General features: G+C 64.1%; 94 protein-coding genes (2 of these 94 cut by a window edge). 46 read left to right on the plus strand and 48 right to left on the minus strand.

The genetic code is table 11. The features are described 5' to 3' along the window. Positions 1-13,198 carry the 3' portion of an Ig-like domain-containing protein gene (locus JFU57_RS20355; protein WP_201130578.1) on the plus strand. It extends 6,035 nt beyond the left edge of the window, so only the last 13,198 of its 19,233 coding nucleotides appear in the window; its start codon lies off the left edge, out of view; its stop codon occupies positions 13,196-13,198. Between the two features lie 96 nt (positions 13,199-13,294). Here JFU57_RS20355 and JFU57_RS20360 read toward each other — a convergent pair whose 3' ends face one another. The 8 genes from JFU57_RS20360 to JFU57_RS20395 form a co-directional block, all read right to left on the minus strand. Then, a complete protein-coding gene (locus JFU57_RS20360) occupies positions 13,295-15,727 on the minus strand; it encodes a TonB-dependent siderophore receptor (RefSeq protein WP_201130579.1) in 2,433 nt (810 codons plus the stop codon). Between the two features lie 83 nt (positions 15,728-15,810). Continuing rightward, the gene (locus JFU57_RS20365; RefSeq protein WP_201130580.1) at positions 15,811-16,824 is read right to left on the minus strand and encodes a FecR domain-containing protein; all 1,014 of its coding nucleotides are present in this window, start codon (positions 16,822-16,824) and stop codon (positions 15,811-15,813) included. Beyond that, the gene (locus JFU57_RS20370; RefSeq protein WP_078471528.1) at positions 16,821-17,342 is read right to left on the minus strand and encodes a sigma-70 family RNA polymerase sigma factor; all 522 of its coding nucleotides are present in this window, start codon (positions 17,340-17,342) and stop codon (positions 16,821-16,823) included. Before JFU57_RS20370 ends, JFU57_RS20365 begins: the two co-directional genes overlap by 4 nt. A gap of 137 nt (positions 17,343-17,479) precedes the next feature. Continuing rightward, the gene (locus JFU57_RS20375; RefSeq protein ID WP_020298764.1) at positions 17,480-18,499 is read right to left on the minus strand and encodes a branched-chain amino acid aminotransferase; all 1,020 of its coding nucleotides are present in this window, start codon (positions 18,497-18,499) and stop codon (positions 17,480-17,482) included. 291 nt (positions 18,500-18,790) lie between these two features. Then, positions 18,791-20,182, minus strand: a complete 1,392-nt coding sequence (lpdA, locus tag JFU57_RS20380) for a dihydrolipoyl dehydrogenase (protein WP_078471527.1) — start codon at positions 20,180-20,182, stop codon at positions 18,791-18,793. Between the two features lie 3 nt (positions 20,183-20,185). Next, positions 20,186-21,469 (minus strand): dihydrolipoamide acetyltransferase family protein, encoded by a 1,284-nt coding sequence (locus JFU57_RS20385; RefSeq protein WP_201130581.1) that lies wholly within the window; start codon positions 21,467-21,469, stop codon positions 20,186-20,188. Next, complete coding sequence (locus JFU57_RS20390) at positions 21,470-22,528, minus strand: alpha-ketoacid dehydrogenase subunit beta (RefSeq protein WP_078471525.1); 1,059 nt, start codon at positions 22,526-22,528, stop codon at positions 21,470-21,472. Position 22,529: 1 nt separating this feature from the next. Then, positions 22,530-23,765, minus strand: coding sequence for a 3-methyl-2-oxobutanoate dehydrogenase (2-methylpropanoyl-transferring) subunit alpha (locus JFU57_RS20395; protein WP_201130582.1), 1,236 nt, complete (start codon positions 23,763-23,765; stop codon positions 22,530-22,532). A 195-nt stretch (positions 23,766-23,960) separates the two neighbouring features. On the opposite strand from JFU57_RS20395, the gene bkdR reads away from it, so the two are divergent. Continuing rightward, positions 23,961-24,446: a Bkd operon transcriptional regulator BkdR gene (gene bkdR, locus JFU57_RS20400; protein WP_078471523.1), complete on the plus strand. Its 486-nt coding sequence runs from the start codon at positions 23,961-23,963 to the stop codon at positions 24,444-24,446. Positions 24,447-24,452: 6 nt separating this feature from the next. Here the strand turns inward: bkdR and JFU57_RS20405 are convergent, their stop codons facing one another. Next, positions 24,453-25,661, minus strand: coding sequence for an HD-GYP domain-containing protein (locus JFU57_RS20405; RefSeq protein ID WP_201130583.1), 1,209 nt, complete (start codon positions 25,659-25,661; stop codon positions 24,453-24,455). Between the two features lie 129 nt (positions 25,662-25,790). Then, positions 25,791-27,413, minus strand: coding sequence for a methyl-accepting chemotaxis protein (locus JFU57_RS20410; protein WP_078471521.1), 1,623 nt, complete (start codon positions 27,411-27,413; stop codon positions 25,791-25,793). 260 nt (positions 27,414-27,673) lie between these two features. Here JFU57_RS20410 and JFU57_RS20415 point away from each other — a divergent pair, with 260 nt between their 5' ends. Further along, positions 27,674-29,158 carry a DASS family sodium-coupled anion symporter gene (locus tag JFU57_RS20415; RefSeq protein ID WP_078471520.1) on the plus strand — a complete coding sequence of 495 codons (1,485 nt, stop codon included), beginning with the start codon at positions 27,674-27,676 and terminating at the stop codon, positions 29,156-29,158. Positions 29,159-29,204: 46 nt separating this feature from the next. Here the strand turns inward: JFU57_RS20415 and dapF are convergent, their stop codons facing one another. The 8 genes from dapF to JFU57_RS20455 all read right to left on the minus strand — a co-directional run bounded on the left by dapF (position 29,205) and on the right by JFU57_RS20455 (position 37,298). Continuing rightward, the gene (dapF, locus tag JFU57_RS20420) at positions 29,205-30,026 is read right to left on the minus strand and encodes a diaminopimelate epimerase (RefSeq protein WP_201130584.1); all 822 of its coding nucleotides are present in this window, start codon (positions 30,024-30,026) and stop codon (positions 29,205-29,207) included. Positions 30,027-30,120: 94 nt separating this feature from the next. Then, on the minus strand, positions 30,121-30,960 hold the full coding sequence (locus JFU57_RS20425) for an aldose 1-epimerase (protein ID WP_201132159.1): 840 nt from the start codon (positions 30,958-30,960) through the stop codon (positions 30,121-30,123). A gap of 67 nt (positions 30,961-31,027) precedes the next feature. Next, the gene (locus JFU57_RS20430) at positions 31,028-32,308 is read right to left on the minus strand and encodes a TRAP transporter large permease (protein WP_078471518.1); all 1,281 of its coding nucleotides are present in this window, start codon (positions 32,306-32,308) and stop codon (positions 31,028-31,030) included. Continuing rightward, positions 32,309-32,836: a TRAP transporter small permease gene (locus JFU57_RS20435; protein WP_201130585.1), complete on the minus strand. Its 528-nt coding sequence runs from the start codon at positions 32,834-32,836 to the stop codon at positions 32,309-32,311. It lies immediately after the preceding gene. 78 nt (positions 32,837-32,914) lie between these two features. Then, positions 32,915-33,886, minus strand: coding sequence for a TRAP transporter substrate-binding protein (locus JFU57_RS20440; RefSeq protein ID WP_201130586.1), 972 nt, complete (start codon positions 33,884-33,886; stop codon positions 32,915-32,917). A gap of 74 nt (positions 33,887-33,960) precedes the next feature. After that, complete coding sequence (locus JFU57_RS20445; RefSeq protein WP_201130587.1) at positions 33,961-34,857, minus strand: SMP-30/gluconolactonase/LRE family protein; 897 nt, start codon at positions 34,855-34,857, stop codon at positions 33,961-33,963. Between the two features lie 50 nt (positions 34,858-34,907). Continuing rightward, complete coding sequence (locus JFU57_RS20450) at positions 34,908-35,732, minus strand: NAD-dependent epimerase/dehydratase family protein (protein ID WP_078471514.1); 825 nt, start codon at positions 35,730-35,732, stop codon at positions 34,908-34,910. Between the two features lie 288 nt (positions 35,733-36,020). Beyond that, the gene (locus JFU57_RS20455; RefSeq protein WP_201130588.1) at positions 36,021-37,298 is read right to left on the minus strand and encodes an OprD family porin; all 1,278 of its coding nucleotides are present in this window, start codon (positions 37,296-37,298) and stop codon (positions 36,021-36,023) included. Between the two features lie 303 nt (positions 37,299-37,601). Between JFU57_RS20455 and JFU57_RS20460 the strand changes: the two genes are divergently transcribed. Then, entirely contained in the window at positions 37,602-39,263 is a 1,662-nt protein-coding gene (locus tag JFU57_RS20460) for an MFS transporter (RefSeq protein ID WP_201130589.1), read from the plus strand. Further along, on the plus strand, positions 39,260-40,396 hold the full coding sequence (locus JFU57_RS20465; RefSeq protein ID WP_201130590.1) for an HlyD family secretion protein: 1,137 nt from the start codon (positions 39,260-39,262) through the stop codon (positions 40,394-40,396). Before JFU57_RS20460 ends, JFU57_RS20465 begins: the two co-directional genes overlap by 4 nt. A 66-nt stretch (positions 40,397-40,462) precedes the next feature. Here the strand turns inward: JFU57_RS20465 and copD are convergent, their stop codons facing one another. The 3 genes from copD to JFU57_RS20480 form a co-directional block, all read right to left on the minus strand. After that, on the minus strand, positions 40,463-41,329 hold the full coding sequence (copD, locus tag JFU57_RS20470) for a copper homeostasis membrane protein CopD (protein ID WP_078471511.1): 867 nt from the start codon (positions 41,327-41,329) through the stop codon (positions 40,463-40,465). A 3-nt stretch (positions 41,330-41,332) separates the two neighbouring features. Beyond that, the gene (copC, locus tag JFU57_RS20475; protein WP_201130591.1) at positions 41,333-41,698 is read right to left on the minus strand and encodes a copper homeostasis periplasmic binding protein CopC; all 366 of its coding nucleotides are present in this window, start codon (positions 41,696-41,698) and stop codon (positions 41,333-41,335) included. 81 nt (positions 41,699-41,779) lie between these two features. Further along, complete coding sequence (locus tag JFU57_RS20480) at positions 41,780-42,220, minus strand: GNAT family N-acetyltransferase (RefSeq protein WP_201130592.1); 441 nt, start codon at positions 42,218-42,220, stop codon at positions 41,780-41,782. Between the two features lie 252 nt (positions 42,221-42,472). On the opposite strand from JFU57_RS20480, the gene JFU57_RS20485 reads away from it, so the two are divergent. After that, on the plus strand, positions 42,473-43,093 hold the full coding sequence (locus JFU57_RS20485) for a TetR/AcrR family transcriptional regulator (RefSeq protein WP_020300563.1): 621 nt from the start codon (positions 42,473-42,475) through the stop codon (positions 43,091-43,093). A gap of 213 nt (positions 43,094-43,306) precedes the next feature. Here JFU57_RS20485 and preA read toward each other — a convergent pair whose 3' ends face one another. From preA to hydA, 3 genes are all read right to left on the minus strand, one after another. Then, positions 43,307-44,581, minus strand: a complete 1,275-nt coding sequence (gene preA, locus JFU57_RS20490; protein ID WP_078471508.1) for an NAD-dependent dihydropyrimidine dehydrogenase subunit PreA — start codon at positions 44,579-44,581, stop codon at positions 43,307-43,309. After that, entirely contained in the window at positions 44,582-45,949 is a 1,368-nt protein-coding gene (locus JFU57_RS20495) for an FAD-dependent oxidoreductase (RefSeq protein WP_201130593.1), read from the minus strand. A gap of 205 nt (positions 45,950-46,154) precedes the next feature. After that, positions 46,155-47,594: a dihydropyrimidinase gene (gene hydA / locus JFU57_RS20500; protein ID WP_201130594.1), complete on the minus strand. Its 1,440-nt coding sequence runs from the start codon at positions 47,592-47,594 to the stop codon at positions 46,155-46,157. A 622-nt stretch (positions 47,595-48,216) separates the two neighbouring features. Here hydA and JFU57_RS20505 point away from each other — a divergent pair. The 4 genes from JFU57_RS20505 to JFU57_RS20520 all read left to right on the plus strand — a co-directional run bounded on the left by JFU57_RS20505 (position 48,217) and on the right by JFU57_RS20520 (position 52,965). Next, positions 48,217-49,704 (plus strand): NCS1 family nucleobase:cation symporter-1, encoded by a 1,488-nt coding sequence (locus JFU57_RS20505; RefSeq protein WP_201130595.1) that lies wholly within the window; start codon positions 48,217-48,219, stop codon positions 49,702-49,704. A 94-nt stretch (positions 49,705-49,798) separates the two neighbouring features. Next, the gene (locus JFU57_RS20510; protein ID WP_201130596.1) at positions 49,799-51,076 is read left to right on the plus strand and encodes a Zn-dependent hydrolase; all 1,278 of its coding nucleotides are present in this window, start codon (positions 49,799-49,801) and stop codon (positions 51,074-51,076) included. Between the two features lie 259 nt (positions 51,077-51,335). After that, positions 51,336-51,887 carry a hypothetical protein gene (locus tag JFU57_RS20515; protein WP_242487464.1) on the plus strand — a complete coding sequence of 184 codons (552 nt, stop codon included), beginning with the start codon at positions 51,336-51,338 and terminating at the stop codon, positions 51,885-51,887. Between the two features lie 109 nt (positions 51,888-51,996). Next, positions 51,997-52,965 (plus strand): aliphatic sulfonate ABC transporter substrate-binding protein, encoded by a 969-nt coding sequence (locus JFU57_RS20520; RefSeq protein WP_201130597.1) that lies wholly within the window; start codon positions 51,997-51,999, stop codon positions 52,963-52,965. A gap of 794 nt (positions 52,966-53,759) precedes the next feature. Here the strand turns inward: JFU57_RS20520 and JFU57_RS20525 are convergent. The 3 genes from JFU57_RS20525 to JFU57_RS20535 are packed head-to-tail and all read right to left on the minus strand — an operon-like array spanning position 53,760 to position 59,539. Continuing rightward, positions 53,760-55,178, minus strand: coding sequence for an efflux transporter outer membrane subunit (locus tag JFU57_RS20525; RefSeq protein ID WP_201130598.1), 1,419 nt, complete (start codon positions 55,176-55,178; stop codon positions 53,760-53,762). Next, positions 55,162-56,328, minus strand: coding sequence for an efflux RND transporter periplasmic adaptor subunit (locus JFU57_RS20530; RefSeq protein WP_201130599.1), 1,167 nt, complete (start codon positions 56,326-56,328; stop codon positions 55,162-55,164). Before JFU57_RS20530 ends, JFU57_RS20525 begins: the two co-directional genes overlap by 17 nt. Beyond that, positions 56,318-59,539: an efflux RND transporter permease subunit gene (locus JFU57_RS20535; RefSeq protein WP_201130600.1), complete on the minus strand. Its 3,222-nt coding sequence runs from the start codon at positions 59,537-59,539 to the stop codon at positions 56,318-56,320. Before JFU57_RS20535 ends, JFU57_RS20530 begins: the two co-directional genes overlap by 11 nt. Positions 59,540-59,768: 229 nt before the next feature. Between JFU57_RS20535 and JFU57_RS20540 the strand changes: the two genes are divergently transcribed. From JFU57_RS20540 to JFU57_RS20550, 3 genes are all read left to right on the plus strand, one after another. After that, positions 59,769-60,173: a PA0061/PA0062 family lipoprotein gene (locus JFU57_RS20540; protein ID WP_201130601.1), complete on the plus strand. Its 405-nt coding sequence runs from the start codon at positions 59,769-59,771 to the stop codon at positions 60,171-60,173. 60 nt (positions 60,174-60,233) lie between these two features. Beyond that, positions 60,234-60,644 (plus strand): PA0061/PA0062 family lipoprotein, encoded by a 411-nt coding sequence (locus tag JFU57_RS20545; protein WP_078471495.1) that lies wholly within the window; start codon positions 60,234-60,236, stop codon positions 60,642-60,644. Positions 60,645-60,766: 122 nt separating this feature from the next. Further along, positions 60,767-61,783 carry a PDDEXK nuclease domain-containing protein gene (locus JFU57_RS20550; RefSeq protein WP_201130602.1) on the plus strand — a complete coding sequence of 339 codons (1,017 nt, stop codon included), beginning with the start codon at positions 60,767-60,769 and terminating at the stop codon, positions 61,781-61,783. 223 nt (positions 61,784-62,006) lie between these two features. Here the strand turns inward: JFU57_RS20550 and JFU57_RS20555 are convergent, their stop codons facing one another. From JFU57_RS20555 to JFU57_RS20565, 3 genes are read right to left on the minus strand one after another with little or no spacing between them, the layout of a single operon-like run. Further along, positions 62,007-62,834, minus strand: a complete 828-nt coding sequence (locus tag JFU57_RS20555) for a sulfite exporter TauE/SafE family protein (RefSeq protein WP_078471493.1) — start codon at positions 62,832-62,834, stop codon at positions 62,007-62,009. Continuing rightward, positions 62,831-64,108, minus strand: coding sequence for an NAD(P)/FAD-dependent oxidoreductase (locus tag JFU57_RS20560; RefSeq protein WP_201130603.1), 1,278 nt, complete (start codon positions 64,106-64,108; stop codon positions 62,831-62,833). Before JFU57_RS20560 ends, JFU57_RS20555 begins: the two co-directional genes overlap by 4 nt. Positions 64,109-64,136: 28 nt before the next feature. Then, a complete protein-coding gene (locus JFU57_RS20565) occupies positions 64,137-65,021 on the minus strand; it encodes an MBL fold metallo-hydrolase (RefSeq protein ID WP_078471491.1) in 885 nt (294 codons plus the stop codon). 248 nt (positions 65,022-65,269) lie between these two features. Here JFU57_RS20565 and JFU57_RS20570 point away from each other — a divergent pair, with 248 nt between their 5' ends. From JFU57_RS20570 to JFU57_RS20585, 4 genes are all read left to right on the plus strand, one after another. Continuing rightward, positions 65,270-66,610, plus strand: a complete 1,341-nt coding sequence (locus JFU57_RS20570) for a sigma-54 interaction domain-containing protein (protein WP_201130604.1) — start codon at positions 65,270-65,272, stop codon at positions 66,608-66,610. 175 nt (positions 66,611-66,785) lie between these two features. After that, on the plus strand, positions 66,786-68,279 hold the full coding sequence (locus tag JFU57_RS20575; protein ID WP_201130605.1) for a helix-turn-helix transcriptional regulator: 1,494 nt from the start codon (positions 66,786-66,788) through the stop codon (positions 68,277-68,279). Between the two features lie 126 nt (positions 68,280-68,405). Next, positions 68,406-68,657, plus strand: coding sequence for a CsbD family protein (locus JFU57_RS20580; RefSeq protein WP_201130606.1), 252 nt, complete (start codon positions 68,406-68,408; stop codon positions 68,655-68,657). A gap of 11 nt (positions 68,658-68,668) precedes the next feature. Continuing rightward, positions 68,669-68,944 carry a DUF1652 domain-containing protein gene (locus JFU57_RS20585; protein WP_201130607.1) on the plus strand — a complete coding sequence of 92 codons (276 nt, stop codon included), beginning with the start codon at positions 68,669-68,671 and terminating at the stop codon, positions 68,942-68,944. Positions 68,945-69,013: 69 nt separating this feature from the next. Here JFU57_RS20585 and JFU57_RS20590 read toward each other — a convergent pair whose 3' ends face one another. Both JFU57_RS20590 and JFU57_RS20595 read right to left on the minus strand, forming a co-directional pair. Further along, positions 69,014-70,408, minus strand: coding sequence for a sensor histidine kinase (locus JFU57_RS20590; protein WP_078471486.1), 1,395 nt, complete (start codon positions 70,406-70,408; stop codon positions 69,014-69,016). Beyond that, a complete protein-coding gene (locus JFU57_RS20595) occupies positions 70,386-71,069 on the minus strand; it encodes a response regulator transcription factor (protein WP_020300587.1) in 684 nt (227 codons plus the stop codon). Before JFU57_RS20595 ends, JFU57_RS20590 begins: the two co-directional genes overlap by 23 nt. 367 nt (positions 71,070-71,436) lie before the next feature. On the opposite strand from JFU57_RS20595, the gene JFU57_RS20600 reads away from it, so the two are divergent. From JFU57_RS20600 to hcnC, 5 genes are all read left to right on the plus strand, one after another. After that, the gene (locus JFU57_RS20600) at positions 71,437-71,826 is read left to right on the plus strand and encodes a hypothetical protein (protein WP_201130608.1); all 390 of its coding nucleotides are present in this window, start codon (positions 71,437-71,439) and stop codon (positions 71,824-71,826) included. A gap of 188 nt (positions 71,827-72,014) precedes the next feature. Continuing rightward, positions 72,015-72,944 carry a hypothetical protein gene (locus tag JFU57_RS20605; RefSeq protein WP_201130609.1) on the plus strand — a complete coding sequence of 310 codons (930 nt, stop codon included), beginning with the start codon at positions 72,015-72,017 and terminating at the stop codon, positions 72,942-72,944. A 470-nt stretch (positions 72,945-73,414) separates the two neighbouring features. Next, positions 73,415-73,732, plus strand: coding sequence for a cyanide-forming glycine dehydrogenase subunit HcnA (gene hcnA, locus JFU57_RS20610; RefSeq protein WP_078471483.1), 318 nt, complete (start codon positions 73,415-73,417; stop codon positions 73,730-73,732). Further along, a complete protein-coding gene (gene hcnB, locus JFU57_RS20615) occupies positions 73,729-75,138 on the plus strand; it encodes a cyanide-forming glycine dehydrogenase subunit HcnB (RefSeq protein ID WP_201130610.1) in 1,410 nt (469 codons plus the stop codon). Before hcnA ends, hcnB begins: the two co-directional genes overlap by 4 nt. Then, positions 75,131-76,399, plus strand: a complete 1,269-nt coding sequence (gene hcnC, locus JFU57_RS20620) for a cyanide-forming glycine dehydrogenase subunit HcnC (RefSeq protein ID WP_201130611.1) — start codon at positions 75,131-75,133, stop codon at positions 76,397-76,399. Before hcnB ends, hcnC begins: the two co-directional genes overlap by 8 nt. Before the next feature lie 59 nt (positions 76,400-76,458). On the opposite strand, the gene JFU57_RS20625 is transcribed toward hcnC, so the two are convergent. Beyond that, positions 76,459-77,070 carry a glutathione S-transferase gene (locus JFU57_RS20625; protein ID WP_078471480.1) on the minus strand — a complete coding sequence of 204 codons (612 nt, stop codon included), beginning with the start codon at positions 77,068-77,070 and terminating at the stop codon, positions 76,459-76,461. 256 nt (positions 77,071-77,326) lie between these two features. Here JFU57_RS20625 and JFU57_RS20630 point away from each other — a divergent pair, with 256 nt between their 5' ends. From JFU57_RS20630 to JFU57_RS20640, 3 genes are all read left to right on the plus strand, one after another. Continuing rightward, positions 77,327-78,244: a DHH family phosphoesterase gene (locus tag JFU57_RS20630; protein ID WP_201130612.1), complete on the plus strand. Its 918-nt coding sequence runs from the start codon at positions 77,327-77,329 to the stop codon at positions 78,242-78,244. Between the two features lie 14 nt (positions 78,245-78,258). After that, a complete protein-coding gene (locus JFU57_RS20635; RefSeq protein WP_201130613.1) occupies positions 78,259-78,528 on the plus strand; it encodes a DUF7660 family protein in 270 nt (89 codons plus the stop codon). Positions 78,529-78,615: 87 nt separating this feature from the next. Beyond that, positions 78,616-78,957 (plus strand): DUF2388 domain-containing protein, encoded by a 342-nt coding sequence (locus JFU57_RS20640; protein ID WP_201130614.1) that lies wholly within the window; start codon positions 78,616-78,618, stop codon positions 78,955-78,957. Between the two features lie 13 nt (positions 78,958-78,970). Here JFU57_RS20640 and JFU57_RS20645 read toward each other — a convergent pair whose 3' ends face one another. Continuing rightward, positions 78,971-79,408, minus strand: a complete 438-nt coding sequence (locus tag JFU57_RS20645; RefSeq protein ID WP_201130615.1) for an SMI1/KNR4 family protein — start codon at positions 79,406-79,408, stop codon at positions 78,971-78,973. A 21-nt stretch (positions 79,409-79,429) separates the two neighbouring features. Beyond that, positions 79,430-80,350, minus strand: a complete 921-nt coding sequence (locus JFU57_RS20650) for a MurR/RpiR family transcriptional regulator (RefSeq protein ID WP_078471475.1) — start codon at positions 80,348-80,350, stop codon at positions 79,430-79,432. Positions 80,351-80,660: 310 nt separating this feature from the next. Here JFU57_RS20650 and JFU57_RS20655 point away from each other — a divergent pair, with 310 nt between their 5' ends. Further along, positions 80,661-82,598, plus strand: coding sequence for a bifunctional 5-dehydro-2-deoxygluconokinase/5-dehydro-2-deoxyphosphogluconate aldolase (locus tag JFU57_RS20655; protein WP_201130616.1), 1,938 nt, complete (start codon positions 80,661-80,663; stop codon positions 82,596-82,598). 90 nt (positions 82,599-82,688) lie between these two features. On the opposite strand, the gene JFU57_RS20660 is transcribed toward JFU57_RS20655, so the two are convergent. Continuing rightward, on the minus strand, positions 82,689-82,844 hold the full coding sequence (locus JFU57_RS20660) for a hypothetical protein (RefSeq protein WP_161955750.1): 156 nt from the start codon (positions 82,842-82,844) through the stop codon (positions 82,689-82,691). Between JFU57_RS20660 and iolE the strand changes: the two genes are divergently transcribed. The 16 genes from iolE (at position 82,822) to JFU57_RS20740 (ending at position 100,895) form a co-directional block, all read left to right on the plus strand. Then, entirely contained in the window at positions 82,822-83,730 is a 909-nt protein-coding gene (gene iolE, locus JFU57_RS20665) for a myo-inosose-2 dehydratase (protein WP_078471473.1), read from the plus strand. The two genes, JFU57_RS20660 and iolE, sit on opposite strands and share 23 nt — an antisense overlap. Continuing rightward, on the plus strand, positions 83,727-84,536 hold the full coding sequence (gene iolB / locus JFU57_RS20670; RefSeq protein ID WP_201130617.1) for a 5-deoxy-glucuronate isomerase: 810 nt from the start codon (positions 83,727-83,729) through the stop codon (positions 84,534-84,536). The genes iolE and iolB overlap by 4 nt, the downstream gene beginning before the upstream one ends. 36 nt (positions 84,537-84,572) lie before the next feature. Then, a complete protein-coding gene (locus JFU57_RS20675) occupies positions 84,573-86,072 on the plus strand; it encodes a CoA-acylating methylmalonate-semialdehyde dehydrogenase (protein WP_201130618.1) in 1,500 nt (499 codons plus the stop codon). Between the two features lie 34 nt (positions 86,073-86,106). Continuing rightward, positions 86,107-86,928, plus strand: a complete 822-nt coding sequence (locus JFU57_RS20680; RefSeq protein WP_201130619.1) for a TIM barrel protein — start codon at positions 86,107-86,109, stop codon at positions 86,926-86,928. Positions 86,929-86,982: 54 nt separating this feature from the next. Then, positions 86,983-88,920: a 3D-(3,5/4)-trihydroxycyclohexane-1,2-dione acylhydrolase (decyclizing) gene (gene iolD / locus JFU57_RS20685; RefSeq protein WP_201130620.1), complete on the plus strand. Its 1,938-nt coding sequence runs from the start codon at positions 86,983-86,985 to the stop codon at positions 88,918-88,920. Between the two features lie 34 nt (positions 88,921-88,954). After that, on the plus strand, positions 88,955-89,980 hold the full coding sequence (locus tag JFU57_RS20690; RefSeq protein ID WP_201130621.1) for a Gfo/Idh/MocA family protein: 1,026 nt from the start codon (positions 88,955-88,957) through the stop codon (positions 89,978-89,980). A gap of 186 nt (positions 89,981-90,166) precedes the next feature. Continuing rightward, positions 90,167-91,027, plus strand: coding sequence for a sugar phosphate isomerase/epimerase family protein (locus JFU57_RS20695; RefSeq protein ID WP_078471467.1), 861 nt, complete (start codon positions 90,167-90,169; stop codon positions 91,025-91,027). 83 nt (positions 91,028-91,110) lie between these two features. Continuing rightward, positions 91,111-92,157 carry a Gfo/Idh/MocA family protein gene (locus tag JFU57_RS20700; RefSeq protein ID WP_201130622.1) on the plus strand — a complete coding sequence of 349 codons (1,047 nt, stop codon included), beginning with the start codon at positions 91,111-91,113 and terminating at the stop codon, positions 92,155-92,157. Positions 92,158-92,302: 145 nt separating this feature from the next. Continuing rightward, complete coding sequence (locus JFU57_RS20705) at positions 92,303-92,503, plus strand: hypothetical protein (protein ID WP_078471465.1); 201 nt, start codon at positions 92,303-92,305, stop codon at positions 92,501-92,503. Positions 92,504-92,557: 54 nt separating this feature from the next. Then, positions 92,558-93,484: a sugar ABC transporter substrate-binding protein gene (locus tag JFU57_RS20710; RefSeq protein ID WP_078471464.1), complete on the plus strand. Its 927-nt coding sequence runs from the start codon at positions 92,558-92,560 to the stop codon at positions 93,482-93,484. A 119-nt stretch (positions 93,485-93,603) separates the two neighbouring features. Further along, entirely contained in the window at positions 93,604-95,169 is a 1,566-nt protein-coding gene (locus tag JFU57_RS20715) for a sugar ABC transporter ATP-binding protein (protein ID WP_201130623.1), read from the plus strand. 69 nt (positions 95,170-95,238) lie between these two features. Then, on the plus strand, positions 95,239-96,261 hold the full coding sequence (locus JFU57_RS20720) for an ABC transporter permease (RefSeq protein WP_020300609.1): 1,023 nt from the start codon (positions 95,239-95,241) through the stop codon (positions 96,259-96,261). A gap of 216 nt (positions 96,262-96,477) precedes the next feature. Beyond that, positions 96,478-97,827 (plus strand): carbohydrate porin, encoded by a 1,350-nt coding sequence (locus JFU57_RS20725; RefSeq protein ID WP_201130624.1) that lies wholly within the window; start codon positions 96,478-96,480, stop codon positions 97,825-97,827. Positions 97,828-98,157: 330 nt separating this feature from the next. Next, positions 98,158-98,562, plus strand: coding sequence for a TraR/DksA family transcriptional regulator (locus tag JFU57_RS20730; RefSeq protein ID WP_020300610.1), 405 nt, complete (start codon positions 98,158-98,160; stop codon positions 98,560-98,562). A gap of 785 nt (positions 98,563-99,347) precedes the next feature. Next, entirely contained in the window at positions 99,348-100,580 is a 1,233-nt protein-coding gene (locus JFU57_RS20735; protein ID WP_446739676.1) for a methyl-accepting chemotaxis protein, read from the plus strand. Positions 100,581-100,691: 111 nt separating this feature from the next. Then, positions 100,692-100,895, plus strand: a complete 204-nt coding sequence (locus JFU57_RS20740; protein WP_078471461.1) for a hypothetical protein — start codon at positions 100,692-100,694, stop codon at positions 100,893-100,895. Positions 100,896-100,923: 28 nt separating this feature from the next. Here JFU57_RS20740 and JFU57_RS20745 read toward each other — a convergent pair whose 3' ends face one another. The 8 genes from JFU57_RS20745 to JFU57_RS20780 all read right to left on the minus strand — a co-directional run bounded on the left by JFU57_RS20745 (position 100,924) and on the right by JFU57_RS20780 (position 111,143). After that, positions 100,924-103,143 (minus strand): TOMM precursor leader peptide-binding protein, encoded by a 2,220-nt coding sequence (locus JFU57_RS20745; RefSeq protein WP_201130626.1) that lies wholly within the window; start codon positions 103,141-103,143, stop codon positions 100,924-100,926. Between the two features lie 12 nt (positions 103,144-103,155). Then, complete coding sequence (locus JFU57_RS20750) at positions 103,156-103,512, minus strand: BMA_0021/BMA_0022 family TOMM bacteriocin (RefSeq protein ID WP_201130627.1); 357 nt, start codon at positions 103,510-103,512, stop codon at positions 103,156-103,158. Between the two features lie 12 nt (positions 103,513-103,524). Next, the gene (locus JFU57_RS20755; protein WP_201130628.1) at positions 103,525-103,878 is read right to left on the minus strand and encodes a BMA_0021/BMA_0022 family TOMM bacteriocin; all 354 of its coding nucleotides are present in this window, start codon (positions 103,876-103,878) and stop codon (positions 103,525-103,527) included. 24 nt (positions 103,879-103,902) lie between these two features. Beyond that, positions 103,903-107,781 carry a TOMM system kinase/cyclase fusion protein gene (locus tag JFU57_RS20760; RefSeq protein ID WP_201130629.1) on the minus strand — a complete coding sequence of 1,293 codons (3,879 nt, stop codon included), beginning with the start codon at positions 107,779-107,781 and terminating at the stop codon, positions 103,903-103,905. Further along, positions 107,756-108,763, minus strand: a complete 1,008-nt coding sequence (locus tag JFU57_RS20765) for an FHA domain-containing protein (protein WP_201130630.1) — start codon at positions 108,761-108,763, stop codon at positions 107,756-107,758. Before JFU57_RS20765 ends, JFU57_RS20760 begins: the two co-directional genes overlap by 26 nt. 123 nt (positions 108,764-108,886) lie before the next feature. Further along, entirely contained in the window at positions 108,887-109,594 is a 708-nt protein-coding gene (locus JFU57_RS20770) for a hypothetical protein (RefSeq protein ID WP_201130631.1), read from the minus strand. Positions 109,595-109,735: 141 nt separating this feature from the next. Then, complete coding sequence (locus tag JFU57_RS20775; protein ID WP_201130632.1) at positions 109,736-110,413, minus strand: hypothetical protein; 678 nt, start codon at positions 110,411-110,413, stop codon at positions 109,736-109,738. 193 nt (positions 110,414-110,606) lie between these two features. Beyond that, entirely contained in the window at positions 110,607-111,143 is a 537-nt protein-coding gene (locus JFU57_RS20780; RefSeq protein ID WP_201130633.1) for a hypothetical protein, read from the minus strand. A gap of 56 nt (positions 111,144-111,199) precedes the next feature. On the opposite strand from JFU57_RS20780, the gene JFU57_RS20785 reads away from it, so the two are divergent. Continuing rightward, complete coding sequence (locus JFU57_RS20785; protein WP_078471452.1) at positions 111,200-111,463, plus strand: hypothetical protein; 264 nt, start codon at positions 111,200-111,202, stop codon at positions 111,461-111,463. A 54-nt stretch (positions 111,464-111,517) separates the two neighbouring features. On the opposite strand, the gene JFU57_RS20790 is transcribed toward JFU57_RS20785, so the two are convergent. From JFU57_RS20790 to JFU57_RS20800, 3 genes are all read right to left on the minus strand, one after another. Further along, positions 111,518-111,757 carry a DUF2789 domain-containing protein gene (locus JFU57_RS20790; RefSeq protein WP_078471451.1) on the minus strand — a complete coding sequence of 80 codons (240 nt, stop codon included), beginning with the start codon at positions 111,755-111,757 and terminating at the stop codon, positions 111,518-111,520. A gap of 116 nt (positions 111,758-111,873) precedes the next feature. After that, positions 111,874-112,272 carry a hypothetical protein gene (locus JFU57_RS20795; RefSeq protein WP_201130634.1) on the minus strand — a complete coding sequence of 133 codons (399 nt, stop codon included), beginning with the start codon at positions 112,270-112,272 and terminating at the stop codon, positions 111,874-111,876. 73 nt (positions 112,273-112,345) lie between these two features. Next, positions 112,346-112,576, minus strand: coding sequence for a hypothetical protein (locus JFU57_RS20800; protein ID WP_201130635.1), 231 nt, complete (start codon positions 112,574-112,576; stop codon positions 112,346-112,348). 629 nt (positions 112,577-113,205) lie between these two features. Between JFU57_RS20800 and JFU57_RS20805 the strand changes: the two genes are divergently transcribed. The 3 genes from JFU57_RS20805 to JFU57_RS20815 all read left to right on the plus strand — a co-directional run bounded on the left by JFU57_RS20805 (position 113,206) and on the right by JFU57_RS20815 (position 115,009). Continuing rightward, a complete protein-coding gene (locus tag JFU57_RS20805) occupies positions 113,206-113,676 on the plus strand; it encodes a hypothetical protein (RefSeq protein WP_371106562.1) in 471 nt (156 codons plus the stop codon). Continuing rightward, positions 113,673-113,879, plus strand: a complete 207-nt coding sequence (locus tag JFU57_RS20810) for a hypothetical protein (protein WP_078471448.1) — start codon at positions 113,673-113,675, stop codon at positions 113,877-113,879. Before JFU57_RS20805 ends, JFU57_RS20810 begins: the two co-directional genes overlap by 4 nt. Positions 113,880-113,998: 119 nt before the next feature. Beyond that, positions 113,999-115,009 (plus strand): ABC transporter substrate-binding protein, encoded by a 1,011-nt coding sequence (locus tag JFU57_RS20815; protein ID WP_201130636.1) that lies wholly within the window; start codon positions 113,999-114,001, stop codon positions 115,007-115,009. Between the two features lie 34 nt (positions 115,010-115,043). Here JFU57_RS20815 and JFU57_RS20820 read toward each other — a convergent pair whose 3' ends face one another. Next, positions 115,044-115,343, minus strand: partial view of a TonB-dependent receptor gene (locus tag JFU57_RS20820; RefSeq protein ID WP_201130637.1) — the 3' end only. Its footprint extends 1,833 nt past the window's final position; only the last 300 of its 2,133 coding nucleotides appear in the window; the start codon falls outside the window, past its right edge — the gene reads right to left on this strand; its stop codon occupies positions 115,044-115,046.

Genomic DNA, 115,343 nt, shown 5'->3' on the forward strand with positions numbered 1-115,343 from the left:
CAGCACCCTGTTGTTCAACGGCAACCTCGGCAGCAGCCTGGCGGCGGGCGAGGGCGTGCGCCTGAGCCTGGACGGCGGCAGCACCTGGCATGACGCAACGGTCAGCGGCAACTCCTGGAGCTACGACAATACGGCGAACAACCTGGCCGATGGCACGTACAGCGTGCAGGTCCAAGTGATCGATACCGCCGGCAATATCGGCCAGACCGCCAGCCAGAGCCTGGTGGTCGATACCCGCGCGCCGCTGGCCAGTGAAACCATCACCCTGGCCTCGATCACCACCGACAGCGGCATCAGCAATAGCGACTTCATCACCAGCGACAATAGCCTGGTGTTCAACGGCAACCTGGGCACGGCGCTGGCGGTGGGCGAGGGCGTGCGCATCAGCCTGGACGGTGGCGCCACGTGGCAGAGCGCCAGTGTCAGCGGCACCCAGTGGAGTTTTGACAACAGTGCCAATGCCCTGGCCGATGGCACCTACAGTGTGCAGGTGCAGGTGATCGACAGCGCCGGCAACCTCGGGCAGAGCGCCAGCCAGAGCGTGGTCATCGACAGCACCGCGCCGCTGGCGGGAGAGACCCTGAGCATCGATTCGATCGCGCGCGATACCGGCGCCAGCGCCAGCGACTTCATCACCAGCGATCACACCCTGCTGTATCGCGGCAGCCTGGGCCTGACACTGCCCAACGGCGAGGGCGTGCAACTGAGTACCGATGGCGGCGCCACCTGGCATGACGCCCAGGTCTCCGGCACCAGCTGGAGTTACGACGGCACCGGGCAATCGTTGCCCGATGGCAATTACACGGTGCAGGTACGGGTGATCGACCTGGCGGGCAATATCGGTCAGAGCGCCAGCCAGGCCCTGGTGATCGACAGCAGCGCGCCCAGCGCCAGCGAAACCGTGCTCATCACCGCGATCAACAGCGACACCGGCGCCAGTGCCACAGACTTCAATACCAGTGATCCAACCCTGGTGTTCAACGGCAGCCTCGGCGCGCCGCTGGCCAGCAACGAATCGGTGCAGATCAGCCTCGATAACGGCGTGACCTGGGTCACCGCCAACACCAGCGGCAGCACCTGGAGTTATGACAACAGCGCCAACACCCTGGCCGATGGCACTTACGCAGTGCAGGTTCAGGTGATCGACACGGCCGGCAATATCGGCCAAATCACCAGCCAGACCCTGGTGGTCGACACCACGCCGCCAGCGGCCAGTGAAAGCATTTCGATCCTGGCGATTACTCGCGACAGCGGCGACAACGGCAATGACTTCATCACCAATGACCACCTGCTGCTGTTCAACGGCAGCCTGGGGGCGCCACTGACGGCGGGAGAGGGGGTACGGATCAGCCTGGACGGTGGCGTCAGTTGGAGCAGCGCCACCGTCAGTGGCACCAACTGGAGCTATGACAACACCGCGCAGAACCTGGCCGATGGCAGCTACAGCATTCAGGTGCAGGTGATCGACAGCGCCGGCAATATCGGCCAGAGCGCCAGCCAGTTGGTGCAGATCGACAGCCTGGCGCCGACCGCCACGGCCAGCATCACGGCCATCAGCGGCGACACCGGGAGCAGTGCCAGCGATTTCATCACCGCCGACAACACCCTGGTGATCAACGCCCACCTCAACGGTACCCTGGCCAGCAACGAACAGGTGCAGATCAGCCTGGACGGCGGCAGCACCTGGCAGACGGCGAGCCTGGTGAGCGGCAGCACTTATGCCCTGGACAACAGCAGCCAGGTCCTGTCTGACGGTACCTATCAGTTTGCCGCACGGGTCACCGACCTCGCCGGCAACACCAGCCCGCTGGCCAGCCAGACCGTGGTGATCGACACGGGCGCGCCATTGACTGGCAACAGCGTCAGCATCAGCAGTTACACCGACGACGTAGCGCCCCAGGTCGGCAACTTCGGCGATGGCAGCAGCACCAACGACACCACGCCGCTGCTCAACGGCACGGTCAGCGGACTGAACAGCGGCGACAGCGTGCAGATCTATCAAGGCGCCACGCTGCTGGGCAATGCCACGGTCACCGGTGGCGTCTGGACCTATGGCCTGCCGACCCTGGCCCAGGGCAGCTACAGCTTGCACGCGGCCATCAGCGATGCGGCGGGCAACCTCGGCACCCAATCGTCGAGCTTCAGCCTGACGGTGGACACCAGCGCGCCGACCCAGGGGCTGGTGATCGGCAGCATCAGCAGCGACACCGGGGCCAGTGCCAGCGACTTCATCACCGACGACAACACGCTGCTGATCAGCGGCACCCTGAGTGCCCCGCTGGGCGTTGGCGAGACCGTGCAACTGGCGCTCAATGGCGGGCTCAACCCGGCCACCGCCACTGTGGTCGGCACCACCTGGAGCCTGGACCTGACCGGCACGGCCCTGGCCGACGGCACCTACCATGCCCAGGCCTGGGTCCTGGATGCCGCCGGCAACAAAGGCCCGGTCAGCAGCCAGGATGTGCTGATCGACACCAGCGTGCCGACGGCCAGTATCAGCATCGACACCGTCAGTCAGGACACGGGCCTCAGCGCCAGTGACTTCATCACCAATGACCCGACCCTGGTGCTCGGCGGCACTCTGGGCTCGGCGCTGGGCAGCGGCGAGTCGGTACAGATCAGCCTCGACGGCGGCAGCACCTGGCTGGCGGCCAGCAGCAGCGGCACCCAGTGGAGCTACGACAACACCGGCAATGTCCTGGCCGATGGCAACCACGCCTTGCAGGCGCGGGTGATAGACCTGGCCGGCAATGTCGGCAGCCTGGCCAGCCAGACCCTGGTGGTCGATACCACGCCGCCCACCAGCGGCAACAGCCTGGCCATTGTCAGTTACACCGACAATGTTGCGCCCCAGGTCGGCAGCTTCGGCGACGGCACCTTTACCAACGACAGCACGCCGTTGCTCAACGGTACGGTCAGCGGCTTGAACAGCGGCGACAGCGTGCAGGTCTACCAAGGCAGCACCCTGCTCGGCACCGCCAGCATCAGCGCTGGCACCTGGACCTACCAACTGAGCGGCCTGACCGAAGGCAGCACGACCTATCACGCGGTGATCGTCGACAGCGCCGGCAACCTCGGTACGGCTTCTGGCAACTTCAGTCTGACCCTGGACACCACGGCGCCAAGCGCCAGTGAAACCCTGGCAATTACCGCCATCAGCGGCGACACCGGCAGCAGTGGCAGCGACTTTGTCACCAGCGACAACACCTTGCTGATCAGCGGCAGCCTGGGCACCCCCCTGGCCAGCGGCGAGGGCGTGCAACTGAGCCTGGATGGCGGCAGCACCTGGTTCAACGCCAGCGTCAGCGGCAGCAGCTGGAGCTACGACAACAGTGCCAGCACCCTGGCCGATGGCAGCTACACCCTGCAGGCCCGGGTGGTGGATGCCGCCGGAAACGTCGGCCAGGTTGCCAACCACAACCTGGTGGTCGACACCACCGCGCCGACCGCGCTGGTCAGTATCGATTCGATCTCCCAGGACAGCGGGATCAGCGGCAACGACTTCCAGACCAACGACAGCACGCTGATGTTCTTCGGCACCCTCAGCACCAACCTGCCCACCGGTGAGAGCGTGCAGATCAGCCTCGACGGCGGCAGCACCTGGCACGCTACCGAGGTCAATGGCGCGGGCTGGACCTACGACAACACCGCCAATGTGTTGCCTGACGACACCTACACCGTATTTGTCCGGGTCATCGACGCCGCCGGCAACGTCGGCAGCCTGGCGGCCCAGACCGTGGTCATCGACAGCAGCGCGGCCAGCGGCAACCTGATCGAAATCCTTACCATCAGCAATGACAGTGGCTTGAGCAATCAGGACTTCGTGACCAACGACCCGACGCTGATCATTTCCGGCGACCTGGGTTCGCCCCTGGCGGCCAACCAGCATGTAGAGGTCAGCCTGGACGGCGGAACCAGTTGGCACACCGGCACCAGCCTCGGCACCAGTTGGAGCTACGACAACACGGCCCAGACCCTGGCCGATGGCAGCTATGCCATGCAAGCCCGGATCATCGACGATTTTGGCAACGTCGAGCAGACCACCAGCGACACCCTGCGTATCGACACCACGGCCCCGGCGGCCAGCGAAACCCTCGCCATCACCTCCGTCAGCAGCGACACCGGCAGCAGCGCCAGCGACTTCATTACCAGCGATCACACCCTGGTCTTCAGTGGCACCCTGGGCACGGCATTGGCTGCGGGCGAGGGCGTGCAATTGAGCCTCGACGGCGGGGGGACCTGGGTCAGTACCAGTGTCAGCGGCACAGGCTGGAGTTATGACAACAGCGGCAATGCCATGGCCGATGGCAGCTACACCTTGCTCGCCCGGGTGGTGGACACCGCCGGCAATATCGGCCAGGAGGCCAGTCAGAACCTGCTGATCGACAGCAGCGCGCCCAGCGCCACCAGCAGCATCAGTGCCATCAGCCACGACAGCGGCAGCAGCGCCACGGACTTCATCACCAACGACAGCACCCTGCTAGTCGATGCCACATTGAGCGGCACCCTGGGGGTTGGAGAATCGCTGCAGATTTCCATCGATGGCGGCGCGACCTGGCACAACAGTGGCCTGCTCAGCGGCAGTACCTATGAGTACGATGCCACGGGCACCAGCCTGACGGATGGCAGCTACAGCTTCCAGACCCGCGTCGTCGACGCGGCTGGCAACATCGGTGCGATCAGCAGCCAGAATGTAGTGATCGACACCACGGCCCCCAGCGCCACCGCCAGCATCAGTGCAATCACCAGCGACACGGGCTCCAGCTCCAGCGACTACCTCACCAGCGACCACACGTTGCTGATCAACGCCAACCTCTCCGGGACCCTGGGCAGCGGCGATCAGTTGCAGATCTCCACCGACAACGGCAGCACCTGGCACACCGCGAGCCTGCTCAGCGGCAACACCTATCGCTACGACAACAGCGGCGTCAGCCTGGCCGATGGCAGCTACAGCTTCCAGGCGCGGGTGGTGGACGCTGCCGGTAATCCCGGAACCTCCAGCAGCCAGGCGGTGGTTATCGACAGCACGGCCCCGGTCGAGAGCATCACCCTGAATAGCCTCAGCCCTGATACCGGCGTCAGCGGCAGCGACTTCATTACCTCGGCCAACCGCCTGAACTTTGGCGGCACCCTGGGCAGTGCCCTGGCCAGCGGCGAGGGCGTGCAACTGAGCCTGGATGGCGGCAGCACCTGGGTCGGCGCCACGGTCAGCGGCAGCACCTGGAGTTACGACAACAGCGCCAGCGTCCTGGCCGACGGCAGCTACACGGTGCAGGCGCGCATCATCGACAGCGCCGGCAATAGCAGCGTGCCGGTCAGCCACGGGCTGCAAATCGACACCAGTGCGCCCAGTGCCACGGCCACGGTGACCGCGATCAGCAACGACAGCGGCTCCAGCGCCAGCGACTTCATCACCAACGACAATACCCTGCTGGTCAACGCCACCCTCAATGGCAGCCTGGGCAGTGGCGAGTCGCTGCAGATCTCTCTGGACAACGGCAGCACCTGGCACACCGCGAGCCTGGTCAGTGGCAGCACCTACCAGTACGACAACAGCGCCAGTGTCCTGGTCGATGGCAGCTACAGCTTCCAGGCCCGAGTGCTGGACACGGCGGGTAATCCCGGCCTGAGCAACGCCCAGGTGGTGGTGATCGACACCAGCGCGCCCACCAGCGGCAACAGTGTTGCCATCAGCAATTACACCGATAACGTGCTGCAACAAATCGGCAACTTCGGCAGCGGCAGCAGCACCAACGACACCACGCCGCAGCTCAACGGTGTGGTCAGCGGGCTGCAGGCCGGCGACCTGGTGCAGATCTACCAGGGCGCCACCTTGCTCGGCAACGCCAGCGTCAGCGGCAGCACCTGGTCCTATCAGCTCGGCACCCTGGCCGAAGGCGCCTACAGCTACACCGCCGCGATTACCGACAGCGCCGGCAACAAGGGCACCACCTCGGGCAGCTTCGCCCTGGTGGTGGACACCACTGCGCCGACGGCCAGTGAAACCATCAGCATCGTCGCAGTCAGCAGCGACACCGGCACCAGCGGCGACTTCATTACCAGCGACAACACCCTGGTGCTCAGCGGCACCCTGGGCAGCACCCTGGCCAGCGGCGATATTGCCCAGGTCAGCCTGGACGGCGGCAGCACCTGGCTCAACACCACGGTCAGCGGCAGCACCTGGAGTTACGACAACAGCGCCAGCGTGCTGGCCGATGGGGTCTACAACCTCAAGGCACGGGTGGTGGACGGCGCCGGCAACCAGGGCGCCACTGCCAATCAGGTGCTGGTGGTGGACACCACTGCGCCAACCGAAACCATCGCCATCGTCAGCATCAACCAGGACACCGGCACCAGCAGCAGCGACTTCAACACCAGCGACACCACCCTGGTGTTCAGCGGTACCCTGGGCGCGGCCCTGGGCAGTGGCGAAAGCGTGCGCATCAGCCTGGATGGCGGCAGCACCTGGCGCACTGCACTGGTCAGCGGCAACACCTGGAGTTACGACAACAGCGCCAGCAGCCTGGCCAGCGGCAGCTACAGCGTGATTGCCCAGGTCATAGACAGCGCCGGCAACCTGGGCAACAGCGCCAGCCAGACGATCATCGTCGACACGGTGGCGCCCACTGCCAGCACCAGCATCGTGTCGATCACCAACGACACCGGCGCCAGTGCCAGCGACTTCATCACCCGCGACAACACCCTGGTGTTCCAGGGCACCCTCAGCGCGCCCCTGGCGGCGGGCGAGGGCGTGCAGTTCAGTATCGATGGCGGCAGCACCTACCTGGTGGCCAGTGTTTCCGGCATCACCTGGAGCTACGACTACACCGGCAGCGCGTTGCCCGATGGCAACTACAACATCAAGGTGCGGGTGTTCGATACCGCCGGCAACATTGGCCTGACCGCCAACCAGACCCTGGTCATCGACACCAGCGCGCCGGCCCAGAGCATTCTCATTACCTCGGTCAGCCCGGACAGCGGCACCAGCAGCAGCGACTTTGTCACCGCCAGCCACAGCCTGGTGTTCAGCGGCAGCCTGGGCGCGGTCCTGGGGGCCAATGAAAGCGTGCAGATCAGCCTCGACGGCGGCAGCACCTGGCAGGCCGCCAGTACCACTGGCACCAACTGGACCTTCAACAACAGTGCCAACAGCATGGCCGACGGCACTTACAGCGTGCAGGCTCGGGTGATCGACGCTGCGGGCAATATCGGCAACCTGGCGACCCAAAGCCTGGTGATCGACAGTGTCGCGCCAACCGCCACCGCGACCATCAGCGCCATCAGCCAGGATGCCGGCACCAGTGCCAGCGACTTCATCACCAATGACCAGACCTTGCTGGTCAACGCCACGCTCAGCGGCACCCTGGGCAGTGGCGAGGCGCTGCAGATCTCGCTCAACGGCGGCAGCACCTGGCAGAACGCAACCCTGGTCAGCGGCACGACCTACCAGTTGGACAACACCGGCAATACCCTGGCGGCCGGCAGCTACACCTTTGAGGCGCGGGTGGTCGACAGCGCGGGCAACGCCAGCAGCGCCGGAACCCAGGCGGTGCTGATTTCCACCACCGGCCCGGCCGTCACCGCCCTGGCCGTGTCCAGTGTCAGTACTGACACCAACTCGGCGCTGGCCGCAGGCACCGCCAGCACCACCAACAGCGGCACCAACAGTGACCTGGTGACCCGCGACACCTCGCTTACCGTATCCGGTACCTACAGCGGCACGCTGCTGGCCAGCGACGTGTTGCAGATCAGCAGCGACGGCGGCAGCACCTGGAACAGCACCACGGTCAACACCGGCACCCATACCTGGAGCTACCTCGACCCCATCAGCCACGCCAGTTCCGTCACCTATCAACTGCGCAGTTTCAACCTGGCCGGCAACATCGGCAGCGTCACCGCCTCGCAACTGGTCACGGTGGATACCGTCGCGCCGGTGCAGAGCCTGCTGGCACCCGCATTGGGCAGTGCCTATGACAGCGGGGTGCCGGGTGACCATGTGACCACCAACACATCCATGACCTTTACCAGCGCGCAAAGCCACACCGGCAGTGCGGGCGACACGGTGCTGCTGGTCAACGACGTGAACAACGACGGGGTCTACTCCGAAGGCATCGACAGCCTGATCGGCAGCGCCACGGTGGCCGCCGATGGCAGCTGGAGCCTGAGTGCCAGCGGCCTGGCGACCGGCTCTTATCACCTGGCCCTGATGCAGGTGGACGCGGCCGGCAACCGTTCGCGCTTGAGCGCCACTACCGAGGTCGATGTGGTCAGCGCCAATGATCATGCGCCCCTGGCCAACACCGGTTGGGGCGGTGCTAATACCGCGGGTGACACTGAAAATAAGGGCACCGCCTATACCCTGGGTACCAATGGCCTGTGGGAGTTCTACAGCAACCTGTCGGTGTACAACTCCACGGGGCTGACCAGCTACAGCGCCACCTCCCTGGCCAGCGGTACCACCGCCACCTCGGTCAACAACGTGACCTTTGTTGACTACAACCGCGACGGCTTCATGGATGTGCTGGGCGTCGACTTCAATTACACCGACGGTCAGCAGTCCTGGACCTACAACGGCAGCAGCTACACCGCGTTCCAGATCAGTGGCGCCAGCGGCGGCGTCTATGACGGGCACGGTACGGTGGTGGCCTATGACAAGACCGGCGACGGGTACATCGACCTGGCCTATGGCGATTCCTCCCTTCCGGGGGATGCCAATGCGTCCGGCGGCATCGACTCGCAACTGCTGGTCAACAACGCCGGGGTGCTGATCAAGGACAGCAACTTTGTGCAGACCCCAGCCACTGGCGGCGCCTCTTCGACTACCGGCCAGCCGTATTCGCAACTGTCGGGGGTCGATATCAACAACAACGGCACGGTCGACCTGGTGTTCCACCAGAACAACCCGGCCTACGCCAGCAACAACACCCTGGTGGTGCTGAGCAACAGCGGCACCGGCAGCCTCAGCGTCACTGCGACCCTGGCCGGTGTGTTTGCCAGCCCGGTGGAGAACTCCCAGACCATTTCCATGACCTGGGCCGACTTCAATGGCGACGGCTACATGGACCTGTACCTCAACTCCGGCCTGATCGGCTCGGACGGCACCACGGCCACCGCCAACGAAAGCCGCCTGTACTTCAACAACCAGGCCGGCAGCCTGAGCGCCAGCCCCCTGGGCTTTGGCGACAACCTCAACGGTGGCGCCTCGCTGGCGGTGGACTGGAACCACGACGGCGCCATGGACGTGATCGAGTTGCCGAACATCGGTGCAGCCTCGTCGTCGATCAACCTCTACACCAACAACGGCAGCGGTACCGCCTTTGCCACCAGCATCCTGGCCACCGCCATTAGCAACGTCAGCGGTGCGGTCGCCGCCGACTACAACTGGGATGGCGCGGTGGACCTGCTCTACTTCAGCACCGGCAACACCAGCGCCCGCTGGATTCAGAACACCAACGTGGTGCAGTACGGCACCAGCCTGCATCTACGCCTCCTCGATGCCAACGGCCTGACCGCCTACTACGGCAACACCGTGCAGTTGTACGACTCCAGCGGCAAGCTGGTGGGTACGCAAATGATCAACCCGCAGTCGGGCAGCAACACCAATGACAGCTCGTCGATCGTCAACTTCTATGGCCTGAGCGCCAGCCAGACCTACACACTGGTACTGCTGCGCAACCTGGGCGGCGTATCGGCCGATGTCGGCGGGCTGGCAAGCGAAGGAGGGAACAGCATCGAGAGCGTCAACGCCAGCTGGACCGGGCTGGTCGCGGGCGCGGCCACCAGCGCCTATGTGCTGTCGGCCGAGACCGGCAGCAACAACGCCAACGGCAACTTCGTCGGCACCGGCTACAACGACACCTTTTTCGCCACCGCCGGCACCGATAGCTACAACGGTTCCGGCGGCTGGAGCAATGGGCGCTTTGGCACGCCGGTATGGAGCGCCACCGGTGGCGAGGACGTGGTCGACTTCATGCTGGCCGGCAGTACCGCAATCAACGTCAACCTCAATACCCTGACTGCCCAGGGCACCGGCTTCAACACCGCAACCTTCACCAGCATCGAGGGCCTTCGCGGCGGCTCAGGTAACGACACCTTCACCGCCAGCACCACGGCCCTGGTCAATAACCTGTTCGAGGGCCGTGGCGGCAACGACAGCTTCGTCCTCGGCAGCACCGGCGGCCATGCCACCCTGGTCTACAACCTGCTCAACAGCGGCAATGCCACCGGCGGCAATGGCAGCGACCTGGCCAGCGGTTTTGTGGTCGGCAATCTGGTCAGTAGCGCCACCGCCGATGTGATCGACCTCAGTGGCCTGCTGTCCGGCTACACCGGCACCGCCTATGTCTACAAGGACGCCATCAGCGGCAAGTTCGTGCTCGATGCGGCCTCCCAGGCACTGAACAATTACCTGAGCGTCAGCAATGATGGGAGCAACAGTTATGTGTCGGTCGACCTGACCGGCAGCGGCACCTTCGGCGCCTCCAATATCCTGCTGACCCTCAGCGGCGTGGTCACCGACCTTGCTACCTTGCTGGGCAACGACCAGTTGCTCCTGGCGTCCTCGAGTGCCGGTGCCTCGGTGGGGGTCAACACCCAGAGCATCCTCGACAGCACGCCGATCATCAGCGGCACCATCCCCTATGCGCTCGCCAGCGGCATGCACCTGGAGGTGATGCTCAACGGCGTCACCTACAGCTCGGCCACGGGGGCGGTGGTGGTCGACCCAACCAACAACACCTGGTACGTCCAGGTGCCCAACGCCAATGCCCTGACCAGCGGCACCTATGAGGTGGTCGCGGCGATATTCAACAGTGACGGCTCGGTGGCGGTCCAGGACCACAGCACCAATGAACTGACGGTATTGTCGCCGCCCACCGGCACCACCACGGTCACCGGCGAAACCTCGAACATCAGTGCCATGGGCATGGCCGTGGGCGACGTCAATAACGACGGCCTGTTCGACTACTTCAATGCCACCAGCATCTACACCCAGCTCGCTAGCAATGGCAGCAACATCAATAATTTCAGGGGCACCCTGCTGTACACCGAAGGTTCGGGCACCGGGCAACTGGGCAAGGTCAGCAGCGTGCAACTGCTGGATATCAACCGCAGCGGCAACCTGTCGGTGATGACCGAGCAAGCCAATACCTCCCAGGGCAACAACGACTTCATCAACAACGGCAACGGCGCCAGCTACACACTGCTCAACTACAGCTATGGCACCTTGATCTCTTGGGGCGGGCAGGTCGGTATCGATTTGAACAACGACGGCTACATCGACCTCGTCAGCGGCGACAAGTACACCGACAACTCCGGGGTCTACGAGCTCAACAACAAGAACGGCACCTTCACCAGCTATGACCTGGGGAGTACCAGCGACCCGCTGAGCGGGAGCACCAGCAACGGCAACATCAACGAGGACATAGGGGCGTTCGACCTTAACGGCGACGGCCGGGTCGATCTGCTGGGGCAATTCTGGGGCGGCTTCGGCGGTGCGGTGACCAACCTCACGGTGTTGCTGACCAGCAGCAATGGCCTGGTTTCGGCATTGGCCGCGAGCACGGCGGCGGGCACTCTGAAAACCATCACCAACGTGCTCTACCACGTGAACGCATCGGCCGGTAACACCTCCAGTTACCCGCCCGGCACCCAGAGCATGGACGTCGCCGATTTCAACGGTGACGGCAAACTCGACCTGTTCCTGGGGCAGACCAGTACCGCCGGTACCGCCAGCAGCGTGTACACCAGCGACGGCGCGGGCAACTTCACCTTGGCCACTACCTTGTCCAGCAGCACCCTGGCCGGCGGTGTCACCCTCAATACCGACTGGAATGGCGACGGCAAGCTCGATGTGTTCGAGTTCCAGGACAACCTGACCGACAGTACGACTCTGAAACTGCAGACCAGCTACGAGTACTGGCAGAACACCACGGCCAGCATTGGCGCCGCGCCGACCTTCAGCCGCACCCTGCTGAGCGTGAGCAGCGTGGCCACGGCGACCTCGATCACCGGTGCGGTGGCCGCGGATTTCAACTACGACGGCTCCCAGGACCTGCTGATCAACGCCAATGGCCAGGACGTACTGGTAGTCAACCCCAACGTGATCGCCGCCGGCACCAGCCTGCACCTGAAGATCGAAGACCCGGCGGGGCACAACACCTACGTCTCGCAGACCGTCAACCTCTACGACAGCAGCGGCACCCTGGTGGAGACGCGGATCCTCAATGGCCAGTACGGCTACGGCACCACCGATGACCGCGGCATCGTCGACTTCTATGGCCTGAACCCGGCCATGACCTACACCGCAGTACTGGTCAAGGCGGCGATTGTCGGCATCGACGGCGGCGAGGGCAGCGTCACCGGGGTCGCCGGGCTGGGTGGGGGTACAACGGTCAACAGTACCTGGACCGGCCTGACCCCTGGCGCGGCGACCCACGCCTATGTATTGACCGCCGACGCCAGCACCGACAGCACCACCGGCACCTTTGTCGGCAGCGGCTATGACGACACGTTCTTTGCCGGGCCCGGCACCAACACCTACAGCGGCTCGGGCGGTTGGGAAACCATCGCCGGCACCCCGGTCTGGAACAGTACGCTGGGCACCGACATCGTCGACTACAAGCTGGCCGGCAGCACTGCGCTGACCATCGACCTGAGCAACGCGGCCGCGCAGAACACCGGCTTCAACACCGCCACCTTCAAGAACATCGAAGGCCTGGCCGGGGGCTCGGGCAACGACACCTTCACCGACAGCGGCAGCGACAACACCTTCGAGGGCCGAGGTGGCAACGACACCTTCAACCTGACCCACGGCGGCCACGACACCCTGCTGTACAACGTGCTGGCCGGGGCTTCGGCGAACAACACCGGGGGCAATGGCAGCGATATCGTCAATGGCTTCAAGGTCGGCACCTGGGAGGGCACCGCCGGCACCCAACGCCTGGACGTGCATGCCTTACTGGTGGGCTACAGCGGCGATGGCAGCGCCAGCTACCAGGGCGGCGTCGCCACCCTGGGCGCCGGTGCCGGCAATATCGGCAACTACCTGCAAGTGACCCAGAGCGGGGCCAATACCGTGATCAGCATCGACCGCGATGGCAGCGCCAGCACCTACAGCAGCGCCACCCTGGCCACCTTGCAGAACGTGCACACGGACCTGGCCACCTTGCTCGCCAACCATCAACTGACCGTGGTCTGAGACCACGCCGGCATAAAAAACCCGCCGATCGCAGCTGCGAAAGGCGGGTTTTTTAATGACCGGTGGTGCGCTGGGCGCGCTGCCGATCGCTGCGGGTCAGAAGTTGTACTTGAAGCTGGTCATCAGGTTGCGCGGCGCGCCGTAGTTACCGTAGGAACCGGCGTTGCTGTAGTAGGTGCGGTCGAACAGGTTGTTGACGTTAAGGGAGGCACTGAGGTTGCGGCTGATGTCGTAGCGCGCCATCAGGTTGGTCACCGCGTAGCTGCCCTGGGTGAAGGTGTGCAGGTCGCCGCCGACCTTGCTCTGCCAGTTGACCCCGCCGCCCACGGTCAGCTTGTCCAGCGGGCCTTGCAGGCGATAGCTGGTGAAGGTCTTGAAGCTGTTGCGCGGCAGGCCGGTGACGATCCGCTGGTCGTCGGCGTCGGTGGTGACCGAGTAGGTGTAGCCGGCGGAGGCCTGCCAGCCTTCGGCCAGTTCGCCGTTGAACTCCAGTTCCACGCCCCTGGAGGTGGTGTCCTGCTCGGAACTGTAGACATTGTCGTGCTGCCAGATCGCCAGGTTGTCCTGCTGCAGTTTGTACAGCGCCAGGCTGGAGTTCAGGCGGCCGTCGAAGTGGCTGCCCTTGACGCCGATCTCATACCCCTTGCCCTGCATCGGCTCCAGTGGCTTGTTGTCCTCGCTGCGCACCCAGGACGCCTGGGGGTTGAAGATGCTGGTGTAGCTGGCGTACACCGACCAGGTGTCATCGAGGTCGTAGACCACCCCGGCGTAAGGGATGAACACGCCGTTTTCTTCGCGCTTGACCTTGGTTTCGTCGCCGCCGTATGGACGGTCGGAGGTGTCGCTGCTCCAATTGATCACCCGGCTGCCGAGGATCAGGCTCAGGTCATCGGTCAGGCGCAGGCGCGAGGTCAGGTAGGCGGCGTACTGGTTTTCATCGATCGACGACTTGCCGCTCACGCTCTGGCTGGGCTTGGGCGAATGGCCGTCCCAGTCGAACAGATTGTCGATGGGGCCGGCCGGTGAGCCGGCGTAGTCATAGCGCCAGCCGCCCCAGCTCGGGGTGCTTTCCTTGTACTGGGACAAGGTCACGCCGCCGATCAACTCGTGCTCGCGGCCGAACAGGCTGAAGGGGCCGGTGAGGTACAGGTCGAGGTTGTCCTGGCGCGGGGTGCCGGAGAAACGCACCGGCAGTTGGGTCAGGCCGCTGCCGTCCTTGTTGACCGAACCCATGGCGAAGTTGAACAGCTCGTCGAACTGGTTCTCGGCGTGGGTGAACTCCACCTTGCCGCTCCAGCCGTTGCCCAGTTGCTGTTCGATGGAGGCGAAGTAGCTGGTCTGCTGGTGGTCGTTGTAGGACCAGGTCGGCGAGGTGTTGGTCGAGCGACTGAAGTCGGTGCGTTCGCCACTGCTGAAGCGCGTCGGCAGGCCGGTGCGCAACGGCGAGTCGACATCGGTGCGCTGGTAGCTGAAGCCCAGGGTCAGCAGGGTGTCTTCGCTGAGGTCGAACTCGCTGATGCCGTACATCAGTTGTGTCTGCTGCTTGAAGCGGTCGACCCAGGCGCTTTCGGTCTTGTAGTCGGCCACCAGGCGCCCGCGCACATTGCCGCTGTCGGTCAGCGGACCGGAGACGTCGAGGCCGCCGCCGTAGCGATCCCAGGTCCCGGCCTGGCCACTGATGCTGGCCTGGGCCTCGCGGGTCGGGCGCTTGCGGATCAGGTTGATGGTCGCCGACGGGTTGCCCATGCCGCTGATCAGGCCGGTGGCGCCACGCACCACTTCGACCCGGTCGTACATGGCCATGCTCTGGGAGTAGTTGTCGAGGCGGGTGTTGGTCGGCACGCCGTCGATCTCGTAGTTCTGGATGGCGAAGCCGCGGGACCAGTAGCTGTCGGTTTCCGCCCCCAGGCCGTCGCGGGTGACGATGATCCCGGGGGTGGCTTCCAGGGTGTCGGTCAGGGTGCTGAGGTTCTGGTCGTCAAGGCGCTGGCGGGTCATGACCGTGATCGATTGCGGGGTTTCCCGGGGTGTCAGGTTCAGGCGCGTGGAGCTACTGGAAGAATAGGTGGTGTACTCGCCGGTGCCTTCGGTGGTCGACCCCGGCGCCTTGCCGGAAATCGATACCGCGCCCAGTTCCAGGCTGCTGTCGCCGGCTTTGCGCGCCTGCAACGAGTAGTTGCCCGTGGCGTCGCGAGTCGCTTGCAGGCCGGTGCCGGCGAGCAGCAGTGCCAGCCCCGAGTCGATGTCAAAACGCCCTTTGAGTCCGGCGCTCTGCTGGCCGTCGGTCAGGGTCGTCGGGTACGACAGCAGAATATGGGCGGTCTGGCCAAAGCGGGTCAGGGCACTCGCCAGGCTGCCGGCGGGAATGTCGAAATCCTGTTGCGCCTGTTCAGCGGCCTGGACCCAGGTCGGTGCCAGCAGCACCACGCTGGCGGTGGTCATGCAGGCCAGGCCCTGGGCGACCGCGCCCGCCAGGTTTTGCTTGAGTGAAACGTGCCAGCCCCGGCCCTTGCGTACGACGAGTTGCATGTGTGGATCCCCATGAATGTCAGTGTTCTGGGGGTTAAGTCTCGCGAGCGAGCAAATCGGACCACCCTTGAGCAAAATAAATGTCAGCCGGCCAGGGTGCGGGGCTTGAGGGTCACCCAATAGCGGGTGAAGGGGCGGACTTCCAGGTGCAGGGTCTCGGCCACCGCATTCAGGACACGGTCGGTATCGGCCAGGGGAAAGGTGCCCGAGACCGGTAGGTCGGCCAGACTCGAATCGCACCCCAGGTGGCCGGGGCGATAGCGCCCCAGTTCTTCGAGAAAGTCCGCCAGGCGTTGGCCCTGGGCCGCCAGCATGCCCTGGCTCCAGGCCGGCTGCGACGCGCCCTGGGGTTGCCGCGAGAGCAGGCCCTGGCGATCGAAGCGCAGCTGCTCGCCCGCGTTCAGGGTCAGGGCCGGCTGCCCCGGGTTGCGCGGTTGCACCTGCACGCTGCCCTCATAGACCCCGAGCAGGGTGACGCCGGCGGCCTGGCGCACATTGAAGCGAGCCGCCACGGTTTCGATGCGGCCCTCGGCGGTGTCCACGCTGAGGGGCGGCAGGCCGGACTGGCGGTCGAGGGTCACCAGTATTTCCCCACGCAGCAGACTGATGCGGCGCAGGTCCTGGTCGAAGCGCAGCTTGATGGCGCTGTCGGTGTTGAGCTGGACCCGGGTCTGGTCGACCAGGGTCAGGCGGCGTTGCTGGCCGACGCGGGTGCTGTAGTCGGCGCTCCAGTCCTGCACCAGCGCCAGGTCCCGGGCATTCCAGGCCCCGGCCCCGACGGCCAGCAGCACCCCCAATTGCTTGAGCGCAGTGCGGCGGCTGAGGGCGGGGCGCAGGTTCGGGCCCAGGGTGGCGCTGGCCAGGGCGCTGTGGCCTTGCTGGCGCACCTGGTCCATGCGCTGGGCAAAGGCTTCGGCCCGCAGCCAGGCTTTTTCGTGCAGCGGATGGGCCTGGCGCCAGTTGCGCCAGGCGGTCAGGGTGGCCTCGCTGATGGGCGGCTGCTGCAGGTCGAGCTGCCATTGCATCGCCTGTTCCGCGATGGTCGCGGTAATCGGCTGGGCCTCGGCGCCGGCGCGGGTGGGCAGCGGCGGGCTCAAACCAGGTCCAGGCTGTCGTCGAGCATGATGCACAGGGCTCCCGCCTTGACGATGTAGCGCTTCACCGTCGTCACGGAAACCTCCAGGCGCTCGGCAATTTCCCCAAGGCTCAGGCCATCGAGCTGGCACCAGAGGAACGCCTTGCGCACCGGCAGCTCCAGGCGTTCGAGCACGGCGTCCAGTTCTAACAGGGTTTCGAGGAGGATGGCCTGGGTTTCCAGGTCGGGGACCAACTGTTCCGGGACCGCCTGCAAGGCTTGCAGATAGGCACGTTCCAGTTTCTGCCGCCGGTAGTGATTGCTCAGCACGCTTTTCGCGACCTTGGTCAGAAAGCTGCGCGGGGCCTGGATCTCCACCGGCTCAGGCTTGTTCAACAAGCGCAGGAAGGTGTCCTGGGCCAGGTCCGCCGCGCTGTGGGAGCAGTTCAACCGCAGGCGTAGCCAGTTTTTCAACCATTGGTGCTGTTGCCGATACAGCTCGGTCACATCGCAGGCACTGACTTGGGCGCTTGAAGGCATGGCGGGGAGATACCGGGGCAGGGGAGGTCATGAATGATAATGCTTATCATATAGATCGTTGCCATTGCCCCGCAACAAAAACCAAAAAGGCCCGCCGTTCAGTGATGAAGGGCGGGCCTGTTGGGTGCAGCGTCAGATCAGACCTTGACGATCCAGCCTTCTGGCGCTTCAACGTCGCCGGTCTGCACGCCGGTCAGCTCTTTGTAGAGCTTCTGGGTCACAGGGCCGACTTCGCTTTCGCTGTAGAACACGTGCAGCTGGTCTTTGTATTCGATGCCTCCGATCGGCGTGATCACCGCGGCGGTACCGCAGGCACCGGCTTCCTTGAAGTCAGCCAGTTTGTCGATCAGCACATCGCCCTCGACCACTTCCAGGCCCAGACGGCTCTTGGCCAGTTCGATCAGCGACAGGCGGGTGATGCCTGGCAGCACCGAAGGCGACTTCGGCGTGACGAACTTGTTGTCGTGGGTGATCCCGAAGAAGTTGGCCGAGCCGACTTCTTCGATCTTGGAGTGGGTCATCGGGTCCAGGTAGATGCAGTCGGCGAAGCTTTTCTTCTTGGCTTCCGAACCTGGCATCAGGCTGGCGGCGTAGTTGCCACCGACCTTGGCCGCGCCAGTGCCTTGAGGCGCCGCACGGTCGAAGCTGGAGATCAGGAAGTTGTGCGGGGTCAGGCCGCCCTTGAAGTAGGCGCCGACCGGAATGGCGAAGATCGAGAAGATGAACTCGGGTGCAGTGCGCACGCCGATGTTGTCACCCACGCCGATCACGAACGGGCGCAGGTACAGCGCGCCGCCGGTGCCGTAAGGCGGAATGAAACGCTCGTTGGCCTTGACCACGGCCTTGCAGGCTTCGACGAACTGTTCGGTGGAAACATGCGGCATCAGCAGACGGGCGCAGCTGCGCTGCATGCGCAGGGCGTTCTGGTCGGGACGGAACAGGTTGATCGAGCCGTCCTTGCAGCGGTAGGCCTTCAGGCCTTCGAAGCATTGCTGGCCATAGTGAAGGGCCGTGGAGCCTTCGCTGATGTGCAGCACGTTATCTTCGGTCAGGGTGCCTGCGTCCCACTCGCCATTGCGCCAGTGCGACAGATAGCGCTTGTCTGTCTTGATGTAGTCAAAACCCAGCTTGTCCCAATTGATGCTTTCGTTACCCATGACACCCTCTATCACTTGACGACCGTCGGAACGGCTCAAGGTTTCTGACGTTTTTTGGATGGGCACAACAATACTGCATTCCGGGGGTGTACCGCATCCCGGACGATGGGAGGGGAGCAAAAAAACGTAGCTTGCTCATGAATCGTTTCGCCATTGTCCGGAATACGGGAGCAAATTCCCGCCCTGAGCCATCCCGACCCCTAGCCGCTGCCGTCAGGCTGCGCTGGCCAGGATAGGCGCCACAGGAATGTCAGCGTGCTGTGCGGTGTTCAATCGGCGCAGCGCTGCCCCTTACATATGCAGCGCATGTCCCAAAGCCCGCAGCGCCGCTTCCTGCACCGCCTCGCCCAGGGTCGGGTGGGCGTGGATGGTGCCGGCGATGTCTTCCAGGCGCGCGCCCATTTCCAGGGACTGGCCGAAGGCCGTGGACAGCTCGGACACGCCGACGCCCACCGCTTGCCAGCCGAGAATCAGGTGATTGTCGCGCCGCGCTACCACCCGCACGAAGCCGCTTTTCGATTCCAGGGTCATGGCCCGACCGTTGGCCGCGAACGGGAAGCTCGAGACGATGCAATCCAGGCCAGCGGCCTTGGCTTCGTCCGGGGTCTTGCCGACCACCACCAGTTCCGGATCGGTGAAGCACACCGCCGGGATCGCGGCCGGGTTGAATTCCCGGTGTTCACCGGCAATCAGCTCGGCAACCATTTCGCCCTGGGCCATGGCGCGGTGGGCCAGCATCGGCTCGCCGCTGAGGTCGCCGATGGCCCAGACGTTGCGCATGCTGGTCTGGCAGCGGTTGTCGATCTTGACCGCCGAGCCGTTCATCTCCAGGTTCAGCGCCTCCAGGTTCCAGCCTTGGGTGTTGGGTTTGCGGCCGACCGCCACCAGCACCTGGTCGGTGTCCAGGTGCAGGGTTTCGCCATTCGGGTCGCGCACTTGCAGGGTGTTTTTCGCGGCGTCGAAGCCTTCGACGCTGTGCTTGAGGTACAGCTTGAGCCCCAGCTTTTTCAGGGATTCGGCCACCGGCTGGGTCAGTTCCGTGTCATAGGCCGGCAGGATCCGATCCTGGGCTTCGACCACGCTGACCTCGGCGCCCAGCTTGCGGTAGGCGATCCCCAGTTCGAGGCCGATGTAGCCGCCGCCGACCACGATCAGGTGTTTGGGCAGCGCCTTGGGCGCCAGGGCTTCGGTGGAGGAAATGATCGGCCCGCCGATCGGCAGCATCGGCAGATTGACGCTTTTCGAGCCGGTGGCCAGCAGCAGGTGCTCGCACTGGATACGGGTATTGGCGCCTTCGATCTCCACGGTCTTGCCGTCGATCACCTTGGCCCAGCCCTGGATCACCTGCACCTTGTGCTTTTTCAGCAGGGCCGCGACGCCGGTGGTCAGGCGATCGACAATGCCGTCTTTCCATTCCACGCTCTGGCCGATGTCCAGGGTCGGCGTCGCGACCTTGATCCCCAGGGCCGAGCCCTGGCTGTGGTGCAGGGTCTGGTGGAACTGTTCGGCGACATGAATCAGCGCCTTGGACGGGATGCAACCGATGTTCAGGCAGGTGCCGCCAAGCGCCTGGCCTTCGACCAGGATGGTCGAGATGCCCAGCTGCCCGGCACGAATCGCCGCCACATAACCGCCAGGGCCGCCGCCGATAATCAGCAGCCGGGTGTTTAGAGTCTGTTGCATTGCTTACTCCACAAACAGGGTGGCGGGTTGTTCGAGCAGGCCGCGAATGGCCTGGATGAATTGCGCCGCGTCCATGCCATCGACCACCCGGTGATCGAACGAGCTGGAGAGGTTCATCATCTTGCGAATCACCACCTGGCCCTTGATGACCATGGGCCGTTCAACGATTTTGTTGACCCCGACAATCGCCACTTCCGGCAGGTTCAGCACCGGTGTGCTGACAATTCCGCCCAACGCGCCGAGGCTGGTCAGGGTAATGGTCGAACCGGACAACTCATCGCGGGCGGCCTTGCCGGTGCGCGCGGCGTTGGCCAGGCGCGCGATTTCCGCGGCGCTGTCCCACAGGCTGCGAGCCTCGGCATGCTTGACCACCGGCACCATCAAGCCGATGTCGCTCTGGGTGGCGACGCCGACATGCACCGCGCCGAGGCGGGTGATGACCTGGGCTTCGTCGTCGTAGCGCGCATTGATCTGCGGGAAGTCACGCAGGGCCACGACCATGGCTCGCACCAGGAACGGCAGCAAGGTCAGCTTGCCGCGGCTGGCGCCGTGTTTTTCATTGAGGTGGGCGCGCAGCTCTTCCACGGCGGTGACGTCGATTTCCTCGACATAACTGAAGTGGGCGGCACGCTGAGTGGCGTCCTGCATGCGCTGGGCGATCTTGCGGCGCATGCCGATCACCGGGATCTGCTCTTCATCGTGGCGCTGGGCATACGCCGCCGGCGTCGAGGCCGCACGGGAACCCTGGGCCAGATAGGCGTCCAGGTCTTCATGCAGGATGCGCCCGGCAGGGCCGCTGCCTTGGACCAGGCGCAGCTGGATCCCGGCATCGAGCGCGTGTTTGCGCACTGCCGGCGAAGCCAGCGGACGTTCGTCGGCATCCCGGGCCACTGGTGCCGGGGCGGCGGAACGGCTGACGGCAGCACTGGCGGGCGCTGGTGCTGGCTTGGCCTGCACCTGGGGGGCCGCCTGGGGCGCCGGTTGTTCAGCCGCTGGCGCCTTGGCAGGCACCGCGGGTTGGCTGGACTCCTTGAAGTTGCCCGCGCCCTCGACTTCGATGCTGATCAGGATACTGCCGACCGCCATCACTTCGCCGGGCACACCGCCCAGGGAAATCACCTTGCCGTGGACCGGGGAGGGGATGTCGACCATCGCCTTGTCGGTCATGACATCGGCCAGGACCTGGTCTTCGACCACCAGGTCGCCCACCTTCACGTGCCAGACCGAGAGTTCAACTTCTGCGATGCCTTCGCCAATGTCCGGCATCTTGATAACGTGCGTGCCCATTCAGACCTCCATGACCCGATGCAAAGCCGCGCCCACTCGGGACGGGCCAGGGAAATACGCCCACTCTTGCGCGTGCGGGTAGGGGGTGTCCCAACCGGTGACGCGTTCGATCGGCGCTTCCAGGTAGTGGAAGCAGTGTTCCTGCACCAGGGCCACCAGCTCGGCACCAAAACCGCAGGTGCGGGTGGCTTCGTGGACGATCACGCAGCGGCGGGTTTTCTTCACCGAGTTGACGATGGTTTCCAGGTCCAGCGGCCACAGGCTGCGCAGGTCGATGACTTCAGCGTCGACCCCGCTTTCCTCGGCCGCCACTTGCGACACATAGACCGTGGTGCCGTAGGTGAGGATGGTCACATCCTTGCCTGGGCGGGTGATGGCGGCGACGTCCAGCGGCACCGTGTAGTAGCCGTCCGGGACTTGCGCGGCCGGGTGTTTCGACCAGGGGGTTACCGGGCGGTCGTGGTGGCCGTCGAACGGACCGTTGTACAGGCGCTTGGGCTCGAGGAATATCACCGGGTCATCGTTTTCGATCGAGGCGATCAACAGGCCCTTGGCGTCGTACGGGTTGGACGGCATCACGGTGCGCAGACCGCAGACCTGGGTGAACACCGCCTCGATACTCTGGCTGTGGGTCTGGCCGCCGTAGATGCCGCCGCCGCAAGGCATGCGCAGGGTCAGGGGCGCGGTGAACTCACCGGCCGAGCGATAACGCAGGCGCGCCGCTTCGGAGATGATCTGGTCCGAGGCCGGGTACACATAGTCGGCAAACTGGATTTCCGCCACCGGACGCAGGCCGTAGGCACCCATGCCCACCGCCACGCCGACAATCCCGCTTTCGGAGATCGGGGCGTCGAACACCCGCGAGGTGCCGTATTTGTTCTGCAGGCCTTCGGTGCAACGGAACACGCCACCGAAGTAGCCCACGTCCTGGCCGAACACCACGACGTTGTCGTCACGCTCAAGCATCACATCCATGGCCGAGCGCAGGGCCTGGATCATGGTCATGGTGGTCGTGGTCATGGCGGTTTCCAACTGGATAGAGGTGTTGTGATCGTTCATGTCAGATCCCCAGTTGCTGGCGTTGGCGCTTGAGGTGCTCGGGCATGTCCTTGTAGACATCCTCGAACATGGTCGCGGCGCTGGGCGTCTGCCCGCCGGCGAGGGTGCCGTACTGCTCGGCTTCTTTCTGCGCGGCGATCACCTGGGCTTCCAGTTCGGCGCTGACGGCGCTGTGTTCTTCTTCCGACCACTGGCCGATGCGGATCAGGTGCTGCTTGAGGCGCACGATCGGGTCGCCCAGGGGGAAGTGGCTCCAGTCATCGGCCGGCCGATACTTGGACGGATCATCGGAAGTGGAGTGCGGGCCGGCACGGTAGGTGACCCACTCGATCAAGGTCGGGCCGAGGTTGCGCCGGGCGCGCTCGGCAGCCCAGGCGGAGGCGGCGTAGACCGCGATGAAATCGTTGCCGTCGACCCGCAGGGAGGCGATGCCGCAACCCACGCCGCGTCCGGCAAAGGTGGTCGCTTCGCCACCGGCAATGGCCTGGAAGGTCGAGATTGCCCACTGGTTGTTGACCACGTTGAGGATCACCGGCGCGCGGTACACGTGGGCGAAGGTCAAGGCGGTGTGGAAGTCGGATTCAGCGGTGGCGCCGTCGCCGATCCAGGCCGAGGCGATTTTGGTGTCGCCCTTGATCGCCGAGGCCATGCCCCAGCCCACGCCCTGAACGAACTGGGTGGCCAGGTTGCCGGAAATGGTGAAGAAACCGTGGTCGCGTACCGAGTACATGATTGGCAACTGGCGGCCCTTGAGCGGGTCGCGCTCGTTGGACAGCAGCTGGCAGATCAGGTCCACCAGAGGTACTTCGCGGGCCATCAGGATGCTTTGCTGGCGATAGGTGGGGAAGCACATGTCGTCGATGTTCAGGGCCAGGGCCTGGGCGCTGCCGATGGCTTCCTCGCCAAGGCTCTGCATGTAGAACGACATTTTTTTCTGGCGCTGGGCAACCACCATGCGGTTATCGAAGATCCGCGTCATGAGCATGGCACGCATGCCCTTGCGCAGGATCTCCACGGGTACGTTCTGGGCCCATTCGCCCAGGGCGTTGCCCTGATCGTCGAGCACACGAATCAGGCCACGGGCCAGGTCCGCGGTTTCGGCAGGTTCTACGTCGATGGGGGGTTTGCGCAACAGGCCTGCGTCGTTCAGGCGCAGGTAGGTGAAGTCGGTCTTGCAGCCGGGACGGCCTGAGGGTTCAGGAACGTGCAGGCGTAGCGGTTCATACGCTTGGGTCATGGCTTTCTACGCTCGATCTTGTGGATTTCTTGTATTGGGCGCGCTAGCTGACGGTCATTCCCCGGGTAGGGGAAATCTTGTCCTACAAACATCATAGGCCGGGACAAAGAGAATATTTATCTGTGTTTCATTGCGCTTTAGGTTATTTGCAGATAAAAAATCTGCATAACCACAAAAAACAGGTTGTTTTGTCTCATGCGCAAACTGGATCGTACCGATATCGGCATTCTCAACAGCCTTCAGGAGAATGCCCGCATCACCAACGCCGACCTCGCCCGTTCGGTCAACCTGTCGCCGACGCCCTGCTTCAACCGGGTCAAGGCCATGGAAGAGCTGGGGCTGATCCGCGAGCAAGTGACCCTGCTCGATGCCGACCTGCTGGGACTGCACGTTAATGTGTTTATCCACGTCAGCCTGGAGAAGCAGGTGGAGGAGGCGCTGCAGCAGTTCGAGGAGGCGATCTCCGACCGCCCCGAGGTGATGGAGTGCTACTTGATGGCCGGCGACCCGGACTACCTGATCCGGGTGCTGGTCCCGACCATCCAGGCCCTGGAGCGCTTCATGATGGACTTCCTGACCAAAGTCCCTGGCGTGGCCAATATCCGCTCCAGCTTTGCCCTCAAGCAGGTGCGCTACAAAACTGCGCTGCCGCTGCCGGCCAACGGCCTGACCCTGGCCTGAGCCGCGTCAGGCGCTGACCCCGGTCCAGAGTTGGTCGATGTCCTTGAAGTCCCAGTCCTCGGGGGCTTCGCGGCCGATGATGCGTTCCTGGCCCTGGGCCCTGGCCAGGTCGACGATGGTCTGGGGAATCGGCAGGTTCGAGCGGGTGGAGAAGAACACCTTGATCTTCGGCGTCAGCAGCGCGCTCGGATGCTGCTCCATGACAATCCCCAGCCTCCCGCTTTGCAGGCGCACCAGGGAACCCACCGGGTAGATACCGACACTTTTGACAAAAGCCTGGAACACCCGCTGGTCGAAATGCCCGGTCCAGCCCGACATCCGGTGGATTGCCTCGGCCGGGTTCCAGCCCCGGTTGTAGGGGCGGTTCGAGGTCACCGCGTCATACACGTCGCACACCGCGCCCATCTGGGCGAACAGGCTGATCTGGTCGCCCGCCAGGCGGTGCGGATACCCGCTGCCGTCGATCTTTTCGTGGTGGTGCAGGCACACGTCGAGCACCAGGGCATCGACGCTGTTGCACTGACGCAGGATCAGGCCCCCGGCTTCAGGGTGATTCTTGACCCGGTCGAATTCGCTGTCCGAGAGCTTGGCCGGCTTGTTGAGGATGCTGTCGGGGATGGTCAGCTTGCCGACATCGTGCAGCAGGCCGGCGATACCGGCCTGGCGAATCTGTTCCGCAGGCAGTTGCAGTTGGCGCGAGACGGCAATCATCAGCGCGCACACCGCTACCGAATGCATGTAGGTGTAATCATCGGCGCTTTTCAGGCGCGCCAGGCTGATCAGGGCATTGGGGTGGCGCAGCAGGGAGTCGGAGATGCTGTTCACCAGCGCCTCGGCCTGCTGCATTTCAATGGCATTGCCCAGGCGCACTTCCTGGAACATCGCCATCACCGCTTTTTTCGAATGGGCGCAGAGCTTGAGGGCGCGCTGGATTTCCTCGCCCATGGCCACCCGGGTCGTGGCTGGCGCGGAGTCCGGCCCTGTGCCGGGGGGCAGGCTGTCCGGGCTCGTCTGGGGAGGCTGCTCCAGCAGGTCGCGGCCCTTGGCCGAGTCGATCCACAGGCGCGTCAGGTTCGAGTGTTGCAGGCGTTGGTAATCCTGGGGGCTGTCGAGTACGAAACCGGCCTTCCAGAACGAGTGGTCGAGCCATGAGCCGCAGAACTGATGGATGTACATGCCCATCTGCAACTGCGAGATCGATATGAGTTTGAGCATGGTGCGTCCCCCACCTTCATCCAGCGTCAGGCGCCGGGTATAGGGCCGGCACCTGATCACTGACTGCTAAAGCTGCAGGTCGTTCTTGTCCCTGGAAAATTTACTGCGCGGCGACTCCTTCGCGGCGGATTACAGGGAAAACCGTGTCACCAGTTTGTTCAGCCCAACCGCCAGGCCGGACAGTTCGCTGCTGGCGATCGAGGTCTGGCTGGCGGCCGACGAACTCTGCATCGAGAGGTCGCGGATGCTCATCAGGTTCTGGTCCACCGAGCGTGCCACCTGTGCCTGTTCCTCCGAGGCGGTGGCGATCATCAGGTTGCGTTCGTTGATCTCGCTGATGGCATGGGCGATATGGGTGATCGCCGTGCCGGCCTCGTGAGCAATGGTCAGGGTCTCGCTGGCGTCCTGGCTGCTTTGCTGCATCGACAGCATGGCTTTGCTCGACCCGGCCTGGATGCCCTGGATCATTTGCTCGATTTCCTGGGTCGAGAGCTGGGTGCGATGGGCCAGGGCCCGCACTTCATCCGCCACCACGGCGAAGCCGCGGCCCTGTTCGCCGGCCCGTGCGGCTTCGATCGCAGCGTTGAGGGCCAGGAGGTTGGTCTGTTCGGCAATGGCGCGAATCACGTCCAGCACCTTGGTGATGTCCTGGGCCTGCTGCGCCAGGCCGGCCATCTCGACCCGGGTGCCTTCGACGGTAACCGTGAGTTTTTCGATCGAGCGGATGGTCTGGTCGACCCGTTCCTTGCCCAGGCCTGCCGAGCGTTCCGAGTCCTGGGTCGAGCGTGAGGCGGAGACCGCGTTGCGGGCGACTTCCTCGACCGCGGCGGTCATCTCGTTGACCGCGGTGGCGGCCTGTTCGGTCTCCATGCTCTGTTGCTGGATACCGGCGTTCGATTCGCGGGTGATGGCGCTCATTTCCTCGGCTGCGGAGGCCAGTTGGGTCGAAGAGTCGGCGATATGGCGGATGGTCGATTTCAGGCTGTCGAGCATGGCCTGGGTCGAGTTCTGCAAATCGGTGAGTTCATCCTGGCCGCTGACCTCGACCTGGGCACGCAGGTCGCCTTCGGCGATTTTCTGGGTGGTCGCCAGCAACAGGCGCACCGGGTGGGTGATGCTTTTGGTGAACAGGGTGGCAATCAGGATGGTCATCAGGATCGCGACGATGATGATCGCTGCCGTCAGGGTGATGCCGGTGTTGAACTGATCGCCGGCCAGGGTTGCCGAGAGGTCGGCCCCACGTTCGTTGACCTGAATCAGTTCATCGACCGCGGTTTGCAGGGCGAGCGCCAGCGGCACCGTGACCTGGTTGACATAGGCGGTGGCCTGTTCGGCGCTGTTGAGGGTGCCGGAATCAATCAATATCGAGAGTTTGTCGAGGTAGCCCTGGGCCCCTTGCTTGACGCGTTCGTAGCTGGCTTTTTCTTCGGGGCTGGAGACCAGTGGCTCGTAGTCCCGGATGGCCTGGGTCAGGGTTGATTTGAGGCTGTCGAGCTTGTCGCGCGAGGCGCTTTTCTGGTCCGGATTTTCAGTGATGTAGTGCAGGGCTTCCAGGCGCACGCGCAGGGTGGCCGATTCGATTTTCGTGGCCTGCCTGACGCTGGGCAGCCAGTTGGATTGCAAGTCGACCGCTGCGTCGTGTATCTGCCCCATCTTCCACAGTGCAATTGCCCCCATACCGATCAACAACATACAGATGGCGCCAAAGCTCAGCAGCGCCCTAGAAGTCAGCCTAATATTTCTTGTCACCATAAAAGCACCTGCTGGTTGGAGTGATACCGCCGCTTTCGACTCCTTGTCGTGCTGATGTCACTGTGATCTCAAATAAGTGAAAAATCTGTAGATATGTAAAAAAATATTTCTCCGTTTGCGTCCGTTCAACGAAGCGACAGTCAAGGGCGCTTTATTCGATCCTAACGCCCGATCATTTCCTTGCGCTTGACCTTTATCAAAGCCCTGCGCCGACGGCTCAGGCATGCTGTAAAGCTGTCAATTTCGAAAAGGACCCGCCCATGAATGCGCCTGTTGCCCAAGCCCCCGAGACCCCGGTGCGCTTGCCGGTTGGGCTGTTGATCGCGCTGGTGGCGATGGTCACGGTGTTGCTGCTGCCCCTGCCGGCCGACCTGCCGGTGGCGGGGCAGCGGATGCTGGCGATCCTCGCCTTCGCGGTGGTGGTGTGGATCAGCGAAGCGGTGTCGTACGAAGCCAGCGCAATCATGATCACTTCGCTGATGGCGTTCCTGATCGGCACCGCGCCGACCCTGCAGGACCCGACGCAGATCTATGGCAGTTCGGCGGCCATCAGCCTGGCGCTGACCGGGTTTTCCAACTCGGCACTGGCGCTGGTCACCGGCGCACTGTTCATTGCCGCCGCCATGACCCACACCGGCCTCGACCGGCGTATCGCCCTGATCACTCTGACCCGGGTCGGCACCAGCACCCGGCTGATCCTGGTGGGCGCGGTCGCCGTGACCATCCTCCTCAGCCTGCTGGTGCCCAGCGCCACGGCGCGCAGTGCCTGCGTGGTGCCGATCATGATGGGGGTGATTGCCGCGTTCGGCGTCGACAAGCGCTCCAATATCGCCGCCGGCCTGATGATCGTGGTGGCCCAGGGCACCAGTATCTGGAACGTCGGGATCCAGACCGCCGCCGCACAGAACCTGCTGACCGTGGGCTTTATGGACAAGATGCTCGGCGAGCGGGTGAGCTGGCTCGACTGGCTGATCGCCGGGGCGCCCTGGGCGCTGATCATGTCCGTGGTGCTGGTGTGGGTGGTGCTCAAGCTGCTGCCGCCGGAAACCGACAGCATCCCCGGTGGCAAGGAAGCGGTGGCCCAGTCCCTGGTAGACATCGGCCCCATGACCGGCCCACAGAAACGCCTGCTGAGCGTGTCGCTGCTGTTGCTGCTGGCCTGGGCCACCGAGGGCAAGCTGCACAGTTTCGACACCACCTCCACCACCTATGCCGGGCTGGTGATCCTGCTGCTGCCACGGATCGGCATCATGACCTGGAAGGACGTGCAGTCGCGGATTCCCTGGGGCACGGTGATTGTGTTCGGGGTCGGCATCAGCCTGGGTTCGGCGCTGCTCACCACCCACGCCGGGCAATGGCTGGGCGGGCAGGTGGTGACCCATACCGGGCTCGATCAGGTGGGCGCGCTGGCGGTGTTCGCGATTCTTGCCGCGTTCCTGATCCTGATTCACCTGGGCTTTGCCAGTGCCACGGCCCTGACCTCGGCGCTGCTGCCGATCCTGATCGCGGTGTTGCAGACCCTGCCCGGCGAGTTCAACCGTCTGGGCATGACCATGCTCCTGGGCTTTGTGGTCAGCTACGGGTTTATCCTGCCGATCAACGCCCCGCAGAACATGGTGTGCCTGGGCACCGAGACCTTCAACGCGCGCCAGTTCGCCAAGGTCGGCTTGATCGTGACCCTGGTCGGCTACCTGCTGATGCTGGTGTTTGCCGCCACCTGGTGGAAGTGGCTCGGCTGGATGTAGGCCGCTCGGGCGGGCGGCAGGTCAAGGCCTGCCGCCTTCAACGGGATTACGCCGGCTCCCGGGCATTCAGCAGCAGGGTGCCGAAAAACACGCTCTCCACCGCCCCCGCCAGTTGCACCTTGCCCTGGCCATCCCAGGTCACGCTCACCGGCCCGCCATCGCACAGCACCTTGACCGGGCTGTCGAGCAAGCCGCGGCGGATGCCGTTGACCGCCGCCGCGCAGGAACACGAGCCCGAGCCCAATGGAATCGCGCCGTTGCGCTCCCAGATGCGCAGGCGGATGGTCTGGCGGTCGATGACCTGCACCAGGTGCACATTGGTCTTCTGCGGGAACAGCGGATGCCGCTCCATGGGCGGGCCGAAGCGGGCCAGGTCGATCTGCTCGACCTCGTTCACAAAAAAGCTGCAATGGGGGTTGCCCATGCTGCACGCCGCTGGCGCGCCTTCGATGGGCAGCGCCAGGGTGTCGTGCTCGGCCGCCAGGGGCACGTCCTGCCAGTCGAACAGGGGCACGCCCATCTCCACCGACACCGAATAATCGGCCAGGCGCTCACAATGCTGGAGGCCGCGCTCGGTTTGCAGCTCGATGGAGGTGGCGCCGGTTTCCCGCATCAACAGGTCCGCCGCGCCGCGGGTGGCACTGCCGCAGGTGCTGAGGGGGGTGCCGTCGGCATTCCAGAAGGTCAGTCGGGCGTCGGCCTCAACGCTGTCGCTGAGCACCGCCAATTGGTTGAAGCCGATGCCACGGTGGCGATCGCCGAGCTGGCGGGCGACCTCGGCGCTGATCGGCTGGTGGCGTCCGCGAAGGTCGAGGAGCACGAAGTCATCGCCGTTGGCATGCATTTTTCGAAAGCTCAAAGGCTTCATGGCGCGGGGTTCCTCAAGGTGCACGGGTTGCGCCGGTTTGCGGCCAGAGCGCTATTTGCCGTGCATGAGGCGATGGCGTCAAGGCATCGATGGTTTACAGCGGTTGATACTGCAGGCTGAACCCCAGTTCGATGGATTGCCCCTGCTCCAGCAGGCGCAGCCCCGGGTGGCTGACCGGTTCGAAGCAGAAAAAATCTTTGCCGGGCGGGCAGTACAGCAGGAAGTAATCACAGCCGCTGGCCCGGCAGTGCAGCTGATAACCGGCCTCTGGTTCGATGATCAGGCATTCGCCGTCCCAGCCGCTGAACCCGTTGTCCACCAGTGACCCGGGCAGGCCCTGGGGCTGCCGAAAATCCCAGGGTGCGGGCAAATCGGCCAATTGCGTGGGCAGGCGCGATTCATCGCAATGCCACACCTGCCGCGCCCGGGCCTGCAGGCGGCTATGGGCGCTGCGGGGGAAATAGGGGTGCAGGCCCAGCCCATGCCAGGCGGGCTGTGGAGCCAGGTGGGTGACCTGCAGCTCGATGCTCAGGCGCCCCTGGTCGAGACGGATCCGCTGCCGGGCGCGGTAGGCGAAGGGGGTGCCGCTGTCCAGTTGCAGCAGCACGTGGTCGGGCCGCTGTTCCAGCACCTGCCAGGGCTGCTGCCAGGCGCTGCCGTGAATCGGCCGCGGGTCGGTCAGGGTGTTGGCCTCCAGGGCCAGCCAGCCGTCGGGGCATTGGAAGCCGCCCTCGGCAATGCGGTTCGACCAGGGCGCCAGGGCGTAGCCACCGAGCTTGCCCGGCAGGCCACTGGCCAGTGCCGCTTCATCGCTGTGGCGCAGCAGGGCCTGGCCGCTGGCAGACACGCTCCAGTTGACCAGGCTGGCGCCGATGTCCGGAGCCAGGGTCAGGCGGGTGATTCCATCGTCAAGGGTGAGCAGGGTGGGGAGCATCAGCGGCACCAGGGCAAAGGGTTTGAGGGTCAAATGCCGCCCGTCCTCGACGGGCGGCGACCGTGGTTTACAGCACCAGGCTTGGCAGCCACAGCGACAGCGCAGGGATGTAGGTCACGGCCATCAGCACCAGAAACAGCATGCCGTAGAACGGTAGCAGCGCCTTGACCGTGCTTTCGATACTGACCTTGCCCACCGCCGAGCCGACGAACAGCACCGAGCCCACCGGCGGCGTGATCAGGCCGATGCCCAGGTTGACCAGCATGATCATGCCGAACTGCACCGGGTCGACGCCGATACCGACAATCACCGGCAGCAAAATCGGGGTGAGGATCAGGATCAGCGGCGCCATGTCCATCACCGTGCCGATCAGCAGCAACATCACGTTGATGCACATCAGGATCACGTAGCGGTTGTCCGACAGGGTCAGGAACGCAGTGGTGATCTTCGCCGGGATCTGCATCAGGGTCATGATGTAGCCGAAGCTCGCGGCGAAGGCGATCAGGATCATCACGATGGAAATGGTGCGCACCGTGCGGTGCATCAGCTTGGGCAGGTCGCGCCATTTGTAGTCGCGGTAGATGAACATGGTGACGAAAAACGCCCACAGCACAGCGATCGCCGCCGATTCGGTGGCGGTGAAGATCCCGGACAGAATCCCGCCGAGGATGATCACCATCGCCATCATGCCCCACAGGGCTTCACCGCAGATTTTCAGCGCCTGCCTGAGGGGGATCACCTGGCCCTTGGGGTAGTTGCGCTTCTTGGCGAAGATCAGGCACAGCACCATCAGGCTCGCGCTCATCAGCAGCCCCGGCACGATACCGGCCATGAACAGCGACGCAATCGACACCGTGCCGCCGGCCGCCAGGGAGTAGAGCACCGAGTTATGGCTGGGCGGGGTCAGCAGGGCCTGCACCGAACCGCTGACCGTGACGGCGGTGGAGAAGTCCCGGGGGTAGCCCTGGCGCTCCATTTCCGGAATCAGCACCGAGCCCACCGACGCGGTGTCGGCCACCGAAGAGCCGGAGATCGCGCCGAAAAAGGTCGAGGCCATGATGTTGACCAGCGACAGCCCGCCACGCACGAACCCCACCAGCACCCCGGCGAACGCCACCAGCCGCCGCGACATACCGCCCTCGGCCATGATCGCGCCGGCCAGGACGAAGAATGGAATGGCCAGCAGCGAGAATTTGTTGACGCCCCCGGCCACCTGGATCATCAGGGCCTGGAACGGAATATCGATCCACCAGGCGCCGATCAGCGCCGACAGCCCCAACGCATAGGCGACCGGCATGCCGATCAGGATCAAGCCGATAAAACTGCCCAACAGGATCAGAGCGTCCATTTATGCAGCCCCTTCGTTTTCTTCGACCAGGTCGAAACGCACCACGCGGCGCTGGCTCTGGTCACCCAACAGGAGTTTTTCCAGGACAAAGATCAGGGTCAGGAACCCGCCCACCGGGATCGGCATATAGGTAATACCCACCCGCAGGGTCGGCAGGGCGCTCATGAACTGGTTCCAGGTCGACAGGCACAGCTTGGTGCCCCAGATGGCCATGAACAGGCACATGGTGGCCATCAACAGTTGCGCGACGATCGAGGCCGCGGACTTGACCGCGGTCGGCAGGCGGTCGGTGAGCATCGCCACCGCCATATGGGCGCCGGCGCGATAACTGGCAGCGGCACCGATAAAAGTGAACACCATCATCAGCAGGATGGCGGTGGGTTCCGGCCAGCTGGCGCCCGTGCCGAGGATGTAACGGGCGAACACGCCCCAGGGGATGATCAGGGAGATCGCCAGGATCGACATCCCGGCGACCCAGATGCAGGCCATATAGAGCTTGTCATTGAGGCGCAGCAACAGATTCTTCATCGGGTTTCACCGTAACCGGGCCGGCCCGGGGCGCTGGGCCACGGGCAGACAGGGCCTTCTATGAGAGGAGACGCAGGGTTATTCGACGGCTTCGATGCGGGTCATCAGCTCGGCGTAAGGCGCGCCGTACTTCTGGCGAATGTCGGCGGTGGCGTCATAGAAGGGCTTTTTGTCGACCACGATAAATTCCACCCCGGCGGCCTTGAGCTTGGCTTCGCTGCTGGCGGACTTGGCATCCCACAGTTGGCGCTCTTCAAACTGCGCGGCCTTGGCGGCCTTGGTCACCAGGGTCTGCTGCTCGGGGGAGAGCTTGTTCCAGGTGGTCTTGGACATCACCAGGGGTTCCGGGAGGATCAGGTGCCCGGTCAGGCTGTAGAACTTGGCATTCTGATAGTGGTTGTGTTCCAGCATGGTGGGCGGGTTGTTTTCTGCGCCGTCGATGACCCCGGTCTGCAGGGCGCTGAAGATCTCGCCGGTGTCCATGGCAATGCCGTTGCCGCCCATGGCATTGATGGTTTCGATGAACATCGGGTTGCCCTGCACGCGGATCTTCATGCCCTTGAGGTCGGCCAGGCTGCGCACCGGCTTCTTGGTGTAGAGGTTGCGCGTGCCGCCGTCCATCCAGGCCAGGGCCACCAGGTTGAATTCGGACTGGGTGATCTTGTCGAGGATTTCCTGGCCGATCTCGCCGTCGATGATCTTGCGCATATGGGCCTGGTCGCGGAACACGAACGGCATGTTGAACACATTCACGTCCGGCACCACCGGGCCGACGATGCCGAGGCTGACCCGGGCCATCTGGATCGCCCCGACCTGGGCCTGTTCGATCACTTCCTTCTCGGAACCGAGCACGCCGCCGGCGAACATCTTGAAAGTCAGCTGGCCATTGCTCTCCTTGACCAGGGTCTTGCCCATGTTTTCTTCAGCGACCACGGTCGGGTAGCCGGCGGGGTGGATATCGGCGAACTTGATTTCCAGGGCCTGGGCCAGGGTCGAGACGCTGAAGGCCAGGGGGAGGGCGACGACGAGCAAGGTGCGTTTGAAATTCATGGTGGATCTCCGTTTTGTTGTTTTTATTCAAAGAGCAGCGATGCGGTAAACAGGGTGCGGTGCCTGGCCCGGGTTCAGCCGGCCAGGCCCTTGAACAGCGGCTCGGCCAGGCCCGTGACACCCGGGTTCAAGGCAAACACGCCTCCGGCCAGGGACTGTGGGTCCGGCTCGTTGCCGGGGCGGATCGAGGTCACGAACAGGGTGTCCAGGCGGCTGCCACCAAAGGCGCACATGCTGGGTTTCTTCACCGGTACGGTAAGGGAGCGATCCAGGCGGCCGTCGGGGGTAAAGCGGTGAATCAGCCCGGCGTCGTTGGCGCAGATCCAGTAACAGCCTTCGGCGTCCACCGCCGCGCCATCCGGGCGCCCGAGAAAGCGCTGCATGTCGACGAACAACCGGCGATTGGAGGGAGTGCCACTGTCGGTGTCGTAATCGAAGGCCCAGATCTTCTGCACTAAAGGATGGGAATCGGAGAGGTACATGGTCTGCCCGTCGGGGCTGAAAGCCAGGCCGTTGGGCACGATAAAGCCTTGCAGTTGCGCTGCCAGCGGGCCTGCCTGACCGGCCTGGTAGCGATACAGCGCGCCATCGGCGGCATTGGCGCCCATGTCCAGGACCATGCTCCCGGCCCAGAAGCGACCCTGGCGATCACAGCGCCCATCGTTCAGGCGCATGTCCGGGCGAGCGTGGGCCACGCTCGGCAAGGGCTCGCTGTCGAGACTGCCGTCTTTGTGGGGGTGCAGGTGAAAGAACCCGCTCTGCATCCCCGCCACCCAGCCGCCGTCGCTGTGGCGGGCGATGCAGGCGAGCATTTGCGGGGCGGTCCAGGTATCGATATGGCCGCTGTGGGCGCTCCAACGTTGCAGGCCGCCGGCGGCAATATCCACCCAGTACAGCGCCTGTTCCTCGGCGACCCAGACCGGGCTTTCACCCACGGCATTGCGTGCATCGACAATCAACTCTGCTTGCATGACGGCTCAGTTCCCTTGATGACGTTATGGGCAATGCGTGGCGCTGTGGATCAGTCGTCGAACGGGCCGGACGCGACAAATGCGCCACCTTGGTAGATCCGCGCCGGGTCGTCGGCCGCCGGCAGCGGCAGGGCCTCGACTTTGGCCCGGAACACTTCGGAGCTGTCGCGGGGGGCGTACCCCAGGGCGCTGGCCAGGTGGTTGTCCCACCAGACGTTGTGGTTGTCGGACACGCCATAGACCACGGTGTGGCCGACATTCGGCGTGTACAGCGCGCATTCGAGGAGTTGGGTGAGGTCGCCGAAGCTGAGCCAGGTGCTCATCATCCGGCGGTTCTGCGGTTCGGCGAACGAGGAGCCGATGCGGATGCTTACGGTCTCGATGCCGTAGCGGTCGAAGTAGAAACTCGCCATGTCTTCGCCATAGGACTTGGACAGGCCGTAGTAGCTGTCCGGGCGGCGCGGGGAGTGGGCGTCGATCTTCTGGTCCTGCTGGTAGAAACCGATCACGTGGTTGGAACTGGCGAAGATCACGCGCTTTACCCCATGGCGGCGCGCCGCTTCATAGATGTGAAAGACCCCGCAGATGTTGGCCCCGAGAATCTCCTCGAACGGCCGCTCCACCGAGACCCCGCCAAAGTGCAGGATCGCGTCGACGCCTTCGACCAACTGATGCACGGCCTGCTTGTCTGCCAGGTCGCAGTGCACCACTTCTTCCTGGGGGCCGGCGGCCGGGGCCATTTCGCCGATGTCCGACAGCCGCAGGACTTCAGCGTAAGGCCGCAGGCTTTCGCGCAGGACCTTGCCCAGGCCGCCGGCGGCGCCGGTGAGCAGCAGGCGATTGAAGGGTTTGCGCGGGGAGGGGGTGCTGTTCATGGAAAACCCTGATCAATGATCGTTACTTGAAATTGTTGTAGGTTGTCGTATGACTTTTTTCGGAGTTTCGTTATCTGAAGGGGCCTTTGTCAACGCCTGATCGAGAAAAAGCTGTGGCCTTTTGTTACCGGTCGCCGCTGTAGCCGCTGCCACAGGCTCGGGCTGCGTTCGGACGCTGGCCTTCGAAATCGCCGCATTTCTTCCGGATGTAAGACGGCGTACTCAAGGGCCAGTGCAGCCTCGTTCCTCGGCAGCGGCTACAGCTGTTCTTCTCGACCTTTCCGCGCTTTAGAGCAGGGAGAGCGGATAACTGATGAATATCCGATTCTCGTCGAACTCGTTGGTGCTGTAGTCGCGGCGGATGCTTGCGTTGCGCCATTTCAGGTTGAGGTTCTTCAAGACACCGCTCTGCACGGTGTAGGCCAGTTCCGACTCGCGGCCCCATTCCTTGCCGTCGGTGATGGCCCCGGTGTGCACGTTGTCGCCGCTGATGTAGCGGTTCATCAGGGTCAGGCCGGGCACGCCGAGGGCGGCGAAGTTGTAGTCGTGGCGCAGTTGCCAGGATTTCTCCCGGGCGTTGTCGTAACTGGCGTTGTAACTGTCGTTGGCCAGGGAGCCGCCGCTGGTGCCGTTGACCCGCATCCAGGCGCTGTCGCCGGTGAGCTTTTGCAGGCCGACATACAAGGTGCTGCCGCCGTATTTGGCCGAGAGCAGGGCGAACGCGGTCTTGTTGTCGAGGTCGCCGGCCAGGGCACTGCCGTCTTCCTTGCCGATGAAGTAACCGAGGTTGGCACCCAGGGTCCAGTCGCCCAGGGGCTGGGTGTGGGTCAGATTGAGGTACTGCTGCTGATAGATATCAGTCAGCTCGGCATACCACAGGCCGACCTGGGTGCGCTTGTCGTTGAAGGTGTATTCGCCGCCGCCGAAGTTGAAGCGGTCCGAGGTGAAAGCGGTTTTACCCTGCATGAACATGTCTTCCATGCTCGAGTCGTTGCGCGGGCTGTTGCCGCGGAACTGGCCGCCGTAGAGCGTCAGGCCGTCGATTTCCCTGGAGGTGACCTGGCCGCCGCGGAAGGTCTGCGGCAGTGAGCGACCATCGTCGGAGCGCAGGATCGGCAACACCGGCATCCATTCCCCGACCTTCAATTCGGTTTGCGACAGCTTGGCCTTGAGCGCCACGCCCAGGCGGCCGAAGTTGTCGGCCGGACGCCCGTCACGGTCCAGGGGCAGCAACTGGGTGCCGCCGGTGCCTTTGCCGCCGTCGAGCTTGACCGAGTACATCCCCAGTACGTCCAGGCCGAAGCCGACGGTGCCCTGGGTAAACCCGGACTTGGCGTCGAGGATGAAGCTCTGGGTCCATTCCTCGGCCTTGCCCTGGGGGTACGCGGGGTTGGTGAAGTTGCGATTGAAGTAGGCGTTGCGCAGGTTCAGCGTGGCCTTGGTGTCATCGAGAAAACCTTCAGCCTGGCTGCACAGGGGCATGGCCAGGGTCAGGGCGGCGCAGCTGTACAGGGCGAGGGTCTGGGGCGTGGGCGAACGGGCAAACAGACGGGCGAGTGTCGTCACAGGTGAGGCTCCGTTTTATTGTTATTGTTGGCATTGTCATACGTTGTCGTACGACATGGGCGGATTATTTACGGCGCTGTGGCGGCTTGTCAACGGCCAATCCGAGTTTCGCAGGGGTGCCTGAAGGAGTGCCGCTACCCATGGCCAGCGCAGCCTCGTGCCTTGGCAGCGGCTACGCGCCGATCTGTAGCGCTCCCCACAAAAAAACGCCGAGGTACTTGCCAGCCCGCGGTGCTTTTGCGGCACACTGCCTGGCAGTTTCCGGCTTGATCGAGTCACCGTACGCCCGCACAAGGTCATTGAATGGATCACTACGTCCCGCGCAACTGGCAGCCCCACGAAAAGCCCAGCTTGCCCGGCTCGCCCTCGACACCGCTGCACTCCAACCGCAAGCGCCTGGCGTATGCCCTGGTCGGCTTGCTGGTGGCGCTGACCGGTGGCCTGGGCAACTCCCTGGTGATCGCCAACCTGCCGTACCTGCAAGGCGCCCTCGGGGCGACCACCGCTGAAATGGCCTGGCTGCCCGCGGCCTACGTCATGACCAACGTCTCGATGAACCTGCTGCTGGTGAAGTTTCGCCAGCAATTCGGTCTGCGGGCCTTTACCGAGGTGTTCCTGGTGCTCTACGCCCTGGTGACCTTCGGCCATCTGTTCGTCAACGACCTGAACTCGGCCATCGCCGTGCGCGCGGCCCACGGCATGGTCGGCGCGGCCCTGAGTTCCCTGGGCCTGTACTACATGATCCAGGCCTTCCCCGCGAAGTGGCGCCTCAAAGCCCTGGTCCTGGGCCTGGGCACTTCGCAATTGGCCTTGCCCCTGGCCCGGCTGTTTTCCGAAGACTTGCTGCAAATCGCCGAATGGCGCGGGTTGTACCTGTTCGAACTGGGCCTGGCCCTGACGTCGCTGGGCTGTGTGCTGCTGCTCAAACTGCCGCCGGGCGACCGCTTCAAGACCTTTGAAAAACTCGACTTCCTGACCTTTGCCCTGCTGGCCAGTGGTGTGGCGCTGCTGTGTGCGGTGCTGTCCCTGGGGCGCATTGACTGGTGGCTGGAAGCGCCGTGGATCGGCGTCGCCTCGGCCGGTTCCATCGTGCTGATCATGGCCGGCCTGTGCATCGAACATAACCGCAGCAACCCGATGCTGATGACCCGCTGGTTGGGCAGCGGGGCGATTATCCGCCTGGCCTTGGCGGTGATACTGATCCGCATGGTGCTGTCGGAGCAGTCCACCGGTGCCGTGGGCTTTCTGCAGGCGCTGAACATGAGCAGCCAGCAGATGCGCATGCTCTACGGCGTGATGCTGCTGGGCAGCATCGCCGGGTTGGCCACCAGCGCCCTGACTATCAACCCGGCGCATCTGCTGATGCCGCTGATCATTTCCCTGGCGCTGATGGCCACGGGCTCGGTGATGGACAGCTTCTCCAACAACCTGACGCGCCCGGCCAACATGTACTTCAGCCAGTTCCTGCTGGCCTTCGGCGGCACGTTTTTCCTCGGTCCGACCATGGTCCTGGGCACCCGCAACGTGCTGACCAACCCGCGCAACCTGGTGAGTTTCTCGGTGCTGTTCGGCATCTGCCAGAACCTCGGCGGGCTGATTGGCGCCGCCTTGCTCGGCACCTTCCAGATCGTGCGCGAGAAGTTCCACTCCAGCCATATCGTCGAACACCTGACCCTGCTCGACCCCCGGGTCCTGGCGCGGGTGCAAAGCGGCGGCTCGGCGGTCGGCGGGGTGATCGCCGATCCCGACCAGCGCACCCTGCAGGGCATTCGCAGCCTGGCCACCGCCGCCACCCGCGAAGCCAATGTGCTGGCCTATAACGATGTGTTCATGCTGATCGCGGTGATTGCCGTGCTGACCATGATCTGGATCTTCATTCGCAGCCTGTGGCTGATGAGCACCACCAAAGCCGCCGCGCCTGCCGGCCCGGCTCCCGTTCAACCCAACGGTGCCCCTTCTTCATGAGCGAACCGACCACCACGACCACCAATGCCATCGCCTCGACCCCGGAAGGCACGGCGCCGCCGTCGACCCCGACCCCGGTGACCGAGCCGCGCTCGTTGTGGGTGCGGATCATCTCGTCCCTGGGCTTTGCCGCCATCGCCATTGTCGGCGTGGCGATCGTGCTCTATGCCTGGCAGTTGCCACCGTTCGGCAGCGCCGTGGAAACCACCGAGAACGCCCTGGTGCGTGGCCAGGTGACCATCATCGGCCCGCAGTTGAGCGGCTATGTGTTCGAAGTGCCGGTGCAGGACTTCCAGTTCGTCAAGGCTGGCGACCTGCTGGTGCGCCTGGATGACCGCATCTACCAGCAGCGCCTGGATCAGTCTCTGGCCCAGCTGGCGGTGCAGAAAGCCGCCCTGGCCAATGTGGTGCAGCAGCGCAACAGCGCCGAGGCCACCATCAAGCTGCGCCAGGCGGCCCTGGCCGACAGCCAGGCCCAGGCGCAAAAAAGCGCGGCCGACCTGCGGCGCAACCAGGCGTTGGTCAGCGACGGCTCAGTGTCCCAGCGCGAGCTGGACGTGACCCGCGCCGCCAACGCCCAGACCATCGCCGCCGTGGCCCAGGCCCAGGCATCCCTGGAAATCGCGCGCCAGGACCTGCAGACGGTGATCGTCAACCGTGGCTCGCTGGAGGCGGCGGTCGCCAGCGCCGAAGCGGCGGTGCAACTGGCGCGGATCGACTTGTCCAACACCCGGATCCTCGCGCCGCGCGACGGCCAGTTGGGCCAGATCGGCGTGCGCCTGGGGGCCTACGTCAATTCCGGCGCGCAGTTGATGGCGCTGGTGCCGAACCAGCTGTGGATCATCGCCAACATGAAAGAGACCCAGATGGACAGCGTGCGCATCGGTCAGCCGGCGAGTTTCACCGTGGACGCCTTGAACCACCGCAAATTCACCGGCCGGGTGCAGCGGATTTCCCCGGCCACCGGCTCGGAGTTCAGCCTGCTGCAAGCCGATAACGCCACCGGCAACTTCGTCAAGATCGCCCAGCGGGTACCGGTGCGCATCACCGTCGACCCGGACCAGGCCGAAAGCCAGCGCCTGCGCCCGGGGATGTCGGTGGTGGTGAGTATCGATACCTCGGTCACGCCCTGAGAACCTGTTTGCGCGTGGCCCATGGGGTGTTAAAAGCTCCCCGGCAGCGTGAACAGGTTGTGCGGCCTACACCGCCTGCATCGGCGGCAGGGTGCCCAACAGGGAAACGGCGGCCACGGCCGCCACCCCCAGCAGCCACTCCAGCAGCACGCTATTGCGCAACGCCCCCAGGCGCTGGTCGCAGCCAGGCAGGCGCAGGCGGTGCAGCAGCGCCAGGCCCAGCATGGCCGACACCAGCAGTGCCTTGATCAGCAGAATCAGGGCGAAGCCGCTGAACAGCGGCGTCGGCCACCAGTGCCCGGTCAACACCCGGACATTGATCAGGCCACTGAGCAGCAAGCCCGCCACCAGGGCGTAACCCACGCCGCTGAAGCGCCTTAGAACCCCTTCCATCGCGGTGGGGTTCGGCTGCAGCAACAGTAACGACAACAGCATCAGCCCGCCGAGCCAGACCCCGACGCAACTCAAATGCACGATCTGATTGAGGATCAGCAACTGGCCCGCCAGCCCATCGAGCATGGCGCCGTGGCCCACCGGGGCCAGGGTTGCCAACAGCAGCGCGGCGAGGCTCAGCTTGAGCGGCAGACGAGTGCGCAGGGGGCTTAGCAGCACCCCCAGTAGCAGGGCATTGAACAGCAGGTGCCAGGACCAGACCTGGCCAAAGAAGGTCTTGCCCAGCACCAATTGCACGGTTGCCGGGTCCAGCGCCGCCGACCAGGAATCGGCCATGCTGGCGGTGATCAGCAGCAGCCAGCAGACCCCGCTGAGCAGCGCCAGGGTCGCCAGCCCGGTGCTGATGCGAGCGAGGCGCCGATGCAGCACCGGGTGGCTATCACCACGGCCCAGCAGCAGGGGGCCAAAGACCCAGGCCCCGAACAGCATCAACACCATCGTGAAGTGCACAAACCGGCACAGCACCAGCAGGCTCGACATGAATTACTGACCGACCTTGAAGCTGTAGCTGCCGGCGCTTTTATGGGTGTCGACCGACACTGCGTGCCAGTCGACCTTGTAGGTGCCTGCCGCCAGCGGGGCGGCCGGGGTCACCACCAGGGTCTTCTTGTCCGCGCCTTCGGTGGCCAGGCCATTGAGCGCCACCGGCGCGCCGTCCCGGCTCAGGCTGACCTGGGTGAAGCTGGCCTCGACGCCTTCGGAGAACACCAGGCGCAAGGCCTGCGGTGACGTCACCACACTATCAGCGGCCGGGGTGCTGGCTTGTAGATGGGCGTGGGCGAACACCGAGGAAGCGGCCAACAGGGAAGCCAGCAGGGCGCTGGTGGTGAGGAGTTTTTTCAGGAGCATCGTGGGATACCTTCGAGGAAGACGACGGGTGCTCAATAGAGCACGAAGCGGCCGGCGAATGAAACGCCGGCCAGTGGATTTTCAACGCTGCGCCAGGCGCATATGGATGATCGGAAAGGGCCGGCCCTCGCCATCGGTCGGCGAGCAGCCGATGTCTTCGAAACCGTAGTGCCGATAAAAGCCGTGGGCCTGGGGGTTCTGCTGGTTGACGTCGACACTGAGGCTCGGGTGCCGGGCGCGCACGTAATCCAGCAACTGGCGGCCGATGCCCTGGCCGCGTTGTGCCGGTTCGATAAACAGCATCTCCACCTTGTCGCCCGCGGTGGCGATAAAACCACCCGGGCTGCCATCGGGGTGTTGCCAGAGCCAGGTCTTGAGGGCCGGTAGGTAGGCGTCGCGCACCAGGGGGTAGAGCAACTGGATATCGTCTTCGCTGAGGAAGTCGTGGGTGGCGCGTACCGAACGCTGCCACAGGTCGGCAAGCGGCTGGTCGTCGGCAGCGTTGCGTGGGCGGATAGTCATGAGTGTTCCATCGGTAACAGGACAGATGGCCGGCGACAGGGCAGGGCCGGCATTCGTGCAGAGGGAGCGGGTGCCCGGGTCGCGAATCAACGTCTGGACGGGGCGCTGCGGCAGCGTCTGCCAATGAATGGGAGGGCGATCCTACCCAATCTCGCCTGTTGTGGCGAGAGGGGCGGCTGCGTGGCCGAGCAGACCTCGCCCCGCTCTGGAGCGGATGCTAGTCTTGAGCCACGTTGTCTTCAGGGAGCCCTCATGGGCAATCACAAGATCGAAATCCGCCGCAGTAACGTTGAAAAAATCCTCCTCGCCGCCGAGAAAGTCTTCGCTGAAAAGGGCTATGGCGGCACGGCCATGGCCGACATCGCCGAAGAGGTGCAACTGCCGCGCTCCAACCTGCATTACTACTTCAGCACCAAGAGCGAGCTGTACAGCGCAGTGCTGTTTGACCTGCTGGAGGTGTGGAAACAGGATGCCCTGTGCTTCGAGATGTTCGATGACCCGCGGGTGGTCCTCAGCAGCTACATCCGCGCCAAGATGAACCACTCCCGCAGCCGGCCCTACGGATCGAAAGTCTGGGCCAACGAAATCATCCACGGCGCACCGACCCTCGGCGAAGCGCTGGATGCCAGCCTGTATGACTGGGCAAAAATGAAAGAAGCGAAAATCCGCCAGTGGGTCGAAGACAAACGCATCCTGCCGGTGGAGCCTTCAAGCCTGCTGTACATGATCTGGGCCTCGACCCAGCACTACGCCGACTTCGACCACCAGGTGATGATCCTCAACGATCACCAGCCACTCTCCGACATGCAATTCGAACGCGCCCTGCAAACCGTCACCAGCGTCATCCTGCGCGGCATCGGCCTGGAACCCTGAAGCCTCCGTAGCCGCTGCCGAGCCCGCGAGGTTGCGCTGGCCGGTGTGAGCGCCGTGGAGTATCAGGTGGATGTCGGACGGTTTTGACGCCCAGCGTCCGAACGCGGCCCGAGCCTCCGGCAGCGGCTACAGTTGTAGCCGCTGCCGAGCTTGCGAGGTTGCACTGGCCGGCGTGGGCGCCGTGGAGGGTCAGGTGGATTCAGGCTGGCATACTCACACCGCTTCGCAATACGGGTTGCGCGGGTCATGCAGCCAGTCGAGGAAGGGTTTGCCGGTTTCCTGGGGGGCCATTTCGATGCAGTCCTGCACCGGGCAGGTGATCTGGCACAGGTTGCAGCCTACGCATTCGTCGTCGATCACTTCATATTTATGGGTGCCGTCCGCCTGCCGGATGCTGGCGATGGCCTGGTGCGAGGTGTCTTCGCAGGCGATGTGGCAGCGCCCGCAACCGATGCACGCCGCCTGGTCGATCTTGGCGATCACCTGGTAGTTGATATCCAGGTACTTCCAGTCAGTGGTGTTGCCCACGGCCTTGCCCGAGAACTCCTGCAGGCTGCTGTAGCCCTGGCTGTCCATCCACCGCGACAGGCCGTCCTTCATCTCCTCGACAATCCGAAACCCATGCAGCATCGCCGCGGTGCACACCTGCACCGCCCCGCAGCCCAGGGCCACGAATTCCGCCGCATCGCGCCAGTTGCCAATGCCGCCAATGCCGCAGATCGGCAGCCCCCGGGTCTGCGGGTCACGGGCGATTTCCGCGACCATGTTCAGCGCAATCGGCTTGACCGCCGAACCGCAATAGCCGCCGTGGGTGCTCTGGCTGCCGACCATGGGGTGGGCCACCATGCGTTCCAGGTCGACGCTGGTGATGGAGTTGATGGTGTTGATCAACGACACCGCATCCGCTCCTCCACGGTGGGCCGCCCGCGCCGCGAGTCGGATGTCAGTGATGTTCGGCGTGAGCTTGACGATCACCGGCAGCGAGCAATAGGTCTTGCACCAGCGGGTCACCTGCTCGACGTATTCCGGCACCTGGCCCACGGCCGCGCCCATGCCCCGTTCCGGCATGCCGTGGGGGCAGCCGAAATTCAGCTCTATGCCATCGGCGCCGGTAGCCTCCACCAGGGGCAGAATGTGTTTCCACGACTCTTCAACGCAGGGCACCATCAGCGACACAATCAGCGCCCGGTCCGGCCAGTCCTTTTTCACCTGGGTAATTTCCCGCAGGTTGATTTCCAGGGAACGGTCAGTGATCAGCTCGATATTGTTGATGCCCATCACCTCGCGGTTGGGCCCGAAATGCGCCGAGTAGCGCGACGAGACGTTGACCGCTGCCGGGTCCTCGCCCAGGGTTTTCCAGACCACGCCACCCCAGCCGGCTTCGAACGCGCGCACCACGTTATAGGCCTTGTCGGTGGGGGGCGCCGAGGCCAGCCAGAATGGGTTGGGGGCTTTGATGCCGGCGAAGACAATCGAGAGATCGGCCATTTACGCAGCCTCCACATTGAGCATGAGTTGGGCATGCATGGCTTCTGCGGCCAGCTTGCCGTGTTGCACCGCCTGCACGGTGAGGTCCTGGCCGAGGCTGACGCAGTCGCCGCCGGCATAGACCCCGGGGATGCTGGTGCGCAGTTGGGCGTCGACCTCGATGCGCTCGCCCGCGCGCTTCAGTTCCCGGGCCAGCGGGTCGCTCAGGGCTGCGCCGTCGAAGGCCTGGCCGATGGCCTTGAATATCCCGTCGGCGGTCAGTTCAAAGGTCTCGCCGGTGGTCTGCAACCGGCCCTCCACCAGTCGGGTACGGGCGAAGCGCATGCCGCGTACTTGCCCCTGTTCATCCAGCAGCACCTCCTGCGGCGCGGCCCAGGTCAGCAGACGCACCTGATTGGCCTTGGCGATGTCCTGCTCGTGTTCGGTGGCGCCCATTTCCTCGAGGCCACGGCGATACACCAGGTTCACATCCCGCGCGCCGAGGCGCGCCATCTGCACCGCCATATCGATGGCGGTGTTGCCGGCACCAAGTACGATGCAGCGGTCAGCCACCGGCAATTGGCCGAGGTCATCGGCCTGGCGCAATTCGCGGATGTAGTCGGTGGCGGCGAGCATGCCCGGCGCGTCTTCGTGGGCCAGCCCCAGCTGTTTGCTGGCGGCCAGGCCCAGGCCGAGAAACACCGAGTCGAACTGCTGGTGCAGCTCGGTCAGGCTCAGGTTGTCACCGAGCGTGTGCCCATGGCGGATTTCGATGCCGCCGATGCCCAGCAAAAATTCCAGCTCCTGCTGGGCAAAGTCATCCACCAGCTTGTATTTGGCGATTCCGTATTCGTTGAGGCCGCCGGCTTTTTCCCGGGCCTCGAAAATCACCACCTCGTGCCCATGCAGGGCGCTGCGGTGGGCGCAGGCCAGACCCGCCGGGCCGGCGCCGACCACGGCAATGCGCTTGCCGGTAGACGCGGCGCGCTGGAACGGGTGCTGGCTGAAGTGCGCGTTGTCCACGGCATAGCGTTGCAGCAGGCCGATCAGCACCGGCGCGCACTCCTGGGCGTTGTTGCGCACGCAGGCCTGCTGGCAGAGGATTTCCGTCGGGCAGACCCGGGCGCAGCTGCCGCCGAGGATATTGGCCGAGAGGATTTTCTGCGCCGCACCCTGGACGTTATCGGTGTGGATATTGCGGATGAACGACGGGATATCGATCTCGCTGGGGCACGCATTGACGCACGGGGCGTCGTAGCAATACAGGCAGCGCGACGCCTCCAGATGGGCCTGGCGCGCGTTCAGCGGCGGCGCCAGGTCGGTGAAATGACTGGCCAGGGTGGCGTTGTCTGCGATGGGGTGGGGCAAGTGGTTCAAGGTCTTGATCACGGTTAAGGCCTCACGGGTTTTTCTCGATTGCCTCTGACGGGCATTGTTTTTTCACAGTGCTGTGGCAAAGACGCTTTCAGTGGCTGGCGAACGCACTGTAGTCAGCGCGTTCACCGTGGCGAGGGCGCTGCTGTGGCGAGGGAGCTTGCTCCCGCTCGGTGGCGCAGCAACCGCAATAGCAACGGCCCCCCACCACCGCGCGACCTCAGCGCTCTACGGCCGTCGCCTTGCTGGCTTCGGCGCGCTTGCTCAACAGGTCGAACACCGCCGGGTAGGGTGGGCGTTCCACGTAGCGCCCGGCGCCGCGTTCGGCCCGCAGATCGCCGTCGACCCACAGCAACTTGCCCTGGCTGATGGTGTGGCTCGGCACGCCGCGCACGGTCTTGCCTTCGAAGATGTTGAAGTCGACCTGCTGGTGGTGGGTCTTGGCGGAAATGGTGCGGGTGCCTTGCGGGTCCCAGAGCACCAGGTCGGCATCGGCACCGACACGGATCGCGCCCTTGCGTGGGTAGAGGTTGAAGATTTTCGCGGTGTTGGTGGAGGTCAGGGCCACAAAGTCCTGCATCGACAGGCGGCCGGTATTGACCCCTTCGTCCCAGAGCACGGCCATGCGGTCTTCGATACCGGCGGTGCCGTTGGGGATCTTGCTGAAGTCGTCGCGCCCGGCGGCCTTTTGTTCGGCGCAGAAGCAGCAGTGGTCGGTGGCGGTGGTATGCAGGTTGCCCGATTGCAGCCCATGCCACAGCGCCTCCTGGTGGCCGCGAGGGCGGAAGGGCGGGCTCATCACGTAGCCGGCAGCGGTCTGCCAGTCCGGGTGCCGGTACACGCTGTCGTCGAGCAACAGGTGCCCGGCCAGCACTTCACCGTAGACCGGCTGGCCTTTGCTGCGGGCATAGGTGATCTCGTCAAGGGCTTCCTTGGTCGAAACGTGCACCAGGTACAGCGGCGTGCCCAGGGTTTCGGCGATGCGAATGGCGCGGCTGGCGGCTTCGCCTTCGACCTGCGAGGGCCGCGACAGCGGGTGCGCTTCCGGGCCGGTAATGCCCTGGGCCATCAGCTTGCGTTGCAGGTGATACACCAGCTCGCCGTTCTCGGCATGCACGGTGGGTACCGCACCCAGTTCCAGGCAGCGTTCGAAGCTCGCCACCAGGGTGTCGTCGGCAGCCATGATCGCGTTCTTGTAAGCCATGAAATGCTTGAAGCTGTTGACCCCGTGCCGGCTCACCAACTCAGCCATTTCTTCGCGCACCTGTTCGCTCCACCAGGTAATGGCCACGTGAAACCCGTAGTCGGATGCCGACTTCTCGGCCCAGCCACGCCACTGATGGAACGCTTCGAGCAACGACTGCTGGGGGTTGGGAATCACGAAGTCGATGATCGAAGTGGTACCCCCCGCCAGACCCGCCGCCGTGCCGCTGAAAAAGTCTTCGCTGGCCACGGTGCCCATAAAGGGCAATTGCATGTGGGTGTGGGGGTCGATGCCGCCGGGCATCAAGTATTGGCCGCTGCCGTCGAGCACGTCGACGCCGGCGGGAATATCCAGGTTATTACCGATGGCCTTGATCACGCCGTCGGCGCACAAGACATCGGCTTTATAACTTTCATCATGGGTAATAACGGTGGCGCCACGGATCAACAGAGACATTCCGAGTTCCTCGCAGGCATGACCGACTTATGTCGGTTCTAAGTGTTTTATATCGACCGTGCTGCGCAAGTTTATTCCTGTCAGCGGTGTCAGGAATAGAAATTAGCTGGTGTTCCTGGAATGAGCAAGATTATTTTTTATAAGCTTATATCACTATTAAGTTATTGAATTTAAACGAATAAATTCAAATAACTGCAAAATGGTGCAGCCCCTCACCATTTTGACGCACTTGACAGGATCGAAATATGGTCAAGATTTCCTATGTGAAATCAGCTGCTTGAAGGGGGCTTATGGCCTGAACAAAAGTGTGCAATAAGTTTCAGTGCACCAGTTTGAGTCCTGACGCTGCGGTCAACTTGCCGAACAGTTAGCCTGAGTGAACAGGCAAGTACCCGGGACGTGATAGTTAATAAGAATAAAACTGATGAACATCAGTTGTTTACATGGATTTTAACGATCGCCAAACACCGTCAATGGACAATCCGGCACGCTTATTGAGTGCCGCCGCTGACAGGTTGGCCGGTCGCTAAAAGTCGTAAGTTCTCCGGCCATCGTCCGGCTAGCGGTCCCGTCCGCCAGCTGCCTGATGAGCAAAAATAATCAAAAGAACAGTGGAGCGGCCATGCAACAGAACAGATCCCAAGTGACCGAGCGCGCAGGCTTGTATGAGCTGGACGCCGGCAGCGACGTACTCGACAGCCCCCGTTATAACCACGACATCGCCCCGACCAAGGTCCATGAACGCACCTGGAACAAGTGGCACATCACCGCGCTGTGGATCGGCATGTCGATCTGCGTGCCGACCTACACCCTGGGCGGGGTACTGACCGCCTATTTCGGCCTCAGCGTCGGCGAGGCACTGCTGGCGATCTTGCTGGCCAACATCATCGTGCTGATCCCCCTGACCCTCAACGCCTTCGCCGGCACCAAGTACGGCATTCCGTTCCCGGTGTTGCTGCGCTCGTCGTTCGGCATCATCGGCTCCAACGTGCCATGCCTGATCCGGGCCCTGGTGGCCTGCGGCTGGTTCGGCATCCAGACCATGTTCGGCGGGCTGGCGATCCACCTGTTCCTGGGGTCGATCTTCGAAGGCTGGAAGGCCCTGGGCGGCACCGGCGAGGTGATCGGCTTCATGATCTTCTGGACCCTCAACCTGTGGGTGGTGCTGCGCGGGGCCGAGTCGATCAAGTGGCTGGAAACCCTGTCCGCGCCACTGCTGGTGGCGGTGGGCATCGGCCTGCTGGTGTGGGCCCTGCCCAATGTGTCGTTGAGCGAATTGCTGGCGATCCCGCCCAAGCGTCCCGAAGGCGCCAGCGTCACCAGTTACTTCATGGCCGGGCTCACGGCGATGGTCGGGTTCTGGGCCACGCTGTCGCTGAACATTCCCGACTTCAGCCGCTACGCCAAAAGCCAGAAAGACCAGATCCTCGGGCAGATTTTCGGCCTGCCGCTGACCATGTTCCTGTTCGCCGCCCTGGGCGTGGTGATGACCGCCGCCTCGGTGAAACTGGTGGGCGTGACCGTGTCCGATCCGGTGAGCCTGATCGGCCATATCCAGAGCCCCGGCTGGGTGGCCCTGGCCATGGCGCTGATCATCATCGCCACCTTGTCCACCAACACCGCGGCCAACATCGTCTCGCCGACCAATGACTTCCAGAACCTGGCGCCGAAGCTGATCGGGCGCACCAAGGCGGTGCTGCTCACCGGCCTGGTGGGCCTGGCCCTGATGGCCCACGAACTGCTGAAAAAGCTGGGCCTGCTGATCTCCGATGTCAGCCTGGAAACCGTGTACTCCAATTGGCTGCTGGGCTATTCCAGCCTGCTGGGGCCGATTGCCGGGATCATGGTGGTGGACTATTTCATCATCAAGAAACAACGCCTGGACCTGGCCGGCCTGTACCGCGATGACGTGTACCCGGCCTGGAACTGGAACGGGTTTATCGCCTTTGCCGTGCCGGTGGTGCTGACCCTGCTGTCCCTGGGCAGCGACGCATTCAGCTGGTTCTACAGCTACGGCTGGTTCACCGGTTCGGCCCTGGGCGGCATCCTCTACTACGGCCTGTGCAGCCTGCGCAATGCCCAGGCGGTGGCCGCCAAGACCCCGGTTTGAGCCTGCACCTGTTGGCTCGCGGTGATGCATGAAGTCCAGGCGGCCCGGGTTCGGGTCGCCCCACACAATCAGAAAAAAGCCTGAGGAGATCACCATGAACGCTGCCGTCGACGTTCTGCAATCCAGCCATCAGCACATCAACCGCGACCGCCTGTGGCAGTCGCTCATGGAACTGGCCAGGCTCGGGGCCACGGTCAAGGGCGGGGTCTGTCGCCTGGCCCTGACCGACCTCGATCGCCAGGCCCGGGACCTGTTCGTGAAATGGTGCGAGGAGGCCGGTTGCACGGTCACGGTGGACGGCATCGGCAACATCTTCGCCCGCCGCCCCGGGCGTAACCCGGGGCTGCCACCGGTGATGACCGGCAGCCATATCGACACCCAGCCCACTGGCGGCAAGTTCGACGGCTGCTTCGGTGTGCTGGCCGGGGTGGAAGTGCTGCGCACCCTCAACGACCTCAAGCTGGAAACCGAGGCACCGCTGGAAGTGGTGGTGTGGACCAACGAAGAAGGCTCGCGCTTCCCGCCGTGCATGATGGGGTCCGGGGTGTTCGCCGAGAAATTCACCCTGGAGGACACCCTGGCCAAGACCGACGTCGACGGGGTCAGCGTCGGCGAGGCCCTGAACGCCATCGGCTACGCCGGCCAGCGCAAGGTCAGCGGGCACCCGGTGGGTGCCTATTTCGAGGCCCATATCGAGCAGGGGCCGATCCTCGAGGACGAGCGCAAGACCATCGGCGTGGTCATGGGCGCCCTCGGCCAGAAGTGGTTCGACCTCAAGCTGCGCGGGGTGGAAGCCCACGCCGGACCGACCCCGATGCACCTGCGCAAGGACGCCCTGGTCGGCGCGGCGGCGGTGGTTGCGGCCGTCAACCGCGCAGCCCTGGGGCACCAACCTCATGCCTGCGGTACCGTCGGTTGCCTGCAAGCCTATCCCGGCTCGCGCAACGTGATCCCGGGTGAGGTGCGCATGACCCTGGATTTCCGCCACCTGGAACCGGCGCGCCTGGACTCGATGATCGACCAGGTGCGGCAAGTGATCGACAGCACCTGCGAGGAGCATGGCCTGAGCTTTGAACTGACGCCCACCGCCGACTTCCCGCCGCTGTACTTCAACCCGGACTGCATCGAAGCGGTACGCGGCGCGGCCCAGGGCTTGGGCCTGTCCCATATGGACATCGTCAGCGGTGCCGGGCACGACGCGATCTTCGTCGCCGAACTGGGCCCGGCGGGGATGATCTTCGTGCCCTGCGAAGGCGGCATCAGCCACAACGAAATCGAAAACGCTGCCCCTGATGACCTTGCGGCCGGCTGCGCCGTGCTGCTGCGCGCGATGCTGGCGGCCTCCGCCACCATCGCCGGCACCCGCGGCTAGCGCCATGCAACCACTCAACGGCGTCCGACTCACCACGGCGCCGCCAATGGCCAGCGCAGGCTTCGGCAGCGGCTACAGCACTCACCTGTAGCCGCTGCCGAGCGCGCAAGGCTGCGCTGAACCTCAACAACTCGATGACACCCGACACCCCAGCGCATCGCTGTTAACCAGCCTCCGAACGCGCTCGGTGGCCATCGACAGCGACGACATATTTCAGGTTGCCGTACACTGGCAAAATTTCCCGCACTGGATGCCGACTATGCACAGGATGGCGCTTTGTCTGACCCTGGCCCTGAGCCTGGGGGGTTGTATCGATTACAAATGGGGCCACGACTGGAAGGCCGACAGCCTCGGCGGTTGGCAGGACGCGAGCACTGGCAAGTACAACGAGGGCACCTCGTTCAAGCTGGCCTGCGGGCCCGAGCCGCTCTATGTGAAGGTGACGTCCGCGCCGTCCCACCATCTGATGTCGCTGCTGTTCATTCCCCTGGTCCCTGCGGCCACCGGCGATGACAACCATCTGCGCATCAAGGCCAGTTACCCCAGCATCACCGCGTGTTCGGCGGCGCAGAACCCCTTGGTGATCAAGTTGGACAACCGGGTGATCAACACCATCGGCTACTTGGGCGGCGACCAGGCCGGCAGCTGCGAGCTCCGGCTGGACGCGCACGAGCTGCAGGGCGAACGCGTGTCGATCGAGGTCAATCAGGCGGTGCTGCCCTGTGCCGTGGCTCCGCTGACCCTGAAGAAAAATGGCTATTTCTGCCTGCGGCAAACTCAGTACGGTGGTTCGGCGCCCTGTGATCGCTAGGTCCCGTCAGCCACACGAACCTAAGCTAATTCTTAAAAAGTATTTATTTTCCGTTTGTTAGATCGATTAGCTTTTAGTGACTTTCCTGTCCTCCAGAAGGTCCGCCCCCATGCGTCTGCCCTTTGCTTTGCGTCGTAGTTTGTCGATCACCGCTCTGGCCGGCCTGGCGCTGGGCATGGCTCTCAATGCTCAGGCCGATAGCGACCTGCGCATCGGTTACCAGAAATCCTCGACCTTGTTGGCGGTGCTCAAGGCCCAGGGCACCCTGGAAAAACAACTGGCGGCTCAGGGCGTCAATGTCACCTGGCATGAGTTCACCAGCGGCTTGCCCCTGGCGGAATCGCTGAACGTGGGCAACGTCGACATCTCCGCCGACGTCGCCGACACGGTGCCGGTATTCGCCCAGGCGGCGGGGGCCAACCTGACGTATTTCGCCAGCGAAACCCCATCGCCGGCCGCGCAGTCGATCGTGGTGCCCAAGGACTCGACCCTCAAGACACTGGCCGAACTCAAGGGCAAGCGCATTGCGGTGACCAAGGCTGCGGGCAGCCATTACCTGCTGATCGCGGCGCTGCGCAGCGTTGGCCTGACATTCGCCGATATTCAACCGGTGTACCTGACTCCGGCCGATGGCCGCGCGGCCCTGGAGACCCACAAGGTCGACGCCTGGGTCACCTGGGAGCCCTTCGTCGCCAGCGCCGAACGCCAGCAGGGCGCGCGGGTGCTGCACGATGGCCAGGGCCTGGCCAGTTATCGCCGCTATTACCTGGCTTCCAATGATTACGCCAAGGCCCATCCCGAGGTGCTGAACCAGGTGTTTGCCGAGTTGCAGAAGACCGGCACTTGGGTCAAGGCGCACCCGGCGGACGCGGCGAAATTGCTGGGGCCGCTGTGGGGCAACCTTGATGCGCCGACTGTGGAGTTGGCCAACAGTCGGCGCACTTACAAGGTGGAAGTGGTGAAGCCTGATGCTTTGGGTGAGCAGCAGAAAATTGCTGATGCTTTCTATCAGGAAAAACTTTTGCCCAAGCCTGTGGATGCGCGGGCGGTGCAACTCTGGAGTCCTAAAGCGCTTTGATATGTGCTGTAGCTGCTGGCGAGGTACGAGGCTGCGCTGGCCGGTGTGGGTGTCGGAGATCTTTCTGGTGAATGGAGTGTTGGGGGCTTATCCGTTGCTGCGGTAATGGCGGCTTAGGGTTTCGCCCTTACGGCGAGGTACTTTTGGCAAACGCCCCAAAAGTACCCAAAAGGTCTCGCCCCGAGCGTACGGCCACTCGCTGCGCTCGGGTTCCCTCGTTCCGGCGTCCCTCAGGGGGCATCGCTTCCAGCGACGTCTTCGACTGCGTCGAAGGGCGCTGCGCGCCAATCCCCTGATGAACACCTCCACTCGGCCTGCCGAAGGGGCGGGTGGATCAAGATCAAAAGCAGATCAACAGCCAAAGCCAAAGCCAAAGCAAAAGTAAGGCACGCAAGTCCTGTAGCCGCTGCCGAGGTACGAGGCTGTGCTGGCTGGGATGGGCGCCGTGTTTTTATCCGGATTTATTGGGTGCCTGTGAGGGCCAGCGTAGCCTTCGGCAGCGGCTACAGATGGCCGGGGGGACAGGACGCGCAGGTGTCGACCCAGGCCGGCCGGAGTGAGGGCATGCCGAGCCGAAGCGAGGCACCGAGTGGTGGGGCAAGAGCGTTTTGCTTACTTTTGACTGGGCCGGCATTCCGGCTGTTCAAAAGTGAGCCGCTGTAAGAGCGGAACCTATAGCAGCCGCAACAGCAGCAATGGATATGTACACCCATAAACCCGAGGCGCAGGTTTTAGGGCCGCTGCGCGGCCCAGCGGGAGCAAGCTCCCTCGCCACAAGGGTTTTGCCTCAAGTTTCAAGTCCCACTTTTCCACCCTCCACCCAACGCCACCACCAATCCAACGCTAGCCTGCAACTCTCGCGTTTGCACTGCTTGCAAACTGCGTTGCGCCTGCAAGGCTGCGGTCTGCGCTGTCACTACATCCAGGTAGCTGACGGCCCCCGCTTGATAGCTGTTCATGGCCAGTAACTGCGTGTGCTGGGCCGCATTGACCGCCGCCTGCTGATCCAGCGCCTCCTGGCGCAAATCGCGCAATTGTCCCAGGTTGTCCTCCACCTCGCGCACCGCCCCGAGCACTCGGCTCCGGTAATGAGCCGCTGCTTCTTCAAACTCGGCATGGGCCAATCGCTCATTGGCGCTGAGCCGCCCGCCATCGAAGATCGGCAGGTTGATCAACGGCCCCAACGCCCAGTAACGATTGCCCGCCGCCAGCAGATTCCCCACGCCCTGGGTCTGGCCACCGAGCAGCCCGGTCAGGCTGAAGTCCGGGTACCACGCCGCGCGCGCTACGCCGATACCGGCATTGGCCGCATACACCCGACGTTCTGCCGCCGCGATGTCCGGTCGCCGTTGCAGCAAGGTACTGGGCAGTTGCGCGGGAATGGCCGGCAGGCTCAGCCATTGTGACGAGGGGGCGAGGCTGAAGGTGCTGGCCGGTTCGCCCACCAGCTCACCGATGGCGTGTTCGGTGAGGTTGCGTTGCGCCCGCACTTCGTCCCGTTCGGCCTCGGCGCTGGCCAGTTGGCTCTGGGCCCGGGTCAGGTCCAGTTCCGAGGCGATCTGCCCCTGGTAGCGATCGCGGGTCAGTTGCAGGGCCTGGGCGTAATCTTCGAGGGAGCTGCTCAAGATCCGGCTCTGGGCATCCAGGCCGTCGAGCTGCACATAGAGGTTCGCCAACTGTTGTTGCAGGCTCAGGCGCGCGGCCGCCAGGTCATCGCCGGAGGCCTGGGCCTGGGCATCGCCGGCCGCGGCCTGATTGCGAATCCGTCCCCACAGGTCGAGGTCGAAGTTCAGGGAAAACCCCGCTGTGTTGCTGTTGTAGATCGACGGCTGGGTGCTGCCCCGCAGCGGTCGGCTGTCGGACTGACGCTGGCGCAAGGGTTGGGCACTGGCGCTGATCTGCGGGAACAATCCGGCATGCAGTTGGCTGGCATAGGCCTGGGCGCCGTCGTAGTGGGCGAGGGCGGCGGCGAGGTCCGGGTTGGCCTTGAGCAGGCGCTGCTGCAGGTTGTCCAGGCGTGGGTCCTGGTACAGCCGCCACCAGGGTTCGGCCAGCGCCTGGGGCGCATGGGCCGGGTGCCAGGGCCCGTCCGCGGTCTGTTCGCGAAATTGCGCCGGCAGGTCGACGGTGGGCGTCTGGTAGTGGGGCGCCAGCGAGCAGCCGTGCAACCCCAGCAACAGCAGCACAGCCAGGGGCTTAAGCCTTGGGCGCATGGGTACCTCCGGCGTCCGCCAGTTGCACCAGATCGCCTTCACGCAGGGCGTCCGGCGGGTTGTCGATGACCTGGTCGACGGGCGTCAGGCCCTGGTCGATCACCAGGCGCTCCCCAAGGTCGAGGCCGATATGGATGCTGCGCAGATGCACGTGCTGGGCGCTGTCGATCAGCGCCACCTGGGTGCCCGCGGCGCGGAAGATCAGGGCGCTGGCCGGGATGCTGACGCCATGGGTGTCGGCCGGGATCGCCAGGGTCGCCTCGGCATAGTCGCCGGGCATCAGGGCGCCTTCAGGGTTGGCAGCGACAAACTGCGCCAGCAGGGTGCCCGAGCGCGGATCGATGGCGGTGGAGTCGCCCACCAGTTGTGCGCTGAAGTGCTGGCCCGGGTGCTCGGGCACGGTCAGTTGGGCCACCAGCCCGGGGTGAATCACGCTGGCGTAGTTCTGCGGGATCGGCACATACAGCCGCAGCTTGTGGGTGTCGGCCAGGTCGAACAGCTCCGGGTCGCTGTCGTTGTCGGCCTTGATCAACTGGCCAATGTCGGTGTGGCGCGCGGTGATGGTGCCGGCGAACGGTGCGCGGATGGTCTTGTAGTCCTCCAGTGCCGAAAGCCGTGCATAGTCGGCGCCGGCCGCCTCGGCATTGGCCTTGGCGGCTGCGGCGTTGGAGCGCTTTTCATCGGCCTCCTGGCGCGACACCGAGTGGCTGGCCAAGAGGTTCTGCCAGCGCTCGGCGGTGGTCTGGGCCAGGCGCGCATTGGCCTGTTCCTGGATCATCTGCGCCCGGGTCTGGGCCACTTGCTGGTCCAGGTCGGGGCTGTCGATATGGGCCAGCACCTGGCCGGCGGTGACCTTGGCCCCGATGTCCTGGGTCCAGTCTTTCAGGTAGCCGCTGACCCGGGCGTGGATCGGCGCCTTGCTCCAGGCTTCCAGGTGCGCCGGCAAGCGCAGGGTGTCGCCGAGCACATTCTGCTGCGGCTGCAATACCAGCACCTGCGGCACAGCCGCGGTTTCGGTCCAGGCGGTCACGGCCTGCTCGTGCCGGGTACGCGCGGCCAGACCGTTGGCCACCAGCAGGGCGGCCAGGGTCAGGCCGCCGATGCCCAGCAGCATCAGGCGTTTGCGCGAAGGGGTGTGCTCAGGCGACATGGGTGTTTTCTCCAGCAACAGCGGGATGGGAGAGACGTCCGTGGACCAGGCTGAAGACCACGGGGACAAAGATCAGGGTGGCGACGGTGGCGAGGATCAGCCCGCCGATCACCGCGCGGCCCAGGGGCGCGTTCTGTTCCTCGGAAAGGGCCAGGGGCAGCATGCCGATAATCATCGCCAGGGCAGTCATGCACACCGGGCGAAACCGCGTGTAGCCGGCTTCCAGGGCGGCCTTGAGGGCATCGCCGTGCTCCGCCAGGCGCTCGCGGCAGAAGCTCACCACCAGGATCGAGTTGGCGGTGGCCACCCCCATGCACAGGATGGCGCCGGTCAGGGCTGGCACTGACAATGAGGTGCCGCTGAGAAATAGCATCCACACGATCCCGGCCAGGGCCGCCGGCAGCGCGGTGATGATCACGAACGGATCGACCCAGGACTGGAAGTTGACCACGATCAGCAGGTAGATCAGTACCACCGCCCCCAGCAGGCCCAGGCTCAGGCCGCTGAAGGCTTCGTGCAGGGCGTCGATCTGCCCGTGCAGGCTGACGGTGGCACCTTTGGGCCGCAGGCTGGCGGCGGCGTCCAGAACCTTTTGCATGTCATGGGCCACGGCGCCGAGGTCACGGCCCTGGACATTCGCATACAGATCCAGGGTCGGCTGGATGTTGTAGTGGCTGACCACTGCCGGGCTCTCGCCCCGGGAGATATCCGCCAGGCCGCCGAGGATCTGCGACTGCCCATTGCTGCCGGTGACCGGCAGCGCCTCCAGGGCCGGCAGGCTGTCCAGGCGGTACTGCGGGGTGGCGGCGACGATGGAGTAGGACACGCCATTTTTCGGGTTGAGCCAGAAAGTCGGCGCCACCTGGGAACTGCCGGCCAAGGAGGCCACCATGCTGTTGGTCACGTCCCGTTCGGTGATCCCCAGGCCATTGGCCCGCAGGCGGTCAACCTTGACTTGCAGTGACGGGTAGCCGGTGGACTGCTGGATCCGCAGGTCGGCAATGCCCGGCACATGCTGCAGGCGCCGCTCCAGTTCCACGGCGAAGGCACGGTTGGCCGCGTTGTCGGGCCCGGAGACTTTCACGTCCAGCGGTGCCGGGGCGCCGAAGTTGAGGATCTGGCTGCTGATGTCCGCCGGCAAAAAGGCGAAGTGGCTGCCGGGAAAGCTTTCCGGCAGGGCTTCGCGCAGCTGTTTGACGTAGTCGGCGGTGGGGCCGTGGCCGGGCTTGAGGGTGACCTGGATATCGCCGTCCTGGGGCCCGATGGTGCCGCTGTTGCTGTAGGCCATGTCGATGCCGCTCAGGGGGATGCCGATGTTGTCGATGATGCTGTCCAGTTGCTCGGCCGGGATCACCTCGCGGATCCGCGCTTCGATGCGGTCGAAGGCCGCCGCGCTTTCCTCGATCCGCGTGCCCAGGGGCAGTCGCACATGCACCGCCAGGGCGCCGGCGTCGGTGGCCGGAAAGAAGTCCTGGCCCAGACTCGGCAACAGGGCGAACGAGGCCAGCACACAGGCGAGGAAGCCGAGGATGAAGGTCTTGCGCCGGCCCAGGGCCAGGTGCAGCAGGCCGTGGTAGGTGTCGCGCACGTTGGAGAAGCGCCGCTCGAAACCCTGCTGGAAAGCCAGCAAGGCACGCACCAGGGCGTTGCGCGGCTTGGCGTGCTGCTCGCCTTCGTGATGGTTGATGAAAGCATCTTCCGGGTGATGCCCGGGACCTGCTTCCGGCGTGTGTGGCTTGAGCAGGTACATGGCCAGGGTCGGCACCAGGGTCCGCGAGAGGATGAACGAGCTGGCCATGGCGAAAATCACCGCCAGGGCCATGGGCCGGAACAGGTAGCCGGCAATGCCTTGCAGCAGGAACATCGGTACGAAAACGATGCAGATGCACAGCAGCGAGACGAAGGCCGGGCCGACGATCTGCTTGGCGCCGTCGAGGATCGCCACCTTGACCGCCTTGCCCTGTTCCAGGTGCCAGTTAATGTTTTCGATGGTCACCGTGGCATCGTCCACCAGGATCCCCACCGCCAGGGCCAGGCCGCCCAGGGTCATCACATTCAGGGTCTGGCCGCTGAGGGCCAGCAGGGCAATGGCCGCCAGCACCGCCAGGGGAATCGAGGCGGCGATGATCAGGGTCGAGCGCCAGCTGCCGAGAAACAGCAGGATCATCGCGCTGGTCAGCAGGGCGGCAATGATGCCTTCCTGGGCCACGCTGCCCACCGACTGTTTGACGAACACCGAGGCGTCCCCCAGCAGCGAAGTCTTGAGCGAGGGCGGCAGGGTTTCATTGATGCGCGGCAGCATCCCGCGAATGCCGTCGACAATCGACAGGGTGGAGATATTGCCATTCTTCAGGGCCGGCATCAGCACGGCGCGCCGGCCATCCACGCGCACGATATTGGTCTGCGGCGGCGAGCCGTCGCGCACGTGGGCCACCTGGCCGATGGTGATCAGGGCGCCGTCCACGGTCTTGATCGGCAGGTCGTTGAGTTCCTCGATGGCTTGCGGGCTGTTATTGAGCAGCACCGTGTATTCATCGCTCCCCAGTTTGGCGGTGCCCACCGGGATGATCTGGTTCTGCGCCGCCAGGGCGTTGCCCACGTCCTGCGCCGACAGGCCTCTGGCCGCCAGGGCTTGCGGGTCCAGGTCGAGGGTGATCTGGCGCTGCTTGCCGCCCATGGGCGTGGGCATGGCCAGGCCGGGCAGGGAGCTGAGGGGCAGGCGGATATTGTTCTGCACCAGGTCGCGGATCTTTGCCTCGGACAGGGTCGGGCTGGAAAACGCCATTTGCAGGATCGGCACCGTCGAGGCGCTGTAATTGAGGATCAGCGGCGGGGTGATGCCCGGCGGCATCTGCTTGAGCACGGTTTGTGACACCGCCGTCACCTGGGCGTTGGCGGTACGGATGTCCACCCCGGGCTGGAAGAAGATCTTGACGATGCCCATGCCCGGCAGGGACTGGGATTCGATGTGCTCGATGTCGTTGACCGTGGTGCTCAGGGAGCGCTCGTAGGTGTAGATCACGCGCCCGGCCATGGCCTCGGGCGACAGGCCGTTGTACTGCCAGACCACCGCCACTACCGGGATGCCGATATCGGGGAAGACATCGGTGGGCGTACGCAGGGCCGCCATGGGCCCGATGATGCAGATGAAAATTGCCAGCACGATAAACGTGTAGGGCTTGAGCAGTGCGGTCTTGACCAGCCCGAGCATGCCGAAAACCTCCGAGGGAGTGGGATTGCAAACCTCGGCAGACTGCGGCGACCCACCTAACACGCGGCTTTCGTGAAGATGAAGGAAGATTTAAGCGCGGCCTGAAAATCCTTTCATGTGGATTCATTTGTTCAGGGCAGGGCACGCCCACAAGCTGGATAGGCATCCGGCGAGGCGTGTTATCCGGCTCGTCCCGGGCACTGTTTTTTCACTTGCGAGGTGTTGCGCCATGTCATTCAAACCGCTGTTGCTGCTGCCGGGGCTGGGCCTGGTGGGCCTGCTTTCGGCCTGCGCCGGGCCGCTGCCCAAGGCCGATCCGAGCCAGGCCTGGATCGGGCTGGCCCAGGAGTCGCCGAACGATCTGCTGGCCGACAGTGTCGACGGCAAACGCCTGGAGGATGGGCGTTACTTTCAGGTGAGTCCGGGCGCGCACCGCCTGCAAATGGCGCTGTTGCAAGGCGCCAACGGCAACTCGGCGCAGCCGGAATGCGAGGGGCGCCTGGACTACTCGGGCTTCAAGGCTGGCGAGCATTACCAGTTGCTGGAGTCGAGCCAGGGCCAGGAAGTCAGCGCCGTATTGATGGATGCCCAGGGCCGGCCCCTGGCCCATAGCGCGGACTTCAACTGCCTGTAGCCGTGCCGCAGAAGCCGACGCAACTTGCGCCGGCGCCCATGATTGATGAGGTGTTTAGTGATGTCCCGTAGACCGTTGTTGCTGATCCCGATGTTGAGCCTGGTGGCGTTGTTGGCGGCGTGTGCCGGGCCCATGCCCCAGCCCGACCCCAGCGAGGCCTGGATCGGCCTGCAAGAAGAGGCGCCCAATGACCTGCTGGCCGAGCGCGTGGATGGGCAGAAGATCGACGATGGGCGTTATTTCCAGGTCAAGCCCGGCGCCCACCGCCTGGACGTGACCCTGTTTGAAGAGAACGTCGGTGATTCCAACCAGCAAGACTGCGACGGCCATATCAGCTACAGCGGCTTCAAGGCCGGCGAGCATTACAAGCTGGTGGAATCGTCCCTGGGGAGCGAGGTGTCGGCGCGCTTGTATGACGCCATGGGCAAGCAGGTGGCCAGTACCCATGACTTCGCGTGCATGCCGGGCTGACAGGTCTGATTGCGTCGCCGAAATCAGGACATTTCGCTCAGTGAAAATAGATAAGGCTGACTACAAGTTCATGGCGGTCCACTGGATGATAGGGGCCTGTGTCCTGAAACCGGGCGTGCGTTATGAATCAAGAGACTGAAGCGGCAATGACCTCCACCGATGTTGCATTTGGTGAAGTGGCGCAGATGATCGCCGCCGCGCGGCAGCGGGCGGTGCGAGCGGTGAACACTGAACTGGTGGAACTGTATTGGCAGGTCGGGGCCTATATCAGCCGCAAGATCGAGGCGGCGGAGTGGGGGGATGGCGTCGTCCAGCACTTGGCGGATTACCTGGCGCGGCAACAGCCGGGCCTGCGGGGTTTTACCCGGCGCAACCTGTTCCGCATGCGTCAGTTCTATGAGGTCTATCGAGGGGAGGAGAAAGTGTCAGCAGTGCTGACACAATTACCCTGGACCCAGAACCTGATCATTCTTGCCCAAGGCAAATGTGCGCAAGAGCGCGAGTTTTATCTGCGTATGGCACTTCAGGAGCAGTGGTCGACCCGAGAGTTGGAACGGCAGATCAAATCGGCCCTGTTCGAACGCGCGCTGACCCGCCCGGCAAGCGTCTCGGCCGCGTTGAGAGACACTCATCCCGAGGCCCTGAAAGTGTTCAAGGATGCCTACATGGTGGAGTTTCTCGATCTGGCCCAGGGGCATGGCGAAGCCGATCTGCATCAGGGGCTGGTGCGCCAGCTCAAGGATTTTCTGATCGAGATGGGGCGGGACTTCTGCTTTGTCGCGTCAGGCTATCCATTACAGGTTGGCGGGCGGGATTTCGCCCTGGATCTGTTGCTGTTCCATCGTGGGTTGAATTGCCTGGTGGCCGTTGAACTCAAGGTCGGGCGCTTCGAGCCGGAGTATCTGGGCAAGCTGGATTTCTACCTGGAGGCCCTGGATCGCCAAGTGCGCAAACCTCACGAAAACCCGGCCCTGGCAGTGTTGCTCTGTGCCAGCAAGGACGACGAGGTGGTGGAATATGCCCTCAACCGTTCGCTTTCGCCGGCGTTGATTGCCGAGTATCGGACCCAACTGCCGGACAAGAAACTGCTGCAGGCCAAGCTGCAGGAGTTTTATGCGCTGGATACGCAAGCGCGGTGAAGCTGGCGGCGAGCTGTGCGGGCTGTTCCGTGTGCTGGTGAGGCGAGTGAGCAGCAAGGCCGCAGCCTGGCCGCGGCGCGTGCCCCTTGTTCAGTTCTGCTCGCTGCCGAACCAGTCCGCCAGCCGCCCGGCAGCCAGGTTCAGGACGTGGTCGTCGGCTGTGTGCCCGAGCGGCAGAGGTCAATATTTCCCTTGTAGGCGCCGGCTTGCCGGCGAAATAGGCTCAACGGGGCAACAGCCCCAGGGCTCCGAAGGCCAGCAGCAGCGCCGCCAGCATGCCGGTAATGGCGAACAGTTGTTGCAGGCGCGGGCCGGCCAGATGGCTGGCCATTTGTCGGCCCATGACCAGTCCCACTACCGCGCCCAAGGCAAAGGGCGCGCCCACGGCCCAGTGCATGACCCCGCTGACGCTGGCGGTCACCACGCTGCCCAGCGACACCAGGGCGATCACCGCCAGCGAGGTGGCGACGATGCTTTTGCTGTCCAGGTTGGTGTAGCGGCCCAGGGCCGGGACGATCACAAATCCGCCGCCCACCCCGAGCAAACCGGAGAGCAGGCCCGACAGCATCCCGGTCAGCGTCAGGGCGCGGGCACAGGGCAGGGTCCAGCGCAGGCGACCTTGCTGCGGGTTGAGCACGCAGGGCAAAAAGGCCGGGCGCGGTGCGGCCTGGCCGTGTTTCAGTTCACGGCTGGCCTTGAGCAACATCCGCCCGCAGGCGTACAGCAGCACCAGGCTAAACAGCAGCGCCAGGGGGGCGTTCGGCAGGCGATGGGCCAGCCACAGCCCCAGGGGGGTCAGCAGGATGCCGATGCCGGCGACAAACCCCGCCGCGCGATAACGCACGATGCCTTGGCGCAGGCCGAGCAGGGCGCCGACGCTGGCCGCCAGGCCTACCGCCAGCAGGCCGACCGGCGCCGCCTCGACCATGCTCAGGCCCAGGCCGAACACCAGCAACGGCACCGCAAGAATCCCGCCACCAGCCCCGGTCAAGGCCAGGATCGCGCCAATCACCAGCCCCAGGCCGGCGCCGATCAAGGTCACTTCATTCATGCCGGCGGGGTGTCCGTGTTCAGGGTCGGACGGGCCAGCCATTCATGGCCCTTGAGCATGCCGCGCCAATACAGCGGCGGCAGGATCCGCTCTTTCAACCACCAGGCGCGGCGCGTGGCTTTGCGCCCATCCAGCAACCAGGGGGCGAAGCTCGGTGCGAGCTTGCCGCCGTAGGTGAATTCGGCGAGGACGATCTTGCCCCGTTCCACCGTCAGCGGGCAGGAACCATAGCCGTCGTATTGCGCCAGTCGCTGCAGGCGCTTGAGGGCCACCAGCACGTTGTTGGCCACCACCGGCGCCTGCTTGCGCGCGGCGGCCGCGGTTTTGGCGTTGCTGGTGTTGGTGGCGTCGCCCAGGCCGTGGATATTGGCAAAACGCGTGTGGCGCAGGCTGTAGGGGTCGACATCGACCCAGCCCGCGGCATCGGCCAGGGGGCTGCTGCGGATAAAGTCCGGGGCGGTCTGCGGCGGCACCACATGCAACAGGTCAAAGCGGCGCTCCAGGTGTTCCTGGCGCCCATCGGCCAGGGTTCGGACAAAGGTCGCGCGCTTGGCGGGGCCGTCCACCGCCACCAGGTTATGCCCGAAATCCAGGTCGATCGCGTACTTGTGCACGTACTCCATCAGGGCCGGCACGTAGTCCGGCACCCCGAACAGCACCGCGCCGGCGTTCATGAAGCGGGTGTTGATCCGTGGCAGATGGCCGTTGCGCAACCAGTGGTCGCACGACAGGTACATGGCTTTTTGCGGCGCGCCGGCGCACTTGATCGGCATCGGCGGCTGGGTGAACAGGGCCTGGCCCTGCTTGAGTTGTTGCACCAGCCGCCAAGTGTAGGGCGCCAGGTCGTAGCGATAGTTGGAGGTCACGCCGTTGCTGCCCAGGGTGGCGCTCAGACCGTCGATGGCGTCCCAGTCGAGCTTCAGGCCGGGGCACACGATCAACTGGTCGTAAGCCAGGGCCTGGCCGTTGTCCAGCACCAGGGCATTGGCCTCGGGCTCGAAGGTGCTGACCGCGGCCTGGATCCACTTGACCCCCTTGGGGATGAGCGAGGCCATGCTGCGCACCGTGGACCGGGCGCTGAACACCCCGGCGCCGACCAGGGTCCAGCCGGGCTGGTAATAGTGCTGCGGGGCGGGGTCGATGATCGCCACATCAAGCTGTGCGTCGCGCGCCATCAGGCTCGATGCGGCGGCGATGCCCGCTGCACCGCCGCCGACGATCAGCACCTGGTGGCTGCCGTCGACGGCCCGCTGCAGGGTGGAAATAGGGCGCATGGCAAGGTCTCCGTGGGGAGTGGAATAGTTATAGGGAATTGAGCGGGATCTTCAGGTAGCGCACACCGTTGTCCTCGGGCTCCGGCAGTTGGCCGCTGCGCATGTTGACCTGCACCGAGGGCAGGATCAGCACCGGCATGTCGAGGGTGGCGTCGCGGGCCTCGCGCATCCTGACAAAGGACTCTTCATCGATGCCCTGGTGGATATGAATGTTGTGCGCGCGCTGCTCGGCCACGGTGGTCATGTACTGCAACTCGCGGCCGTTGGGCAGGTAGTCGTGGCACATGAACAGGCGGGTCTGCGGCGGGAGGGCGAGGATCTTGCCGATGGAGCGGTACAGGGTCCGCGCATCGGCCCCGGGGAAGTCGCAGCGCGCGGTGCCGTAGTCGGGCATGAACAGGGTGTCGCCAACGAAGGCCACGGTCTCGTCGCCGACCTGCACCAGGTAGGTCATGCACGCCGGGGTATGCCCCGGGGTGTGCAGGGCGCGGGCGCTGAGGCCGCCGATGGCGAACTCGGCGCCGTCGGCCAGCAGCACGTCGAACTGGCTGCCATCGCGGGCGAACGCCGGGCCCTCGTTGAACAGGCTGGCGAACACCTTCTGCACCTGGGTGATGTGCTGGCCGATGGCGACCTTGGCCCCCAGGCGCTGCTTGAGGTAGGCCGCGGCAGAGAGGTGGTCGGCGTGGACGTGGGTTTCCAGGATCCACTCGACCTCGGCGTCCAGTTCGCGGACCCGCTCGATCAGGCGGTCGGCGGATTCGGTGCGAGTGCGCCCGGACTTGGGGTCGTAGTCGAGCACGCTGTCGATCAAGGCGCAGCGCCGGGTCGTCTGGTCCATCACCAGGTAGCTGATGGTCCAGGTGTCGCGGTCGAAAAAGGCTTCTACACGCAAGGTGGTGCCGATGATCATGCTGCTCTCCAGACGATGAAGTGACGCCGGCCGGAACGGGCAGTCGTCCCTTGGGGTGTCAATAAACGTGCCAACGTCCAGGGCCGAATGGGCACGCCGTTTCATTCAATTCAATGGCTTGCAGCATAGACGGGGGGCGTTTCAAGCTGTCACTGCCAGTTATTTTGGCAGTTGGGTGGCAGTCGATGGCAGTGAGTGGCAGAAACCGCTCCGGTGTTTTAAGCTGCCGCACCCCCGCAGGAGTTGCCATGTCCACCTCGCCCCGCGACCTCGCCAGCAGCCGGATGTCGGCCCTGGTGTCTTACCTGGAGCACGATCCGCAGCCGACCATCGTGCTCGATACCCAGTACAACATCATTGCCGCCAATACCGCCTACCAGCGCCAGTTCGGCGTGGAGGGCCGTCCCCATGTCGGCGCCAAGTGCTACCGGGTGTCCCATCAATTTGCCGTGCCCTGCGATCAGGCCGGCGAACATTGCCCGATGCGCAAGGCCCACGACAGCCGGGTGCCGGAGCGCATGCTGCACGTGCACCACACGCCACGGGGGCCGGAGCACGTGGAGGTGGAGTTGCGGCCGATCATTGGTGAGAGCGGGGCGGTGGTGGCCTATGTCGAGCGCCTCAATTCGTTGGCCGTGGCTTCGGTGCAACCTCAGCGCAAGGGGCTGGTGGGGCGTTCGCCGGCCTTCAACGAGGCCTTGAGCGCGTTGCTGCGGGCGGCGCCGGCGCCGATACCGGTGTTGCTGCAGGGCGAGTCGGGCACCGGCAAAGAGCTGTTCGCCCGTGCCCTGCATGACGGCAGCCCGCGCGCCAGCGGGCCGCTGGTGGTGGTCGATTGCACCGGACTCACCGAATCGTTGCTGGAGAGCGAGCTGTTCGGCTACGAGAAGGGCGCGTTCACCGGGGCCTTGCAGCGCAAGATCGGCCTGGCCGAAGCGGCCCATGGCGGGACTTTGTTCCTCGATGAAATCGGCGAGGTGCCGCTGGCGATGCAGGTCAAGTTGCTGCGGCTGATCGAGTCCGGCAGCTTCCGTCCGGTGGGCAGTTTGCGCACCGTGCATTCGGATTTTCGCCTGGTGGCGGCGACCCACAAGCCGCTCAAGGACATGGTGGCCGCCGGGACCTTTCGCCAGGATCTGTATTACCGCATCAGCGCCTTTCCGATTCGTCTGCCGGCCCTGCGCGAGCGTCGGGATGACCTGCCGCTGCTGATCGACAGCCTGCTGCAACGCCTGGCCCCGGGCGCGGTGCCACGGGTCGACGCCCAGGCCATGGAGCGCCTGCGGGTGTATGCCTACCCGGGCAATATCCGCGAGCTGCGCAATATCCTGGAGCGCGCGAGCCTGTTCAGCGATGACGGGGTGATCCGCGTCCAGGACCTGCCCGGCGAACTGCGCACCGACACGCTTGCGCCGCCCCAGGCTCCCGCCGAAGCCATCAGCCGCCGACGCCGCAGCAAGGACCTGGAACGCCTGGCCCACGCCCTGGAAGTCTTCGACGGCCCGCGCAGCGAACTGGCCCAGAGCCTGGGCCTGAGCGAACGCACCCTCTACCGCCGCCTGAAAGCCCTGGGCCTGCCCCCGGCGTAGCCGCTGCTGCGCCGCGATTGCACCTGACACTCCACGGCGTCGATCAGGGCCAGCGCAGCTCGGCAGCGGCTACAGGGGCGGGTTTTTGGGCACGATGGCGTTGGGCTGTGGTCGTATCTTGCATCCTGTCCCGGCCCGCCCTGACGTCGCGCCGCTCACTTCCGGAGACGACCCTATGAGCCAAGCCGTACTTGCCACCGAAACCAACCGACGCCAGTTGCAGCAGATCATTTCCGGGTTGTCCGATGGGGTGATTCTGATCGAGGTCGACCAGACCATTCTCTGGGCCAACCAGGCCGCCCTGGCCATGCACGGGGTCAGCGACGTCAGTCAACTGGGGGCCAATGCCGCCGAATATGCTGAGCGCTATGCCCTGCGCTACCGCAACAACCACCCGGTGGCGGCAGACAGTTACCCGATCAACCGGGTCGCCGCCGGCGAGACGTTCAGCGATGTGGTGGTGGAGGTCAGGACCGAAATCGATGGCGAGGAGAGGCACTGGGTGCATCGCATCCGCAGCATGATTCTCACCGACCGGGCCGGAGCGCCGGAGTCGCTGGTGCTGATCCTCAGCGATGCCACCGACTGGGCCAGCGCCGAGCAGCGCTTTGAAAAAACCTTCAATGCCAACCCGGCCCCGGCAGTGATCTGCCGCCTCAGCGACCTGCGCTATATCAAGGTCAACCAGGGCTTCCTGGAGATGACCGGCTACGCTCGCGAACAGGTGATCGGGCGCTCCGTGTACCAGCTGGATGTGCTGGAAGAGGCCGACAACAAGGACCTGGCCATCGAACGCCTGAACCAGGGCGCGACCATCCCGCAGATGCAGGCCGAGCTGCGCCTGCCCGAAGGCGGCAGCAAGCTGGTGATCGTGGCCGGGCAACCGCTGGATATCAACGACGAAGACTGCATGCTGTTTTCCTTCATGGACCTGGAGCCGCGGCGCAAGGCCGAAGTGGCGCTGCGCCAGAGTGAGGAGCGCTTCGCCAAGTCGTTCCGCCTGACGCCGGTGCCGACCATGGTCTGCAGCGCCGACAGCCAGCTGGTGGTGGATGTCAACGAAGCCTTCCTCGACACCAGCGGTTATCCCAGCGAAGAACTGTTGGGCAAGACCGTGGAAGAGATCGGCTTTATCGAGGGCAGGGAGGCCTGTGCCGAGCTGTTCGCGGCCCTGGAAAAGGCCGGCAGCGTCGCCGGGCTGGAGCTCAAGGTGCGCAAGAAAGGCGCGGAGCTGATCGATTGCGTGGTCTCGGCCGACACCGTGATTATCCAGGACAGCCCGTGTTACCTGCTGGTGTTGATGGACATCACCGAGCGCAAGCGCACCGAACTGGAACTGGTCGCAGCGATCGAGGAAGTGATGCAGGACGCCTCCTGGTTCAGCCAGACCCTGATCGAAAAACTGGCCAATATGAAAAGCACCAGCCCGGCGCAGCGGGCCAGCGCCTCCTTCACCGACCTTACGGCCCGCGAGCGCGATGTGCTGGGGCTGATCTGCGAAGGCCTGGCCGACAAGGAGATCGCCGCGCGCCTGCAACTGGCGCCCAACACCGTGCGCAATCACGTGGCCACGGTGTACTCCAAGCTGGCGGTGCACAGCCGCAGCGAGGCGATTGTCTGGGCCCGCGAACGCGGGCTGTTCGCCGGAGAGCGGCGGCGCAAGGGCTAGGCGACCGGTGCAAATGCACTAGTTCGCCCGGTGCAAATTGAGCTTCTGCGCCGGGTCGGCGTTTCTTAGTCTGTATGTCAGCGATGCCCCCGGGCATTGCCCCTCTCACAGCGAAAGGAATGCAAGATGCGCAGCGAACAGATCAAAGGTGCAGTGGACAAACTCGCGGGCAGGGCCCAGGGCGCGGTCGGTGAACTGATGGACGATCCGCAGATGCAGGCCGCAGGCGCGACGCGTCAGGTCGCGGGCCAGATGCAGCAAAGCTATGGCGAGGCGTTGGACAACGCGACGGATTTTGTCCGGGAAAAACCCCTGGCGACCCTCGCCATCATGGCCGGGCTCGGCATTCTCGCCGGCCTGCTGTTGCGACGCCGTTGAGGTTGTCGAACATGACCAGCCTCAGCCAGTTGCGCGCGCAGCTGGAACTCAATTTCCAGCCCCTGGCCTGTGATTGCAGCCTCAATGGCGAAGCCTCGCTGACCGTGCGGTTGTACGACCGTGACAGCGGCCGTGTCGACCTGGTGGTCAGCGGCCTCAAGTTGCAGAACCTGAGAACCGCCGAGCAGGTGGCGGCGCTGATCGAGGAGTTGCGCTACGAGCTGAACAGCAACCACCTCGGCCAGCGACCCGCCCTGGCCAGTGCTTGCGAGGACGGCACCCTGTAGCCGGCAGGGAAGCTGCTGCGCCAGTTTAGGTACGACCCGTCTCGGCACGGCCAGGGCGGCCCTGGCGGATCAGGTGTCGGCAATCAGGTTGGGGCGGCAGTCCAGGGACAGGCGGGCACCGCCGCGTTCGCTGCTGCCGACTTCGAGCTTGAAGCCGTGCAGGTTGACGATGGCCGCGACGATCGACAGCCCAAGGCCGAAACCGCCGTGGGTGTTGCTGTCGTCGACCCGGTAGAACCGCCGGAACACCGCGCTGCGTTCCGCCTGGGGAATACCCGGGCCAGAGTCGAGCACCTCCAGGCGCGGGCTGCCGCCGTCGTCGAGGCCACGCAGGATCACCTCGCCCCCCGGCGGGGTGAATTTGATCGAGTTGCTCAGCAGGTTGGCCAGGGCCTCGAACAGCAGGGCGCGGTCGCCGGTCAGCCGAGGCAGGCTGTCGGGCACGTCGAGGGTCAGGGTCAATTGGCCTTCCTCGGCCAGGGGCAGGTAGAAATCGTGCAGCTCATGCAGCAGCGGCACCGGGTCCAGCACCAGGAACCCGGATCGGCGTTGCTGATCCTCCAGCTCGGAAATCCGCAGCAACCCGCGAAAGCGCGCCATCAGCGTATCGGTCTCGGCCAGCACCTGATCCATCTGCAATGCCTCGGGCGAGCCGTCGGCGGCCTGCTGCTGGATCCGGTACAGCTGGGCACGCAGGCGGGTCAGTGGGGTGCGCAGGTCATGGGCGATGTTGTCGCACACGCCTTTGACCTCATGCATCAGGCGCTCGATGCGTTCGAGCATGGCGTTGACGATGGCGGCCAGCATGTCCAGTTCGTCGCGACGGTTGGACAGGGGCAGGCGGTGGGTCAGGTCGCCGGCGACTATGGCTTCGGCGCTGGCCTGCAATTGGCGGATCCGGCGCAGCGGACGCCGCCGCAGCAGGTGCCAGCCGGCGACGCCGGGAATGATGGTCAGTGACACGCCCCAGAGCAGCGCATGGAGGATGATCCGGTTCACCGCGAACAACGAGCCGTTGTCGCGCACCAGGATCAGCCAGCGGCCGTCCTGGGTATGGGTGGCCACCGCATCGCAACTGTCGCGGGGCAGGTCGGGGTCGTCGGAGTCGATGCAGCCTTTGAGTTCGTGGATCTGCCCGTCCAGCGGCAGGTCGTCGGGGATCTCGCGGATCGGCCCGCTCAAGTGCCCGCGCTGTTCGTCGAACAGGCCATAGGCGTCGATGGCGCGCATGTCGAAGGTCATGCTGGTGGTCAGGGCCTCCACCAACTGGTCACCCTGGAAACGCGAGAACAGATGCTGGCGCTGCATCAGCGAATGCTTGGCCAGGGTTTCGAGGTAGCCGGAGACTTCGTAGTACATGACCCCCAGCAGCAAGCAGCTCCAGGCCACGAACAGCGTGCTGTAGAGCGCCAGCAGGCGGCTGCTGGAGGAGCGCCAGCCTTTAGAGGGGTTCAGCAATGACATAGCCCGAACCTCGCACCGTGCGGATCAGCGGAGTCATGCCGGGCGGATCGATCTTTTTACGCAGGCGGCCGATGTGCACGTCGATCAGGTTGGTGCCGGGGTCGAAGTGATAGCCCCAGACCTCTTCGAAAATCATCATCCGCGACAGGATCTGCCCGGTGTTGCGCATCAGGAATTCCAGCAGTTTGTATTCGGTGGGCAACAGGCTCAGCAGTTGCTCGGCCCGGGTGGCTTCGCGGCTGATCAGGTTCAGCTCCAGGTCGGCCACCCGCAGGCAGGTTTCGAACTCGCGCACCGTGCTTTTGCGCCGCAGCAGGACTTCGACCCGGGCCGCCATTTCGTCCGAGGCGAAGGGTTTGGTCAGGTAGTCATCGCCGCCGGCGCGCAGGCCGCGTACCCGTTCGTCGACATCGGAGAGGGCGCTGATCATCAGGATCGGCGTCGACACGCCAATGGTGCGCAGGGTGGTGACGATGGCCAGGCCGTCGAGCTCGGGCAGCATGCGGTCCAGGGTGATCAGGTCGTAGTCGCCGCTGACCGCGCGCACCAGGCCTTCGCGGCCGTTGTCGACCCAATCCACGTCGAGCCCGTGGCTGCTCAGTTCGGCCACGATCTCACGGGCGGTTACGGCATCGTCTTCGATGGTCAGAATGCGGGTCATTGGGCTTACCTGATAAGGAATTCATGACACAGGCCGGCATTTTGCCAAGAAACGGCGCCCAGGTTCCTAAAAAAACTTTCATGTTGGCAGCAGGGCCCTTGCCGCTACCGCCCAGCCCAACGCGCCAAAGACACTGTAGCCGCCGCAGGCCGGGCCGCGTTCGGCCGCTGGCCATCCGCGACACCGTGCTTGCACCTGGCACTCCTACGGCGTCCACCCGGGCCAGTGCAGCCTCGCGGAGCTCGGCAGCGGCTACAGATCTGCAATGCCGTGCATTTACCTGGCACTCCACGTCGTTCATCCCGTCCAGCGGGGGATGGGGCTGTTATGATTCGCGGGTTTTTTTCTCTCGTTCAAGGTTGAACCGATGAAAGTGTGGCCATGGATAAAAAGTCTCGGGTTGTTGTTATTGGTGTGCCTGGTGCTGAATGCGGCGGTACACCTCTCGTTGCTCCTGCCCTACATCGTGAAGCACGTGCACCTGAGCAGCTCGGTCGGCCAGAGGATGCTGATCACCCTCATCATGAAAATCCTCATCACAAGCGTGGCCGCCGTCTTGCTGCCGGCGTTGCTGTTGAAGTTCAACTTTCGCCGCTCCGCCTACGGCGCCATGCTGATCGGCATTCTGGTTTGCATGGACCTCCCTCCAGCCACCGCCCTGAGTAGCCTGTTGCTGATGCTATGGTTCCTGGCGCTGATGCTGTGGCTGGCCTGGTGCAAGCTGCGCGATGTCTACCGCTACTACCGGACCAAATGAATGGGCGGCACCGTGCAGAACGCCCGCCGGTAAACGCAGCGGTCGGCAAATTGCACGGTTCCAGCCCAGCATTTGTTTTATAACTAATTGTTTTTTAAAGATTTTATTTGTTGGTTCGGTTGGCACGGTGGCTGCAATTCTCCCTTCGAGACTTGTAACACCATTTTTCTGCCTGGAGCCGAACAACAATGAATAGATCCTCTGATACCTATCTGCCTGCCGTGGATGAGTCGAGCAGCCGCTCGGGTGTGTCCTGGGGCGCGATATTCGCCGGTGCGGCGGCCGCTGCGGCCCTGTCGCTGATTCTGATCCTGCTGGGCTTCGGCCTGGGCTTTTCGGCCGTGTCGCCCTGGGCCAACCATGGCATCAGTGCCAAGGGCCTGGGGATCTCCACGATTGTCTGGCTGGCGTTGACCCAGATCCTCGCCTCGGGCCTTGGTGGTTACATCGCCGGTCGCCTGCGGGTGAAGTGGGCCAACATGCACGGTGACGAGGTCTACTTCCGTGACACCGCCCATGGCTTCCTGGCCTGGGCCGTGGCCACTCTGGTGACCGCGACCCTGGTGGTCGGTTCGGTCAGCAGCATCGTCAGCGGTGGCGTGCAGGCCGGTGCCAGCGTGGCTTCAGGAGCGGCCAGCGCGGCCACTCAGGCAGCCGGCAGTGCAGCCAGCAAAACCAGTGGCGATGACTATGGCTATTTCGTCGACAGCCTGTTCCGCGATGATCGCCCGGTGGCCGTCAGCGATGACGCAGCCCGTGGCACCGTGACCCGGATCTTCGTCCGCACCTTGGGCAACGACGGGCAGTTGGCTCCTGAGGATCGCAGTTACCTGGCGCAACTGGTGGCCCAGCGCACCAACCTGACCCAGGCTGATGCCGAGCGCCGCGTGGACGAGGTGTTCGCCAAGACCCGTGCGGCCGTGGACGAAGCCAAGCTGGCCGCCAAGCAGGCAGCTGACACCGCCACCAAAGTCGCGGCCTGGACGTCGCTGTGGATGTTTGTCGCCCTGCTGTGCGGTGCTTTCTTCGCCAGCCTGGCTGCCACTTTTGGCGGTCGCCGCCGGGATGCAGTGGTGTACCTCGAAACCGACGCCTACCTGACCACCCCTGTTCGCTGATTGAAGGAGAATTCCCATGCGCTCATTACTCTTGTGGTTCCTCGGTGTGCCGATCCCGGTGATTATCCTGATCGCCATCTTCATGCACTGATGGCCTGATCCGCCTGATACCAGGGCCGCAGCTACCTTTGTAGTTGCGGCCTTGTTGTTTGTGGGGGAAGGCACCTGGGGACACCTGACACTCCACGACGCCCATTCGGGCCAGCGTCCAAATGCGGCCCGAGTCTTGGCAGCGGCTACAGGGAGGCGACGGATGGTCGGAGATGCGTCAGATTCGCAACGCCGTGTCTTGGCGCAGATCAATACTTGTGTGGGCAAAACCTTCTAGATTGGGTGCGCTTCAGCCCTGCATGTTCAGCGGCGACGCATTGGCGAATCCTGACCGCAAGCCGGCTGGGGCGAGCAGCTGCACGATATTGCACGGCATGAGGCTGGCAATCCCCCTTTAATTTTCATGGATGAACGCGCCCATGGGTCCAACAGACCGCACCTTCGACATTCAGCCGCTGCCACAGGCGGACATGACTATCAGCCTCAATGGCCAGCCGGTAAGCGCGGCCATTGGTGAAACCGTGCTCAGCGTGATCCAGTCGCTGGGCCTGCGCCAGGTGGCGCGCAACGATCATGGGCAACTGGCCGGCGCCTACTGCGGCATGGGCGTGTGCCACTGCTGCCTGGTGCAGATCGATGGCCGGCACAAGCGCCGCGCCTGCCAGACCCTGGTCAGGCCGGGGATGCAGGTGCAGACCGCAGTCAACCGTATCGACCAGCCGGAGCACGCGCTATGAGCCTGTGCCCGGTAATTGTCGGCGGTGGCCCGGCAGGCATGGCAGCGGCCATCGAGCTGGCGGAGCATGGGGTGCGCAGCATCCTGGTCGACGAGGCGTCGCGCCTGGGCGGGGTGGTCTATCGCGGCCCGCTGCGCGATGGGGTGCAACTGGACTACCTGGGCCCGCGCTACTGCGAAGTGCTGGCTCGGTTGCACGGTGATTTTGCCCGCCAGGCGCCGCTGATCGAAGTGCGCCTCAACAGCCGGGTGATCGGCGCTGAGTCCACACGCTCATTGATGGTGCTCGATGCCGACGAGCAACTGTACGAACTGGCCTACCCGCAATTGCTGCTGGCCGCCGGGTGCCATGAGCGCAGCGTGCCGTTCCCCGGCTGGACCCTGCCCGGGGTGATGTTGCTGGGCGGCTTGCAATTGCAGATCAAAAGCGGTGTGGTCAAACCCCAGGGGCCGGTGGTGATCGCCGGAACCGGGCCGTTGCTGCCGCTGGTGGCCTGCCAGCTGCATGCCGCCGGGGTGGCGGTGGCGGGGGTCTACGAGGCCAGCGCCTTCGGCAAGATCGCCAAGCAGAGCCTGGCCCTGCTGAACAAGCCCCAGCTGTTTCTCGACGGCCTGAGCATGCTGGCCTACCTCAAGCTGCACCGCATCAGCCTGCGCTATGGATGGGGCGTGGTCGAAGCGCGGGGCGAGGGCGGGGTGAGCAGCGTGCTGGTCGCGCCGTATTCGGCCGATTGGCAGCCGGACCTGGCCCGGGCCGAGGCGGTGGCCGCCCAAACCCTGGCGGTGGGCTACGGTTTTATCCCGCGCACCCAGCTCAGTCAGCAGATGGGCCTGGAACATGGCTTCAGCGATGACGGCTACCTGCGGGCCACGGCCGATATCTGGCAGCAGAGCAGCGAACAGCATATTCACCTGGCCGGTGATATGGGCGGGATTCGCGGTGGCGAGGCGGCCATGCTCGCCGGGCGGATTGCGGCGGTGTCGATCCTGGTCCAGCGCGACGTGCTGGGCACCGAAGCCGCCTTGCAGCGGCGCCAGGTGTTGCTCAACAAGCTGGCGGCGATTGTGCGGTTTCGCGTAGCCGTCGACCGCTACACCGAGCGTGGCAGTGGCCAGACCAGCCTGCCCGCAGCCGATACCGTGATCTGCCGCTGCGAACATGCGACCCGGGGCGACATCGACCTGGCGCTGTCCCAGGGCGTGCAGGACATGGCCAGCCTGAAAATGCGCACCCGGGTCAGCATGGGTGATTGCCAGGGGCGGATGTGCGTCGGCTATTGCAGCGACCGCCTGCGCCAGGCCACCGGCCGCCAGGATGTCGGTTGGCTGCGCCCGCGCTTCCCCCTGGACCCGATCCCGTTCTCGGCGTTTTCCCAACCTGGCAAGGATGCTTCGACTCATGAGTAAGTTCTACGACGTGATTATTGCCGGCGGTGGTGTGATCGGCGCCTCCTGCGCCTACCAACTGTCCAAGCGCAAGCACCTCAAGGTCGCGCTGATCGACTCCAAGCGCCCGGGTAACGCGACCCGCGCCTCGGCCGGCGGCCTGTGGGCCATCGGCGAGTCGGTGGGGCTGGGCTGCGGGGTGATCTTCTTTCGCATGATGTCGGCCAACCGCAAGCGCGAAGCCGCGGGCTCGGCAGTGGTGGTCGACTCCAGTACACCGCATATCCTGCCGCAGTCGTTCTTCGACTTTGCCCTGCAATCCAACGCCCTGTACCCGCAGTTGCACCGCGAGCTCAAGGGCTTGCACGGGATGGATTTCAAGTTCGAGGAGACCGGCCTCAAGTTTGTGATCTACGACGATGAAGACCGGCTTTACGCCGAGCATATCGTCGGCTGCATCCCGCACCTGGCCGACCAGGTGCGCTGGCTGGACCAGGCGGCGCTGCGGGCGGCCGAGCCCAATGTCAGCCTGGAGGCCCAGGGCGCCCTGGAGTTTCTCTGCGATCACCAGGTCAACCCCTTCCGCCTGGCCGATGCCTACACCGAGGGCGCGCGGCAGAACGGCGTCGACCTGTACTTCAACACCAACGTCACCGGCGTGCTGCACCAGGGCACCCGGGTCCGGGGCGTGCGCACCGACGAGGCCGGGGTGTTCAACTGCGACACCCTGATCAACGCCACCGGTGCCTGGGCCGCCGAGCTGAGCCGGATGGCCACGGGCCTGAGCATTCCGGTCAAGCCGGTGAAAGGCCAGATCCTGCTCACCGAGCGCATGCCCAAGTTGCTCAATGGCTGCTTGACCACCAGCGATTGCTACATGGCGCAAAAGGACAACGGCGAGATCCTGATCGGCAGCACCACTGAAGACAAAGGCTTCGACGTCACTACCACCTACCCGGAAATCAACGGCCTGGTGCAGGGAGCGGTGCGCTGCATTCCGGAGTTGGCCCAGGTCAACCTGAAACGCTGCTGGGCCGGCTTGCGCCCGGGTTCGCCGGATGAGCTGCCGATCCTCGGGCCGATGGCTGGGGTCCAGGGTTACCTCAATGCCTGCGGGCACTTTCGCACCGGCATTCTGACCTCGGCCATCACCGGGGTGCTGCTGGACAAACTGGTGAACGACGAGCCGCTGCCGCTGGATATCACGCCGTTCCTAGCCGACCGCTTCGAGCTGCAACCTGATCTGCAACCTGAGCCGCAGCCCGAGGCCGTCCTGGCCTGAGGCCTCAGGGGTAGGGGAGGGTCGCCAGCGCGGTTTTGCCGCTGCTGGCGACGCAGGCCTCAGATGGCCGGGGTGCTGAGGAACGCCGGCAATTGCTCGGCGTAGGCACTGAAGGCCTGGACCTTGGGAAACTGGGAGGCGTCGAGCTGATCGGCGACCATCATCTGGGTGAAACCCCAGGCCACGGCCAGGGTGATGCCCGCCTGATCGAGCTGGCCATCCTGGGGCAGGGGGTGTTTGTGCAGCTCCTGCTCCAGTTCGCGGTAGGCGGCCTGCAACTGGCCGCCCACCCGTTCCAGCCAGGGCGCGTGCTGCTTGTCGGCGGGGCGCAGTTGTTTTTCATAGACGATCTGCACCGATTTTTCGCAGGCCGCCAGCGCCAGGCCAATCACCCGCAACGCTGAGATACGCGGCTCCAGGGCTGCCGGCATCAGGCTGTGCTCCGGGCCGGCCAGGGCTTCGAGGTAATCGAGGATCAGGGTCGAATCCATCAGCACCTCACCGTTGTCGCAGACCAGGGTCGGCGCTTTGACCACCGGGTTGATCTTCTGGAACTGCTCGAAGGTACTGAACACCGACACGGCGGCATGTTCGAAGGGCAGATCCAGGCACTTGAGGCTGATGGCGACACGGCGAACGTAGGGCGAGTCGAGCATTCCGATCAGTTTCATCGAGCATTTTCCTTGTGCGAAACAACGCTGGGAGGGAGACCGCCGGGTAATTTAGCGGCTCGCGCCCGGGATTGGCCATGGCAGGCCGAGAAAATTTTTCGGCGCTCGCCGACAATCCCCGGCGCCTTTGCGCTGCCCCTGCGCCACACCACAAAACCCGTCAGGCATACCAGGCGGTTACCGGTCATCAAACTGTCATGGGCGGCTGGCAGGGTGGGCGGCCCGGCCCGCGGGCTGTTTGCGCCACAAGGACGTCATGATCATTGTCACTTCCGGCTCGGCCTATCTGGATATCGATGCCTACGCCTGCTGCATTGCCTACGCCGAATTGCTCAACCTCCAGGGCCAGCCGGCCCGGGCGGTGAGCAGTGCGCCACTCAACGAAAGTGTGGCCGCCAGCCTGCGGACCCTGGGTCCCGGGCTCGACCCGTACGTGCCCGGGCCCGAAGACGAGTTTGTGCTGGTGGATATTTCCAATCACCTGCACCTGGACCCGATCGTTGCCCTGGAGCGGGTGGTGGAGGTCATCGACCATCACCCGGGCTTCGAGGAGTTCTGGGACCGGCGCCTGGCGCAGCGCGCCGATATCCGCCAGATCGGTGCCGCCTGCACCCAGGTGTTCCAGCGTTGGCACGCCTCGGGTCTGCTGGCCTCGATCAGCCCGGCGAGCGCCACCTTGCTGGCTGCCGGGATCCTCGACAACACCCTGAATTTTACCGGCCACAGCTGCACCGAAGCCGACCGCGAAGCCTACGCCGCCCTGGCCGCGCTGGCCGGCCTCGACTCGCAGTGGGCGCGAAGCTATTTCGGCGAATGCCAGCGGGCAATCGAGGGGCAACTGGAGCAGGCGTTGCTCAAGGACCTGAAAATCATGGCCCCCATCAGCAACCTGCCGCGCACCTTCGCCCAGCTCACGGTGTGGGACGCTGGCCAACTGCTGCTCCAGCGGCGGCAGATCGAGCAGGTGCTGGGGCGCCAGGGCCAGGACTGGTTGCTCAACCTGATCAGCCTTCACGAGCACAAGAGCTACCTGCTGACCGGCAGCGCCGGCAGTTCGCAGAAACTCGCGCTGCTGGTAGATTGCCCGGCGCAGGACGGTGTGCGTGTGCTGGATAGACCGGTGCTGCGCAAAGAGTTGCTGCGCAAGGGGCTGGAGTTGCAGCCGAACAACTGACAAGGCGGGTGGTGATGGGGATTGAAGAGTATTTGCAGGCGGTGTGCGACGAACAGAGCTTCATGGCCTTCGTCGATGCGCTGGTGCAAGACCGGCTCCAGGATGCGGCGGCAGCGGCCCAGGGCCAGCCACCGGCCTGGGAGAATCTGAGCATTGCGGACTTTCTCGAAGGCGCCAACGCCTGGGCTCGGGCCACCGGGGTCGGCGCCTCCCAGGGCCTGGCCGAGGCGTCGCCCTGGCAGCGTTTCGCGGTGTTTTTGTACTGCGGGAAAATCTACGAGTAGGCGTCGACAGGCCCGGCTGACATTGCGCGAACGGCTATGCTGCTGGCCGAAGCGGCGCAATCACGCAGCCACTGACTGGGAGGCACTATGCAGTTGAACGCCTTGGCCCTGGCCGCGTTGTGGCTGGGTGTCAGCCTGGGGGCCTGGGCCGAAACCGCGAGTAAGCCCAACGGCTTTGAACAGGCGTTTTCCATCACCATGGCCTTGCCCGCGCTGAGCATCATCTACACCAGCGACCTGAGCAGCGACGAAAAACAGATCAAATGGAGCCAGGCCCAGGAGGAGGCGTGCCTGTTCATTGCCTCGGAGGGGGCGATTCGCGGCGTGTTTTTCGAGCAGGCCCTGAGCCAGGTTCGCGGGCGCGGGGCGGCTCAGGGGCGGGCCTTGAGCGACCTGCAATGGGCCGCGATGATCGCCAGTGCCCAGTAAGTCGGGGCCGGTTTCAGTCGGGGTCGACGATCAGTTGCGCGACAAAGGCTGAAAACGACGGCGCCAGGAACACCAGGGCGCGTTCAGGCTCATCGTAGTACTCGGACTCGAAAAAAATGATCGCGCCCGCCTGTGCGTCATCGGTGGCGAAGCAGAAGTAGTCGCCGCCTGCATCGCCGGCGAAGGGCACCAGGTTCTGCGGCATCAGCGGGTTGTCGAGGAAGGCCCCCAGGTAGGTGGATTCCAGGGTGTTGCGCCCGTATTTGAGGGACAGGAACTCGTTGATCTTGTAGCCCGCGTCCTCAACCATAAACAGGTTGGTCTGGCAGTGTCCGCCATTGTGTTGCAGGTAAAACGCTCGCAGTTGCGCCGGCAGTTCGCAGCCGATCTGTGCTTCGACCTGGGCAATATCCTGCGGGGTGAGGGCGTCCTTGCTGTGTTGCAGGTCCATGTTGGTCCCTAAAAAGCGGTACTAGTCGTCGAAGCCGACCTGTTCGTGAATTTCATCCACCTTCAATTCCAGGCGATAGGCCACGGCGATAAACAGCGCCTGGCACAGGCACAGGGTGGCGCTCAGGGATCGGAAGGCGAACGAGCTGCCCTCATTCACCAGCAACACCGCGTTGGCGCGCTTGGCCAGGGGCGAGAGGTTGCTGTCGGTGATGATCAGGGTCTTGGCCTGGTGGTGCTGGGCAATGCGCAGGCAATGCTGGGTCTCTTTGCCGTATGGGGTGAAGCTGATGGCGATCACCAGGTCGTTGGGGCGGATGCTGCGCATCTGTTCGCGGTAGCTGCCGCCCAGGCCCGACACCAAGTGGATGCGCTTGTTGGTGTGTTGCAGGTTGTACACCAGGTAGTCGGCCACGGCGAACGAGCGGCGCACCCCGACTACGTAGATGTTGTCGGCATTCACCACCAGGTCCACGGCCTTGTCGAACGCCGCATCGTCGAGCTCCAGCCCCAGGCGCTCGATCCCGGACAGGGTGGCATTCACGCATTCACGCGCCAGGTCGCCGCCACTGGCCTTCTGCGACTTGTTGGCGATCATGCTGCGGATGCGCTGCTGGTAGTTCTGCACCGGTGTGGTCTTGTGGGTGTAGGCCTCGCGAAACAGTGCCTGCATTTCACTGAAGCCACTGAAGCCGAAGCGCTGGGAGAAACGCACGATGGCCGACGGGTGCACTTCGCACTCGCGGGCAATGTCGCTGATGCGGTCGACCATGATCCGGTCGCTCTGCTGGCTCATGTAGCTGGCGATGCGTTTGAGCTGGCGCGGCAGGCTTTCGTATTCATTGGTGATCAGCTGCAGCAGGCGCTCGGCATTGATCGGTGGGCTGGTGAGGTCGCTCTCTGGCGCGCTCTCGGAAGTCGCCGGCTGATCGGTGCGGGACATAGAAAATCCTTCTGGCTTGTTCTTATAGGGCCGGCATGGGCATCCGTCCCCTGACAATAGGTGGGCTGTGCGCAGTCTACAGGTTAGGCACGCAGAAAATCTTGAGGCTGATGGCGTCGGGCCGATTGCTGAATCGATGCACGGCCTCTGGAGCGGTGCTTGAAAAGTTTATTGGAAAAAATATTCCATGTAAAAAATTTATAGAAAAAATATTGATTGGCGCCGACAGACGTTTTAGTCTGCATCCACCAAGAGTGTTCGGTGCCGGCAAGAGGGCGAACACAGGCTGATAAAAATAACAGGAGCCAGCATGGGCCAGACTCGTTTTGCCAGTGGGCGTCAATTGGATCTGATCTGCCTCGGACGCCTGGGCGTCGACCTCTATGCACAGCAGGTGGGTGCACGGCTGGAGGATGTCAGCAGTTTCGCCAAATACCTGGGCGGCTCGTCGGCGAACATCGCCTTCGGCACCGCGCGCCTGGGCCTCAAGTCGGCGATGTTGAGCCGGGTGGGGGACGACCACATGGGGCGTTTCCTGGTGGAGTCCCTGGCCCGCGAGGGCTGTGATGTCAGCGCAATCAAGGTCGACCCGCAACGCCTGACCGCCATGGTCCTGCTGGGCCTCAAGGACCGCGAGACCTTCCCCCTGGTGTTCTACCGCGAGAACTGCGCCGACATGGCGTTGCGCGCCGAAGACATCGATGAAGCCTTTATCGCGTCGAGCAAGGCGCTGTTGATCACCGGCACCCACTTCTCCACCGACGGCGTGTACCAGGCCAGCGTCCGGGCCCTGGATTACGCGCACAAACACCAGGTCCAGCGGGTACTGGATATCGACTATCGCCCGGTGCTCTGGGGCCTGGCCGGCAAGGCCGACGGTGAAACCCGGTTTGTCGCCGACCACCAGGTCAGCCAGCACGTGCAGCAGATCCTGCCGCGCTTCGACCTGATCGTCGGCACTGAAGAAGAGTTCCTGATTGCCGGCGGCAGCGAAGACCTGCTGACGGCGCTGCGCACCGTGCGTTCCCTGACCGCCGCGACCCTGGTGCTCAAGCTCGGCCCCCAAGGCTGCACGGTGATTCACGGGGCGATCCCGGCGCGCCTGGAAGACGGCGCGATCTACCCCGGGGTGCGGGTGGAAGTGCTAAACGTGCTCGGTGCCGGCGATGCCTTTATGTCCGGCTTCCTCAGCGGTTGGCTGGCGGATGCCAGCGACGAGCGCTGTTCGCAGTTGGCCAATGCCTGCGGCGGCCTGGTGGTGTCGCGCCATGCCTGCGCCCCGGCGATGCCAACCCCGGCCGAGCTGGAATACCTGTTCAACAGCCCGGTGCCGATTACCCGGCCGGACCGCGACCCGGTGCTGCAACGCCTGCATCAGGTCAGCGTGCCGCGCAAACACTGGAAGCAGCTGTTTATCTTCGCCTTCGATCACCGCTGGCAGTTGCTGGAGCTGGCGCAAAAAGACGGCCGCGACTCGGCCGCCATCAGCCAGCTGAAACTGCTGTTTATCCAGGCCGTGCAACGGGTTGAAAGCGACCTGCGCGAGCAGGGCGTCGAGGCCGATGTCGGGCTGCTGGCCGACCAGCGCTTCGGCCAGGATTCACTGAACGCCGCCACCGGTCGCGGCTGGTGGGTGGCGCGCCCGGTGGAGGTCCAGGGGTCGCGGCCACTGGCCTTTGAACACGGGCGTTCGATTGGCAGCAACCTCATTGCCTGGCCCCAGGAGCAGATCATCAAATGCCTGGTGCAATACCACCCGGATGACGAGCCGCTGCTGCGCCTGGAGCAGGAGGCCCAGCTCAAGGGCCTGTACCAGGCGGCGCAAGTCAGCGGGCATGAACTGCTGCTGGAAGTGATCCCGCCCAAGGACCACCCTTCGGCCCACCCGGACGTGCTCTACCGCGCGCTCAAGCGCCTGTACAACCTGGGCATCTTCCCCGCCTGGTGGAAGATCGAAGCCCAGAGCCGAGAACAGTGGCAACAGCTCGACGAACTGATCGAGGAACGCGACCCGTACTGCCGTGGCGTGGTGCTGCTGGGCCTCAATGCCCCGGCGGCCACCCTTGCCGAAGGCTTTCGCCAGGCCAGCCAGAGCCGCACCTGCCGTGGTTTTGCCGTGGGCCGCACGATCTTCCAGGAGCCAAGCCGGGCCTGGCTGGCGCAGGAAATCGACGATGAAACCTTGATCCGGCAAGTCCAGGCCACCTTCGTCGAACTGATCGACGCCTGGCGCCAGGCCCGTGACTGACTGATGAACACCGCCAGTGCTTCAGCTGCATCAACGGCGATCATTCGGGCCAGCGCAGCCTCGCTCCTCGGCAGCGCCTACAACGCCTGATCAGCCAACCCTGTAGCCGCAGCCGAAGGCTGCGCTGGCCAGCATGAACAGCGCTGTTTTCCAGATCCACGGACGACGATTTCCAGCCCAACCGCTCAACGTTTTTTGACGAACAACAATAAAAGGTAGCGCCATGCCCAGTATCAGAATTGGCATCAACCCGATCTCCTGGAGCAACGACGACTTGCCGTCCCTGGGCGGTGAAACGCCGCTGAGCACGGCCTTGAGCGAAGGCCGCGAGATCGGCTACGAAGGCTTCGAGCTCAACGGCAAGTTCCCCAGGGACGCCAAGGGCGTCGCTGATGTGCTGCGGCCCTACGGCCTGGCGCTGGTTTCGGGCTGGTATTCGAGCCAGTTGGCCCGGCGCTCGGCGGCCGAGGAGATCGACGCCATTGCCAGCCATGTCGAGCTGCTGGCGCAGAACGGGGCCAAGGTCCTGGTCTATGGCGAAGTCGCCGACTCGATCCAGGGCCAGCGCATTGCCCTGGTCGAGCGCCCGCGCTTTCACAGCCAGCAGGCCTGGCAGGCCTACGCCGACAAGCTCACCGAGCTGGCGCGCTTCACCCTGTCCCGGGGCGTGCGCCTGGCCTATCACCACCATATGGGGGCCTACGTCGAATCCCCGGCCGACATCGATCAGTTGATGCAACTGACCGGCCGTGAAGTTGGCCTGCTGTTCGATTCGGGCCACTGCTACATGGGCGGCGGCGAACCGCTGGAGGTGCTGCGCAAACACATCGACCGCGTGTGTCACGTGCATTTCAAGGACGTGCGCAAGCCGGTGGTGCAGTTGGCGCGCAATAACCTCTGGAGTTTCCCGGACTGCATCATCAACGGCACCTTTACCGTGCCCGGCGATGGCGACATCGACTTTGCCGCGCTGCTGGAGGTGTTGCTGGACGCCGACTACCAGGGCTGGCTGGTGGTCGAGGCGGAACAGGACCCGGCGGTGGCCCCCAGCTATGCCTACGCCAAGAAGGGCTACGAAACCCTGCGCCATTTGCTCGGCACGGCGCAGCACAGCCGGGGGGTGGCGCAATGAGCCTGCTGGTCAAGAGTGCTGCCAAGGGCCGGACCATGGTCCAGTTGCAGGAGGGCGAACTGACCTACGTCGGGTTTGCCGCCTATCGCCTGAGCCTCGGCGAAACCCTGCCGGTCAGCGCCGGGGACAAGGAGCTGTGCCTGGTGCTGCTCGGCGGCCGGGTGGATATTCGGGGCGAAGCGCCAGGGCAGGGCGGGTTCGCCTGGGAGAACCTGGGGGATCGGCAGTCGGTATTTGAAGACAAGTCGCCGTTCGCCGCCTACCTGCCGCCCGGCAGCCAGGCCCAGGTCACCGCCCTGAGCGATGTGCAGATCGCCGTCTGCGCCGCCCCCGGTGCCCCGGACAACCGTTTTGCCCCGCGCCTGATCCGTCCCGAACAGTGCAAGCGCAGCGTGCGTGGCAAGGGTGCCAACACCCGTTATGTGTGCGACATCCTGCCGGACACCGAGCCGGCTCACTCGCTGCTGGTGGTGGAGGTGCGCACGCCGTCCGGGCATTCCTCCAGCTACCCGCCGCACAAGCACGACACCGATGACCTGCCGCACCAGAGCTTTCTCGAGGAAACCTACTACCACCAGGTCAATCCGCCCCAGGGCTTCGTGTTCCAGCGGGTGTACACCGACGACCGCAGTATCGACCAGGCCATGGCCGTGGAAAACAGCGACCTGGTGGTGGTGCCCAAGGGTTATCACCCGGTCAGCGTGCCCTACGGCTACGAGTCCTATTACCTCAACGTCATGGCCGGGCCCAAGCGTGTCTGGCAGTTCCATAACGACCCCCGGCACAGCTGGCTGCTGGACCTCTGAGCCCAACCTTTCAACCCTTGAGGGAGCACAAGAACAATGAGCGATACCCCGGTAGTAGGTCATTACATCGACGGCCAGGTTCACACCCAGGGCGAGCGTTCGAGCCCGGTGTTCAACCCGGCCACGGGCGAGGTCCAGGCCCAGGTGGCCCTGGCCAGCCTGCAGACCGTGGAGCAGGCGGTGGCGTCGGCGCGCCGGGCGTTCCCGGCCTGGTCCGAGCAATCGGCACTGCGCCGTTCGCGGGTGATGTTCAAGTTCAAGGAACTGCTGGACCGTCACCATCAGGAGCTGGCGCAGATCATCACCCGCGAGCACGGCAAGGTGCTGTCCGACGCCATGGGCGAAGTCACCCGTGGCATCGAGATTGTCGAATACGCCTGTGGCGCACCGAGCCTGCTCAAGACCGATTTCAGCGACAACATCGGCGGCGGTATCGATAACTGGAACCTGCGCCAGCCCCTGGGCGTATGCGCCGGGGTCACCCCGTTCAACTTCCCGGTGATGGTGCCGCTGTGGATGATCCCCATGGCCCTGGTCACGGGTAACTGCTTCATCCTCAAGCCCTCCGAACGCGACCCGTCCGCCAGCCTGCTGATGGCTCGCCTGCTGACCGAAGCCGGCTTGCCCGATGGCGTATTCAATGTGGTGCAGGGCGACAAGGCCGCGGTGGATGGCCTGCTGCAACACCCGGACATCGAGGCGATCTCCTTTGTCGGTTCGACCCCGATTGCCGAGTACATCCACCAGCAGGCCAGTGCCCGAGGCAAGCGCGTGCAGGCCCTGGGCGGGGCCAAGAACCACATGATCGTGATGCCCGACGCCGACCTTGACCTGGCGGCGGACGCCCTGATCGGTGCGGCGTTCGGCTCGGCCGGCGAGCGCTGCATGGCGATTTCGATCGCGGTGGCGGTGGGCGAGGTAGGCGACGCGCTGATCGCCAAACTGCTGCCGCGCATCGATCGGCTCAAGGTCGGCAACGGCATGCAGGGCGACAGCGACATGGGGCCGCTGGTCACTGCGCAGCACAAGGCCAAGGTTGAAGGTTTTATCGACCAGGGCGTGGCCCAGGGCGCGCAGCTGTTGGTGGACGGGCGCCAGTTCAAGGTGCCGGGGGCGGAGCAGGGCTTTTTCGTCGGCGCCACCCTGTTCGATGGGGTGACCCCGCAGATGAGCATCTACCAGGAGGAAATCTTCGGCCCGGTGCTGGGCATCGTCCGCGTCGCGGATTTCGTCAGCGCGGTGGCCTTGATCAATGCCCACGAGTTCGGCAACGGCGTGTCCTGCTTCACCCGCGACGGTGGTGTGGCCCGGGCCTTTGCACGCACGATCAAGGTCGGCATGGTCGGCATCAACGTGCCGATTCCGGTACCCATGGCCTGGCACTCCTTTGGCGGCTGGAAGCGTTCGCTGTTCGGCGACCACCATGCCTATGGCGAAGAAGGCATGCGCTTTTACAGCCGCTACAAAAGCGTGATGCAGCGTTGGCCCGACAGCATTGCCAAAGGCCCTGAATTCAGCATGCCGACTGCCCAATAATTCACATCAACCCGTTGCGTTGCGGAGAACAAGAATGAGCCAGCCCCTGCGTTTCGCCTTGAACCGTATGGTTGCACCCCGTTTGTCCCTGCCTGAATTCATCAACCTCGCGGTCAGCCTCAAGGCCGACGCGATCGAAATCCGCAATGACCTCAAGGGGGTCGAGATTGAAGACGGCACGCCGCCGCAGGAGGTGCGCGAGCTGTGCGCGGCCCAGGGCATCAAGGTGCTGTCGATCAACGCCCTGTACCCCTTTGATGTGTGGAATGACCAGCGCCGGGAACAGGTGCTGAAACTGGCGGCCTATGCCCGCGATTGCGGCGCCGAAGGCCTGGTGATGTGCCCGTTGAATGACCCGGCCGACCCACGCAGCGAGGCCGAACGCAGCGCCGGCCTGCGCACCGCCTTGACCCAGCTGGCGCCGATCCTGCGGGAACACCGGCTGCTGGGTTTTATCGAGCCCCTGGGTTTTGAAGAGTGCGCGCTGCGGCGCAAGCGGGTGGCGGTGGACGCGATCCGCGCCATCGGTGGCCTGGATGTGTTCCGCCTGGTGCACGACACCTTCCACCATCACTTGGCCAGCGAGCATGAGTTCTTCCCTGAGCTGACCGGGCTGGTGCATATCTCCGGGGTCGAGGATGCCCAGGCGCCGCTGAACAGCATCCGCGACGGTCATCGGGTGCTGGTGGGCGAGGCGGACATCCTCGGCAATGCGGCGCAGATCGACACCCTGCTCAGCAGCGGTTATCGCGGCTACCTGTCGTTCGAACCGTTCGCCGACAGCGTGCATGGCCTGGCGGATATCCGGCAGGCCATCGGCGCCAGCATCACCCATTTGCGCCAAGCCCTGGCCTGAGCCGGGCCGAGCACCGTACACAGCAGGTTTTCGGTTTCTTTGGAAGGAACGGACATGAGTACGACACGATTGACCATGGCCCAGGCCCTGGTGAAATTCCTCGACAACCAGTACGTCGAGGTCGATGGGGTGCAGAGCAAGTTCGTCGCCGGGATCTTCACCATTTTTGGCCACGGTAATGTGCTCGGCCTGGGCCAGGCCCTGGAGCAGGACAGCGGCGATCTGCTGGTGCATCAGGGGCGCAACGAGCAGGGCATGGCCCATGCCGCCATCGGTTTTGCCAAGCAGCACCTGCGGCGCAAGATCTATGCCTGCAGTTCGTCGGTGGGCCCGGGCGCGGCCAATATGCTGACCGCCGCCGCCACGGCCACCGCCAACCGCATTCCCTTGCTGCTGCTCCCGGGGGATGTCTACGCCAGCCGCCAGCCGGACCCAGTGTTGCAGCAGATCGAGCAGTTCCATGACCTGAGCATCAGCACCAACGATGCGTTCAAGGCCGTGAGCAAATACTGGGACCGGATCAACCGCCCCGAGCAGTTGATGAGCGCGGCGATCCACGCCATGCGCGTGCTCACCGACCCCGCCGAAACCGGTGCGGTGACCCTGGCCTTGCCCCAGGATGTGCAGGCCGAGGCCTACGATTACCCGGACTACTTCCTGCAAAAACGCGTGCACCGCATCGACCGCCGGCCGCCCACCGAGGCCATGCTGGCCGACGCCGTGGCGGTGTTTCAGGGCAAGCGCAAGCCGCTGATCATCTGTGGCGGCGGGGTCAAATACGCCGGCGCCAACCAGGCCTTGCAGGCATTTGCCGAGCGCTTCGGGATTCCATTCGCCGAGACCCAGGCCGGCAAGAGCGCGCTGCTTTCCAGCCACCCGCTGAACCTCGGCGGCATCGGCGAGACCGGCTGCCTGGCGGCCAACCTGCTGGCGCCGGAAGCCGACCTGATCATCGGCATCGGCACCCGCTACAGCGACTTCACCACCGCCTCCAAATCCCTGTTCAAGCAGCCTCAGGTGCAGTTTCTCAACCTCAATATCAGCCCCTGCGATGCCCTGAAACTGGACGGCGTGCAGCTGCTGGCCGATGCCCGGATCGGCTTGCAGGCACTGAGCGAGGCCCTGGGGCGTAGCGACTATCAGGCGGCCTGGGGCGGGCAGGTCGAGGACGCCAGGGCGCAACTGGAGGCCGAGGTGGATCGGGTCTATCAGGTGCACTACCAAAGTGACGGCTTCGTCCCGGAAATCAACGATCACCTGGACCCGGCGGTGCTGCGGGAATTTATCGAACTGACCGGCTCCTGCCTGACCCAGAGCCGGGTGCTGGGGGTGCTCAACCAGGCCCTGGCCGACGATGCGGTGATTGTCGCCGCCGCCGGCAGTTTGCCCGGCGACCTGCAGCGCAGCTGGCGCAGCAAGGGGGTCAACACCTACCACGTGGAGTACGGCTATTCGTGCATGGGCTACGAGGTCAGCGCGGCGCTGGGGGTCAAGCTGGCCGAGCCCGAACGTGAGGTCTATGCGCTGGTGGGGGATGGCTCGTACCTGATGCTGCACTCGGAGCTGGTCACCTCGATCCAGGAGCGGCGCAAGATCAATGTGGTGCTGCTGGACAACATGACCTTCGGTTGCATCAACAACCTGCAGATGGAACACGGCATGGACAGCTTCGGCACCGAGTTCCGTTTCCGCAACCCGGACACCGGCAAGCTCGACGGCGGCTTCGTGCCGGTGGACTTTGCCATGAGCGCCGCGGCCTATGGCTGCAAGACCTACAAGGTCAGCACCGAGGAGCAATTGCAGGCGGCCCTGGCGGATGCCCGGACCCAGACTGTGTCGACCCTGATCGATATCAAGGTCCTGCCCAAGACCATGATCCACAAGTACCTGTCCTGGTGGCGGGTAGGGGTGGCCCAGGTCTCCACCAGCGCCCGCACCGACGCGGTGGCCAAGACCCTCAACGAACGCCTGGCCAAGGCCCGGCAGTACTGATTGCCCTGAACTGAACAACCGCAGGAGTGTAGCCATGTCTTCGTCGTCTCATTCGTTAAAACTGGGCGTTATCGGCACCGGTGCCATTGGCCAGGATCACATTCGCCGTTGCAGCCAGACCCTGCTCAACAGCCAGGTGGTGGCCGTCACCGACATCAATTTGCAGCAGGCGGCCAAGGTCGTGGCCGACCTGGACCTGGGCGCCGAGGTCTACCCCGACGGTCACCGGTTGATCAACGCGCCGGAGGTCGAGGCGTTGCTGGTGACCTCCTGGGGCCCCAGCCATGAAGAGTTCGTGCTGGCGGCCATCGCCGCGGGCAAGCCAGTGTTCTGCGAGAAGCCGCTGGCGGTGACCGCGGCAGGCTGCCGCCGCATCGTCGAAGCCGAGGTGGCCCACGGCAAGCGCCTGGTGCAGGTCGGTTTCATGCGCCCTTATGACCAGGGTTACCGCGCACTCAAGGCGGTGATCGACAGCGGCCAGATCGGCGAACCGTTGATGCTGCACTGCGCCCACCGCAACCCGACTGTGGGCGAGAACTACAAGACCGACATGGCCATTACCGACACCCTGATCCACGAGCTGGACGTACTGCGCTGGTTGCTGGCCGACGATTATGTGTCGGTGCAGGTGGTGTTCCCGCGCAAGACCAGCAAGGCCCATGCGCACCTCAAGGACCCGCAGATCGTGTTGTTGGAAACCGCCAAGGGCACGCGCATCGACGTCGAGGTGTTCGTCAACTGCCAGTACGGCTACGACATCCAGTGCGAAGTGGTGGGGGAGAGCGGTATCGCCCGTCTGCCGGAGCCGTCCCAGGTGCAACTGCGCAGCGGCGCCAAACTGTCCAACGCGATTCTGATGGACTGGAAAGACCGGTTTATCGCCGCCTATGACGTCGAGTTGCAGGCCTTTATCGACGGCGTGCGTGCCGGCAAGGTCGGCGGCCCTTCGGCCTGGGACGGCTTTGCCGCGGCGGTGGCCGCCGATGCCTGTGTCGAGGCCCAGGGCAGCGGCGCAATCGTCAACATCACCCTGCCGGACCGCCCGGCGTTTTATGGCTGATACCCGATCCCAAACGAAACCCTGGAGCTCGAATCCCACACCCTGTAGCCGCTGCCGAGCTCCGCGAGGCCCGAGTGGGCGCCGCAGGAGTGTCAGGTGTCAGCAAGGCGCTGCGGATGGCCAGCGTCCGCACGCGGCCCGAGGATTCAGGGCCCGTTGAGCCAATTTTTGAGGGAGTAACACCCTATGCGTATTGCACTCGATCCATATATGTATCGCCATCTGCCCTTGAACCAGATGACCGACAAGGCAGCGGAACTGGGCTACGAGTACATCGAACTTTCGCCCCGGGAAGACTTCATGCCGTTCTACAAGGCGCCACGGGTCGACCGGGCGCGGATCAAGGAGTTTCGCAAGGCCTTGAGCGACAGCGGGGTCAAGCTCTCCTCGCTGTTGCCCATGTACCACTGGGCCAGCGCCGATGAAGGCTTGCGGGTGGCGGCGGTGCGCAACTGGAAACGCGCGATCCAGATCGCCGTCGAGATGGACTGCGAGCTGGTCAACAGCGAGTTCACCGGCCAGTCGGACAAGGCCCTGGTGTGCGAGAACCAGTTCATGCGCTCCATGGACGAGCTGATGCCGGAGTTTGAACGCGAGGGTGTCAAACTCAATATCCAGGCGCACCCCTACGATTTCTGCGAGCGCAACAATGAGGCGGTGGACATCATCCGTGGCCTGGACCGGGACTGGATCAACTACGTCTACGCCGCGCCGCACACCTTCTTCTATGACGACGGCAAAGGCGATATCGCGCCGATGCTCAAGTACGCCGGCGACAAACTGGCGCACCTGATCATTGCCGACACCTATAACCACCGGGCCTCGTCGGGCCAGCGCTACATCGTCAACCCACCGGGCGTGCACGCTACCGTGCACCAGCACCTGGACATCGGCCAGGGCGAAGTGGATTGGGAAACCTTCTTCTCCACCCTGCGCGAGATCCGCTTCGATGGCATTGCCACGGTCTCGGTGTTCGCCTGGGAAGACCGCCCCGATCAGTCCAGCCTGATGATGCTTGAGCGCGTCAAAAGTGAGCTGTGCCGCTAAACCGCAACCCCTACCCAACGGCAGGCGCCAGGCCGCATGTGCTCTTGCGGCCCTGGCGCGCCGCCCCACCAGCAGGAGGATGTATGCGTATAGGTCTTGTCGGATACGGCCATGGCGGCCGTCACTTTCATGCGCCGCTGATTGCCAGCTTGCCCGGCGCGCAGTTTGTCGGGGTCGTCACCCGTTCGGCCGAGCGCCGGCAGTTGCTGGCCCAGGATCACCCGGGCCTGGCGGCGTTCGACAGCATCGGCCAACTGGCCGAGGCCGGAGTCGATGTGCTGGTGGTCTCGACGCCGCTGGCAGGGCGCCCGGCGCTGGTGCTGGAGGCGATCGAACGCGGCATCGCGGTGGTCAGTGACAAGCCTTTCGCGACCGATGCACCACAGGCGGCGTTGCTGATCGACAGCGCCGCGGCGCGCCAGGTGCCCCTCAGCGTTTACATGAACCGGCGCTGGGACTCGGACTTTCTCACGGTGCGCAAACTGATCGAGTCCGGCACCCTGGGCCGGATCACCCGTTTCGAATCCAAGGTCGAACGCTACGCGCCGCAGTCGCTGGGCAATGACAGTGGCGGCGGCTTCCTTCGGGACCTGGGCAGCCACCTGGTGGATCAGGCGCTGCAACTGTTCGGGCCGGTGGCGCGGGTGTATGCCGAGCTGCACTACACCCCCGAGGAGCCGGAGGTCGACCACGGCTTTTTTGTGTCCCTGAGTCACGTCAACGGGGTGGTGTCCCATCTGGCCGGCAGTTGCCTGCAAAACAGCCAGGGGCCGCGTTTTCGGGTCAATGGCACGGCCGGTTGTTACACGGTCGATGGCCTGGATGGCCAGGAACAGGCGCTGGTGGCCGGTCTTTCGCCGAAAACCGAAGGCGAGCGCTGGGGCGTCGAAGAGCATCGGCGCTGGGGCTGGTTCGAGCAGGGCCAGGAACGCGAGCGCATCACCTCCGAGCGCGGGGCCTGGAATCAGTTCTATCAGCAGCTGTTGCAAGCGCTGGAACAGGGGACAGCACTGCCCGTGGACCCCGCCGATGCGCTGGCCACCACCCAGGTGCTGGACGCCGCGCGGCTAAGCTGGCTGCGGCGCCAGGTGGTGGAATTGGCAACGGTTTCCAGCCCGGAACAAAATTAGAATAAAATTCTAAAATGAGTTGATATAGAAATTATTTTCCAATAAAGTCATTTCCAGGTTGCCGACTATCGAAGGCTCCGATGGGCTTCAGGCACTGCTTGATTCCCTGGAGAGCCTGCCAACAAAAACAAATCAGGTGCCGTCGATGAAAACCTCCAACAGTGCGTCGCACGTTCTGCCTTCCACGTCCCAGCCACGCTCCAGCCATGTTCCGAGCGACCCCGAACTGCCCCGGGCCGTGCACCTTTCTGTGTTCCAGTATTTTTTCGGCCTGTTGTGCATCGAGCACAACGGTGCGCTGGTGTGCTGCATTCCCGGCGCGCCCATCGTGCGCCTGCCGCACTGAGTTGCTTCTGCGCCTTATCCATAAAACCTACAAGAATGTGGAGAAAGACCTTTCATGAAGACCAAGACCCGTTTCGCCACGCTGGCCCTGTCACTGATGCTGAGCAGCGGCGCGGCCTTCGCCGACCTGAAGATCGGCGTGAGCATGTCGCAGTTCGATGACACCTGGCTGACCTACCTGCGCGAGTCCATGGACCACAAGGCCAAGTCCCTGCCCGATGGGGTCAAGTTGCAGTTCGAGGACGCCCGCAGCGACGTGGTCAAGCAACTGAGCCAGGTCGAAAGTTTTATCAGCCAGAAAGTCGATGCCATCGTGGTCAACCCGGTGGATACCGCCGCCACCCGGAAAATCACCGAAGCGGCGGTCAAGGCCGGCATTCCCCTGGTCTACGTCAACCGCCGCCCGGATGACCTGAACCTGCCCAAGGGCGTGGTCACCGTGGCCTCCAACGACCTGGAAGCGGGGCAGATGCAGATGCAGTACCTGGCCGAGAAGATGGGCGGCAAGGGCGACATCGTGATCCTCCTCGGCGACCTGGCGAACAACTCCACCACTAACCGCACCAAGGGCGTCAAGGAAGTGCTGGCCAAGTACCCGGGGATCAAGGTCGACCAGGAACAGACCGGCATCTGGCTGCGGGATAAAGGCATGACCCTGGTCAACGACTGGCTGACCCAGGGCCGCAAGTTCGACGCCATCGTTTCCAACAACGACGAAATGGCCATCGGCGCCTCCATGGCCCTCAAGCAGGCCGGGGTGGAGAAGGGCAGCGTGCTGATCGCCGGGGTCGACGGTACGCCCGACGGCCTGCGTGCGGTGAAGAAGGGCGACCTGACGGTCTCGGTGTTCCAGGATGCCAAGGGCCAGGCCGATGGCTCGATCGATACCGCGGTGAAGATGATCAAGCATGAGCCGGTGGAACAAGCTGTCTGGGTGCCTTATCGCCTGATCACCCCGGACAACGTCGACCAGTTCAAGTAATGCCGCTGACCTCGCCCCGGCGCCAGAGCGGCGGGGCATCGACACCGTCATCGTCCGTTCAATAACAACAATAAGCGGCCAGGCAGCCTCGGGCCGCCTGGCTGATGGAGTACCTGATCATGTTCTCTCGCGCGACTGCTGTGAGCACTGCGCCGCTGGCGATTCCGCCCGGCGCCCTGGCCACGGATGAACCCTACCTGCTGGAAGTGATCAACGTCAGCAAGGGCTTTCCCGGTGTGATTGCCCTGTCCGATGTGCAGCTGCGGGTGCGCCCGGGCACGGTGCTGGCGCTGATGGGCGAGAACGGTGCGGGCAAGTCGACCCTGATGAAAATCATCGCCGGCATTTACCAGCCCGATGCCGGCGAGTTGCGGCTCAAGGGCCGGCCCGTGGTGTTCGACACGCCGCTTGCGGCGTTGCAGGCGGGGATCGCGATGATCCACCAGGAACTCAACCTGATGCCGCACATGAGCATCGCCGAAAATATCTGGATCGGCCGTGAGCAACTCAACGGCCTGCACATGATCGATCACCGCGAGATGCACCGCTGCACCGCCCGGCTGCTGGAGCGCCTGCGCATCGACCTCGACCCCGAGGAGCAGGTGGGCAACCTGAGCATCGCCGAACGGCAGATGGTCGAGATTGCCAAGGCGGTGTCCTACGACTCCGATGTGCTGATCATGGATGAGCCGACCTCGGCCATCACCGACAAGGAGGTGGCGCACCTGTTTTCGATCATTGCCGACCTCAAGGCCCAGGGTAAGGGCATCATCTATATCACCCACAAAATGAATGAAGTGTTCGCCATCGCCGATGAAGTCGCGGTGTTTCGCGACGGCGCCTACATCGGCCTGCAACGCGCCGACAGCATGGACGGCGACAGCCTGATCTCGATGATGGTCGGGCGCGAGCTGAGCCAGTTGTTCCCGGTGCGGGAAAAGCCCATCGGCGATCTGCTGCTGTCGGTGCGCGACCTGCGCCTGGACGGGATCTTCGCCGGGGTGTCGTTCGACTTGCACGCCGGGGAGATTCTCGGCATCGCCGGGCTGATGGGCTCGGGGCGGACCAACGTCGCCGAAACCCTGTTCGGCATCACCCCCAGCGACGGCGGCGAAATCCGCCTCGACGGCCAGCCATTGCGCATCGGCAACCCGCACCTGGCCATCGAGAAGGGCTTTGCCCTGCTGACCGAGGATCGCAAGCTCAGTGGCCTGTTCCCCTGCCTGTCGGTCCTGGAAAACATGGAGGTGGCGGTGCTGCCCCATTACGCCGGCGGTGGTTTCGTCCAGCAAAAGGCCTTGCGTGCCCTGTGCGAGGACATGTGCCAGAAGCTGCGGGTCAAGACCCCGTCGCTGGAGCAGTGCATCGACACCCTGTCGGGCGGCAATCAGCAAAAGGCCCTGCTGGCGCGCTGGCTGATGACCAACCCGCGGATCCTGATCCTCGACGAGCCGACCCGCGGCATCGACGTCGGGGCCAAGGCCGAGATCTATCGGCTGATCTCGTTCCTCGCCAGCGAGGGCATGGCGGTGATCATGATTTCCTCGGAACTCCCCGAAGTGCTGGGCATGAGTGACCGGGTCATGGTCATGCACGAAGGCGAGCTGATGGGCACCCTCGACCGTGCCGAAGCGACTCAGGAACGTGTCATGCAACTGGCCTCGGGCATGGCCCTGGTCCACTAGTTCTTACAGGCATTGAGGTCGAGGGCGCAGTGGTTCGCCGTCGGCCACGGACATAAAAGGTGAATGGTTATGAACGCGATACTGGAAAACAAACCTGCCACGGCGCCGACCCGAGCGCGTCGTCGGTTGCCGACCGAGCTGAGTATTTTCCTGGTGCTGATCGGCATCGGTCTGGTCTTCGAAGTGTTCGGCTGGATCGTGCGTGATCAAAGCTTCCTGATGAACTCCCAGCGCCTGGTGCTGATGATCTTGCAGGTGTCGATCATCGGCCTGCTGGCCATCGGCGTGACCCAGGTGATCATCACCACCGGCATCGACCTGTCGTCTGGCTCGGTGCTGGCGCTGTCGGCGATGATCGCCGCCAGCCTGGCGCAGACCTCGGACTTTGCCCGGGCGGTGTTCCCCTCATTGACCGACCTTCCGGTGTGGATCCCGGTGATCGCCGGGCTGGGGGTCGGGCTGCTGGCGGGGGCGATCAACGGCAGCATCATCGCCATCACCGGTATCCCTCCCTTTATTGCCACCCTCGGCATGATGGTTTCGGCCCGGGGCCTGGCCCGCTACTACACCGAAGGCCAGCCGGTGAGCATGCTCTCGGACTCCTACACCGCCATCGGCCACGGGGCGATGCCGGTGGTGATTTTCCTGGTGGTGGCGGTGATCTTCCACATCGCCCTGCGCTACACCAAGTACGGCAAGTACACCTACGCCATCGGCGGCAATATGCAGGCGGCGCGGACCTCGGGGATCAACGTCAAGCGCCACCTGGTGATCGTCTACAGCATCGCCGGGCTGCTGGCGGGCCTGGCCGGGGTGGTGGCCTCGGCACGGGCCGCCACCGGGCAGGCGGGGATGGGCATGTCCTATGAACTGGACGCCATCGCCGCGGCCGTGATCGGCGGCACCAGCCTGGCCGGTGGGGTCGGGCGCATCACCGGCACCGTGATCGGCGCGTTGATCCTCGGGGTCATGGCCAGCGGCTTTACCTTTGTCGGGGTCGATGCCTACATCCAGGACATCATCAAGGGCCTGATCATTGTGGTGGCGGTGGTCATCGACCAGTACCGCAACAAGCGCAAGCTCAAGCGCTGATGCGCACATCGCGCCCTTGACCACAGGCACCGCGGCTGGCTTGCCAGCCCCTGTGCAGCAAGGGCCGGGGCCGGTGTCGCGCCTTGTCGCCACCGGCCCCGGTCACGGTCCGGCCACGATCGACCCGGGCTGACCGAAGACCTGCCAATACCCGCAGCACCCCCACAACCCGCATCAAAAAAACCTTAACAACAATAAATAGAGGTGAGCTTTGCCATGGGCGCAAGAAAAGACCCGCGTTACCTTTCCCCCTGCCTGTTGCTGGCAGCCATCGGTTTTGCCGACCACGGCCAGGCGGCGGACGCGTTCGCTGCCGACTCGAAATGGCTGACCGGCGACTGGGGCGGCCTGCGTACCGAGTGGCTGAATAAAGGCTACGACGTCCAGCTCGAGCACGGTGGCGAGTTCGCCAGCAACCTCAAGGGCGGTTACAACGACGACCGGACCGCGCGCTGGACCGAGCAGTTCGTGTTCGGTCTCAAGGTCGATCTGCAAAAGGCCATGGGCCTGGAGAATGCCCAGTTCAAACTGGCGATCACCGAGCGCGACGGCCGCAGCCTGACCAACGACCGCATCGCCGACCCGCGGGTTGGCGGCTACACCTCGTCCCAGGAAGTCTATGGCCGTGGGCAGACCTGGCGCCTGACCCAGCTGTGGTTCAGCAAGGGCTTTTTGCAGGACGGGGCGCTGGACGTGAAGCTCGGTCGCTTCGGCCCCGGAGAAGACTTCAACAGCTTTCCCTGCGACTTCCAGAGCCTGACCTTCTGCGGTTCCCAGGTCGGCAACTGGGCGGGGGGCATCTGGTACAACTGGCCGGTCAGCCAATTGGCCGGGCGGGTCAGGTACAGCATCAACCCGCAGTGGTTCGTGCAGATCGGCGCCTACAACCAGAACCCGTCGAACCTGGAGACCGGCAATGGCTTCAAGCTCGACGGCAGTGGCACCCAGGGCACGCTCCTGCCGGTGGAGGTGGTGTGGTCGCCCAAGGTCAACGGTCTGCCCGGCGAGTACCGCGCCGGTTACTACTACAGCACGGCCAAGGCCAACGACGTGCTCAAGGACCTCAACGGCCAGCCGCAACCTCTGACCGGCAATGACCTGCGCACCCATGGCAGCAAGTCCGGCTACTGGCTGGTGGCCCAGCAGCAGGTGACTCGGCATGCCGGGGACGCCAGCCGTGGCCTGTCGTTGTTCGCCAACCTGACCCTGCATGACAAGGACACCAATCAGGTCGACCACTTCATCCAGGCCGGGCTGGTGTACAACGGGCCGTTCGATGCACGGCCCAAGGACGCCATCGGTTTTGGCGTGGCCCGGGTGCACACCAACAGCGATTATCGCGAGCGCGCCCAGTTGCAGAACCAGGTCAACGGCATCGGCGATTACGACAACCCCGGCTATATCCCGTTGCAGCGCAGTGAATACAGTTCGGAGTTGTACTACGGGGTTCACGTCACCCAGTGGCTGACGGTACGGCCGAACCTGCAATACGTGAAAAATCCGGGCGGCGTGCGCGAAGTGGATTCGGCAGTCATCGGCGGGGTCAAGGTCGAGACGGTGTTCTGAAAAAGCGGTTTTTCAGGGGGCAGTGCCCGGTTTTTCTCGAATGGCACTGCCGTTTGTCTTCTAAAAGACCCCTCAGGATGGAATTTTTTGTTATAAACGCACTCCGATCTGTACCGACAAAGCCCGCAATAGCGGGCTTTCGGCGCTTTGTCGGACAGATTGACTCTCATTTCAGTTGCTGAGGCCTCAAACCGGCCTTAGACTGCCGCCCCTCGTAAATTGAGTGCCGGGTGGCGCTTGGAATGTATGGCGCCTTTCCAGAGACCCCAGAGGGTCGACCGGAACGCTCCCTAATTCGCCTTAATGCACGTATTTTTTATAGAGAAATCAATGACAAAGGAAAAGTTGCTGGCCATGCCGGCGGATGACTACATGAATGCCGAGCAACTGGCTTTTTTCACTGAGCTGCTGCAAGCCATGAAGGTGGAAACCCACGAGCGCATCGAGCAGAACCGCATCGCCATTGAAAGCCTGGACACCCCGGCTGACCCGGCCGACGCCGCTTCGGTCGAAGAAGAGCGCACCTGGCTGGTCAACTCCATCGACCGCGACCAGCGCATGCTGCCGCAGCTCGAACAGGCCCTGGGTCGGATCGGTGACGACAGCTTCGGCTGGTGCGACGACAGCGGCGAGGCCATCGGCCTCAAGCGCCTGTTGATCAGCCCGACCACCAAGTACTGCATCGAAGCCCAAGAGCGCCACGAGCAGATCGACAAGCACCAGCGCCAAGCCTGATGCCATCAGCGCCGCCGCTACGCCGGCGGCGCCAAGTCCCAGATTTTTGCCTTTGGCCTGTGGCCGCTGCCGCAGGCTGCACGGGCCCGTCCAAACACCGCACATTTACCTGACTCCCCCACGGCGTCCATCCCGGCCAGCGCAGTCCCGTGCCTCGGCAGCGGCTACACAAACCTCCTCATGTATCCGACACGCCACAGCGCACTCAGGGTCAGCGCATCCCGACGGCAGCGGTTATAGGATCATTTTGATATTGCTGCTGACATCGAAAATCCCCGCCAACTGACTGACCCCATCCATTGACCTGCTGCAACCCCCCGACTAAGGGACCATGGATAATGGCGTTCTAGTATCGTCTAATGCTTGCAAACAATTAGAAACTGCTCGGGGTAATCAATGTGACAAGGGACGGATCTCTATCGGTTGCCGCTGCGCAACCGGCTCAACTACCCGACACCGCCAGCCGCTGGTGGGCGCCGACTCTGCAGAGCATCGCCCTGATGCTGCTGTTAAGTGGCCTGGCCCTGTGGGGCTGGCCGCTGTACCTGTGCCTGCCACTGGCGGTGCTGGTGATCTGGCTGCCGCGCCTGCGCTCGCGCAAGGTGCCCGTGGCCAGTGTGTCTGCCGAGCAGGGCGACATGGCCGCGCTGACCCGCGACCTGTCCTACAGCACCAGCCATAACGCGTTGTCCGCCGCCGGCGTGGCGTTTTCGGTGAAGCAGCTGGCAGGCAAACTGCAATCCCAGCTCGATTCGGCGGCGCGGATTGTCAGCAGTGCCGAGGTCATGATCCAGACCGAGCAGGCCACCTCTCAGCTCAGCCGCGAGGCCCTGGGCGCCGCCAGCCAGGCCCACGAGCGCAGTGCCGAAGGCCGCAGCGTGCTGGCCGAGTCCATCACCCGCATGCACCAGCTCAGCCAGCGCGCCAATGCCAGCCGCGAATTGATCGAAGCCCTGAGCCAGCGCAGCGAAGAGATCCAGCGCGTGACCCTGGTCATCCAGTCGATTGCCAGCCAGACCAATCTGTTGGCGCTCAACGCCGCCATCGAAGCTGCGCGGGCCGGCGAGCATGGCCGCGGCTTTGCGGTGGTGGCCGATGAAGTGCGCGGCCTGGCCGGACGCACGGCCACGGCCACCGACGAGGTCGGGGTGATGGTGGCGGATATCCAGCAGCGCACGGCCCAGGTGGTGGAGCAGATCCGCCAGCTGTCCGCCGACCTCACCATTGGGGTGGAGCAGGTCGAGCACACCGGCCAACACCTGGAAGACATCGCGCGCCTGGCGGCCGGGGTCGAAGGCCAGGTCAGCGAGATTGCCCGGGGTGCGCAAACCAACCGCGAACAGCTGGACAGCCTGTTCCATGCGGTGGAGCAGATGCGTAGCGACCTGGCCATCAGCGACCAGCAGACCCGCAGCCTGGCCGACGCCGCGGTGCAGATGGAGGGCCAGGCCGAAACCATCAGCGAGCGCCTGGCCGAGGTCGGCCTGGACGATTATCACCAGCGGGTCTACGACCTGGCCCGGGAGGGGGCGAACCGCATCGCGCAGCAGTTCGAGACCGATGTGGAGCACAACCGGGTTGCCCTCGACGATTTGTTCGACCGCAGCTACCAACTGATCCCCAACACGGCACCGGCCAAGTACCAGACCCGTTTCGACCGCTACACCGACCAGGTGCTGCCGGCGATCCAGGAGTCATTGCTGACCCGCCACGACGGTCTGGTGTTTGCCATCGCCTGCACCCCTCAGGGTTATGTGCCCACCCACAACCAGGTGTTTTCCCAGCCACTGACCGGCGACCCCCAGGTCGACACCCTGCATAACCGCACCAAGCGCAAGTTCGAGGACCGCACCGGCATCCGCTGTGGCAGCCATCAGCAGGCGCTGCTGCTACAGACCTACACCCGCGACACCGGCGAACTGATGCACGACCTGTCGGTGCCGATCATGGTCAAGGGGCGGCACTGGGGTGGCCTGCGCCTGGGCTACAAACCCGAGCAGGCCGCACCGCGCCGGTAATTGTTGCCGCGGCTGCAACAAAGCTGTGCAGGACGCGGCTGTTTCCCGGGACCGGAAATGATTAGCATGGCCAACATCGTTAGCCTGCTAACTACTTCCGGAGGGAATGCGATGCACAGCAGAGTCGATGTCGCCGTCATGATTGGCAGCGGTGTACCGCCCAGCCTGCGTGCCCTGGGGCGCAGTGTGTGCTGGGTAGTCCTGCTCAACGGTGAGCAGCGCGGTACGGCGTTCGCCAGCCGCGATGAGGCCGAGGAGTGCCGCGCCGCCTGGCAGGCGCAACTTGCAGCGGCCGAGCCTGCCCGCCTGCATTGATCCTGTCGCCGAACCGCCCTTGACGCTGCTATAGAAACAGCGGCGCCGGGTTGAGCTCGCTCTCGTCGAGGGGTGCGGTTCGCCAACCCAGGGTGCAGGGCACGTCATACAGGCGCCCGGCTGCGAAGCGCGGCCAGAAATGGCGCAGCCCGGGCACGATGGCCTGCACCACATTCAAGCCGAGATCGGGACGGGTCTTGTCCACCATCAGCCATTCCAGGCCTTGCCGTTCGAACACGCGCTGGCAGTGGTCCAAGGCCTGTTCCAGGGATTGCGCTGCTACCTGGGTGAAGTCCCGAGCCGAACGGCTGCCGAGGGGTTGCAGAAAACTGGCGTCTGCCAGCAGTTGGCGATTCCAGGGATCGGGACCGCGCACCAGCGGATCGAACAGCTGGTTGACCTCGGTCAGCGCGCGCTGCACCGCCAGGTGCGGATCGAGGTGGCAGCCGAAGCCCAGGGCGTGGCGGTCTTCCTCGGGATGCCAGGCCACGGCGGCGCACACCGGTATCTCCAGGTCGTGGGTCAGGTCCAGGACCCAGAGCTGCCAGCCGAGCCCCGCGTAGTCCGCCGCCAGTTGGTTGAAATACGGGTCGTTGAAGCTGGTCAGGTCGAGCCCCGGGCGTTGCAGCCGGTTGTACCACCAGATGGCCGTCGCATCCCGCTCCACCAACTCCAGGGTGCCCTGGAGCAACGCCTCCGCCACACTGGTGCCGGCCGCGGTGCCATTGGGGTTGTGGATGCCGAACGCCAGCCCGGACTCTTCCGGGGCCTGGGCATAGCAGTAGGCCAGGGGCACCTGGCACCAGCGCTGCTGGCTCAGGGACCAGGCCGGGGTCCAGTCGATGGCGGTCCGGTGATCCCAGGGCAGGGGTACCTGTTGCCGGACATCGCGGGTGCCGGCGTTGATCTGCTGGCGCCGGGCGAATTGCCGCTCACTGAACTGCTGCAACGGATTGAAGCCCAGGCTGGGTTCGGCAAGGTCCACCTGGCGCGCCCGGGTACGGGCCTCATCGCCCTGATAGACCCCACTGAATCGTTCCAGAGCCTCGCACAGGGCACTGGTGCGGGCCTGTTCGGCGGTCGCGCCTTTGCCGGCGCAGACCTTGTCGATGGCCAGCCCCGGGGCCTGTAGGTCGGGCCGCACCATGTAGCCGGACACATAGACCTGGCGCAGGCCGTCATGCCGCCGGGGCATGGTGTGCAGGTAGCAGATCGGCCCGGTCAGGGAGCTGACCAGATGCCGGTAGCGCTCATAGGTCCGCTGCGCGCGCTGATGGCGGTAGCCGCCTTCGAGCCGCTGGCCGGGCGCAGCCTTCAGGCAAGGCTGGCGCCAGGCCTGGAGAGTCATCAGGTCGGGCGTTCCGCAGCCTGGGCACTGGGGGCGTTTGACCAGGGTGTGGGCCTGTGTCTGCAGGGTTCGGGTGTCCAGCGACAGGATGTCCCAGGCCTGCCGGGGGCTGCCGTCCTGTTGGCTGAACCAGTGTTCGATGGCCATGATCAACAGCCCGTGGCACCCCATTTCACTGGCCGGCCCGAAGGTCAGAGGCGGGCGGGCATAGGTCGGCGACCCTTGCTGTTCCAGCCAGGTCTCCAGGGGCTTCTGGGTGCCGATCCAGAACCGCAGGCAATCGATGCAGGCGCTCTGCGGCAGTTCGATAAAGGGCCCGATGCTTGGCGTCAGGCCATTGGGCCTGGCCAGCAGCACGGGGCGGCCTTGCTGTTGCGCCTGCCGGCACAACCCGTGCAGTTCGGGGCAGCGGTAGTCATCGCACAGCACCAGCTTCAGTGCAGCGTCTGCCTGCACCTCGATCCCGGCCAATTGCAGGGCCTGCCGACATCGCTCGAAGCGTTCCAGGCTGACGCTGGCGGTGCGCACCAGATCGACCTGGCTCAGCGGTGGCTCCGCCCCATCCCGCCCTGAAGCCTGGCGCCAGAAGGCCTGTTCGGCGCGGGCCTCGTCGCTCTGTGGCGGTGCGTGCAGCTGGATGTAGGCGGCGTGCGCCAGGGCTTGCAGGATGCTTTCTACTTGCGGGCCGTCGAGACGCCCCGCCAATTGATCAATGATCTGCGAGCCGGTATGCCCCCCATCGATCAGGGGGGCTACCAGCCCCAGACCCTTGAGCCGGATCAGGGCGCGCCTGGACTCACTCACCACCACCAGGCTGTCGTCGTCCAGCCGATGCAAGGCAAAGCCTGGCGCGATTCTGGGGCAGGTTTGTGGTGCCCGCGGGCGTATCTGATCCGGCATGACGCAAGGTCCTCAGCAGCAGGTAAACAGGTAGATCGGCCCGGCGTCGTTGTAGGCCGCCAGCGCAATGGCCTGCTCCTCAAGAGCAGGCGTCTCGGGGATGCTGAAGGTCATGCGGTTGGGCGGCAGCAACCACTCCCGGCCGTTCCAGCCCTGGCTGGGGTCGCAGGGGGTAATCACCAGGTCGATGTTCCACGGCACGATATAGCCGAAGTAGTCGATCAGGGCCTGTTTCGGCGATTCGATAAACAGCTGGCGGAAAGCCACGCTGATGTCGTTGTCACCCCAGGACAGGGCCACGGCGCGCAAATAGACTTCGGAGAATTCAAGCAGCACTTCCTGGCTGGGTACTTCGTTGAGGCGTGGCATGGCGTGGCTCCTTCAGCGGGTCTGGGGTTGCAGGAAGGTCAGGAACTGCAGGTTGTAGGCCGCCAGGGCCTCGGCCTGCTGATTCGCCGGTGGCGCCGGGGGCAGGTGCAGTTGCAGGCGGTCGGTTTTCTTCACCAGCCAGTCGACCACGGTTTCCGGACGGAACTCGGCGTTGTCGAAGATCACGTCGATTTCCAGGGCGAAGGGGATTTCATAGTTCAGGTACTGGCGCACCGCCGCCCGGGGGTTTTCCCGGAGTGCGGCCTTGAAGCCCTCGTCCTGCCAGGCCAGGGCCACGGCGCGAATGACTTGGGCGCGGTACAGCAAAAATTCGTCGTATACCGACGTTGAGACCTTGTGCTCCATGACAACTCCTTGTTTGCAGCGCGGTTAGTGAAACAAATTGCTCATGTCCTTTTGTGCATCGCGCCGGGAACGCGACATCTGCATCTGTTCGGCCAGGGCGCAGGCCTGTTGCAGGGTGTCGGCAATCTCCGTGGCATTGCGCTGGGCCCCCTGGCGCGACAGCACCCGGGCTTTCAGACGCAGCAGTTCGGGCTGGTAGTAGCGTTCGCCCAGTTCGTCGCACAGCGCCAGGCTGCTGTTGCACAGGCTCAGGGCCTCGGCCTGATGGCCCTGGTGGGACTGGATGTCGGCCATCAAGCCGTGGAAGTAGGTATGCCCCAGCAGGCAGCCCAGTTGCCGCAACTGGTCGATGGTGCGGCTGGCCCTGGCGAATGAGGCCTGGGTCCAGCTTTGAATCAACTCGCCGTAGGCCCCGTATGCCGGCAAGCCATAGGTCGTGGCCAGCTCCACCAGTTGTCCGCAGACCTGTGCGGTCTGCTGCAGGTCGCCGGCGTACTGGTGGATATAGGCCTGGTACATCAGGGCCAGGCCCAGGGAAGGCACATGATCGAGCTCGCGGGCCTGGCGCACGGCATCCGCGGCCAGACCGTGGGCCAGGCTGTCGTCGGTGTGGGTAAACCAGGTGACGCAGGCCAGCACCGATTGCGCCCAGATGCCGCAGTCCAGGCCGTACAACAGGGTCTGTTCCACGCGCTGGGATGACCGGGGCAGCGCCACGGCCTGTTGCAGGTGCTCGCGCGCCAGGCCGTAGTGGCCGTCGATCCAGGCCGCGCTGCCGGCCAGCACCAGGGCGGCGATGCGCTCCTCGCTGGAGGCGCTTTGGCGGTTATACAACTGGGCGACGATCTGCCGGACTTCGCGGCGGTGGCTGGCCACATGGTGGTAGGTCGCCAGCGACCAGAGCAGGGCGGGGGTGTGCTCGGCGTTGGTCGAGCGCAGGGCCAACTGATGAGCGCGGTTCGCGGTGTTGCGCACCCGCTCGTTGGCCCAGCCATGGCGGGCCATCAAGGCGCTGATCTTGAGGCGATAGAGGCGCAGTTCCGGGCCCTGGCGCCGGGAGCGTGGCAGCTGTTCGAGCCAGGGTTCGGCCTCGGCGATCAGGTCCAGGGCCGCGTCATACAGGGCCCGTTGCAGGGCTTGCTCGGTGGCTTGTCCACTCCAGTGCAGAGCCTGCTCATATTGGGCGGCGGCAGCGTGATGGTGCGCCAGCACGCCCTGTTCGCCCTGGCCACTGGCGCACAGGCGAGCTTCGAGAGCGGCGGCGATCCGTCCGTGTGCCTGTTCCCGGGCCGCGCGCGGCATGCTGTCGTAGGCCGCGGTGCGCAGCAGCGCGTGCTTGAAAATGTAGTGCGCATCGCCCACCTGGCGGCAGCGCGAGACCAGGCCCACGCTGAGCAGAGTCTGCAGGTGGGCGTGCAGGGTCACGTCGTCGCATGGGGCAATCTGCGCCAGCAACTCGGGGTCGAACTCACGCCCCAGCGCGGCGGCCAGTTGCGCGGTGTGCTTGGCCGCGCCGACTCGGTGCAGGCTGTGGCCGAGGGTCTCGCGCAGGCTCACCGGCAACAGCTCGCGCAGGTGCGCAGTGGCCAACTGGTAAGTGTCACCGTTCAGCACCAGGTCGCCGCGACTGCGCAGGAAGGCCACCAGTTCCTGCACGTAGAGCGGAATCCCCGCCGTGTGTTCATGGATGCTGTGCAGGGCCTGGGCGTCGATCTGTCTGCCACCCAGCAGGGGGCTCAGCAACTGTTCCAGGGTGGCGCGGTCCAGGCCGCTCAGGGGCAGGCTCGGGACCCTGGGGATCCACGGCGATTCCTCGGTTCGCGCGGTCATCACCAGGCAGATGGCGGTGCCTTGCAGCTTGGGCAGCAACTGGTCGAGGAAGGCCGCGCTGCTGGGGTCGATCCAGTGCGTATCTTCCAGCAGCAGACGCAGGGGCTGGCGCTCGCCGATGGACAGCAGCAGGCGTTCGAGGGCATCGAGCAGCATCTGCTTTTGCAGTTCGGGTGAATGTTTTTCCCAGAAACCCGGCCGCTGGGGCGCGCCGCCGATGCCCAGCCAGGAGCACAGCAGCACGCTCAGGTGATCGGCATCCAGGCCCAGTTCCTCCAGATGGCGGTGCAGGCGCTGGACGCGGTCTTGGGGCTGGGCGCTGGTGCCGCGTTCGAGATACTGGCGCACCCAGCGCAGCACCGGATACAGCGCCGCATGTTGCTGTTCCGGCTCGCACAGGCTCGACAGAATAAGGCCGTCATCGAGGGCGGCCCATTCGAACAGCAGCCTGGATTTACCGACGCCGGCTTCTCCACACAGCAGCATGGCCCGCCCGCCGTCGGCCAGGGTGTTGCGCCACAGGGCCTGCAGCGCCTGCAGTTCAACCTGGCGCCCGGCCATGGCCTCGATGCCGTGATCGAGGAAGGAAAAACCATCGCTGGCGTGCTCCCTGACCAGCAGGTAGGTCGGCGCGTCGCTTGCCATCTGAGGCATCACTTGGCTGCACTCGACAAACCTGGCCAGGGCCAGCCGGGCATCCTGGCTGAGGCGGATCTGCCCGGGAGCGGCCCGGCGTTGCAGCTCCTGGGCCCGGGCGGCGGTCTGGCTGGGCTGCATGTCGGCGCACAGCAGCACGTCGCCGACATGGATGGCGATCGACATCTCCAGCACCACACCGTGTTGCGCACGCAGCGCCTGGGCCCGGCGCCGGGTCTGGCCGATCAGTTCGAGGGCGGCGCGAGCGGCGTGCTGGCCACTGCGGTCGCTGACCCTGGGGTAGCCGAAGTAAAACAGCATGGCCGCGGCCAGCGCGCCCATGGCGTGGCCACCCAGGCGCTGGACGATGTCCAGCGAGGTGGAAAGGTGCTCACGCTGCAGGGCTTCGAGCGTCTCCAGGTCAATCGTGGTCGAGCCGGTGCGGCCCAGGCTGAGGCTGCAATAGAGGGCGGTGACCTGGCGTTTTTCGAAGGGCGCGCGCGAGGGGCTGCTGGGGTTGATCCAGGTCCGTTCGTGATCGGGAGCAGCGGGCTGATCATGTTCGGCCAGGGTCATCGGGCGCAGCAGATTGTCGACGTTGACCGACGCCAGGCGCTGGTAAAGCCCGATGGCATCCCCGGCACGAATTCGGGGTTGCTTGGCCAGCGCCGCACGCAACACCTCCTGCAAGGGATGGCCCGCCAGCCCGGGCGGCAGGGGCAGGTCCTGGGGCGTGAGCTGGGCATGGTAGATCTCGGCCAGCGTCGCGCCGTGAAAGGCCGAGCGCCCGGTCAGGCATTCGATAAACAGCAGGCCCCAGGCATAGAGGTCGGTCTTTGCCGTGGCCGGCTCGCCCCGCAGTTGTTCCGGAGCGCTATAGGAGGGGGTGCCCGTGATGTCCGTGGCGTCGAGCGGCGCGGGTACGTCATCCAGGGCCAGGCCGATGCCGAAGTCAAACAGCGTGGCGCTGGGCCTGGCGTTGGCGGCATCGATCATGATGTTCTGCGGTTTCAGGTCGCGGTGCACGATGCCCTGGGCGTGGGCGCAGGCCAGGGCGTCGAGGACCTGCAGCATGATCTGGGTCGCCTCGGCGGCCGACAGCGCACCCTGGCGCAGGATGTATTCGCGCAGGGTTTCACCGGGCAGGTATTCATAGACCGCGTAATACAGGTGTCGATTCAGCGTGCCCTTGTCCAGCAGGCGCACGATGTGGGGGTGGTGCAGACGCGCGCAAAGTGCGGTTTCGCGATCGAAGCGGGTCAGCCGAGGGGCGCTCAGGCTGCCGGCGGCATCGGGGTCCAGTTGCAGCAGCTTGATCGCGACCCACTGCCCGGTGCTGTTCTGCCGCGCCCGGAAAACCGAGGCCATGCCTCCGCTGCCGAGCAGGCCGGTGAGTTCATAGCCGGGTAGATCAAAGGACCGGGATATCGAGTTCATGGCCGAACATGCTCATCGAGGTCGGGGGGAGGTGCATGCTCGTCGCCGGCTGCCAGCGACCTTCGAGCGATGAGCCCCGCCAGACCTCGATCGCCACGCTGCCCAGGCGCACGCCGCCGCGCCTCCTTTCGATAAAGTCCTGGCCGATCAGCCCCTGGGACACCGCTTGCTGGAACTGCTTGCGCAGGCGGAACACCTGGATGTTCAGGTGCGCCTTGTCCAGGCCCAGCATGCCCACCAGGTCATCGAGCTCCAGCCAGCCCTGGGTATGGAGGTCGAAGCCCCGGGCGGCGTCGGCCAGGCGCTGGCGGGCAAGCAACAGCAGCAGGTAATGATGGGTCCTTTCCCCCAGCTCCAGGCTCTGCGCGCCGCGAAACAGGGTCAGTTGCACATGCTCTTCGTCGAGGCTGGTCTTGAAGCGCATGCAACTGCTGAGGGACGACGGCGCGCTAACCAGGGTGTTCTGCTCTTCGCTGGAGTACGACAGGCGCCAGTCCTGATGATCGAAATGCAGCAGCTCGCCATCGCGCAACGGGACCGCGCCGTCGCTGGTTTCCTGCATCCAGCAACCGTCGGGGGTGCGGTAAATGCAGCTGTAGGGCGGCCCCTCGTCGGACAGCACCAGGAAGTTGTGCAGGGTGAGCGGTTCCACGTGGGGCGCGAGGGGGATCAGCAGGTCGGCGGGCGGAGCCAGGTCGACCACACGCCAGGGCGTGGCATCGAGCATGCCGAAACGGATTTCGTCGCCGAGCTTGATGGCTACCGGTTGGTGTCGGGTCAGGGGCTGTTCGTTGAGCAGGCAGCCGTTGCGGCTCTGGTCGGTCAGCAACCACTGCTGGGAGCTCCAGCGAACGGTGGCGTGCAGCAGGGAAATATCGATGGCGGTCAGTGGGCTGTCACAGCGCTGGGCGAGTCGGCCGAATACATGACAAGACTTGAGCGCGTGCAATGCGCCCGTCGACGAATTCAACAAAATGGCCATGGCTCAGCTCCCTGCTTAGACAAGTTCCCGAGCGGAGTATCCATGGAAGTTCAGCCGCTGCAAATCTGTTTCAGAAAATTCTGTGCGTTGTAAGGATTTATCTGAAATGGCGGAAATATGGCATTAGGCCTGCATGGTATTGGGGCGCGCCTGTTCGGCCGGGTTGTAGGTGATCGGACTGGCCTGCGTAGTCTGGGTCATGCTGGCAGGCTGGATCGGGCTGCCGCTTTGCAAGGTCCAGGTGCCGTCGAGATTGTAGAGCGCGGTCATGCTGTAGACGCCGGGGGGGAAGGTGATCTGCTGGGACAGGTTCAAGGCTTCCGGATCGATGACGTCATTGGTCGCACCGTTGTAACCGAAGCTGATCCAGTACGTCAGCGCACCGGTGCAGGGGGTGAAGGTGCCCAACTGATTGGGTTGGGGTTTTACGCCAAAGGTCCCGGCGCCATCCAGGCCGATGCCGCAGATCACATTGTTGACCGGTGCGACCGTCGCATCGGCCTTGATCACCAGAGCCCCGGCGGTTCCCGAGCTGGGTTTGGAGAACGTATAGCCGTACTGGTTCTGGCTGAGGGTGACCTGGTTGCCGGGAGGCGCGGCAATGATTTGCTGGGTCAGGGGGCTGTCGTAGTCGAACCAGACCAAGTCGTAGCTCAGGCTCCAGACGAACTTGATCTGCGTTCCCGGGTTGGCTCCCATCACCATCCAGGCCAGGGTCTGGAGGGCGTCGCTGTTATTGAACGTGACGTTGGCCAGGTCCTGATACACACATACGTTGCCGCTGGATGACGAGTTGTTGATGAACCAGATCGCGTATTGCGTAGCGCTCATTGATCGTTCCTTGTCGTTTGCCCCTGACAGCGGATCGGGGCGTCCGGACGATAGCCCAGGGTAGTTCCTCGGTGTTGGCGGGCGTTCCAGCGCTTGAGCGCGCCACGGCTGCTGGACGCCGCCAACGGATGGAGCTCGGTTTTACTGAGGGTTGATGCCCCAGGTGCCGTCGATGTTATAGGTCACATCGAAGGTGGTATGCCCGGTAGTGGTATCGCAGGCGGCCGAGAGGTTGGAGGCGCTGGAGAAGTTGATCACCGTCCCTGCCTGGTAGCTGCCGGTCTGTACGTAGAACACCAGGACGGGCTGGCAATCGACGAACTGATTGGGTTGGGCCACCACGAAGTTCGACACGGTAGCGGGTCCACCGGCGGCATTCTGGATGGCCGAGCCGATGTTGAAGTTGCCGGTGGTAAAGGGGTTGTAGGTGGGGGCAATGATGCGAAATGCGCCCGGCTGCACGCCTGTCTGTGAAAACGCCGGGGTCAGGCCCAACGGCGAAACGCTCAGGTTGGTGGCGTTACCGACTGGGGGGGTGTTTGCAGGTGTCAGGTTGATCGGTTGGCTGGAGGTGGTCCCGCCGGAAACATGGCCGACGGTGGGCGGTGCGGTCTGGGTCTGGGCACCGGCAAAGTACTGCTGGTTCATCTGAAAGGTCAGGACCGAGCCGGAGGTGCTGTACGGCTGCAACTGTGAATGGAACAGGCTGTTGGAATAAACACTTCCTCCACCGACATAGTTGGCGGGAGACTGGAAGAAGAAAAAGTCTTGTGCGATTTGCGAATTGTTGGTCACGTTGATGGTATAGGTAGTGCTCATGTCAATGCCCTTTTAGTTTGAATTTTAGTTGCAAGTGTTGTGAGTCAAACCTGCAATAAGCAGGTCAACCTTATGGGTGTGCAGAACGTGAGGTTTATCTCGAAGTCATAGGTTTGTTGTTCGAGATGAAACTTTTGTTTGCCAGGAGAACGTATCTTTCTCGCGTTGTTTTCAGCAATTACAAATGATTACATCAGTTGTAATTTTCTGCATTGAATGAACAGGCCTGCAGGAAATAAGGACGTGTAATGTTGTGTAATGGTGGCTGAACGACATTATGGCTAGCGTGGGCCAGGAGCAGGGTAAGTGCTGCGGCCTTTGAGCGGCAGCACTTGTCAGGCGGGATAAGCCGTTTTCTTGAAATATTTATGAGTGAAATCAAATGGTTATTGTTATACACGCAACAAATAGAACGGCCGTCGGGCAGCGGGTTGATATCAAGCTCCACAACCAGCCAGCCATTCTGGCTACCGTGAATATAAACGCTCAAACCAATGTGGTTCTTTATACGGTACCCGTGGCTGGCAATGTAGTTCTGGATTTGATCTGCAACGGAGTGACTGCGCAGACGACTGTGCTCAATGTGGTCTATCCGGGGAATAGTTATGTCACCCAGGACAGTGACTGGCCGCTGAAGTGGGAAGTTCAGGCGAGTCAGGACGGCTTGCAGTTGGAACTGAGCAATTCGTAGAGCTTGAATGTTTTTAGCGAGTGATTGATCAAGCTCCAAACAGTGTTGTACAGAATTAACTGAGTGGCTTTTTAACTATCAATGGAGAACTGAAGATGGTTGCTAATGTGACAGTCAATATTGTCGGCGGTGCACAAGCGCAAAACACCACGGCGGTAACACTCGGTCTGGCCCGCTGGGGGCTCAATGGTGCGGCGAACTTCGGTGCGCCGCTGCCAGTGGCCAGTGGTCTGCAGACGTTGACGGTGTACAAGACTACCGCGCCGACGCAGATCAGCATCACCGTGGAGGTGCGCGATTGGGACTCCACGCTGAACATCACGGTGCAGAACGACAGCATCGCCGTCACCGTGATTTAGGCCCGCAGGCCCCGGCGGCATGAGCTGCCGGGGCCTGCGCTGATCGACCGCGCCTCAGCTGTGCTGGTGCAGGCGCAGATTCAGCTCATCCACCACCCGGGCCCAGTCGGCGTCTTCACGCAGTTGTTCCTTGAGAAATGCCGCCTGTTGCGGGGTCCAGAAGGGCGCGTCGATCAGCTTCTGATCCTCGGCCAGGGGCGAGTGCTGGGCGATGAAGCCGTCGATGGCGGCGGGTGCGGAGTCCAGCCCGAGTTGATCGAACAATCCTGTGAGGTCGTGGGTTGGCGTATCCATAGATGATCTCCTTGCGCTGAAAGTGCCCTAGGTCGGGCGAGAGGCATTCAGTGCATCTGAGGCGGGTGGGCGCCAGGAGTTCGATCGGTGAGGGCCGCAGGTTTGGATGCGCCGATTCAGGCGCTGGTGTCGACCGAGCCGATCATCGCGCTTTCAGCTTGAAACAGGGCGGTCTGGGCCATGGACAGCGCGCTGGTCAAGGCCAGGACCTGAGCGCGGGCGGCGGACACCAGCATCGCCCGCCCGGCTTCGGAACCGGATCGGGCAGCCTTGACCATTGCCAGCCGGGCAGTGGCCCGCCGCAGTTTCTGTTGCAGTTGCTCGATCTGTTTTTTCAGGCGCAGCAGGTGCTTTTTCTTCGCCAGCAGCAGGTTGTCCAGCTCATTGCCGGCGCTGGCCCGGGTGCCAAACAGGTTGCCTGAGCGCTCATCGTCTTCGGCTTGGGCGGCGGCGGTGCTGGCGGCGGGTGCCGGCGCCAGGGCGGGCAGGCGAGCCTGTGGATTCAAGTTGATCATCATGATGCTCTTAAATGGATGCTCGCCGGGGTATCGGTGGTTCAGCCAGATCCTTGATGGCTGTGTGCTGCACTCAGGACTTCAGCGCTCCCTGGTCGACTGCCAGCTTCAATGCCCTGGCGGCCTCGACGGCGGCAACGGCGGCGGTTTCCGAGGTCTTGAACCAGCGGTCCTTCTCGACCTGATGGAAGGTCACGGTGGTCAATGGGGGTTTGGCACGCATCACGATAACCGCTTGAAACTCGCCTTCGACTTCCCGGGATTCCCCACGGATGAAGAACTCGCCTATATCTAATTCCGTCACTGATGAGCCTTCCTTTGGAGATTATTGTGCGGGTGGAGCTTTGCCGTGCTGGCTGGTTTTTCGTTAACGGCGCAGTATGGCAGTTGTTGTCGCAGGAGTGCTGAGTTAACTCAGTGTCGTTTCGCGTTGAATCCTCCTACTTTGATTTGGGAATGTTCCAAGTACCTTTCCAGGACAAGGGATGTATGCAGATGCCGTGGTCAATGGTTAGAATCCCGCCACTGATTGTTTTGGCACTTTGTACTGCGGCCTGAATAATCGTACCCGGTGATCGTTTTAATACCTTGATCAGGCCTTTGCCGCCGCTTTGAATGGTCGCAAGGCATAAAGTTGCTCTAGAATTGCCCCTGTGGTCAGTGATCAGTGCTTGATCCGGGCCTTCCCATCGGCGTGGCACCAGGCGATATCGCCTTATTTACCGCCTTTGTGAGCCTGTGCTGTTTACCGGTCTTCAGTGTCACCTCCTTCAGTGTTTCAGGCGTGTCTGTATCCAGACAGGTGCTGAAGGCGTGTCCGGCCTACCTCGGGTTTTTGTGTGAACCATTGCGGCGAGAGCGCCGCTCTGGCCTTTTTTTGTGCTGCCCGTTTTTCCTGCGGGGCACTTTATCTTTTGCGTTGGGGAGCTTTCCTTGGCAGTAAGTAATCTTGAGATGCATGCTTTGTTCGTGTTGGGTGATTTGCGCGCAAAGCTGGTGAAGCAGTTTCAGTCCCGTTTTGTGTACATCACCGAGCAAACCGCCGAAGGCATTTACATTGCCGAAATCGACACCGAATCCGCCCTGGTGGTTGACGATAAACAGCGCCTGGAACTCAAGGTCGGCGATCATTTTCGCGCGGCGGTGTTGCCCAGCCGCGAAGGCGGCAAGTTCGAGATCAAGTTTCGTGAAATCAAGATCACCGTCTACGGGCTGGGCGAATACGCCTTTGTGACCAGCGCCGACGGGCACGGGATCCTGTTCAAGGAAGGTCACACCGTGGTCATGGTGTTCGCCGCCCACGAACAACTGCAAGAAGGCCTGACCAAGACCCTGAAGGCCGTGACCGGCAAGGCCGCCAAATGGCGCAAGGGTGAACTGGTGACCTTCAAGGCCAGCGAGTGACGAGCGCCAGTCGCGCCGAGTTTCATCAGCAGCACCAGGAACTCGCCCGCGCCGAAGCCCAGCGCCTGTTCGCGCAAAAGGCCGTGCTGCAAGGCGCCTGGCTGAACTGGGTGGCGGCACAACTGTACAACCTGCGTCCGGCGCCCTACGCCAGCATGGTGCGTCGGGAACTCCAGCAGTTGCAGGCCCCCGCCGAAAAATAGCCGCCAGGCTTCGAAAACCGGAACCTCTACTACAGTCTGTTGACTGAATATTCAGAGGCTTCCGGCTCTGTGCTGGAAGACCATTCTGCTAACGCTATGAAAGCACGGGGTGCACAGGCATGAAGGGACTTCGAGCGCTGGTGGTCGGTACGTTGTTCACATTCGGCTCGACGCTGGGGCTGCCAGCCACGGCCGCGCAGGCGCCGATCCATTTCGCCGACCTGAACTGGGAAAGCGGCAGCCTGATCACCGAGATCCTGCGCACCCTGGTCGAGACCGGGTACGGCCTGCCCACCGACACCTTGCCGGGCACCACTATTACCCTGGAAACCGCCCTGGCCAATAACGATATCCAGGTCATCGGCGAAGAGTGGGCCGGACGCAGCCCGGTATGGGTCAAGGCCGAGGCTGAGGGCAAGGTCCTGGCCCTGGGCGACACGGTCAAGGGGGCCACCGAAGGCTGGTGGGTGCCGGAGTACGTGATCAAGGGCGACCCGGCCCGCGGCATCAAGCCTCTGGCGCCGGACCTGCGCAGCGTCAGTGACCTGCCGCGCTACAAGGACGTGTTCAAGGACCCGGAGAGCCCGGACAAGGGGCGCTTTCTCAATAGCCCCATCGGCTGGACCTCGGAAGTGGTCAACCAGCAGAAGCTCAAGGCTTACGGCCTGGCCGACAGCTATGTGAATTTTCGCAGCGGCTCCGGCGCGGCCCTGGATGCGGAAATCAGCTCGTCGATCCGCCGTGGCAAACCGGTGCTGTTCTACTACTGGTCGCCGACCCCACTGATCGGTCGCTTCAAGCTGGTGCAGCTGGAAGAGCCGGCCTTCGACGCCGAGGCCTGGAAGACCCTGACCGACGCCGACAACCCCCATCCCAAGCCCACCCGTTCCCTGGCCTCGAAACTGTCGATTGGGGTGTCTGCGCCCTTCAAACAGCAGTACCCGCAGATTGCCGAGACCTTCAGCAAGGTCACCCTGCCCATCGAGCCCCTGAACAAGGCCCTGGCCGAGATGAGTGAAAAGCACGGCGATCCGCGCCAGGCAGCCCAGGCGTTCCTCAAGCAACACCCGGACCTGTGGCGCGCCTGGCTGCCCAAGGACATTGCCGACAAGGTTGCCGCCGCGCTGTAGGCCGGCGGCGGGTCGGTGAGAGGGCGGTGGTGGCTCAGAAGCGGGTCTGCACCGCCAGCTCAAAGGTGCGTGGGGTGCCCAGGTAGTAGGCCGGTGAGACGTGGGCGTATTCGGCGTAGACCTGGTTGGTGAGGTTGCGTATGCGGCCGGTGACGCTGGTCTGTGAGTCGACCTTGTAGGTCAGGAAGCTCCCATACAGCGTGTATGACGGCACGGTAAGGGTGTTGGCGTTGTCGGCGAACACCGAGGCCACGTGCCGCGCATCGACCCCGGTTTGCCAGCGCGCTGTCAGGTCATAGGTCAGCCACAGGTTTCCCACCCGGTCCGGCACGTT

Origin of the sequence: Pseudomonas sp. TH07, assembly GCF_016651285.1 — a bacterium.
Taxonomy (GTDB): Bacteria; Pseudomonadota; Gammaproteobacteria; order Pseudomonadales; family Pseudomonadaceae; genus Aquipseudomonas.

Bases quoted from the DNA above. Each gene is read 5' to 3' on its own strand.
- JFU57_RS20485 (WP_020300563.1), top strand. From the start codon at position 42,473: ATGGGCAATCACAAGATCGAAATCCGCCGCAGTAACGTTGAAAAAATC.
- JFU57_RS20360 (WP_201130579.1), bottom strand. From the start codon at position 15,727: ATGCAACTCGTCGTACGCAAGGGCCGGGGCTGGCACGTTTCACTCAAG.
- JFU57_RS20510 (WP_201130596.1), top strand. From the start codon at position 49,799: ATGAACGCTGCCGTCGACGTTCTGCAATCCAGCCATCAGCACATCAAC.
- JFU57_RS20590 (WP_078471486.1), bottom strand. From the start codon at position 70,408: ATGTCATTGCTGAACCCCTCTAAAGGCTGGCGCTCCTCCAGCAGCCGC.
- JFU57_RS20720 (WP_020300609.1), top strand. From the start codon at position 95,239: ATGAACGCGATACTGGAAAACAAACCTGCCACGGCGCCGACCCGAGCG.
- hcnA (WP_078471483.1), top strand. From the start codon at position 73,415: ATGGGTCCAACAGACCGCACCTTCGACATTCAGCCGCTGCCACAGGCG.
- JFU57_RS20440 (WP_201130586.1), bottom strand. From the start codon at position 33,886: ATGAATTTCAAACGCACCTTGCTCGTCGTCGCCCTCCCCCTGGCCTTC.
- JFU57_RS20435 (WP_201130585.1), bottom strand. From the start codon at position 32,836: ATGAAGAATCTGTTGCTGCGCCTCAATGACAAGCTCTATATGGCCTGC.
- JFU57_RS20465 (WP_201130590.1), top strand. From the start codon at position 39,260: ATGAGCGAACCGACCACCACGACCACCAATGCCATCGCCTCGACCCCG.
- JFU57_RS20410 (WP_078471521.1), bottom strand. From the start codon at position 27,413: ATGGTGACAAGAAATATTAGGCTGACTTCTAGGGCGCTGCTGAGCTTT.
- JFU57_RS20555 (WP_078471493.1), bottom strand. From the start codon at position 62,834: ATGAATGAAGTGACCTTGATCGGCGCCGGCCTGGGGCTGGTGATTGGC.
- JFU57_RS20635 (WP_201130613.1), top strand. From the start codon at position 78,259: ATGGGGATTGAAGAGTATTTGCAGGCGGTGTGCGACGAACAGAGCTTC.
- JFU57_RS20675 (WP_201130618.1), top strand. From the start codon at position 84,573: ATGAGCGATACCCCGGTAGTAGGTCATTACATCGACGGCCAGGTTCAC.
- JFU57_RS20570 (WP_201130604.1), top strand. From the start codon at position 65,270: ATGTCCACCTCGCCCCGCGACCTCGCCAGCAGCCGGATGTCGGCCCTG.
- JFU57_RS20710 (WP_078471464.1), top strand. From the start codon at position 92,558: ATGAAGACCAAGACCCGTTTCGCCACGCTGGCCCTGTCACTGATGCTG.
- JFU57_RS20790 (WP_078471451.1), bottom strand. From the start codon at position 111,757: ATGGATACGCCAACCCACGACCTCACAGGATTGTTCGATCAACTCGGG.
- JFU57_RS20750 (WP_201130627.1), bottom strand. From the start codon at position 103,512: ATGCCACGCCTCAACGAAGTACCCAGCCAGGAAGTGCTGCTTGAATTC.
- JFU57_RS20450 (WP_078471514.1), bottom strand. From the start codon at position 35,732: ATGAACAGCACCCCCTCCCCGCGCAAACCCTTCAATCGCCTGCTGCTC.
- JFU57_RS20425 (WP_201132159.1), bottom strand. From the start codon at position 30,960: ATGCTCCCCACCCTGCTCACCCTTGACGATGGAATCACCCGCCTGACC.
- bkdR (WP_078471523.1), top strand. From the start codon at position 23,961: ATGCGCAAACTGGATCGTACCGATATCGGCATTCTCAACAGCCTTCAG.
- iolE (WP_078471473.1), top strand. From the start codon at position 82,822: ATGCCCAGTATCAGAATTGGCATCAACCCGATCTCCTGGAGCAACGAC.
- JFU57_RS20630 (WP_201130612.1), top strand. From the start codon at position 77,327: ATGATCATTGTCACTTCCGGCTCGGCCTATCTGGATATCGATGCCTAC.
- lpdA (WP_078471527.1), bottom strand. From the start codon at position 20,182: ATGCAACAGACTCTAAACACCCGGCTGCTGATTATCGGCGGCGGCCCT.
- JFU57_RS20535 (WP_201130600.1), bottom strand. From the start codon at position 59,539: ATGCTCGGGCTGGTCAAGACCGCACTGCTCAAGCCCTACACGTTTATC.
- JFU57_RS20595 (WP_020300587.1), bottom strand. From the start codon at position 71,069: ATGACCCGCATTCTGACCATCGAAGACGATGCCGTAACCGCCCGTGAG.
- JFU57_RS20565 (WP_078471491.1), bottom strand. From the start codon at position 65,021: ATGATCATCGGCACCACCTTGCGTGTAGAAGCCTTTTTCGACCGCGAC.
- preA (WP_078471508.1), bottom strand. From the start codon at position 44,581: ATGGCCGATCTCTCGATTGTCTTCGCCGGCATCAAAGCCCCCAACCCA.
- JFU57_RS20375 (WP_020298764.1), bottom strand. From the start codon at position 18,499: ATGGGTAACGAAAGCATCAATTGGGACAAGCTGGGTTTTGACTACATC.
- JFU57_RS20550 (WP_201130602.1), top strand. From the start codon at position 60,767: ATGAATCAAGAGACTGAAGCGGCAATGACCTCCACCGATGTTGCATTT.
- JFU57_RS20700 (WP_201130622.1), top strand. From the start codon at position 91,111: ATGCGTATAGGTCTTGTCGGATACGGCCATGGCGGCCGTCACTTTCAT.
- JFU57_RS20390 (WP_078471525.1), bottom strand. From the start codon at position 22,528: ATGAACGATCACAACACCTCTATCCAGTTGGAAACCGCCATGACCACG.
- JFU57_RS20525 (WP_201130598.1), bottom strand. From the start codon at position 55,178: ATGCGCCCAAGGCTTAAGCCCCTGGCTGTGCTGCTGTTGCTGGGGTTG.
- JFU57_RS20385 (WP_201130581.1), bottom strand. From the start codon at position 21,469: ATGGGCACGCACGTTATCAAGATGCCGGACATTGGCGAAGGCATCGCA.
- JFU57_RS20625 (WP_078471480.1), bottom strand. From the start codon at position 77,070: ATGAAACTGATCGGAATGCTCGACTCGCCCTACGTTCGCCGTGTCGCC.
- JFU57_RS20480 (WP_201130592.1), bottom strand. From the start codon at position 42,220: ATGACTATCCGCCCACGCAACGCTGCCGACGACCAGCCGCTTGCCGAC.
- JFU57_RS20605 (WP_201130609.1), top strand. From the start codon at position 72,015: ATGAATAGATCCTCTGATACCTATCTGCCTGCCGTGGATGAGTCGAGC.
- JFU57_RS20560 (WP_201130603.1), bottom strand. From the start codon at position 64,108: ATGCGCCCTATTTCCACCCTGCAGCGGGCCGTCGACGGCAGCCACCAG.
- JFU57_RS20445 (WP_201130587.1), bottom strand. From the start codon at position 34,857: ATGCAAGCAGAGTTGATTGTCGATGCACGCAATGCCGTGGGTGAAAGC.
- JFU57_RS20740 (WP_078471461.1), top strand. From the start codon at position 100,692: ATGCACAGCAGAGTCGATGTCGCCGTCATGATTGGCAGCGGTGTACCG.
- JFU57_RS20660 (WP_161955750.1), bottom strand. From the start codon at position 82,844: ATGCCAATTCTGATACTGGGCATGGCGCTACCTTTTATTGTTGTTCGT.
- JFU57_RS20695 (WP_078471467.1), top strand. From the start codon at position 90,167: ATGCGTATTGCACTCGATCCATATATGTATCGCCATCTGCCCTTGAAC.
- JFU57_RS20735 (WP_446739676.1), top strand. From the start codon at position 99,348: ATGATCCAGACCGAGCAGGCCACCTCTCAGCTCAGCCGCGAGGCCCTG.
- JFU57_RS20760 (WP_201130629.1), bottom strand. From the start codon at position 107,781: ATGAACTCGATATCCCGGTCCTTTGATCTACCCGGCTATGAACTCACC.
- JFU57_RS20405 (WP_201130583.1), bottom strand. From the start codon at position 25,661: ATGCTCAAACTCATATCGATCTCGCAGTTGCAGATGGGCATGTACATC.
- JFU57_RS20640 (WP_201130614.1), top strand. From the start codon at position 78,616: ATGCAGTTGAACGCCTTGGCCCTGGCCGCGTTGTGGCTGGGTGTCAGC.
- JFU57_RS20765 (WP_201130630.1), bottom strand. From the start codon at position 108,763: ATGGCCATTTTGTTGAATTCGTCGACGGGCGCATTGCACGCGCTCAAG.
- JFU57_RS20415 (WP_078471520.1), top strand. From the start codon at position 27,674: ATGAATGCGCCTGTTGCCCAAGCCCCCGAGACCCCGGTGCGCTTGCCG.
- JFU57_RS20515 (WP_242487464.1), top strand. From the start codon at position 51,336: ATGCACAGGATGGCGCTTTGTCTGACCCTGGCCCTGAGCCTGGGGGGT.
- JFU57_RS20815 (WP_201130636.1), top strand. From the start codon at position 113,999: ATGAAGGGACTTCGAGCGCTGGTGGTCGGTACGTTGTTCACATTCGGC.
- copC (WP_201130591.1), bottom strand. From the start codon at position 41,698: ATGCTCCTGAAAAAACTCCTCACCACCAGCGCCCTGCTGGCTTCCCTG.
- JFU57_RS20520 (WP_201130597.1), top strand. From the start codon at position 51,997: ATGCGTCTGCCCTTTGCTTTGCGTCGTAGTTTGTCGATCACCGCTCTG.
- JFU57_RS20585 (WP_201130607.1), top strand. From the start codon at position 68,669: ATGACCAGCCTCAGCCAGTTGCGCGCGCAGCTGGAACTCAATTTCCAG.
- JFU57_RS20370 (WP_078471528.1), bottom strand. From the start codon at position 17,342: ATGCCTTCAAGCGCCCAAGTCAGTGCCTGCGATGTGACCGAGCTGTAT.
- dapF (WP_201130584.1), bottom strand. From the start codon at position 30,026: ATGAAGCCTTTGAGCTTTCGAAAAATGCATGCCAACGGCGATGACTTC.
- JFU57_RS20655 (WP_201130616.1), top strand. From the start codon at position 80,661: ATGGGCCAGACTCGTTTTGCCAGTGGGCGTCAATTGGATCTGATCTGC.
- hcnC (WP_201130611.1), top strand. From the start codon at position 75,131: ATGAGTAAGTTCTACGACGTGATTATTGCCGGCGGTGGTGTGATCGGC.
- iolD (WP_201130620.1), top strand. From the start codon at position 86,983: ATGAGTACGACACGATTGACCATGGCCCAGGCCCTGGTGAAATTCCTC.
- copD (WP_078471511.1), bottom strand. From the start codon at position 41,329: ATGTCGAGCCTGCTGGTGCTGTGCCGGTTTGTGCACTTCACGATGGTG.
- JFU57_RS20460 (WP_201130589.1), top strand. From the start codon at position 37,602: ATGGATCACTACGTCCCGCGCAACTGGCAGCCCCACGAAAAGCCCAGC.
- JFU57_RS20650 (WP_078471475.1), bottom strand. From the start codon at position 80,350: ATGTCCCGCACCGATCAGCCGGCGACTTCCGAGAGCGCGCCAGAGAGC.
- JFU57_RS20775 (WP_201130632.1), bottom strand. From the start codon at position 110,413: ATGAGCACTACCTATACCATCAACGTGACCAACAATTCGCAAATCGCA.
- JFU57_RS20755 (WP_201130628.1), bottom strand. From the start codon at position 103,878: ATGGAGCACAAGGTCTCAACGTCGGTATACGACGAATTTTTGCTGTAC.
- hydA (WP_201130594.1), bottom strand. From the start codon at position 47,594: ATGTCTCTGTTGATCCGTGGCGCCACCGTTATTACCCATGATGAAAGT.
- JFU57_RS20545 (WP_078471495.1), top strand. From the start codon at position 60,234: ATGTCCCGTAGACCGTTGTTGCTGATCCCGATGTTGAGCCTGGTGGCG.
- JFU57_RS20715 (WP_201130623.1), top strand. From the start codon at position 93,604: ATGTTCTCTCGCGCGACTGCTGTGAGCACTGCGCCGCTGGCGATTCCG.
- JFU57_RS20540 (WP_201130601.1), top strand. From the start codon at position 59,769: ATGTCATTCAAACCGCTGTTGCTGCTGCCGGGGCTGGGCCTGGTGGGC.
- JFU57_RS20575 (WP_201130605.1), top strand. From the start codon at position 66,786: ATGAGCCAAGCCGTACTTGCCACCGAAACCAACCGACGCCAGTTGCAG.
- JFU57_RS20580 (WP_201130606.1), top strand. From the start codon at position 68,406: ATGCGCAGCGAACAGATCAAAGGTGCAGTGGACAAACTCGCGGGCAGG.
- JFU57_RS20430 (WP_078471518.1), bottom strand. From the start codon at position 32,308: ATGGACGCTCTGATCCTGTTGGGCAGTTTTATCGGCTTGATCCTGATC.
- JFU57_RS20785 (WP_078471452.1), top strand. From the start codon at position 111,200: ATGGTTGCTAATGTGACAGTCAATATTGTCGGCGGTGCACAAGCGCAA.
- JFU57_RS20505 (WP_201130595.1), top strand. From the start codon at position 48,217: ATGCAACAGAACAGATCCCAAGTGACCGAGCGCGCAGGCTTGTATGAG.
- JFU57_RS20680 (WP_201130619.1), top strand. From the start codon at position 86,107: ATGAGCCAGCCCCTGCGTTTCGCCTTGAACCGTATGGTTGCACCCCGT.
- JFU57_RS20530 (WP_201130599.1), bottom strand. From the start codon at position 56,328: ATGTCGCCTGAGCACACCCCTTCGCGCAAACGCCTGATGCTGCTGGGC.
- JFU57_RS20770 (WP_201130631.1), bottom strand. From the start codon at position 109,594: ATGAGCGCTACGCAATACGCGATCTGGTTCATCAACAACTCGTCATCC.
- JFU57_RS20600 (WP_201130608.1), top strand. From the start codon at position 71,437: ATGAAAGTGTGGCCATGGATAAAAAGTCTCGGGTTGTTGTTATTGGTG.
- JFU57_RS20795 (WP_201130634.1), bottom strand. From the start codon at position 112,272: ATGATCAACTTGAATCCACAGGCTCGCCTGCCCGCCCTGGCGCCGGCA.
- JFU57_RS20730 (WP_020300610.1), top strand. From the start codon at position 98,158: ATGACAAAGGAAAAGTTGCTGGCCATGCCGGCGGATGACTACATGAAT.
- JFU57_RS20745 (WP_201130626.1), bottom strand. From the start codon at position 103,143: ATGCCGGATCAGATACGCCCGCGGGCACCACAAACCTGCCCCAGAATC.
- iolB (WP_201130617.1), top strand. From the start codon at position 83,727: ATGAGCCTGCTGGTCAAGAGTGCTGCCAAGGGCCGGACCATGGTCCAG.
- JFU57_RS20395 (WP_201130582.1), bottom strand. From the start codon at position 23,765: ATGACCCAAGCGTATGAACCGCTACGCCTGCACGTTCCTGAACCCTCA.
- JFU57_RS20690 (WP_201130621.1), top strand. From the start codon at position 88,955: ATGTCTTCGTCGTCTCATTCGTTAAAACTGGGCGTTATCGGCACCGGT.
- JFU57_RS20725 (WP_201130624.1), top strand. From the start codon at position 96,478: ATGGGCGCAAGAAAAGACCCGCGTTACCTTTCCCCCTGCCTGTTGCTG.
- JFU57_RS20645 (WP_201130615.1), bottom strand. From the start codon at position 79,408: ATGGACCTGCAACACAGCAAGGACGCCCTCACCCCGCAGGATATTGCC.
- JFU57_RS20705 (WP_078471465.1), top strand. From the start codon at position 92,303: ATGAAAACCTCCAACAGTGCGTCGCACGTTCTGCCTTCCACGTCCCAG.
- hcnB (WP_201130610.1), top strand. From the start codon at position 73,729: ATGAGCCTGTGCCCGGTAATTGTCGGCGGTGGCCCGGCAGGCATGGCA.